Origin of the sequence: Stackebrandtia albiflava (assembly GCF_007994225.1) — a bacterium.
Classification (GTDB): Bacteria; Actinomycetota; Actinomycetes; order Mycobacteriales; family Micromonosporaceae; genus Stackebrandtia; species Stackebrandtia albiflava.
Map to the genome: position 1 here is coordinate 1,479,130 of NZ_VLLL01000006.1, position 111,347 is coordinate 1,590,476.

At 69.8% G+C, this 111,347-nt stretch carries 120 protein-coding genes, 1 other RNA gene and 1 riboswitch (2 of these 122 only partly in view); of the genes, 72 read left to right on the plus strand and 49 right to left on the minus strand.

Annotation, left to right across the window (positions count from 1 at the left end):
• Window positions 1–1,020, minus strand: the 5' portion of a protein-coding gene (locus LX16_RS17770; protein WP_158645646.1) for a GNAT family N-acetyltransferase. 141 nt of this gene lie to the left of the window's left edge; only the first 1,020 of its 1,161 coding nucleotides appear in the window; it begins with the start codon at window positions 1,018–1,020; its stop codon lies beyond the left edge, outside the window.
• A 128-nt stretch (window positions 1,021–1,148) separates the two neighbouring features.
• Between LX16_RS17770 and secA the strand changes: the two genes are divergently transcribed.
• The 3 genes from secA to LX16_RS17785 all read left to right on the plus strand — a co-directional run bounded on the left by secA (window position 1,149) and on the right by LX16_RS17785 (window position 5,108).
• Window positions 1,149–3,998, plus strand: coding sequence for a preprotein translocase subunit SecA (secA, locus tag LX16_RS17775; RefSeq protein WP_147140268.1), 2,850 nt, complete (start codon window positions 1,149–1,151; stop codon window positions 3,996–3,998).
• 117 nt (window positions 3,999–4,115) lie between these two features.
• On the plus strand, window positions 4,116–4,532 hold the full coding sequence (locus tag LX16_RS17780) for an Rv3235 family protein (RefSeq protein WP_147140271.1): 417 nt from the start codon (window positions 4,116–4,118) through the stop codon (window positions 4,530–4,532).
• A 78-nt stretch (window positions 4,533–4,610) separates the two neighbouring features.
• The gene (locus LX16_RS17785; RefSeq protein WP_147140273.1) at window positions 4,611–5,108 is read left to right on the plus strand and encodes a DUF6912 family protein; all 498 of its coding nucleotides are present in this window, start codon (window positions 4,611–4,613) and stop codon (window positions 5,106–5,108) included.
• 10 nt (window positions 5,109–5,118) lie between these two features.
• Here LX16_RS17785 and LX16_RS17790 read toward each other — a convergent pair whose 3' ends face one another.
• The gene (locus tag LX16_RS17790; RefSeq protein ID WP_147140275.1) at window positions 5,119–6,105 is read right to left on the minus strand and encodes a hypothetical protein; all 987 of its coding nucleotides are present in this window, start codon (window positions 6,103–6,105) and stop codon (window positions 5,119–5,121) included.
• A gap of 245 nt (window positions 6,106–6,350) precedes the next feature.
• Between LX16_RS17790 and pruA the strand changes: the two genes are divergently transcribed.
• From pruA to LX16_RS17860, 14 genes are all read left to right on the plus strand, one after another.
• Window positions 6,351–7,979, plus strand: a complete 1,629-nt coding sequence (gene pruA / locus LX16_RS17795; protein ID WP_147140277.1) for an L-glutamate gamma-semialdehyde dehydrogenase — start codon at window positions 6,351–6,353, stop codon at window positions 7,977–7,979.
• A 116-nt stretch (window positions 7,980–8,095) separates the two neighbouring features.
• Window positions 8,096–8,902 (plus strand): tryptophan 2,3-dioxygenase, encoded by an 807-nt coding sequence (locus LX16_RS17800; protein ID WP_147140279.1) that lies wholly within the window; start codon window positions 8,096–8,098, stop codon window positions 8,900–8,902.
• A gap of 103 nt (window positions 8,903–9,005) precedes the next feature.
• The gene (locus tag LX16_RS17805) at window positions 9,006–10,316 is read left to right on the plus strand and encodes a serine/threonine protein kinase (RefSeq protein ID WP_147140281.1); all 1,311 of its coding nucleotides are present in this window, start codon (window positions 9,006–9,008) and stop codon (window positions 10,314–10,316) included.
• A 150-nt stretch (window positions 10,317–10,466) separates the two neighbouring features.
• Window positions 10,467–10,976, plus strand: coding sequence for a PadR family transcriptional regulator (locus tag LX16_RS17810; protein ID WP_147140283.1), 510 nt, complete (start codon window positions 10,467–10,469; stop codon window positions 10,974–10,976).
• 185 nt (window positions 10,977–11,161) lie between these two features.
• A complete protein-coding gene (gene prfB, locus LX16_RS17815) occupies window positions 11,162–12,289 on the plus strand; it encodes a peptide chain release factor 2 (protein WP_211354565.1) in 1,128 nt (375 codons plus the stop codon).
• Window positions 12,290–12,443: 154 nt separating this feature from the next.
• Window positions 12,444–13,124, plus strand: coding sequence for a cell division ATP-binding protein FtsE (ftsE, locus tag LX16_RS17820; protein ID WP_147140286.1), 681 nt, complete (start codon window positions 12,444–12,446; stop codon window positions 13,122–13,124).
• A gap of 23 nt (window positions 13,125–13,147) precedes the next feature.
• Window positions 13,148–14,035, plus strand: a complete 888-nt coding sequence (gene ftsX / locus LX16_RS17825; protein ID WP_147140288.1) for a permease-like cell division protein FtsX — start codon at window positions 13,148–13,150, stop codon at window positions 14,033–14,035.
• A gap of 170 nt (window positions 14,036–14,205) precedes the next feature.
• On the plus strand, window positions 14,206–15,426 hold the full coding sequence (locus LX16_RS17835; RefSeq protein WP_158645647.1) for a M23 family metallopeptidase: 1,221 nt from the start codon (window positions 14,206–14,208) through the stop codon (window positions 15,424–15,426).
• Window positions 15,427–15,622: 196 nt separating this feature from the next.
• Window positions 15,623–16,102 (plus strand): SsrA-binding protein SmpB, encoded by a 480-nt coding sequence (gene smpB / locus LX16_RS17840; RefSeq protein ID WP_147140294.1) that lies wholly within the window; start codon window positions 15,623–15,625, stop codon window positions 16,100–16,102.
• 363 nt (window positions 16,103–16,465) lie between these two features.
• Window positions 16,466–16,837: a transfer-messenger RNA gene (ssrA, locus tag LX16_RS17845) on the plus strand.
• Between the two features lie 215 nt (window positions 16,838–17,052).
• Window positions 17,053–17,628: an SMI1/KNR4 family protein gene (locus LX16_RS17850; RefSeq protein WP_147140296.1), complete on the plus strand. Its 576-nt coding sequence runs from the start codon at window positions 17,053–17,055 to the stop codon at window positions 17,626–17,628.
• Between the two features lie 99 nt (window positions 17,629–17,727).
• Entirely contained in the window at window positions 17,728–17,856 is a 129-nt protein-coding gene (locus LX16_RS28000; protein ID WP_280176813.1) for a hypothetical protein, read from the plus strand.
• 84 nt (window positions 17,857–17,940) lie between these two features.
• Window positions 17,941–18,564, plus strand: a complete 624-nt coding sequence (locus tag LX16_RS27215) for a hypothetical protein (RefSeq protein ID WP_211354566.1) — start codon at window positions 17,941–17,943, stop codon at window positions 18,562–18,564.
• Between the two features lie 26 nt (window positions 18,565–18,590).
• Complete coding sequence (locus tag LX16_RS17860) at window positions 18,591–18,812, plus strand: hypothetical protein (protein WP_147140298.1); 222 nt, start codon at window positions 18,591–18,593, stop codon at window positions 18,810–18,812.
• A gap of 284 nt (window positions 18,813–19,096) precedes the next feature.
• Here LX16_RS17860 and LX16_RS17865 read toward each other — a convergent pair whose 3' ends face one another.
• Entirely contained in the window at window positions 19,097–20,551 is a 1,455-nt protein-coding gene (locus LX16_RS17865) for an ATP-binding protein (RefSeq protein ID WP_147140903.1), read from the minus strand.
• A gap of 337 nt (window positions 20,552–20,888) precedes the next feature.
• Between LX16_RS17865 and LX16_RS17870 the strand changes: the two genes are divergently transcribed.
• From LX16_RS17870 to LX16_RS17885, 4 genes are all read left to right on the plus strand, one after another.
• A complete protein-coding gene (locus tag LX16_RS17870; RefSeq protein ID WP_147140299.1) occupies window positions 20,889–21,377 on the plus strand; it encodes an SUKH-4 family immunity protein in 489 nt (162 codons plus the stop codon).
• Between the two features lie 199 nt (window positions 21,378–21,576).
• On the plus strand, window positions 21,577–22,038 hold the full coding sequence (locus LX16_RS17875) for a hypothetical protein (protein WP_147140301.1): 462 nt from the start codon (window positions 21,577–21,579) through the stop codon (window positions 22,036–22,038).
• Between the two features lie 212 nt (window positions 22,039–22,250).
• Window positions 22,251–22,679 carry a hypothetical protein gene (locus LX16_RS17880; RefSeq protein WP_147140302.1) on the plus strand — a complete coding sequence of 143 codons (429 nt, stop codon included), beginning with the start codon at window positions 22,251–22,253 and terminating at the stop codon, window positions 22,677–22,679.
• A gap of 9 nt (window positions 22,680–22,688) precedes the next feature.
• Window positions 22,689–23,576, plus strand: a complete 888-nt coding sequence (locus LX16_RS17885; RefSeq protein WP_147140304.1) for a protein kinase domain-containing protein — start codon at window positions 22,689–22,691, stop codon at window positions 23,574–23,576.
• Between the two features lie 155 nt (window positions 23,577–23,731).
• Here the strand turns inward: LX16_RS17885 and pip are convergent, their stop codons facing one another.
• Window positions 23,732–24,691, minus strand: a complete 960-nt coding sequence (gene pip / locus LX16_RS17890) for a prolyl aminopeptidase (RefSeq protein WP_147140307.1) — start codon at window positions 24,689–24,691, stop codon at window positions 23,732–23,734.
• 57 nt (window positions 24,692–24,748) lie between these two features.
• Here pip and LX16_RS17895 point away from each other — a divergent pair, with 57 nt between their 5' ends.
• Together LX16_RS17895 and LX16_RS17900 are read left to right on the plus strand one after the other, a co-directional pair.
• Window positions 24,749–25,348 carry a MarR family winged helix-turn-helix transcriptional regulator gene (locus LX16_RS17895; protein WP_147140309.1) on the plus strand — a complete coding sequence of 200 codons (600 nt, stop codon included), beginning with the start codon at window positions 24,749–24,751 and terminating at the stop codon, window positions 25,346–25,348.
• 5 nt (window positions 25,349–25,353) lie between these two features.
• The gene (locus tag LX16_RS17900; protein WP_147140311.1) at window positions 25,354–26,112 is read left to right on the plus strand and encodes an SDR family oxidoreductase; all 759 of its coding nucleotides are present in this window, start codon (window positions 25,354–25,356) and stop codon (window positions 26,110–26,112) included.
• Window positions 26,113–26,191: 79 nt separating this feature from the next.
• Here LX16_RS17900 and LX16_RS17905 read toward each other — a convergent pair whose 3' ends face one another.
• Window positions 26,192–27,196, minus strand: a complete 1,005-nt coding sequence (locus LX16_RS17905) for a carboxymuconolactone decarboxylase family protein (RefSeq protein ID WP_147140313.1) — start codon at window positions 27,194–27,196, stop codon at window positions 26,192–26,194.
• 162 nt (window positions 27,197–27,358) lie between these two features.
• Between LX16_RS17905 and LX16_RS17910 the strand changes: the two genes are divergently transcribed.
• The 5 genes from LX16_RS17910 (at window position 27,359) to LX16_RS17930 (ending at window position 31,129) form a co-directional block, all read left to right on the plus strand.
• Window positions 27,359–28,111, plus strand: a complete 753-nt coding sequence (locus LX16_RS17910) for a tryptophan-rich sensory protein (RefSeq protein ID WP_147140315.1) — start codon at window positions 27,359–27,361, stop codon at window positions 28,109–28,111.
• A gap of 64 nt (window positions 28,112–28,175) precedes the next feature.
• Window positions 28,176–28,550: a YybH family protein gene (locus LX16_RS17915; RefSeq protein ID WP_147140317.1), complete on the plus strand. Its 375-nt coding sequence runs from the start codon at window positions 28,176–28,178 to the stop codon at window positions 28,548–28,550.
• 179 nt (window positions 28,551–28,729) lie between these two features.
• On the plus strand, window positions 28,730–29,284 hold the full coding sequence (locus LX16_RS17920) for a SigE family RNA polymerase sigma factor (protein WP_244615864.1): 555 nt from the start codon (window positions 28,730–28,732) through the stop codon (window positions 29,282–29,284).
• Entirely contained in the window at window positions 29,281–30,462 is a 1,182-nt protein-coding gene (locus tag LX16_RS17925; RefSeq protein ID WP_147140321.1) for a hypothetical protein, read from the plus strand. Before LX16_RS17920 ends, LX16_RS17925 begins: the two co-directional genes overlap by 4 nt.
• Window positions 30,463–30,565: 103 nt before the next feature.
• A complete protein-coding gene (locus LX16_RS17930) occupies window positions 30,566–31,129 on the plus strand; it encodes a MarC family protein (RefSeq protein WP_147140905.1) in 564 nt (187 codons plus the stop codon).
• Here the strand turns inward: LX16_RS17930 and LX16_RS17935 are convergent.
• From LX16_RS17935 to LX16_RS17945, 3 genes are all read right to left on the minus strand, one after another.
• Window positions 31,052–31,351: a hypothetical protein gene (locus LX16_RS17935; protein WP_147140323.1), complete on the minus strand. Its 300-nt coding sequence runs from the start codon at window positions 31,349–31,351 to the stop codon at window positions 31,052–31,054. The genes LX16_RS17930 and LX16_RS17935 overlap by 78 nt on opposite strands.
• A gap of 169 nt (window positions 31,352–31,520) precedes the next feature.
• Complete coding sequence (locus LX16_RS17940) at window positions 31,521–32,966, minus strand: catalase (RefSeq protein WP_147140325.1); 1,446 nt, start codon at window positions 32,964–32,966, stop codon at window positions 31,521–31,523.
• Between the two features lie 19 nt (window positions 32,967–32,985).
• A complete protein-coding gene (locus tag LX16_RS17945) occupies window positions 32,986–33,405 on the minus strand; it encodes a Fur family transcriptional regulator (protein WP_147140327.1) in 420 nt (139 codons plus the stop codon).
• Window positions 33,406–33,547: 142 nt separating this feature from the next.
• Between LX16_RS17945 and LX16_RS17950 the strand changes: the two genes are divergently transcribed.
• Window positions 33,548–34,105: a DUF2231 domain-containing protein gene (locus LX16_RS17950; protein WP_147140329.1), complete on the plus strand. Its 558-nt coding sequence runs from the start codon at window positions 33,548–33,550 to the stop codon at window positions 34,103–34,105.
• Between the two features lie 25 nt (window positions 34,106–34,130).
• Here the strand turns inward: LX16_RS17950 and LX16_RS17955 are convergent, their stop codons facing one another.
• Both LX16_RS17955 and LX16_RS17960 read right to left on the minus strand, forming a co-directional pair.
• Complete coding sequence (locus tag LX16_RS17955) at window positions 34,131–34,361, minus strand: hypothetical protein (RefSeq protein ID WP_147140331.1); 231 nt, start codon at window positions 34,359–34,361, stop codon at window positions 34,131–34,133.
• A gap of 12 nt (window positions 34,362–34,373) precedes the next feature.
• Window positions 34,374–35,954 (minus strand): DEAD/DEAH box helicase, encoded by a 1,581-nt coding sequence (locus LX16_RS17960; RefSeq protein ID WP_147140333.1) that lies wholly within the window; start codon window positions 35,952–35,954, stop codon window positions 34,374–34,376.
• Between the two features lie 134 nt (window positions 35,955–36,088).
• Here LX16_RS17960 and LX16_RS17965 point away from each other — a divergent pair, with 134 nt between their 5' ends.
• Window positions 36,089–36,745, plus strand: coding sequence for a ferritin-like fold-containing protein (locus LX16_RS17965; RefSeq protein WP_147140335.1), 657 nt, complete (start codon window positions 36,089–36,091; stop codon window positions 36,743–36,745).
• 87 nt (window positions 36,746–36,832) lie between these two features.
• On the opposite strand, the gene LX16_RS17970 is transcribed toward LX16_RS17965, so the two are convergent.
• Window positions 36,833–37,561 (minus strand): GntR family transcriptional regulator, encoded by a 729-nt coding sequence (locus LX16_RS17970; protein WP_211354569.1) that lies wholly within the window; start codon window positions 37,559–37,561, stop codon window positions 36,833–36,835.
• Between the two features lie 324 nt (window positions 37,562–37,885).
• Here LX16_RS17970 and LX16_RS17975 point away from each other — a divergent pair, with 324 nt between their 5' ends.
• Genes LX16_RS17975 through ehuA form a run of 4 tightly spaced genes read left to right on the plus strand, consistent with a single transcriptional unit; the run spans window position 37,886 to window position 41,013 of the window.
• The gene (locus LX16_RS17975) at window positions 37,886–38,782 is read left to right on the plus strand and encodes a substrate-binding domain-containing protein (RefSeq protein WP_147140337.1); all 897 of its coding nucleotides are present in this window, start codon (window positions 37,886–37,888) and stop codon (window positions 38,780–38,782) included.
• A 6-nt stretch (window positions 38,783–38,788) separates the two neighbouring features.
• Window positions 38,789–39,535 (plus strand): ectoine/hydroxyectoine ABC transporter permease subunit EhuC, encoded by a 747-nt coding sequence (gene ehuC, locus LX16_RS17980; RefSeq protein ID WP_147140339.1) that lies wholly within the window; start codon window positions 38,789–38,791, stop codon window positions 39,533–39,535.
• A gap of 4 nt (window positions 39,536–39,539) precedes the next feature.
• Window positions 39,540–40,196: an amino acid ABC transporter permease gene (locus LX16_RS17985; RefSeq protein ID WP_147140341.1), complete on the plus strand. Its 657-nt coding sequence runs from the start codon at window positions 39,540–39,542 to the stop codon at window positions 40,194–40,196.
• A 46-nt stretch (window positions 40,197–40,242) separates the two neighbouring features.
• Complete coding sequence (ehuA, locus tag LX16_RS17990) at window positions 40,243–41,013, plus strand: ectoine/hydroxyectoine ABC transporter ATP-binding protein EhuA (RefSeq protein WP_147140908.1); 771 nt, start codon at window positions 40,243–40,245, stop codon at window positions 41,011–41,013.
• Window positions 41,014–41,062: 49 nt separating this feature from the next.
• On the opposite strand, the gene LX16_RS17995 is transcribed toward ehuA, so the two are convergent.
• From LX16_RS17995 to LX16_RS18015, 5 genes are all read right to left on the minus strand, one after another.
• The gene (locus LX16_RS17995) at window positions 41,063–41,758 is read right to left on the minus strand and encodes a hypothetical protein (RefSeq protein ID WP_147140344.1); all 696 of its coding nucleotides are present in this window, start codon (window positions 41,756–41,758) and stop codon (window positions 41,063–41,065) included.
• A 143-nt stretch (window positions 41,759–41,901) separates the two neighbouring features.
• Window positions 41,902–43,080 (minus strand): adenylyltransferase/sulfurtransferase MoeZ, encoded by a 1,179-nt coding sequence (gene moeZ / locus LX16_RS18000; protein ID WP_147140346.1) that lies wholly within the window; start codon window positions 43,078–43,080, stop codon window positions 41,902–41,904.
• Between the two features lie 22 nt (window positions 43,081–43,102).
• Window positions 43,103–43,915, minus strand: a complete 813-nt coding sequence (locus tag LX16_RS18005) for a DUF3152 domain-containing protein (RefSeq protein ID WP_147140348.1) — start codon at window positions 43,913–43,915, stop codon at window positions 43,103–43,105.
• On the minus strand, window positions 43,902–44,882 hold the full coding sequence (locus LX16_RS18010; RefSeq protein WP_147140350.1) for an alpha/beta fold hydrolase: 981 nt from the start codon (window positions 44,880–44,882) through the stop codon (window positions 43,902–43,904). The genes LX16_RS18005 and LX16_RS18010 overlap by 14 nt, the downstream gene beginning before the upstream one ends.
• An 82-nt stretch (window positions 44,883–44,964) precedes the next feature.
• A complete protein-coding gene (locus tag LX16_RS18015; protein ID WP_147140351.1) occupies window positions 44,965–46,035 on the minus strand; it encodes a hypothetical protein in 1,071 nt (356 codons plus the stop codon).
• 249 nt (window positions 46,036–46,284) lie between these two features.
• Between LX16_RS18015 and LX16_RS18020 the strand changes: the two genes are divergently transcribed.
• The 3 genes from LX16_RS18020 (at window position 46,285) to LX16_RS18030 (ending at window position 48,972) form a co-directional block, all read left to right on the plus strand.
• The gene (locus LX16_RS18020; protein WP_147140353.1) at window positions 46,285–46,917 is read left to right on the plus strand and encodes a TetR/AcrR family transcriptional regulator; all 633 of its coding nucleotides are present in this window, start codon (window positions 46,285–46,287) and stop codon (window positions 46,915–46,917) included.
• A 277-nt stretch (window positions 46,918–47,194) separates the two neighbouring features.
• Entirely contained in the window at window positions 47,195–47,425 is a 231-nt protein-coding gene (locus LX16_RS18025; RefSeq protein ID WP_147140355.1) for a DUF3107 domain-containing protein, read from the plus strand.
• A gap of 47 nt (window positions 47,426–47,472) precedes the next feature.
• Window positions 47,473–48,972: a gamma-glutamyltransferase gene (locus LX16_RS18030; protein ID WP_147140357.1), complete on the plus strand. Its 1,500-nt coding sequence runs from the start codon at window positions 47,473–47,475 to the stop codon at window positions 48,970–48,972.
• On the opposite strand, the gene LX16_RS18035 is transcribed toward LX16_RS18030, so the two are convergent.
• Complete coding sequence (locus tag LX16_RS18035; RefSeq protein WP_211354570.1) at window positions 48,969–49,754, minus strand: hypothetical protein; 786 nt, start codon at window positions 49,752–49,754, stop codon at window positions 48,969–48,971. The genes LX16_RS18030 and LX16_RS18035 overlap by 4 nt on opposite strands.
• Window positions 49,755–49,948: 194 nt before the next feature.
• Between LX16_RS18035 and LX16_RS18040 the strand changes: the two genes are divergently transcribed.
• A complete protein-coding gene (locus LX16_RS18040; protein WP_147140358.1) occupies window positions 49,949–50,740 on the plus strand; it encodes an SGNH/GDSL hydrolase family protein in 792 nt (263 codons plus the stop codon).
• On the opposite strand, the gene LX16_RS18045 is transcribed toward LX16_RS18040, so the two are convergent.
• Genes LX16_RS18045 through LX16_RS18060 form a run of 4 tightly spaced genes read right to left on the minus strand, consistent with a single transcriptional unit; the run spans window position 50,724 to window position 57,725 of the window.
• On the minus strand, window positions 50,724–53,954 hold the full coding sequence (locus tag LX16_RS18045) for an ATP-dependent helicase (RefSeq protein ID WP_147140361.1): 3,231 nt from the start codon (window positions 53,952–53,954) through the stop codon (window positions 50,724–50,726). The genes LX16_RS18040 and LX16_RS18045 overlap by 17 nt on opposite strands.
• Window positions 53,955–53,982: 28 nt before the next feature.
• Window positions 53,983–57,102: an ATP-dependent helicase gene (locus LX16_RS18050; protein ID WP_211354571.1), complete on the minus strand. Its 3,120-nt coding sequence runs from the start codon at window positions 57,100–57,102 to the stop codon at window positions 53,983–53,985.
• A 58-nt stretch (window positions 57,103–57,160) separates the two neighbouring features.
• Complete coding sequence (locus LX16_RS18055) at window positions 57,161–57,604, minus strand: type II toxin-antitoxin system PemK/MazF family toxin (RefSeq protein ID WP_342210865.1); 444 nt, start codon at window positions 57,602–57,604, stop codon at window positions 57,161–57,163.
• Complete coding sequence (locus LX16_RS18060) at window positions 57,495–57,725, minus strand: ribbon-helix-helix domain-containing protein (protein WP_147140367.1); 231 nt, start codon at window positions 57,723–57,725, stop codon at window positions 57,495–57,497. The genes LX16_RS18055 and LX16_RS18060 overlap by 110 nt, the downstream gene beginning before the upstream one ends.
• Before the next feature lie 96 nt (window positions 57,726–57,821).
• Between LX16_RS18060 and LX16_RS18065 the strand changes: the two genes are divergently transcribed.
• Window positions 57,822–58,109: a helix-turn-helix domain-containing protein gene (locus LX16_RS18065; protein ID WP_147140368.1), complete on the plus strand. Its 288-nt coding sequence runs from the start codon at window positions 57,822–57,824 to the stop codon at window positions 58,107–58,109.
• A gap of 69 nt (window positions 58,110–58,178) precedes the next feature.
• Here LX16_RS18065 and LX16_RS18070 read toward each other — a convergent pair whose 3' ends face one another.
• The 4 genes from LX16_RS18070 to LX16_RS18085 form a co-directional block, all read right to left on the minus strand.
• Entirely contained in the window at window positions 58,179–58,985 is an 807-nt protein-coding gene (locus tag LX16_RS18070; protein WP_147140370.1) for a MetQ/NlpA family ABC transporter substrate-binding protein, read from the minus strand.
• 69 nt (window positions 58,986–59,054) lie between these two features.
• Window positions 59,055–59,696, minus strand: coding sequence for a methionine ABC transporter permease (locus tag LX16_RS18075; protein WP_147140373.1), 642 nt, complete (start codon window positions 59,694–59,696; stop codon window positions 59,055–59,057).
• Complete coding sequence (locus LX16_RS18080; RefSeq protein WP_147140375.1) at window positions 59,693–60,661, minus strand: methionine ABC transporter ATP-binding protein; 969 nt, start codon at window positions 60,659–60,661, stop codon at window positions 59,693–59,695. The genes LX16_RS18075 and LX16_RS18080 overlap by 4 nt, the downstream gene beginning before the upstream one ends.
• 226 nt (window positions 60,662–60,887) lie before the next feature.
• A complete protein-coding gene (locus tag LX16_RS18085) occupies window positions 60,888–61,862 on the minus strand; it encodes a hypothetical protein (protein WP_211354572.1) in 975 nt (324 codons plus the stop codon).
• Window positions 61,863–61,998: 136 nt separating this feature from the next.
• Here LX16_RS18085 and LX16_RS18090 point away from each other — a divergent pair, with 136 nt between their 5' ends.
• From LX16_RS18090 to LX16_RS18115, 6 genes are all read left to right on the plus strand, one after another.
• Complete coding sequence (locus LX16_RS18090) at window positions 61,999–63,312, plus strand: M16 family metallopeptidase (protein ID WP_211354573.1); 1,314 nt, start codon at window positions 61,999–62,001, stop codon at window positions 63,310–63,312.
• Complete coding sequence (locus tag LX16_RS18095) at window positions 63,312–64,622, plus strand: M16 family metallopeptidase (RefSeq protein ID WP_147140379.1); 1,311 nt, start codon at window positions 63,312–63,314, stop codon at window positions 64,620–64,622. The genes LX16_RS18090 and LX16_RS18095 overlap by 1 nt, the downstream gene beginning before the upstream one ends.
• A gap of 1 nt (window position 64,623) precedes the next feature.
• Complete coding sequence (gene nudC / locus LX16_RS18100; protein ID WP_147140381.1) at window positions 64,624–65,469, plus strand: NAD(+) diphosphatase; 846 nt, start codon at window positions 64,624–64,626, stop codon at window positions 65,467–65,469.
• 111 nt (window positions 65,470–65,580) lie between these two features.
• Window positions 65,581–66,225 carry a winged helix-turn-helix domain-containing protein gene (locus LX16_RS18105; RefSeq protein ID WP_147140383.1) on the plus strand — a complete coding sequence of 215 codons (645 nt, stop codon included), beginning with the start codon at window positions 65,581–65,583 and terminating at the stop codon, window positions 66,223–66,225.
• Between the two features lie 13 nt (window positions 66,226–66,238).
• Window positions 66,239–67,474: an MFS transporter gene (locus LX16_RS18110; protein WP_147140385.1), complete on the plus strand. Its 1,236-nt coding sequence runs from the start codon at window positions 66,239–66,241 to the stop codon at window positions 67,472–67,474.
• A gap of 70 nt (window positions 67,475–67,544) precedes the next feature.
• Complete coding sequence (locus LX16_RS18115; RefSeq protein ID WP_147140387.1) at window positions 67,545–68,129, plus strand: TetR/AcrR family transcriptional regulator; 585 nt, start codon at window positions 67,545–67,547, stop codon at window positions 68,127–68,129.
• A gap of 12 nt (window positions 68,130–68,141) precedes the next feature.
• On the opposite strand, the gene LX16_RS18120 is transcribed toward LX16_RS18115, so the two are convergent.
• Complete coding sequence (locus tag LX16_RS18120; RefSeq protein ID WP_147140389.1) at window positions 68,142–69,236, minus strand: Gfo/Idh/MocA family protein; 1,095 nt, start codon at window positions 69,234–69,236, stop codon at window positions 68,142–68,144.
• Window positions 69,233–69,985: a sugar phosphate isomerase/epimerase family protein gene (locus tag LX16_RS18125; protein ID WP_147140391.1), complete on the minus strand. Its 753-nt coding sequence runs from the start codon at window positions 69,983–69,985 to the stop codon at window positions 69,233–69,235. The genes LX16_RS18120 and LX16_RS18125 overlap by 4 nt, the downstream gene beginning before the upstream one ends.
• A 222-nt stretch (window positions 69,986–70,207) precedes the next feature.
• On the opposite strand from LX16_RS18125, the gene LX16_RS18130 reads away from it, so the two are divergent.
• Window positions 70,208–71,383, plus strand: coding sequence for a hypothetical protein (locus LX16_RS18130; protein ID WP_147140393.1), 1,176 nt, complete (start codon window positions 70,208–70,210; stop codon window positions 71,381–71,383).
• Between the two features lie 136 nt (window positions 71,384–71,519).
• Window positions 71,520–72,134: a 3'-5' exonuclease gene (locus tag LX16_RS18135; RefSeq protein ID WP_147140396.1), complete on the plus strand. Its 615-nt coding sequence runs from the start codon at window positions 71,520–71,522 to the stop codon at window positions 72,132–72,134.
• Here LX16_RS18135 and LX16_RS18140 read toward each other — a convergent pair.
• Both LX16_RS18140 and LX16_RS18145 read right to left on the minus strand, forming a co-directional pair.
• Window positions 72,111–72,950 (minus strand): hypothetical protein, encoded by an 840-nt coding sequence (locus LX16_RS18140; protein WP_147140397.1) that lies wholly within the window; start codon window positions 72,948–72,950, stop codon window positions 72,111–72,113. The genes LX16_RS18135 and LX16_RS18140 overlap by 24 nt on opposite strands.
• A gap of 72 nt (window positions 72,951–73,022) precedes the next feature.
• Window positions 73,023–73,529 carry a DUF2199 domain-containing protein gene (locus tag LX16_RS18145; RefSeq protein WP_147140399.1) on the minus strand — a complete coding sequence of 169 codons (507 nt, stop codon included), beginning with the start codon at window positions 73,527–73,529 and terminating at the stop codon, window positions 73,023–73,025.
• Between the two features lie 89 nt (window positions 73,530–73,618).
• Here LX16_RS18145 and LX16_RS18150 point away from each other — a divergent pair, with 89 nt between their 5' ends.
• A complete protein-coding gene (locus tag LX16_RS18150; RefSeq protein WP_147140401.1) occupies window positions 73,619–74,416 on the plus strand; it encodes a formylglycine-generating enzyme family protein in 798 nt (265 codons plus the stop codon).
• Between the two features lie 52 nt (window positions 74,417–74,468).
• Here LX16_RS18150 and LX16_RS18155 read toward each other — a convergent pair whose 3' ends face one another.
• Window positions 74,469–74,705 (minus strand): mycoredoxin, encoded by a 237-nt coding sequence (locus LX16_RS18155; protein WP_147140403.1) that lies wholly within the window; start codon window positions 74,703–74,705, stop codon window positions 74,469–74,471.
• Between the two features lie 121 nt (window positions 74,706–74,826).
• Between LX16_RS18155 and LX16_RS18160 the strand changes: the two genes are divergently transcribed.
• From LX16_RS18160 to LX16_RS18175, 4 genes are all read left to right on the plus strand, one after another.
• Window positions 74,827–76,908, plus strand: coding sequence for an ATP-dependent DNA helicase UvrD2 (locus LX16_RS18160; RefSeq protein WP_425304427.1), 2,082 nt, complete (start codon window positions 74,827–74,829; stop codon window positions 76,906–76,908).
• A gap of 162 nt (window positions 76,909–77,070) precedes the next feature.
• A complete protein-coding gene (locus tag LX16_RS18165; RefSeq protein ID WP_147140407.1) occupies window positions 77,071–77,388 on the plus strand; it encodes a hypothetical protein in 318 nt (105 codons plus the stop codon).
• A 143-nt stretch (window positions 77,389–77,531) separates the two neighbouring features.
• Entirely contained in the window at window positions 77,532–77,879 is a 348-nt protein-coding gene (locus LX16_RS18170; RefSeq protein WP_147140912.1) for a WhiB family transcriptional regulator, read from the plus strand.
• On the plus strand, window positions 77,879–78,127 hold the full coding sequence (locus tag LX16_RS18175) for a hypothetical protein (RefSeq protein ID WP_147140409.1): 249 nt from the start codon (window positions 77,879–77,881) through the stop codon (window positions 78,125–78,127). The genes LX16_RS18170 and LX16_RS18175 overlap by 1 nt, the downstream gene beginning before the upstream one ends.
• A gap of 105 nt (window positions 78,128–78,232) precedes the next feature.
• Here LX16_RS18175 and LX16_RS18180 read toward each other — a convergent pair whose 3' ends face one another.
• Window positions 78,233–79,546, minus strand: a complete 1,314-nt coding sequence (locus tag LX16_RS18180; protein WP_147140411.1) for an ABC1 kinase family protein — start codon at window positions 79,544–79,546, stop codon at window positions 78,233–78,235.
• A gap of 383 nt (window positions 79,547–79,929) precedes the next feature.
• Here LX16_RS18180 and LX16_RS26915 point away from each other — a divergent pair, with 383 nt between their 5' ends.
• Entirely contained in the window at window positions 79,930–80,082 is a 153-nt protein-coding gene (locus tag LX16_RS26915; RefSeq protein WP_170283865.1) for a DUF5679 domain-containing protein, read from the plus strand.
• 134 nt (window positions 80,083–80,216) lie between these two features.
• Entirely contained in the window at window positions 80,217–80,753 is a 537-nt protein-coding gene (locus tag LX16_RS18185) for a M48 metallopeptidase family protein (protein WP_147140413.1), read from the plus strand.
• 22 nt (window positions 80,754–80,775) lie between these two features.
• On the opposite strand, the gene LX16_RS18190 is transcribed toward LX16_RS18185, so the two are convergent.
• The gene (locus tag LX16_RS18190) at window positions 80,776–82,023 is read right to left on the minus strand and encodes a zinc-dependent metalloprotease (protein ID WP_147140415.1); all 1,248 of its coding nucleotides are present in this window, start codon (window positions 82,021–82,023) and stop codon (window positions 80,776–80,778) included.
• A gap of 123 nt (window positions 82,024–82,146) precedes the next feature.
• On the opposite strand from LX16_RS18190, the gene LX16_RS18195 reads away from it, so the two are divergent.
• From LX16_RS18195 to LX16_RS18210, 4 genes are all read left to right on the plus strand, one after another.
• A complete protein-coding gene (locus LX16_RS18195; RefSeq protein WP_147140417.1) occupies window positions 82,147–83,208 on the plus strand; it encodes a YlbL family protein in 1,062 nt (353 codons plus the stop codon).
• A 256-nt stretch (window positions 83,209–83,464) separates the two neighbouring features.
• Window positions 83,465–86,440: a UPF0182 family membrane protein gene (locus tag LX16_RS18200; protein WP_147140419.1), complete on the plus strand. Its 2,976-nt coding sequence runs from the start codon at window positions 83,465–83,467 to the stop codon at window positions 86,438–86,440.
• 85 nt (window positions 86,441–86,525) lie between these two features.
• Window positions 86,526–86,819, plus strand: coding sequence for a hypothetical protein (locus tag LX16_RS18205; protein ID WP_147140421.1), 294 nt, complete (start codon window positions 86,526–86,528; stop codon window positions 86,817–86,819).
• Window positions 86,820–86,882: 63 nt separating this feature from the next.
• The gene (locus tag LX16_RS18210) at window positions 86,883–87,911 is read left to right on the plus strand and encodes a PQQ-dependent sugar dehydrogenase (RefSeq protein WP_147140423.1); all 1,029 of its coding nucleotides are present in this window, start codon (window positions 86,883–86,885) and stop codon (window positions 87,909–87,911) included.
• Between the two features lie 6 nt (window positions 87,912–87,917).
• Here LX16_RS18210 and LX16_RS18215 read toward each other — a convergent pair whose 3' ends face one another.
• Window positions 87,918–88,295: a VOC family protein gene (locus LX16_RS18215; RefSeq protein ID WP_147140425.1), complete on the minus strand. Its 378-nt coding sequence runs from the start codon at window positions 88,293–88,295 to the stop codon at window positions 87,918–87,920.
• A 180-nt stretch (window positions 88,296–88,475) separates the two neighbouring features.
• Window positions 88,476–88,709, plus strand: a riboswitch (cobalamin riboswitch).
• Between the two features lie 34 nt (window positions 88,710–88,743).
• On the opposite strand from LX16_RS18215, the gene LX16_RS18220 reads away from it, so the two are divergent.
• Complete coding sequence (locus tag LX16_RS18220) at window positions 88,744–89,268, plus strand: acyl-CoA thioesterase (protein ID WP_244615867.1); 525 nt, start codon at window positions 88,744–88,746, stop codon at window positions 89,266–89,268.
• Entirely contained in the window at window positions 89,258–89,881 is a 624-nt protein-coding gene (locus LX16_RS18225) for a LysE family translocator (protein WP_147140427.1), read from the plus strand. Before LX16_RS18220 ends, LX16_RS18225 begins: the two co-directional genes overlap by 11 nt.
• Window positions 89,882–89,923: 42 nt before the next feature.
• Here LX16_RS18225 and LX16_RS18230 read toward each other — a convergent pair whose 3' ends face one another.
• Both LX16_RS18230 and LX16_RS18235 read right to left on the minus strand, forming a co-directional pair.
• Window positions 89,924–90,589, minus strand: coding sequence for a response regulator (locus LX16_RS18230; protein ID WP_147140429.1), 666 nt, complete (start codon window positions 90,587–90,589; stop codon window positions 89,924–89,926).
• Window positions 90,586–91,746 carry a sensor histidine kinase gene (locus LX16_RS18235; RefSeq protein WP_147140432.1) on the minus strand — a complete coding sequence of 387 codons (1,161 nt, stop codon included), beginning with the start codon at window positions 91,744–91,746 and terminating at the stop codon, window positions 90,586–90,588. Before LX16_RS18235 ends, LX16_RS18230 begins: the two co-directional genes overlap by 4 nt.
• Before the next feature lie 164 nt (window positions 91,747–91,910).
• On the opposite strand from LX16_RS18235, the gene LX16_RS18240 reads away from it, so the two are divergent.
• The 4 genes from LX16_RS18240 to LX16_RS18255 all read left to right on the plus strand — a co-directional run bounded on the left by LX16_RS18240 (window position 91,911) and on the right by LX16_RS18255 (window position 95,002).
• On the plus strand, window positions 91,911–92,813 hold the full coding sequence (locus tag LX16_RS18240; protein ID WP_147140434.1) for an ABC transporter ATP-binding protein: 903 nt from the start codon (window positions 91,911–91,913) through the stop codon (window positions 92,811–92,813).
• Window positions 92,813–93,586, plus strand: a complete 774-nt coding sequence (locus tag LX16_RS18245) for an ABC-2 transporter permease (RefSeq protein WP_147140436.1) — start codon at window positions 92,813–92,815, stop codon at window positions 93,584–93,586. The genes LX16_RS18240 and LX16_RS18245 overlap by 1 nt, the downstream gene beginning before the upstream one ends.
• Before the next feature lie 73 nt (window positions 93,587–93,659).
• The gene (locus LX16_RS18250) at window positions 93,660–94,451 is read left to right on the plus strand and encodes an alpha/beta fold hydrolase (protein ID WP_147140439.1); all 792 of its coding nucleotides are present in this window, start codon (window positions 93,660–93,662) and stop codon (window positions 94,449–94,451) included.
• Entirely contained in the window at window positions 94,451–95,002 is a 552-nt protein-coding gene (locus tag LX16_RS18255) for a TetR/AcrR family transcriptional regulator (RefSeq protein WP_147140440.1), read from the plus strand. The genes LX16_RS18250 and LX16_RS18255 overlap by 1 nt, the downstream gene beginning before the upstream one ends.
• A gap of 197 nt (window positions 95,003–95,199) precedes the next feature.
• On the opposite strand, the gene LX16_RS18260 is transcribed toward LX16_RS18255, so the two are convergent.
• The 6 genes from LX16_RS18260 to LX16_RS18285 all read right to left on the minus strand — a co-directional run bounded on the left by LX16_RS18260 (window position 95,200) and on the right by LX16_RS18285 (window position 100,466).
• The gene (locus LX16_RS18260; RefSeq protein ID WP_147140442.1) at window positions 95,200–96,456 is read right to left on the minus strand and encodes an MFS transporter; all 1,257 of its coding nucleotides are present in this window, start codon (window positions 96,454–96,456) and stop codon (window positions 95,200–95,202) included.
• A 50-nt stretch (window positions 96,457–96,506) separates the two neighbouring features.
• Window positions 96,507–97,787 carry an MFS transporter gene (locus tag LX16_RS18265; protein ID WP_147140444.1) on the minus strand — a complete coding sequence of 427 codons (1,281 nt, stop codon included), beginning with the start codon at window positions 97,785–97,787 and terminating at the stop codon, window positions 96,507–96,509.
• A gap of 126 nt (window positions 97,788–97,913) precedes the next feature.
• Window positions 97,914–98,846: an alpha/beta hydrolase family protein gene (locus LX16_RS18270; RefSeq protein ID WP_147140446.1), complete on the minus strand. Its 933-nt coding sequence runs from the start codon at window positions 98,844–98,846 to the stop codon at window positions 97,914–97,916.
• On the minus strand, window positions 98,843–99,436 hold the full coding sequence (locus LX16_RS18275) for an ArsR/SmtB family transcription factor (RefSeq protein ID WP_147140448.1): 594 nt from the start codon (window positions 99,434–99,436) through the stop codon (window positions 98,843–98,845). The genes LX16_RS18270 and LX16_RS18275 overlap by 4 nt, the downstream gene beginning before the upstream one ends.
• A 136-nt stretch (window positions 99,437–99,572) precedes the next feature.
• Window positions 99,573–100,046, minus strand: coding sequence for a VOC family protein (locus LX16_RS18280; protein ID WP_147140450.1), 474 nt, complete (start codon window positions 100,044–100,046; stop codon window positions 99,573–99,575).
• 9 nt (window positions 100,047–100,055) lie between these two features.
• Window positions 100,056–100,466, minus strand: a complete 411-nt coding sequence (locus tag LX16_RS18285; RefSeq protein ID WP_147140452.1) for a DoxX family protein — start codon at window positions 100,464–100,466, stop codon at window positions 100,056–100,058.
• Window positions 100,467–100,546: 80 nt separating this feature from the next.
• On the opposite strand from LX16_RS18285, the gene LX16_RS18290 reads away from it, so the two are divergent.
• Entirely contained in the window at window positions 100,547–101,023 is a 477-nt protein-coding gene (locus LX16_RS18290) for a MarR family winged helix-turn-helix transcriptional regulator (RefSeq protein WP_147140455.1), read from the plus strand.
• Window positions 101,024–101,026: 3 nt separating this feature from the next.
• Here LX16_RS18290 and LX16_RS18295 read toward each other — a convergent pair whose 3' ends face one another.
• The 6 genes from LX16_RS18295 to LX16_RS18320 form a co-directional block, all read right to left on the minus strand.
• A complete protein-coding gene (locus LX16_RS18295) occupies window positions 101,027–101,863 on the minus strand; it encodes a siderophore-interacting protein (RefSeq protein WP_147140456.1) in 837 nt (278 codons plus the stop codon).
• A 111-nt stretch (window positions 101,864–101,974) separates the two neighbouring features.
• Complete coding sequence (locus LX16_RS18300) at window positions 101,975–102,769, minus strand: nucleotidyltransferase domain-containing protein (RefSeq protein WP_147140459.1); 795 nt, start codon at window positions 102,767–102,769, stop codon at window positions 101,975–101,977.
• A 206-nt stretch (window positions 102,770–102,975) separates the two neighbouring features.
• A complete protein-coding gene (locus LX16_RS18305; RefSeq protein ID WP_158645649.1) occupies window positions 102,976–103,317 on the minus strand; it encodes a type II toxin-antitoxin system PemK/MazF family toxin in 342 nt (113 codons plus the stop codon).
• The gene (locus LX16_RS18310; protein WP_147140463.1) at window positions 103,314–103,562 is read right to left on the minus strand and encodes a hypothetical protein; all 249 of its coding nucleotides are present in this window, start codon (window positions 103,560–103,562) and stop codon (window positions 103,314–103,316) included. The genes LX16_RS18305 and LX16_RS18310 overlap by 4 nt, the downstream gene beginning before the upstream one ends.
• A 372-nt stretch (window positions 103,563–103,934) precedes the next feature.
• The gene (locus LX16_RS18315; RefSeq protein WP_147140465.1) at window positions 103,935–104,375 is read right to left on the minus strand and encodes a MarR family winged helix-turn-helix transcriptional regulator; all 441 of its coding nucleotides are present in this window, start codon (window positions 104,373–104,375) and stop codon (window positions 103,935–103,937) included.
• 71 nt (window positions 104,376–104,446) lie between these two features.
• Window positions 104,447–105,187, minus strand: a complete 741-nt coding sequence (locus LX16_RS18320; RefSeq protein WP_158645650.1) for an alpha/beta fold hydrolase — start codon at window positions 105,185–105,187, stop codon at window positions 104,447–104,449.
• A gap of 82 nt (window positions 105,188–105,269) precedes the next feature.
• On the opposite strand from LX16_RS18320, the gene LX16_RS18325 reads away from it, so the two are divergent.
• A complete protein-coding gene (locus LX16_RS18325) occupies window positions 105,270–106,229 on the plus strand; it encodes a helix-turn-helix transcriptional regulator (protein WP_211354574.1) in 960 nt (319 codons plus the stop codon).
• Between the two features lie 101 nt (window positions 106,230–106,330).
• Complete coding sequence (def, locus tag LX16_RS18330) at window positions 106,331–106,858, plus strand: peptide deformylase (RefSeq protein ID WP_211354575.1); 528 nt, start codon at window positions 106,331–106,333, stop codon at window positions 106,856–106,858.
• Window position 106,859: 1 nt separating this feature from the next.
• On the opposite strand, the gene LX16_RS18335 is transcribed toward def, so the two are convergent.
• Window positions 106,860–107,228, minus strand: a complete 369-nt coding sequence (locus LX16_RS18335; protein WP_147140473.1) for an MmcQ/YjbR family DNA-binding protein — start codon at window positions 107,226–107,228, stop codon at window positions 106,860–106,862.
• Between the two features lie 125 nt (window positions 107,229–107,353).
• Between LX16_RS18335 and LX16_RS18340 the strand changes: the two genes are divergently transcribed.
• The 4 genes from LX16_RS18340 (at window position 107,354) to LX16_RS18355 (ending at window position 110,092) form a co-directional block, all read left to right on the plus strand.
• Window positions 107,354–107,938, plus strand: a complete 585-nt coding sequence (locus tag LX16_RS18340) for a cysteine hydrolase family protein (protein WP_147140475.1) — start codon at window positions 107,354–107,356, stop codon at window positions 107,936–107,938.
• 7 nt (window positions 107,939–107,945) lie between these two features.
• On the plus strand, window positions 107,946–108,986 hold the full coding sequence (locus LX16_RS18345; protein ID WP_147140477.1) for a GlxA family transcriptional regulator: 1,041 nt from the start codon (window positions 107,946–107,948) through the stop codon (window positions 108,984–108,986).
• 114 nt (window positions 108,987–109,100) lie between these two features.
• Entirely contained in the window at window positions 109,101–109,475 is a 375-nt protein-coding gene (locus LX16_RS18350) for a VOC family protein (RefSeq protein WP_158645651.1), read from the plus strand.
• On the plus strand, window positions 109,472–110,092 hold the full coding sequence (locus LX16_RS18355; RefSeq protein WP_147140481.1) for a phosphoribosyltransferase family protein: 621 nt from the start codon (window positions 109,472–109,474) through the stop codon (window positions 110,090–110,092). Before LX16_RS18350 ends, LX16_RS18355 begins: the two co-directional genes overlap by 4 nt.
• On the opposite strand, the gene LX16_RS18360 is transcribed toward LX16_RS18355, so the two are convergent.
• On the minus strand, window positions 110,022–110,519 hold the full coding sequence (locus LX16_RS18360) for a hypothetical protein (RefSeq protein WP_147140483.1): 498 nt from the start codon (window positions 110,517–110,519) through the stop codon (window positions 110,022–110,024). The genes LX16_RS18355 and LX16_RS18360 overlap by 71 nt on opposite strands.
• Before the next feature lie 83 nt (window positions 110,520–110,602).
• On the opposite strand from LX16_RS18360, the gene LX16_RS18365 reads away from it, so the two are divergent.
• Window positions 110,603–111,347: the 5' portion of a carbohydrate kinase family protein gene (locus LX16_RS18365; protein ID WP_147140485.1), read on the plus strand. It continues 245 nt past the right edge of the window; 745 of the gene's 990 nt are visible here — the first part of the coding sequence; it begins with the start codon at window positions 110,603–110,605; its stop codon lies off the right edge, out of view.

Sequence of the window (111,347 nt, forward strand, 5' to 3'; positions counted from 1 at the left end):
CGCGTGCCATTCGATCCGTTCCACGCCGAGCCTGTCGAAACCGAAGTCGCACACGGCGTTCACGGCCGCGGGCATGTAGCCGCGGCCGCGTGCCCACGGCGCGGTCACGAATCCGACGTCGGCCTCGGTCGGGTCGTCGGCGTGCAGTCGGATGTCCACGGTGCCGCAGTAGGCGTCGTCGGCGTCGGCGAGCGCGAAGATGGCGGTCGTGCCCCGTCGCCAACCGTCCGGTGCGATCCGCTCCACGAAGCCCTCGGCGTGGAACCGCTTGTACGGCCGGGGCACCGTGGTCCAACGCATGGTCTGCGGATCCCGGCTGGCCTGCGCGACCCGATCGACGTCGCCGGCCGTGAGCGGCCGCAACGTCAGCTCGGGAAGTGCGGTGGTGAGACGGGGCTGCGGGGCGGCGAACACCTCGGCGCGGCGACGCGCGAGGGCGTAGCCCGGCGGCGGGTCGTCGAGGGCGCGTAGTTCGCCGGGGAGCATCCCGGCCGTCCAGGTGTCCACGGGTGTACCGCGCTGCATCGCCCCGGCCCTGGTCACCCCCTCCGGCTGGAAGCCCAGCCGTAGGGCCAGTAGCAGGGACAGGTGGTTGCCGACGATCGCCGACCAGGTGAAGCGAGACACCTCGAGTGTGTCGGCCGCCCACACGAGCGCGGTGTGGCAGGCCCGCAGCGCCACCGCCTGCCGCCGCGCCCACGGCGCCGTCTGGTAGACGAGTTCGGCGGAGTGCCCCGACACGTTGAGGCCGACGGTGCCGCACAGCCGGTCCCGGGAGTCGGCGATCGTCCAGCGCGGCGAACCGGCGTGCCAGGCGGAGGCGACCCTCTCCAGGTAACCGTCACGGTGTTCCGTTCCCCACGGGACCGGTACGAGGGTGAACCGGACGATCTCCGCGTCGGCGAACATCTCCGAGAAGTCCGGAAGGTCCGATTCGCGTGGCGCGCGCAACACGAGGGGTCCCGACGCGTCGCCGGTTGCCCCGGTGGCCGCCGGGGTGGTTAGCTGTATGGGCTCCATCCGAACGAGCATGCCCGATCGCACCGGAATCGGGCGACTGAATTCGGCGTCGCCGGTGACAGGTGCCACATTCGGGCGGGCACGTACGATGGAATGCCAGGACATCCCATAGGAGCACTGACTACACCGTGTCGATATTCGAGAAGTTGTTGCGGGCCGGCGAGGGCCGGACGCTCAAACAGGTCAAGGCAATCGCCCAGGCGGTGAACACTCTTGAAGAGGATTACACCGATCTGACCGACGCGGAGCTGCGCGCCCTCACCGACGAGTACCGGGAGCGCCTGGCCGACGGTGAGAGCCTGGACGACCTGCTGCCGGAGGCGTTCGCGACGGTGCGGGAGGCCGCCAGCCGGGTCCGTGGGATGCGGCACTTCGACGTGCAGATCATGGGCGGCGCCGCGCTGCACCGCGGCATGATCCCCGAGATGCGCACCGGTGAGGGCAAGACCCTCGTGTCGACCCTTCCCGCGTACCTGAACGCGTTGTCCGGCGAAGGCGTCCACATTGTCACGACGAACGACTACCTCGCGCAACGTGACGCCGAGTGGATGGGGGAGATCCACCGCTTCCTCGGGCTCACGGTGGGAGTCGTGTCGCCCGGCGCCGGTGCCGCCAAGCACCGTGAGGCGTACAACTGCGACATCACCTACGGCACCAACAACGAGTTCGGTTTCGACTACCTGCGGGACAACATGGCCCGCAGCAAGGAGAACCGGGTACAGCGCGGCCACAACTACGCGATCGTGGACGAGGTGGACTCCATCCTCATCGACGAGGCCCGGACCCCGCTGATCATCTCCGGCCCGGCGGCGCACTCCAAGCGTTGGTACGAGGAGTTCTCCAAGATCGTCTCCCGGATGCAGATCGGGAAGCACTACGAGGTCGACGAGGCCAAGAACACCGTGTCGGTCACCGAGGCCGGCGTCGCCAGGGTCGAGGACCGGCTCGGAGTGGAGAACCTCTACGAGTCCTCCAACACGCCGCTGGTCGGCTACCTGAACAACGCCATCAAGGCCAAGGAACTGTTCAAGAAGGACAAGGACTACATCGTCTCCGACGACGGCGAGGTCCTCATCGTCGACCAGTTCACCGGCCGGGTACTGGCGGGCCGCCGCTACAACGAGGGCATGCACCAGGCCATCGAGGCCAAGGAGGGGGTGGCGATCAAGCAGGAGAACCAGACGCTCGCCACCGTCACGCTCCAGAACTACTTCCGCCTCTACAACAAGCTCGGCGGCATGACCGGTACCGCCACCACCGAGGCCGGCGAGTTCAACAAGGTCTACGACGTCGGTGTCGTCGAGATCCCGACCCACCGGCCCATGGTCCGCAAGGACCAGATCGACGTCGTCTACAAGACCCAGACCGCGAAGTTCCAGGCGGTCGTCGAGGACATCGTGGAGCGTCACGAGACCGGCCAGCCCGTACTGGTCGGCACCGTCAGCGTCGACCACAGCGAACTGCTGTCGGCGATGCTGCGCAAGCGCGGCGTGGAGCACGCGGTGCTCAACGCCAAGCACCACGCCCGCGAGGCCGAGATCATCGCCCAGGCGGGCCGGCGCGGCGCGGTCACCGTCGCCACCAACATGGCGGGCCGCGGTACCGACATCCTGCTCGGCGGCAATCCGGAGTACCTGGCCGCCGCCGAACTCCGCCGCCGCGGCATCGACGAGGCCGACGAGGAGAAGTACGCCGCGGAGTGGGAGACCGTGCTCGGCAAGTGGAAGGAGGAGTGCGACGTGGAGGGCGAGGAGGTCCGCGAACTCGGCGGCCTGTACGTCCTCGGCACCGAACGCCACGAGTCGCGGCGCATCGACAACCAGTTGCGCGGTCGCGCGGGCCGGCAGGGGGACCCCGGCGAGTCCCGGTTCTACCTGTCCCTTCAGGACGACCTGATGCGCAAGTTCAACGCCGCCGCCGTCGAGGCGCTGATGAGCCGCCTCAACATGCCCGACGACATGCCGATCGAGAACAAGCTCGTCTCCCGTATGATCCGCAGCGCCCAGGCGCAGATCGAGGGCCAGAACGCCGAGCAGCGCAAGAACGTCCTCAAGTACGACGAGGTCATGAACAAGCAGCGGCAGGTCATTTACGCCGAACGCCGCCGGGTCCTCGACGGGGAGGACGTCAACGACGAGATCGCCAACATGGTCGACGACGTCATCACCGCCTACGTCAACGGCGCCACCGCCGACGGCTACTCCGAGGACTGGGACCTCGACGAACTGTGGAAGGGACTCAAGGAGCTCTACCCGGTCGGTGTCACCGTCGAGGACGTCGAGAAGGACGCCGGCGGCCGCGACAAGCTGGAGCCCGACACCATCGTCGAGGCGCTGCTCGACGACGTCCACAAGGCGTACGAGGCCCGTGAGGAGGAGGTCGGCGGCGAAGAGGTCATGCGCAGCCTCGAACGCAACGTCCTCCTGGAGGTCATCGACCGCAAGTGGCGGGAACACCTCTACGAGATGGACTATCTCAAGGAGGGCATCAACCTGCGCGCCTACGCCCAACGCGACCCGGTCATCGAGTACCAGCGCGAGGGCTACGACATGTTCAAGGTGATGCTCGACGGCATCAAGGAGGACACCGTCCGCTACCTGTTCAACCTGAACGTCCAGGTCCAGGAACAGGAGGAGCAGGCCGCCGCCGCGCCCGCCAAGGGCAAGTCCAGCCGTAAACCCAGCCCCAGCTCCTCGGCGATGGCGACGGTCACCGCGCGCGGACTCACACCGCCCAAGCAGCCGGAGCGGTTGAGCTACTCGGCACCCAGCCTCGACACCGAGAGCGGCGTGGAGGTCGCCGACGAGGCCCCTGCGGCGTTGCGGCGCGGCTCAGGCCCGTCGTCCCGGGTGGCCACCGGCGGCAAGAAGCCCGCACCCGGGCAGAAGGTCGGTAGCGCGCCGTCCCGCAACGCGGAGTGCCCGTGCGGCTCGGGCAAGAAGTACAAGCGCTGCCACGGCGCGCCCGGCCGCAGCTGATCGACGCACCACCGGACGCCCCCGCGACCCGTTCGCGGGGGCGTCCGCGTGCCGGTGGACCGTTGACACGGCACCCCATACTTTCCGGCGTCGATCGACGACTGAAAGTGAGGAACCGTGAATCCGCCGATCCCGTCGCTCCCGCCGTCCGTCCCCGCCGTACGGCTGCGGCCGCTGGCGTCCACCGCCGCAGTCGCGATCACCGCGCCCCGGGCGCCCGCCCCGCCGGATCCGCTCCGTTCGGCGGCCCACCGACTCGCGTGTCGCTGTGCCGCCGCCCTGACCGGTGACCGCGCCGTCGAGACGTTGCGCGGCGACGCCACCCGTGGCGGATTCGCCCAACTGCGGCGGACCCGCGAGGCGATAACCGGCCTGTGCCGGCCCGCCCGTATCGAACCGTCACGCGGCGGCGGCTCCGGTCACCGCTGGGAGGCCGTCTGGATGCTCCGCACCCCCGCCCGCGACCGGGCGGTCAGCCTCACCCTCGACCACGACGGGAATGCGTGGCGGCTCACCGGTTGCCACCTGGTGTGAACCGGTGACGGCCGTGCGCCTTCGGCGGGTGTCACCGGTTGCCGTCCTGTGACGCCCGCCTACTTGGATAATCGAGCCATGACGCGGATATACCTGTCGGCCACCGTGCCGTTGCTCCGGGAGCTGTCGGAGACGTCGAAGCTGCCGGTGTCCCGGGCGCACGCCGTCACCCCCGGCCTGCGTGAGTGGTACATCGAGGGTGAGTTGGAAGACCTGGAGTACGCGGCGTTCACCCGTGCGGCCCAGGACGCGTTGTGGCTGCTGGCCGACGATCCGTCCGCCCCGCCGCGCCGGGTGGTCGTGTCGGTGGACCTGCCCGACGACCAGTTCAGCGTGCCGGTCGGGGAGTTGGGCGACAGCCGGGTCACCGTCGCGGCGGCGGTGCCGTTGCGGGCGGTGGCCGCGATCCACGTGGACGGCCCGGAGGCCGCCACCGACGTGACCACCGCGCGTGGCCTGGTCACGGCCGCCTCCGCCGGTGACGCCGACGCCGAGTTCATCGTGGAGTCGGTGGAGGACCGGGAACTGGAGTGGTACGACCCGTCGGAGTTGGCGCGGCTGCTGGAAACCCTGTGACGGGGACGACTCAGCGCCGCGCCTTCGCCTTCGCGCCCTTGCCGCCGGTGGACTGAGCCGGCGGCCCACCCCTCTTACCGGCGCCGCCGGGACGGCCGCCCCTCCCCGTCGCGGGGCCGGACGGCCGCTTGGGAAGCAGGATGCCGAACGCCAGGACGGCCGTGGTGGCGCCCGCGAACAGCGTGGTGAGGCCGCCGTTGAACTGGGAGGCCGCGCTCAGCGCCAGGCTCAGGTTGTCGAGGTTGACCGTGCCGTCCTCGCCGGGAAGGGTCAGCCAGCTCGCCGCGATCTGCGTGACGAGTTCGCCCAGCAGCCACAGCGCCCCCGGGGTGGCACCCGCAAGGATGAACCCGTACAGCCCCACCCGGCGGGTGTGCCGCCGCAGGTAGAGGAACGCGGTCACCCCGACGCACAGACCCGCCACCAGGCCGCCCACGATCACGACCATCCGGTACGTGCCGACGTCCCTGCCCAGCTGGCTCAGCAGCTCGTCCATGAAGTACGCGCGCAGCACGAACACCGCGAGCAGCACCGCGGTGCCCGACAGTCCGGCGGTCACCACGGGCACCGACCTGATCGCGCCGACACAGCCGCCCAGCAGGCCCGCGACACCCACGGTGGCCGCGACGAGCGTCGCCAGATCCGGCGACTCCGCGAACGTCAGGTACGACGCCGTCGCCATGACGACCCCCACACCGAGCCCGCCCGCCGCGGCCGGCACGATCCGGGGCGGCCTCGACAGGAACCCGCCGGTGCGGTCGGCGAGATTCGCCAGCGAGACACCCGCCACCCCGCCGGCGTAGACGGTGCCCACCACGAGACCCGACAGCGAGATGACCAGGTTGGCGACCTGTCCCGGGTCCGCCGCGACCGCCCCGGCGAGCAGGGTCCGCATCGCGAGCAACTGCAGGCCGAGCCACACCACGGCGACCGTGGACAACAGGATCGTGGCCACCGGGCCGAGTGCGGCCCGGGACGTGTTCTTGGAGCCCTTCACGCACGTCAGGGTACGTGGCCTCACAAGCGGGCCGTCTGGCGCATGAGCCGTCGCCGAGCGTGACAGCATGGCCGGAGGTCGTCCGGTCATCCGGCCGCCTCGGCGGCGACGGCCCGCGGTGCCGTCACCCCGCCGGACACGACACCGGTGCCGGGACGGTCTGCGCCGGCCCCGTGCCCGGCCCGTCTCGCACGACCGGATCCGGCGGGACGGCCACTAGAATCGATCTTGCGAAGGAGCACGTGATGGACGCCCTGTTTCAGGTACCGACACCGGTGAACGAGCCCGTGCGCACGTACGCGCCGGGCAGCGCCGAGCGGGATTCGCTCACCCGGCGGTTGGCCGAACTCGCCGACATCCAACACGACCTGCCGATGACGGTCGGAGGTGTCGAACGAGTCGGAGGCGGCGACCCACTCGACGTCGTGCAGCCCCACAAACACGCCCACGTCCTCGGTGTGACGCGCAACGCCACCGACGCCGACGTCGCCGCGGCCGTGTCGGCGGCCAAGGCGGCGGCCCCGGAATGGCACCGCAAGACGTTCCACGAGCGCGCGGCGGTCTTCCTGCGGGCGGCGGAACTGCTGGCGGGTCCGTGGCGCGACACCCTCAACGCCGCGACCATGTTGGGCCAGTCGAAGACCGCGGTACAGGCCGAGATCGACGCCGCGTGTGAACTGATCGACTTCCTGCGCTTCAACGTGCACTTCGCCGAGGGCCTGATCGCCAAGCAGCCGAACTCCTCGCCCGGGGTGTGGAACCGGTTCGACCACCGGCCGCTGGAGGGCTTCGTGGTGGCGATCACCCCGTTCAACTTCACCGCGATCGCCGGGAACCTCCCGACCGCTCCGGCGCTGATGGGCAACACCGTCGTGTGGAAGCCCTCGGTCACCCAGCAGTTGGCTGCGCACTACACGATGAGGCTGCTGGAGGCGGCCGGCCTGCCCCCGGGCGTCATCAACATGGTCACCGGCGACGGCATCGCGGTGTCGAACGTGGCGCTGCGGGACCCCGACCTGGCGGGCATCCACTTCACCGGCTCCACGCCGACGTTCCAGCACCTGTGGCGGACCGTCGGTGAGAACATCGCCGACTACCGCGGCTACCCGCGCATCGTCGGTGAGACCGGCGGCAAGGACTTCGTCATCGCGCACCCCAGCGCGGAACCGGAGGCGTTGGTCACCGCCCTGGTGCGCGGCGCCTTCGAGTACCAGGGCCAGAAGTGCTCGGCGGCATCGCGGGCGTACCTGCCGGCGTCGCTGTGGAACGCGGGCCTCAAGGACCGCCTCGTCGCCACCACCGAACAGCTCACCTACGGCGACGTCACCGACCTGTCGCACTTCGGCGGCGCGGTCATCGACGCGCGGGCCTTCGCCAAGCACACCGCCCTGTTCGACCGGCTCGCCGCCCAGGGCACCACGACCGTCCTCACCGGCGGCAAGGGCGACGACAGCGTCGGCTACTTCGTCGAACCGACGATCATCCAGTCCGACGACCTCGAGCACGAGCTGTTCACCACCGAGTACTTCGGGCCGATCCTGGGCGTCCACGTCTACGAGGACGACCGGTTCGACGACGTCGTGACCCAGGCCGCCGACGTGTCCTCCTACGCGTTGACGGGCGCGGTGTTCGCCACCGACCGCGACGCGGTCGACTACGCGACCGAGGCGCTGCGTCACGCGGCGGGCAACTTCTACGTCAACGACAAGCCCACCGGTGCGGTCGTCGGCCAGCAGCCGTTCGGTGGCGCGCGCGGGTCCGGCACCAACGACAAGGCCGGTTCCTGGCAGAACCTGGTCCGCTGGGTGTCGCCGCGCACCATCAAGGAGACCTTCGTGCCTCCGACCGACTACCGCTACCCGCACATGGGCTGACCGGCGCGCACGGCCGGGCGGATCGTCGAGACCGCCCGGCCGTGCCGTCCCGCCCGGGGGTCACCGGGATCCGACGCCCGCCACCGCCGCCCCCGTGACCCGAGTACCTTGGGCGGGTGCCACAAGATCACTTCCACCGCTTCGACCCCAAGTTCGGCGAGCAGGGTGGTCAACTCACCTACAACACCTACCTGCGCATCCCGCAACTGCTCGACCAGCAGCACCCCGAATCGGAACCCGAGGCCCACGACGAGCTGCTGTTCATCGTGATCCACCAGGCGTACGAACTGTGGTTCAAGCTGATGCTCCACGAGCTCGACGACGCCCGGGACCGCATGCTGGCGGGTGAGACCTACCTGCCGAGGGTCAGGCTCGACCGCTGCAAGGCGATCATGAAGGTCCTCGTCAGCCAGGTGGACGTGATCGACTCCATGACGCCCCAGGACTTCCTGGAGTTCCGCAACCGGCTGGCCCCCGCCTCGGGCTTCCAGTCCGTCCAGTTCCGTGAGATCGAGTTCCTCTCCGGACTGAAGGACCCCGGTTACCTGGACCGGTTCCGGGGCCTCACCGAACCCGAGCGCGCCCGCCTGGCGACCCGCCTGGAACAGCCGAGCCTGTGGGACGGATACCTCGCGATCATGCGTTCGGTCGGGTTTGACACCACCGACTACGATCGGCGGATCTCGGCCCTCCGGCGCATCGCCGGTGACCGGGAGTCCTACGGACCGCTGTGGGACCTCGCGGAGGCACTCGTGGACCACGACCAGGCGCTGTCGCTGTGGCGGGCGAGGCACGTGCTGATGGCGGAGCGCCAGATCGGGACCAAACCCGGCACCGGCGGCAGTGCCGGCGGGGCGTACCTGCGGTCGCGGGTGGAACTGCGTTGCTACCCCGAACTGTGGGAGCTGCGCAGCGCCCTGTGACGTCCGCGGAGTCCCGGTTTCGTGCCAGTTCGGCCCCCGCGGTGTGGCCCCGCGTGCGTGGCCTCAATAACGTTGTGGGCAGAACCTTCCAGGGGAGCCCGCCATGACACAGCCACTCGCAGACCGTTACCAGTTCGAAGCCGAGATCGCCCGCGGCGCGGCCGGTGTCGTCCACCGGGCCCGCGACCTCATCACCGGTGAGTCGGTGGCCGTGAAGGTTCTGCACGCCGAGGCCGCCGGTGAACCCGTCATGGCCGCCGCCTTCCTGGACGAGGCCGAGGTCCTCTCCGAGCTCAACTCCCCGGGCATCGTGCGTCCCCGCGACCTGATCGTGGACGGCACCGTGATGGCGCTCGTCATGGACCTCGTGGAGGGCGTCGACCTGCGGCGCGCCCTGATCGACGAGGGACCGTTGTCCCCGTCCGCCGCCGCCACTGCCGCGGCGCAACTGGCGCAGACCCTCAGCCTCATCCACTCGGCGGGGATCGTCCACGGTGACGTCAAGCCCGGCAACATCCTGATCCCCCGCGACGGCAGCCAGGTCCGGTTGGTGGACTTCGGTGTGGCGCGTCGCATCGCCAGTCCCGAGGCGGCCACCCACGGCACCCCCGACTACGCCGCCCCCGAGATCATCGAGGGCATGCCCACGTCGGCGAAGTCGGACGTGTACGGGTTCGGGCTCGTCCTGTTCGAGATGCTGTGCGCGCGCAACCCCTACCGCGGCGGCAGCATCGACGACGTACTGGAACGCCACCGCACGCACATCCCGGAACGTCCCGGACACGTGCCCGCCGAACTGTGGAGCATCATCGAGCCGTGCCTGGCGGCCGATCCGGCGCACCGGCCCGAGGCGGGGGCGCTTCCGTCGATGCTGCGCGCGGTGACTCCGCATCTCTCGACGACCCCCGGTCCCGCCCTCATGGAACCTCCGGTGCTGCGCCCTCGCGGCGACGAGGCCGTGACGCGTGTGGTCGGCGGTGTCGGAGTGCCGGTCGAGATGTCCCCACCCGACGACGCCCCGTTCCTGCCCACGGGCGACTCCGCCACACGACGCAGGAACCCCCTCGTGCTGGTGGCCGGCATCGTGGGCGGCGTGGTCGCACTGGGTGCGGCGGCGGCGATCGGGTGGAGCCTGCTCGGGACCGCCGAACCGGGCGTCGTCTCCGAACCGACCGGGGTGGACGAATCGGCCGAAACCGACCCGTCCGAACCCGAACCCGACACGGGTGACTCTCCGTCACCGGACTCGGACGAAGAGGACGCCGAACCGTCCCAGACTCCCGATGACTCCACCCCGGACAGTGGGACGGACGGTGACGCAGGGGACGGAAGTGACTCCGGTGAGTCCGAACAAGACATCCCCGGCGGAGATCTCATCGGAGAACCGATGCCTGGTAAAACTGGTGGTAACTGACCGGTTTCAATCCCAATGAGTCATATTGGAGCACCATTAAGCACGACTCATTTCCACAGTTCGCCTGGGACAGTTGCCAATGGAGCAATTCGGAGCACAATAGATGCCCTCCGGTTGAATCGAATATAAAGACATGGCATCATTGTCGACATGGCAGGAAAAGAACTGAACGCGACGGCGGCGGCCCTTTTGGGTCTGCTGCATGACGGATCAATGACCGGCGGTCAACTCATGTCCGAGGCCACCAGGCGCCTCGGTCCGTTCTGGACGATGACCCGCAGCCAGGTCTACCGGGAGCTCCCCGCCCTGGCCGAGGTCGGGTACGTGCGGGTCGGCAAGCCCGGCCCGCGTGCCAGCGTCCCCTACACGATCAGCGCCTCGGGCAAGCGGGCCTTCGCCAAGTGGATCAACGAGGAGAGCGGCATCGGCCAGCTGCGCGACCCCGTCGCGCTGCGCACCGCGTTCGCCTCGCACATGACACCCTCGGCGCTGTCGGAGATGTACAAGTCCGCGGTCGAGTACCACACCGAGGCGCTGGCGGACGTCCGCGCGCGCGCCAAGGAACTGGCCGCCGACGACGCCGGCGCGGCGACCGCGATGGACTTCGCGGTCGGCTACCACAAGGCGGCGCTGAGCTGGCTCAAGGCCCGCCAGAAGTAGATCGGAGACGGGGCCGGCCGAACGCTCGTGATCGGCGGGCCCCGATGAGCGGGAGCCGTGGCGTCCGTGGCAGAGACGGCCGCCACGGCTTCGCCGTGTCCGCTTCCGGTGGCGACGTCGACACGTCGGGTCCGCCACGCACACCTGATGTGAGGCCCGGGGCCTGCGGCGTAAGCTCGATGGTTGTGACCGGTAACGACTTCTCTGCTGAACTGCGCGACCTCAACGCCACCCTCGACTCCGTGACGGCGGTCCTGGACCTGGACGCGCTGACCCGTGAAAAGAACGAGTTGGAGGCGGCGGCGCTCGCCCCCGACCTGTGGGACGACGTCACTCACGCCCAAAAGGTGACATCCCGGCTGTCTTACGTACAGAACGAACTGAACCGGGTGGCCAATCTGCGCCGCCGGCTGGACGACGCCGAGGTGCTGTGGGAACTGGCCGCCTCCGAGGGCGACTCCTCCGCGACCGCCGAGGCCGGTGAGGAACTGGCGGATCTGCGCAAATCGATCGAAGAGCTCGAAGTCCGTACATTGCTCTCGGGCGAATACGACGAACGCGAAGCCCTGGTATCGATTCGCTCCGGCGCCGGTGGCGCCGATTCCGCCGATTTCGCGGAACAGTTGATGCGCATGTATCTCAGGTGGTCCGAGCGACACGGGTATCCCACCGAGGTCTACGACGTCTCGTACGCGGAGGAGGCGGGCATCAAGTCGGCGACCTTCGCGGTCAAGGCCCCCTACGCGTACGGCACCCTCGCGGTCGAGCAGGGCACCCACCGCGTCGTGCGGATCAGCAAGTACGACAACCAGGGGCGCCGCCAGACCGCGTTCGCCGCCGTCGAGGTGGTGCCGGTGGTCGAACAGACCGACGACATCGAGATCCCCGACGACGAGATCCGGGTGGACGTGTACCGCTCCTCCGGTCCGGGCGGGCAGGGCGTCAACACCACCGACTCCGCGGTCCGCATCACGCACCTGGAGACCGGAATCGTCGTCTCCTGCCAGAACGAGCGTTCCCAGCTTCAGAACCGCGCCACCGCGATGGGCGTCCTGAAGGCGAAACTGCTGCAGCGCAAGCGGGACGAGGAGCAGGCGAAGATGGACGAGCTGCGCGGCTCCGTGGCGGCCTCCTGGGGTGAGCAGATGCGTTCCTACGTCCAGCACCCGTACCAGATGGTCAAGGACCTGCGCACCGGCTGGGAGTCGGCGAATGTGATGGCCGTCTATGACGGAGAGATCGACGGATTGATAGAGGCCGGTATCCGTTGGCGCAAGCAGCAGGAGAACCGCCGCGACGGCGACGGGGCGTAGACCGTCCACGGCCCGGCCGGGGACGGATGGCCCGAACCGGTGACCAGGGCATCCGATGTTCGTGTGATTGCGCGGTATCGGAAGCCCGCTCCACCGCGTGATACGAGAGGGGGAGTGGCAGAGGTCCCAGCGAACGCGCGTAGACTCTCGCAGCGTGATTCGGCTCGAGCACGTGACGAAGCATTACGCTAGGTCCAACCGCCCCTCCATCGAGGACATCAACGTGTCCATCGAGAAAGGTGAGTTCGTCTTCTTCATCGGTCCCACCGGCGCCGGTAAGTCGACGATCATCAAACTCCTCCTTCGCGAAGAGGTGCCCAACAAGGGCAAGGTGTGGGTGAACGACAAGGAGGTCACCGGCATGCGCCGGTGGAAGGTGCCGGCGTTCCGGCGCTCCCTGGGCTGCGTGTTCCAGGACTTCCGTCTGCTCCCGCACCGCACCGCCGCGGAGAACGTGGCCTTCGCGCTGGAGGTCATCGGCAAACCCAAGACGGTCGCGCGCCGCGTCGTGCCCGAGGTCATGGACCTCGTCGGGCTGGGCGGCAAGGAGCACCGTTACCCCCACGAGCTTTCCGGCGGTGAACAGCAGCGCGTGGCCATCGCCCGCGCCTTCGTCAACCGGCCGCTCATCCTGCTGGCCGACGAGCCCACCGGAAACCTCGACCCCGACACGTCGATCGAGATCATGCGCCTGCTGGACCGGATCAACCGCACCGGCACCACGATCGTCATGGTCACCCATGACTCCAACATCGTCAACCAGATGCGACGCCGGGTCATCGAAATCGAAGGCGGGCACGTCGTACGCGACCAGGCTCGCGGCGTTTACGGCTAACGGCGGAAGGCATATAAGAAACGATGCGTGCTAAGTACGTATTGTCGGAGGTCGCTGTCGGCCTCTGGCGCAACATCAGTATGACCATCGCCATGATCATCACCATGGCGGTCTCGCTGACCATGCTGGGCGCCGGCCTGTTGATGTACTTCCAGGTCCAGTCGATGGAGGCCTACTACCGGGGCCAGGTCGAGATCATCGTCTACCTCAACCACGAGATCACCGAGGAAGACGAGGTCAAGGGCCAACTGGAGGAGTCCCTGATCGGCGACCCCATGGTCAAGACCGTCGAGTTCAAGACCAAGGAGGAGGCGTGGACCGACTTCCAGGAGCTGTTCGCCGACGCCCCCGACCTGGTCGAGAGCGTCGACAAGGACCGGCTGCCGGCCTCCTTCGAGGTCTCCCTCAACAACATGGACGACGCCGACGAGTTCATCGCCAAGTACGAGGGCTTCGGTGACGGGGCCGTCGAACGGATCATGAACCAGCGCGACGCGTTGGAGGAGGTCTTCGGGCTCATGGGCGGGGTCCAGCGGCTCTCGCTCATCCTCGCGCTCGTACAGGGCATCGCGGCGCTCCTGCTGGTCGCCAACACCATCCAGGTCGCGGCCTACTCCAAACGCCGTGAGGTCTCCATCATGAAACTGGTGGGCGCCTCCAACTGGTTCGTCCAGGCGCCGTTCGTGCTCGAAGCCGTCTTCGCCGGCCTCATCGGCGCGATCCTGGCGTTCCTCGCGCTGGTCGCCGGCAAGGCGTTCCTGGTGGACGGCACGTTCAAGGCGTTGTTCGACATCATGACCGAGATGTCGTGGACGAGGATCTGGCTGATGCTGCCCATCCTGGCAGGCATCGCGAGCGTCATCAGCGCGATCACCGGCTGGGTCACGCTCAGATTCCAGGTCAAGGTCTGACCCCGAACCGATTCACACACCGCGGCGCGTCCCACACGGGGCGCGCCGCGGTCGTGTCCGCACCCGGGGCGGCGGCACTGTGGACCGACATTCCACCGTGACACGCCGACGCCACTCCCGAGTTTCCGGACTTACCGTGATAATGCGATCACTCGGCGTACATTACCCGGATGAAGACGAGACTGTGGACAGCCGCAGTGCTGGCGGCGCTCGTCTTCGCGGGGACCGCTTCCGCGGAGCCGAGCACGAGCGACCAGCAGCGCATCGACGAGGAACTGGCCCAGGCCGAGGCCACACTGGAAGGTGCCACCGAGGCGGCCCGAGAGGCGGCCCTGGCGTTGACCGAGACCGAGGAACTACTGCCCGCCGCACGCGACCGCGCCAACACCGCGAGAGGTGCCGTCGCCGCCGCCGAGTCGCTGGCGGCGATCGCCGGCGACGAGGCCGACACCGCCCGCGCCACCTACCGGGGTGCCGTCGCCGACTACGACACCGCAGCCGGGGAGGTCGACACGGCCCGCGCCGAGCTGGGCGACCTCGTCAGGTTGTCGTACCAGGGGGCGGGCATCATGGCCGTCAACGGCGTCATCACGGCCGACGACCCCTTCGAGGCCGTCGCCCGCATGTCCTACGTCCAGGAACTCGCCGACCGGCAGAACGCCGCGGTCGACGAGGTCGTGAAACTGCGGCAGGAGGCCCGCGACGCGGAGAACGACGCCGAGGTCGCCCGTGACGCCGCCGAGGCCGCCGAGACCGCCGCCACCGAGGCACTGGAGACGGCGGAGGCGGAGGCCGCCGCCGCCGAGACGGCCGAGCGCGAACTGGCCGACCTGCTCGACACCCGGACGGCCGCCCTGGCGGTCGCGGAGGACGAGAAGGAGGCGAGCCTGGCCCGGTACGAGGAGGTCAAGGAGGAGAGCGAACGCATCGCCGCCGCCCTGCGGGACGTCGGCAGCGGACACGCCACCGCCGGGTCGCAGTCCGGTGCCGCGGGCGCCCGGCTGCTGATGCCGGTCCAGGGATGGAAGTCCAGCGACTTCGGCAACCGGTACGACCCGTACTACCACGTGTGGCAGCTCCACGCGGGGGTGGACTTCGCCGCAGGGGGTGGCGCGCCCATCGTCGCCGCGGACTCCGGTCAGGTCGTTCAGGCCGGCTGGAACGGCGGCTACGGCAACTACACCTGCATCTACCACGGTGACAACCTGTCGACCTGCTACGCGCACCAGTCGTCGATCGGGGTGTCGGTGGGGCAGTGGGTGGATCGGGGCGACCGCATCGGCGCGGTCGGCACGACGGGAGCCTCCACAGGTGACCACCTGCACTTCGAGGTCCGGTTGAACGGCAGCCCGGTGGAACCGCTCCGGTGGTTGCCCGGTTGCCTGTGCTGAACGCGGAGGGCGGTCCGGTGGGGGCGCGTGTATCGCCTTCGCCGGGCGGAGCCACCGCCTCGCCCAGCGGAGGTCTCCGGTGCGTCGGCCGGCGTGATTCCGTGGGCGCCCGCGTGCCGTCGTCCATCGCCGGGGCACGGCGCGACGGCCCGTTAGTCGGTCGCGTCCGACCGGCCGGTACCGATAGGCTTGGCGTATGGCGAGGGAAACCGGACACAAGCTGATCACCTCGAATCGGCGTGCCCGACACGACTACGAGATCCTGGAGACCTACGAGGCGGGGATCGTGCTCACCGGTACCGAGGTGAAGTCGTTGCGGACCGGCCGGGCCTCGCTCGCCGACGCCTACGCCGACCTCCACAACGGCGAGGTGCGGATCCACGGCATCCACATCGCCGAGTACAGCCACGGAAGTTGGACCAACCACTCGCCTCGCCGCATCCGTAAACTGCTGCTGCACCGGGCCGAGATCGACAAGCTCACCGGGAAGCTCACCCAGAGCGGACTGACCCTCGTCCCGTTGTCCATGTACTTCAAGGACGGCTGGGCGAAGCTCGAACTCGGGCTGGCGCGAGGCAAGAAGACCTACGACAAGCGGCAGTCGATCGCCAAACGCGACGCCGACCGCGAGATCGAACGCGCCGTGCAGCGCCGGGCGAAGGGCCTGCGGGACTGACGGTGCCCGGAACCACCCCGTTCGTCCGGTTCGGGTGACCGTGGCCCACTCCGTGGGCTCGGCCGACGGCGGTACGGGAGCTGCGAGGAAGGCCACAGCGCGGCCGGGCGGGTAACCGGAATGCGTTCCCGTGTCGCAGGCGTTAACATTGTCGAGCGTCGCCGGTGTAGCCGGTGGGCGCGTGATGTACCGAAACTGCATAGCGTGTACCGCACGATCCACGGGAGTACGTGGCCGGCCGCAGCCGGTCCCGACGACCGTCGGATCTCTCACCACTCGTCGGACCACCGGTTCGCGGCGCCTCCCCTGCGGAGGCGACGTCACCGAAGGCCCGGCGGGTACGCACCATACGCGACACCTCAAGGGGCCGATCGGTTTCGACTCCGTACGTTGACGTAAGGGAAGCGGGTCGAGGAAGCCAACGTCGTCTCGTTAATCGTCGTTGGAAAACACAAATGCGAAGTCTAATCGCAACGACTTCGCCCTCGCTGCATAAGCAGGGTTGAAGTCTGTCGGTCCAGGGGCGCGCCCGCCCTGGTCACCGGCATCATTTTAGGGCGCTAGGCGAACGAATCGGCCACGGATTCGTGAGCGACATCTAACAGTGGCTGGAGCCCGTCACATCGACTTGTTCGCGTGATCGATGGGGCTTGAGGAAAGGCACTGCGAACTGCACCCGGAGAAGCCTTACTGAGCCGGCGGAGGACCAGGGTTCGATTCCCTGCGGCTCCACGAGCGGTACACGCCCCGGCGGAACGCCGGGATCTCGGACGCCGACGGCGCCCCGGTCTCACGACCGTGGGCGCCGTCGGCGTTTTCGCACGTCAGGACACCGCGCGCGGGTCGCGTCGCATCGCCGCGATCGGGCCGTGCCGGAGACCGGTCGGCGCGGCCGGGGTGGGGTCTTCCCGGGGGCGCGCATGTCCGGGGACCCGGATATGGTGCGGCGCATGGAACATCCGGTCGGGGAGTCGTGGCGGCGTATCGCCGAGGGGCTTGAGCGGCTCGCTCCCGTGACGGCGGCGGCGATCCGTCCCGCAGTGGCGGCGGCCGAAGTCCGCCGCACGGTGGACGCCGTGGGGCGTCCACCGCCCACCGATCTGCTCCGGTGGTGGGGGTCGATGGACGGCATCGCCGACGAGGGGCACCACCCGGGCACCCCGATACCCCCGTTCTATCTGCCGTTGCCGGTGGCCGAGGTGCGAGACCGGCTCGCCGGGCTCGTGCGGTTCGTCGACGAGCAGTGCTGCGGCCCGGACGGTACGCACGCGCTCGCGGCCGGGCAGCCGTCGTTCGGTTTCTGTGCCGCCACCGTGCCGATCTGCCGGGACGTCGGTGGGGACCTGCTCGTGGTAGACCTCCGCGACGGTACCCGTCACGGCTGCGTCATGGAGTGGTCGGCCGAGTGCGGCTACTCGGAGCCGGTCTGGCCGGGAGTCGCCGACATGCTCGCCGACGTCGCGGACCGGCTCCACGACCCCACACAGACCGAGATCGTCGAAGGCGGTGTCCTGCAATGGCGCTGACCGCCCCGCGTCGGTGGTGATCGTCCACGCGTGTCGGTGGCCGTTTCGGCGACTACTCCGAGGCCACTGTGGAGTGATGACGGGTGAGGTGGTGAGAAGATGAAGCAAGAGCTTGCGTCCTACGGTCCATATCGAGTCGGCGATCTGATCGACATCTCCATGGAGCCCGTGGATGTGGAGGTCCTGTCCGGGACCGAGCGCTTCCTCACCGTGAGATGGCCGTGGTAGGTGACGGACGCCCGCCGCGAACTGGAGGCCTAAGGGTTGTTGCTCTGTTGCCAGGGAGCGCGTCCGAACGTATATCCATCGGGGATGCAACGTCAGATGGAACTGGGACGTTACGCGTACATGCTGGAGCGGGCCAAGCGGCCTCTGGATGTGGTGGACGTTCTGGCACCCGCAGACCCCGGTGAGGTCGGGACCTTGGAGGAACAACGGCAGTTCGTGTTCGGGTTCTACGGACTGTCCCCGACGCGACGGTCCACGGGCCGCACTCCCGCCGATGCTGAGGAGCGTCCATGCTTAACGGCGATGTACGCAGCCGGTCCGAGTAGGGGCGGCATGCTGTCACAGGTGTTGGAGTATGTCGACCCCGTGTCCGAGGCGGAACTCGACGAGCTGGAGGAGCTTTGTGCGGCTGCTACGCCGGGGCCGTGGTTCGTCAGGGTCCTGGATGATGACGCGGCGATGAACTTGGTGGCCGTCAGCACTCGGGACGGTTCGCGATCGGCTACCGAGCCGTGGCCGCAGTTCGACAACGGCGAAATCGTCGCGGCTACGCTCGTGCAGTCGCCGCGATACGTGGACATCGATGACGAACGATGGGACGAGAACGCCGTGTTCATTGCGGAAGCACGTGAGGCGGTTCCTCGCCTCGTGGCGGAGGTCCGCAGATTGAAGCGGCAGATCGAAAGCGTTTCGGGGCCGCTGCCGTGATCGACTTGCCATTGACGAGAGCCCTGGTGGAACTCGTACTCTTCATCGACCAGAGTGACGAAGAGGTCGTGGACCCCGATGCGGCGGCGAACTGTATGCATTCACTTGCGGGTGGCTTCGACCGGCTGGATGGACAGCAGCGGGTCGAGATCGCCGAACTGCTGCGTGTCGTGGCTTCGGAACAGCGAGACGCGTCATCGCGTCGTCGCGTCAACGACCTTGTCCATGAGCTCGGCCTATCGGCATAGCCATGACCGTCATACCGGCGACAGTCGGCTTGGGTCCTTCCCACCTCGAACGCAGTCGACATCCGGAACCGGCGGCAACGCACATGTGGCATGGACGCTTGATGCGGGCTGCTCATGTGCCTACCGTGGGCGCGGTGTGGAATGGATGAGTTGACGGCTCAAGACCTGCCATGCCCCGTCGCCTGAACCCGTTGAAACCATCACCGACATCCCCATCCACTGGCTACGTGCCGGCTGATGGTTCGGTATCGGCGAAACCGGTTGAGGGAGGCCGGTGTGATGCGTCATCGGTGGCGGTAGAGGTCTTGCGGGGTTATCAGCGCAATGTCGTCCGCGTTGCCGGCCTCGGTTCGCAGGGAGTCGCTGAAGCCGGCGGTGGTGAAGTGGAGTAGCCGGGTACCGGTGGTGTCGTACTTTCCACTGTGCTCGATCAGGTCGCGGATGTGCCGGAGGCGTTCCAGGTGCGCGATGCCCATCGTTTCGCCCCACTTCGCCTCGCCGACGGCCAACAGTGGTGGCCTGCCCCCGTCACCGATCCCGATGACGGCCACATCCACTTCGTATCCGGTTCTGGCGGCCTGATCGGTGACGACGCCGTGGCCTACCCGCGCCGGTAGGCCACCGAACAGCTCGGGTGGCGCATGGTGCAGGCTCCAGTCCCGGCACAACTGCTCGAAGTGCGGACCGAGAACCTTGCTGCGGAACCGTTCGCGGCTCGCCTGCCAGACTCTGTCCCCCGATCCCGGTCGCTCCAGTTGTTCCCAGACCGGACGCATGATCGCGTGATAGAACCGGATCAGCGGTTCTGCGACCCGGTATGTGGTGCGGTTCGCGCGGAAGACGTCCGCGTCTCGGTACAACAGGGCGGCGTCTTCGAGCACGCTGATCGGGTGGGAAAGGTCGGAGGCCTTCCTGCCGATGAAGTTCGCGATACCTCCCCGGGTGGCGTTACCGTTCGCCACAGCCGCCAGAACGGAGGTGTACAGGGCGGTGTCCCTCGCATCGACCTCCTCCGTGAGAAGGTATCGGGCCTCCCGGAACATCGGACTCTGGGGATTCAGGACGGTGCGGACAATCCAGTCGTCGAAGTCGGTGGCGTCTGCGGGGCTGTCGTTGCGCGCGAATTCCCGGCGATATGCCGGAGTGCCCCCGACCACGGCGTTCACCTTGATCGCCAATGTGGGGTCCGCGATGTCCCAGAAGTCGGCCGCCAGTGGGAATTCGAGCGGACGAATCACCAGTTCCAGCCCGGCGCGGCCTCGTAGCGGAGCGTTTCCCGCCAACAGTCTCCCCATGAACCCCATGGAGGAGCCGCACAGCAACAACCGGGTTCGTGAACGCGTCCGTTGCTCCCTCAGCGGTCGCAACGCCGCCTGAATCAGTGAGGGAATCTCCGGGTTGTTCCGGGCGAGGTAGGGGAACTCGTCGATCACCACCGGTACGGGCCGGTCCCGGCCCAGAGCCAGTACGGCGTCTATCGCTTCGGCCCAATCGTGGAAGTGGAAGGGGACGTCCGGGCTCACGTGGGCGGTCAGTGCGTCGCCGAAGCGTCGAAGTGATTCGGCGTCGGTGGCCTCCGTAGCGCCGAAGTAGAACCCTCCCAGTGCGTGGCACAATGCCGCCAACAGGTATGTCTTGCCTTGCCGTCGCCTTCCACTGACCACGCCGAGGGTGGCGCCGGGTTCGGTGTCGGTCGCGAAGCCGATGAGAGCCCGCCACTCGACGTCCCGGTCGAACATGTCCGCGGGTTTCGCGACCACTGACGGCCTCCAGTTATGAGAACTATACTTCTCATAACCATAGCTCTGCAACTCTCCGTGTTGGGAAGATGGCCTGACTCAGGTGGTGTCTTACCGGCAACGTCGACGTGGACGGCTACGGCGACGACACCATCACCGCGACCAACGGCCACACCCGTCCTGGCCCGCCGACTCCGAGGCGTGGGCCGATGCGATTCTTGGAGTTGGACGACATCGGCGGGAGGCCTGGTCGCTCGGGCCGCTAAGACGAGGGTGGTGAACCGGATATCGGCGGCACGTGCCGGCATCTCGTTGACGATAGCTCTATGGAGATGGCTTGCATCTGAAACGTTATACGGAATCGTATGTTGCTCCAGTGCGTATCAAGGCCGTCAGGGATCATCTGGTCGATGTCGGCTTGCCGGCCTCGACCACCTTGTTCGTCGCCGCAGAACGGGCAACGGGTCTTGAGGAAGTCTCGCTTGCCAAGGAGACGGAGACGATTCTCAACATCGGCTACGCGACAGAAGGAGAGGGTTTCTATGGGATCAACTGCCGTGACGGCAGTGTCGTATACATTGAGAGCCACAGTCACGCACTCTTCTTCGTGAATTCGGCACCGTCCGCTTTCGTGGCATGTTTGGCGCTGTTCTACGACGAGAATTCGCGGGTTTCCTCAGAATCGGATCCCGAGGATTTCGAAAAGGCGGCTCGCTCGATAGCCCGGCAGATTCATGACATCGACGAGCCGGCACTGGTGGAGGGCGGGTTCTGGCAAGACCTGCTCTTCGACGTGGCCCTGGGGGACTACGCCGAGGAAGCGTAATGTGCCCGACAGCGATGTTCGCCGGACCCAACCCGTTTTCGAGTACCCGTGGAGCGGTCGATTACCCAGTCCCGAAGATTGGCCAAATGGCAGCTTGTTGTCGGAACGGTGGTGAGACACGCGAGCTTCGGATTGCTCATACGTGTATCAACGGGTGAACAAGGTGTCGTGGATGTTTGGCTTGAGGGGTGGTGAGAAGGTGGAGCGTAAGATCTCGTCGCACGGCTCGTATCGGGTTGGTGATCTACTGCGGATATCGATGGAGGTAGCAGATGCGGAGGTGATGGCCACGACCGAGCACTCGGTCATTCTGCGATGGCCGTGGTTCGTTCCCGATCCTGAGAATCCCGTTATCCGGTCAGGGGACGTAAGGCTGCCACGAACTGATGATGAAGCCTCTTGGCTCGATATTCCCTGGCGAACTGAACCCGACACGCCGTTTCTTTCGGTGGGCGACGTGTGTATGGTGGGAATACCTTCGACGGTCGTCAGGATACTCTCTATCGTCCATTTTGATCCGCCAGTGAGTTTCGGTCGACTGCCTCGTCGAGAGTATGTTTTGGATGTCGTTCCTTTGGAATGGGAGGGCAATGATGAAGCGGGATATGCAATTGAGCTGGATGCCGCTGAGCCTATTCGGATTGAACGGATAGAGCCGTAGGCGTTAAGACGGGCATCCATTTTCTCGTTGAAATATTCGGGCACATCTCCGGTCCTTGTTGACAGTCGATGTCTTTGCCCAGAGCCGGTCACGTCGGTATGGGACCCCAGGAGCCGTGACGGGATTGCGCGGGGTCGTCGGGCTCGGGCTCGGCGGCGGCACGGGGTGTCAGGGGTAGCATTCAGCGACTGTTCATTGTGAAGGAGCCACCTGTGAGCGATGCCGACAAGAAGCCGGAAGCCGTTGAGCCGGAAGCGAACGAGGTGAACGAGACCGACGCCGCCAAGGCGGACGCGGACGAGGCCGCCCCCGCCGCGGAGTCCACCGAGGCCGCCGAACCGGCTGCCGCCGAGGAGTCCGCGACCGACGCCGACGTCGCCGAGTCGGACGTCCCGCCGACCACCGAGGAGGCGGCCGCGGCCGACGCCGAGGACGAAGACGGCGATGATGAAGACGAAGAAGACGACGAGGAGTCGTCATCATCCTCCTCTTCCTCCTCCTCGTCGAGTGGATCCGGTGAGGACGAGGACGAAGAAGACGACGAGGAGGACGCCCACGGTGAGGAACGCCAGGCGGACTCCGACGACGAAGACGCCGACAAGACCGACTCCGGCAAGGGCGACGCCGACGACAAGGGCTGATCGCCACCGATGAACGACACGATTCGGGCGGCTTCACCGCCGCCCGGCCACGTCAGCGGGGCGGGTTCGCAGGCGGGGGACTCGGTGGGGGGCCATCGAATCGTCAATGCCGTCCGATTGCGCGGGTGCGCGGCGATCTACCGTGCCACCGCACCGGACGGCAGCCCGGTGGCGCTGAAGACGCAGTGCGTCGCGGCACCGAAACGGCTTCGGCTGCGGATGGACAACGAGATCGCGGCCCACCGCCGGCTCGCCGGTATCGCACCGGTGGCGACACTCGTCGACACCGGAACCGACGGCGACCAGCGGTTCGTGGCCGCGGAGTGGCGTCCCGGTGTGCCGCTGCGACGCATGGCGGAACACACCGGCATCTCCCCGCGTGTCGAGTCGGCCGAAGCCGCCGCGCTTCTCCCGGTGCTCGCGGTCGCGGTGAGTGAGGCGGTAGCCCGTCTCCACACGGCGGACGTGGCCCACGGTGACCTGAGCCGCTTCAACGTATTGGCCGCAGTGGATGACCGCGTGAGTCTCATCGACCTGGAGAGCGCGCTGGTCGTATCGGACCCGGATCCGCTGCCGGTGCGTCGCAAGGTGACCTGGAGCTACGCGCCACCGGAGTTCGCCGACCGGGTACGTCCGTCCAAGGCCGCCGACCAGTACTCACTGGCGGCGGTGTTGTTCCGGCAGCTCACCGGAAGACGCCACCGCATCCCCGTTCCCGGCGCCGCGCCGGATTCCGCTCAGGCACTCGGTGCGCGAGTGCGGGTGGTCGCCGGATGGCACGCGCGACGCTGGCCGGGCCTCCTCCGGGTGTTCGCCCGTGCCCTCGCCACCGATCCTTCGGAACGGTACGGCGACGTCGCCGAGTTCACCGAGGCCCTGCGGCATGCGTTCGTCTGACTGATGCCACGGCTCCGTTCCGTTGCCGGACAACGAATCCGCGACGACCGGCGTCCGTGCCGGTGCCCATGAGTCACAACCATGCCGCACTCACCGGGCCACCGCCTACAGTGGCCTGAGCCAGCCGCGGCGGGTCACTGAGACGTGTCGCGGCGTCAGCGACCGGCGAACCGGTCCAGGGCGGTGACCAGTGCCGTCGCGGTGTCGAGGTCGCCGGTGCCGTGTCCCGCCTGCGGGATCAAAACGAGTTCGGCGTCGGGCCATTCCTTGGTGAGCCGCCAGGCGATGTCGGGTGGTCCGCTGATGTCCAACTGTCCGTTGACGAGTACGCCGGGGATTCCGGCGAGCCGGTGGGCGCCGTCGAACAGCGCGGTCTCTGACAGCCAGGCGGCGTTCGCCCAGTAGTGCGTGACGATCCGCGCCCACCGGTACCGGAACACGGGGTCGTCGTAGCGGGGATCGGGTTGGTATCCGGCGTAGGTGGCGACGTGGGTGTCCTCCCAGGTGCACCATTCGCGGGCGGCGCGGTCGCGGACCGCCGGGTCGGGGTCGGCCAGCATCCGGGCGTATCCGGCGGCCAGGTCGCCGTCGCGGTCGGTCTCCGGGAGCGTGTCACGGAATCGTTCCCACTGCGCCGGGAAGATGCGGCCCATTCGCCGGGTCACCCAGTCCACCTCGGCACGGGTGGTGGCGACGACACTGACCATGACGATCTCGCTGACCCGGTCGGGATGCCGTTGGGCGTACGCGATGCCGAGGGTGCTGCCCCAGGATCCCCCGAACACCAGCCAGCGGTCGATGCCGAGGTGCTCGCGAAGCCGCTCGATGTCCGAGATCAGGTGCGCCGTGGTGTTGACCGACATGTCCGTCGCGGGGTCCCCGGCGTCGGGGGTGCTGCGACCGCAGCCGCGTTGATCGAATTGGACGATCCGGTAGCGCGCCGGATCGAAGTATCGCCGCGCACCCGGGGAACTGCCGGAGCCGGGTCCGCCGTGCAGGCACACGGCGGGCTTCCCGTCCGGGTTTCCGCTGGTCTCCCAGTGAATGTGGTTGCCGTCGCCGACGTCGAGCATGCCGGAGTCGTAGGGGGCGATGGCGGGGTACCGGGCGGTCATGGCGGTTCCTTCGGGTCGAGGAAGGCGAAGTGTAACAGTGCTGTCATAATCGACGGCATGGTCGACCCCCTCGCCATCGGCACCCGGATGCGGCAACTACTCGACGCGATGGAGGCCGACATCGCGGCCCGTTACGCCGCTCAGGGCGTACCGGACTACCGGCCCCGGTACTCGCCGGTGATGCGGCTGTTGGCGGAGTCCGACGGCCTGCCGATCCGCCGGATCGCCGCCGGGGTCGGCGTCACCCACTCGGCGGCGAGCCAGACCGTCGCCCAGATGGCGCAGTCCGGCCTCGTCGAGTCGGTCCCCGGCGCGCACGACGCCCGGCAACGCATCGTCCGGCTCGCGGAACGTGGCCGCCGGCTGCTGCCCGTGGTGGAGGAGGAGTGGACGGCCACCACGACCGCCATGACGGAGTTGGACGCCGAACTGTCGACGCCGCTGCACCGCGTCCTCACCGAACTGGACGCCGCGCTCGCCCGCCGCCCGCTGCGCGACCGGATCCGCCCGCCGGCCTCCCCCCTGACTCGGCTTGGTTGGCCAGAATGCGCGCTTGGTTGGCCATACGACGGCGAAAAATCGGACACTAGGGCTTATTCGAGGCATGTCGATCGTCGTGCGGCCAACCAAGCCGCGAAGGGGAGGCGCATAAGCTGATCGGCATGGCCAACATCTCTAGAGTCGCCGTCGTCACGGGAGCCGCCTCGGGAATCGGGGCGGCCACCGCCGTCCGGCTCGCGGCGGACGGCAACGCGGTCGCCGTCCTGGACCTGCCGGACACCGGTTACGCCGAAACGGTCGAGGCGATCGAATCGGCGGGCGGCCGGGCGATCGGCCTGGCCGTGGACGTCACGGACCGCGACGGGCTCGCCGCGGCGATGGCACAGGTCGCCGACGAACTCGGGACCGTGTCGATCCTGGTCAACAACGCCGGGTACTCCCACGATCTCCCCATCCAGGACATGACGTTCCAGCAGTGGGACGACATGACCTCGGTCCACCTCGACGCCGCGTTCTGCACCAGTCGCGCGGTCCAGCCGGGCATGGCGGCGCAGGGGTTCGGCCGCATCGTCAACATCTCCAGCACCTCCGCGCTCGGCACCGCCGGCCGCGTCGGCTACTCCGCCGCGAAGTCCGGCGTCATCGGGTTCACGAAGGCCCTGGCGCTGGAACTGGGGCCGATCGGTGTCACCGCCAACGTCGTCGCGCCCGGTTTCATCGTCAGCCGGATGACCGCCAAGACCGCGCGGCGGCTCGGCCGTGACTTCGACGAACATCAGGAGATCGCGGCGAACGGGATCCCGGTGGGCCGGGTCGGCCGACCGGAGGACATCGCCAACGCCGTGTCCTTCTTCGCGGGGGACGCCGCCGGGTACGTCTCGGGCCAGGTCCTGTTCGTCGCCGGAGGCCCACGCGGCTGACGAGTCGTCCGGAGTCGGAGACGTCGACGTGGAATGACGTAGATGCCCCCGACCGCGCCTGAAGTCACTATGGACCTGGTCACTCCCAGGTGGCGCCGACCAGGTCGGCGGTGATGTGGTCGACCGCCCGCATCGCGCCGTACGACAACAAATACACCGTGCAGTGATCGGACAACCGGGCGTCGGTGGCCCGCCACGCGGCGACCCGCGCGTCGGTGATCAGTTCCGGCGCCACACCCGCCAGGGCGGCCAACTCCGCACCGGCGCGTTCCGGTTCGGACAGACCCGACATCGCCGCCTCCCAGTCGGGGAGGGCGAACGGCCGGCGGCCGTGATGGTCGGCGATCACGGTCTCCGCCGCCGTCCGGGCGCGCGGAGTGAGCAGACCCGCCCCCTGGGACGTGCGGGCGACCAGGGCCGCATGGGCCACTCCCACCGGGGAGTCGCCCGCCCATTCCGCCACGGTGCCGCGCGGGCCGGTCTCCAGTAGCTCCAGGCTGCGCCCGGCGGGGACCGTCGTCGGCGGCCGGAACACCGGAGCCCCGTCGAACGGTGGCGGGTCCTCCGGCCGGAGGGTCCCCGGACGCAGGTCGGCCGGAAGCATCGCGGCCACCATCCGGTTGATGAAGTGGGTGAACAGCGCCGTGCCCAGGTACTCGGCGCGGTACGCGGGCGCGAGCGGGCTGATCGGCACCGGATGGTCGCCGGTGGCTCTGGCCCAGGTGAGCGGTTCGGCCAGTGCCGGGTCCCTCGGCACGTCCCGGGTCTCGATCTCGTCGGCGACCGCCTCGGCGCCCGCGATCCGCAGCATGGCCAGGTACGAGTGCACGTCGTAGTCGCACCGGTTGGCCTGCGCGACCCCGAGGGCGATCATGACCTTGCCGAGCATCGGCGCGTCACCGGCCAGTTGCGACTCGCGCAGCAGCGACCAGGCGGCGGCGGTGATCTGGTCGGCGGGGGTCAACATCCGCACGGCCGGTCCGATGCTGCTGAACTCGTCGCGCACCTGCCGGTACACGCGTGCGACGAGTCCGGTGGCGGTTTCGGGTGTGACCGGGGTGACGTGCCGGACGGGGAACGACATCGCGGGATCCTTTCTCACGGGCGGCCAAGCCTGCCCTCGCGCGCCGCCGGGCGCATCGTCTCGGGGTGGCGAGTCGGGCCTACTCCACGGGGCGTACCGGCGTGGCGTGACGGGTACGTGGTGTTCACGAGGCGACCATGTCCGTGAAAGGCGGTGTCGGCGGTGACGAGGTGGGACGGGCTGCGAGCCGGTGGCGTGATCGTCGTCGCCGTCGCCCAGGTGGTGGCCGGTGGGGTCGGTGGAACCGGGGTGTGGGGTGAGCCGGTCGGGGAGGTGGCGCGTTCCGAACCGAATCCGATCCTCCCGGCGTCCGGGGCCTTCGCGATCTGGTCGCTGGTCTACCTGGCCGTGGCGGCGTACGCGGTGTGGCAGGTGCTGCCGGGCCAGCCGGGACGGCCGGTGCATCGCGCGTGCGGATGGTGGGTGATCGGTGCCGGGATCGCGAACGTCGGCTGGATCCTGTCGTTCGTACAGCGACGATTCGTGGTGGCGCAGGCCGTGATCCTGGTGCTGCTGGTCCTGTTGCTGATCGCGTGGTGGCGGGCGGAACGGGCCGCCGGTCGCCGCACCGCCGATCGGTGGTGGGTGTCGGGTCCGCTGGCCCTTTACACCGGCTGGGTGACGGCGGCCGCGGCGGTCGGCGCGGTGACGACGGCGTCGGCCACGGGCGTGGAGGTGTCGGCGGGGACCGCGGTGGGCGCGTTGGTCGCCGTCGCCGTGGTGTCGGCGGCGGTGGTGCTGTGGTGGTGGGGTCTGGCGGGATTCCTGGCGTCGCTGTGGTGGGCGCTGTCCTGGACGGCCGCCGCCGGTGACGCCGCGCCTCCGATCGCGGTGGGAGTCGCGGTGACGGTGGTGGCCGCGGTCCGGGTGCTCCACTCGCCGCGTCGCATCGCCGTCCTCTTCGGACACTACTAGGTCCCCAGTGGAGCGGATGCCCGGTTCCCGCCGCTGGTACCGGGGATGTTACGCTGTCGGAGTCATGACGATTGATCATGACGACATCACACGCGAAGTGTCCCGGCTCATCCGGGACTTCACCGAGGCGTTCGACGCCCGCGACGCCGACGCGCTCGACCGGCACTACGTCACCGGTGCGGTCGTCGTCCCGGTGCCCGGTCATCCCCTCACCGGTGACGCCGCCAAGGCCGCGAAACGGCACGTCATGGAGCGGGGGATGCCGATTCACGCCGAACTGCGACGGGTCTACCACAGCGGCGACGTCGCGTTGGCCCTCACCGACTGGCGGATCGGGGATCCCGACGACGGCGGCTTCGCCGGTACCGCCACCGACGTCCTGCGCAGAGTGGACGGGCGCTGGCGTTACGTGATCGACAACCCGTTCGGAACCGCCTGAGAATCCCGGGGAACCCGGTCGGCGCACGGCCTCCGCGCCGTCGTGGCCGCCTGCGCCGACCGGGTTCGACCCTACTGCGTATCCTGTGGCACCGGGCACCTCTCACCCCGAGGCGCCGATTCCGGGCAACCAATGTGTGACGCCGTGGCGTCATGGAAGGTGAACGCAGTAGGTGCTGTGTGAGTAAGGCAGAGGATTCCGTCGAGGACCAGTTCCGCGAGTTCGTCGCGGCCCGGTCCGCTGCCTTGCACCGCGCCGCCTATCTGCTCACCGGCAATTGGGCGACCGCGGAGGATCTTGTGCAGACGGCGCTGACCAAGACCTACCTGGCATGGCGCCGCATCGGCCACATCGACTCGGTCGAGGCGTATGCCCGGCGGGTGCTGTACAACGCCAACGCCAGTTGGTGGCGTCGCCGGTCCTCGGGGGAACGGCCCATCGACGTCATCCCCGAACCCCGCACCGCGCAAGCCGACGGGGGCGACGACGTGGCGCAGCGGGACCTGATGTGGCGTTACCTGATGGCGCTACCCAGGCGGCAGCGCGCGGTGCTGGTGTTGCGGTTCTACGAGGACCTGAGCGAGGCCGAGTCGGCGCGCATCCTGGGCGTCTCCACGGGGACCATCAAGAGCCAGACCTCACGGGCGCTCGCCAACCTGCGGGCCCGACTGGCCGCCGACGGCATGGGGACCCTCACTGACATAATCTCGCCGGTGGACGGTCGGTCGGCATGACTACCCGGTTGGAAGACGCCCTGCGTGACGAGTTGTCGGCGCGGGCGGCCGACGTGCCCGCCTCCGCCGACATCGCCGACATCGTCATCGCACGCGCCCGCCGGACCCGCCGCCGCCAACGGATCGCCGCGGCCGGTACCGCGTGCGTGGTGATGCTGTTCGCGGCCGCCGGTGGCACGTGGTGGCTCAAGGGCGGCCCCGAGGCCGCCGAACAGGCCGCCGCCATCACCGACGCCACCGAGCAACTCGGCGAGTTCAGCGTCCTCACCGACGACGCGGCGATCCTCACCGGTACCGGCGAGTTCATACACACCGGGCTCACCGTCGCCGAGACCGCGGTGGAGGTCCACGGCGGCTGGGTGGTCAGCGGCGTGACCGGCGACGAGGGCGAAAGGCGCGCCAGCTACATCGGGTACGACGGTGAGATCGTCGAACTGATGACCGGCGACCTGCTGGAGGTGCACCCCAACGAGCGGGGCGACCGCGTCGCGGTGGCGTCGATGTCGCCCGACGGCGGGGACGGTCTCGCCGTCGTGTACGCGGCGACCACCGGCTCCCGTATCGCCGAGGCGGGCCGATTCGACGTCCCGGCCGGGATGGCGGTCGGCGGTGTGAGCGGCGCGAAGATCTGGTTGCGCGCCACCGAGGCGAGCGACGCGGTGGATCCGGCCGCGCCGGGCTACTGGATGTGGGATGCCGCCCTGGGCGGGGAGCCGCCGGCACCGTCGGCGCTGACCTCGGACGTCGTACTGCTGGAGTCCGTCGCCGAGCGGATGGTGCTGGCTCGGACGACGTCGGACGTGCCCACCGATCTGTGCGTGGGCACCCTGGACCTGAACCTCGGCGACTTCACACCCACGTCGCTCGAATGCTTCAGCGAACTGTCGCTCAGCGAGGTCGTGGTGGGCCCCGACGGGGAACAGGCGCTCGGGTACGTCGAACCTCTGGAGCCGACCGAGACCGACCCGGGCGAATGGGTGTGGTTGCCGGTCGGAGACCGGGTCGGTGAGGGTTTGGAACCCACCGGTTTCCGCGACTTCGACGTGAAGCCGTTCTTCACCTACCACGACGTGGCGTTCTACGACCCCGACGGCGACTGGTACTCCCTGGAGCACGAGGAACTGGGGATACCGCAGCTGGCGGGGATCCCGATCCCGATCAGCCACGTGCCGCGCTGATCCGACGCCGGAGCCGGGTGTGGCGGCCGTGACGGTGGCATAATCAGCGCTCGTGCAGGGATTCGGTCTGATCGGTGAGGCGTTCGTGACGCTCTTCGTGATCATGGACCCGCCCGGCATCGTGCCGATCTTCCTGGCGCTGACCGGTGCGATGGACGCCAAGGCGCGACACAAGGCGGCGTTCCAGGCGACCGTCCTGTCGCTGGGTGTCATCACGTTGTTCGCCGTGGCGGGTCAGCAGATCATCGCGTACCTGGGTATCGAGCTTCCCGCGCTGCAGGCCGCCGGCGGGCTCCTGCTGCTGTTGGTGGCCCTGGAGCTGCTCACCGGCAAAGCCGACGATCCCACTCAACAGGGCACGTCCAACATCGCGCTGGTGCCGTTGGGGACGCCGCTGTTGGCGGGGCCCGGCGCGATCGTCGCGGTGATCCTGTTCGTCCAGCAGGCCGACCGGCCCGCGAGCTACGCCGCGGTCGCGGGGGCGATCCTGGGCGTACACGTGGTGATCTACCTGGTCATGAGGTATTCGTCCGTGATCGTGCGGCTGATCAAGCGGGGCGGGATCGAAGTCCTCACCCGCATCGCCGGTCTACTCCTGGCGGCGATCGCCGTCCAGCTCATCGCCGAGGCCGTCGCGGGGTACGTCGAGTTCTTCCTGGCCAACTGACCTGCGGTGGACGACGGCCATCCCGCCGTCGAGGTCGATCAGGTTCAGCGGCTCGCCGGTCTCGGCGTCGAACCGGGAGTTCGTCTGCTCCATGATGAGTTCGGTCTGCTTGCGCTTCGACGGCGCGAACACGGCCTCCAGCTCGGCGAGACCGGTGGACAGCCCGGTGACGGCGGCGTCGTTGTTGTCGTCGCCGCCGCGCATCCATCGCAACAAACTCATCTTCACTCCGATCTCGGGACTCGATCGTAAGGCGTGAAACCGGGCCCGGCAAATGCCGAGCCCGGTCGGCTCGGCCGGTCACACGGCCGGAGAGCGTCCGGAATGGACCCTCATGCCCGGTTTCGCGTGTTCTGTGACCGGCCGAGCCGACGTCGTGTCCGTTCGGGTCTCAGACGAGGCCGGCGATGCGGTCGCCGAGATCCTTGTCGATGTTGCGCCAGTACTCCAGCGCCCTCGCCAGGATCGGTTCGCTGACACCACCGCGCAGGGCACCGACCACGTTCGCGGCCAGCCTGCCGCGCGCGGCGTCGTCCATCACCTGTCGCACCAGCGTGCCCGCCTGCCCGAAGTCGTCGTCCTCGGCGTGCAGCGTGTACGCCGCCCGGACCATCTCGCCGTCGGAGTGCCAGCCGTGGTCGGCGCCCGCCGCCTCGTCGACGGCGGGGCCGCCGTAGGAGTTGGGCGAGTAGACCGGCTGCCCGGGCGTGTAGTGGAAGCGCATCGGCCCGTCGAAGGTGTAGGTGTTCACCGGCACCTTCGGCTGGTTCACGGGGAGCTGCTCGTAGTTCGGGCCGATCCGGTACCGGTGGGTGTCGGCGTAGGCGAACATGCGGCCCAGCAGCATCTTGTCGGGTGAGACCCCGATACCGGGCACCAGGGCGCTCGGCTCGAAGGCGGCCTGTTCGATCTGCGCGAAGAAGTTCTCCGGGTTGCGGTTCAGCGTCAGCTTCCCGACCTTGATCAGCGGGTAGTCGCCGTGCGGCCAGACCTTCGTCAGGTCGAACGGGTTGAACCGGTAACCGGCGGCGTCGGCGTACGGCATCACCTGCACGTACATCGTCCAGGACGGGAACTCCCGCCGCGTGATGGACTCGAAGAGGTCCCGGCGGTGGAAGTCGAGGTCGGTCGCGGAGACCGCGGCGGCCTCGTCGGCGGTGAAGCACTCGATGCCCTGGTCGGTCTTGAAGTGGTACTTGACCCAGAACTTCTCGCCCGCGGCGTTGACCCACATGTAGGTGTGGGAGCCGAAGCCGTCCATGTGGCGCCAGGTGCGGGGCAGGCCCCGGTCCCCGAACAGCCAGGTCACCTGGTGCGCGGACTCCGGGTTGAGGGTCCAGAAGTCCCACTGCATGTCGTTGTCGCGCAGGCCGGAGTCCGGGCGGCGCTTCTGCGACCGGATGAAGTGGGGGAACTTCATCGGGTCCCGGATGAAGAAGACCGGGGTGTTGTTCCCTACGAGGTCGTAGTTGCCCTGCGAGGTGTAGAACTTCAGCGCCCAGCCGCGCGGGTCGCGCGCGGTGTCCGCCGAGCCCTGCTCGCCGGCGACCGTGGAGAACCTGAGCAGGGTCTCCGTGGTGGCGCCGGGCTGGAAGACGGCGGCCTTGGTGAACTGGCTGACGTCCTCGGTGGTGACGAACTCGCCGAAGGCGCCGCCGCCCTTGGCGTGCACGTTGCGCTCTGGCACCCTTTCCCGGTTGAAGTGGGCCATCTGCGCGATGAAGTGGTGGTCGTGCAGCAGCAGCGGACCGTCGGCACCGACCGACAGCGAGAACGCGTCGCTGGGAGCGGGTGCGCCGGTCTCGGTGGTGGAAACGGGAATCGGGTTGTCGGCCATGGAGTACGGCTCCTGATCGCTAGGGGAGTGGGTTCTGCTGACAGCGGGGGCAGCGGCCCCAGTAGGTGACTTCGGCCTCGTCGATGACGAAGCCGTGGTGTTGGGCGGCTTCGAGGCATGGGACCTCGCCCACCGCGCAGTCGACGTCCTCGACGGCGCCGCAGTCCCGGCACACCACGTGGTGGTGGTTGTCGCCGGTCCGCGACTCGAACCGCGCGTGGCTGCCGGAGGGCTCGACCCGGCGGGCCAGTCCGACGTCGTCGAGTGCGGTCAGCACGTTGTAGACCGCCTGTGTGGAGAGTGAACCGACTCTTTCCCTGGCGCGGCGGACTATCTCGTCGACGGTGGGGTGGCCGCCCTCGTCGAGTACGGCGAGCACCGCCAGGCGTTGCCTGGTGACACGTAGTCCGTGTTGCCTGAGGAGCTGTTCGGAATCCACGTGATCTACCAAAGCACGTTTTCTGGAATGAGTCAAGAAAAGTGCGGCCCCGGGCGACGTGAGCGTCAGCACGCCGTGACGGCGGGTGGCGCGACGCCCCGGGGGCGGGTAAGGCAAGCCTTAGTGCGGTTGAATGGTCGGCATGATTGAGATTCTGGGACTGCCCCTGCACCCCCTGCTGATCCACCTGCCGGTGGTGTTGTTCCCCGCACTCGCCCTGTTCCTGCTGGGCTACCTCCTGGTGCCCCGGCTCAGGCAACGGATCGGCTGGCTCGTCATGACACTCAGCGTGCTCACCCCGGCCGCAGTGGTCGCGGGCTGGTGGTCGGGACACCGCTTCTACGACGAGCACATCGAGATGATCACGGCCGCCGGCGCGAGTACCGAGACCTTCGAGAACCTGTTGGCCGACCACATGGCCAACGGCGACGTCGTGGTGTGGCTGGTGCCGCCGCTGGCACCGCTGATCTGGCTGTTCGGCGCGCTGGAACGCGGTCGCCGTTCCGCCGCCGCCTCCCTCACCGCGCCGGCGACCGACGGGCAGGAGTCGGCCCCGACGGGGACGGACCCGGCGGCCAAGGGGCGCCGGGTCGTGATGGTGGTGCTCGCGCTGGTCATCCTGGGACTGGCCGGCGTCGCCGGGTACTACGTCTTCGAGACCGGGCACACCGGTGCCGAGGCGGTCTGGGGCACGCCCTGACGGACGCCGTCGGTGCGGGCGGGACTCAGGTGATCGCCCGCACCAGGAGCACCATAAGGATGACGAAGACCATGCTCCCCGAAAGGATCGCCACGCCCTGCGTGATGGTGCGGGCGCGACGGCGCTCGGCGTGCATCCGCTCCCGGTCCTGGGTGGGTAGCACCCGGGGCGGCGCGACCGCGATGACCTGCGGTACCTGCCAACCCCTGGGCGGTGGATCGGACGCGGGAGGTCCGGTGTACTCCGGATCGGACATGGGTGGACGGTATCAGCCCTCGTCACCACGGGCGGGCCGACGGCGCCTGCGGCGGCGCGGCTGGCCGCCACCGGCCTGGGACGGCGAGTCCCCCGCCTCCGGTGCCTTCGTGCGGGGCGCGGGAGCCGTGGCGTCCGGCTTGCCGGCACCCGAACGGGTGCGCCGGCGCTGCCGCGGTGCCTTGGCCGCCGCAGACGCCTGCGGCTCCGGTTCGCCCTGGCCCTGGCCGCCGCCACGACGTCCACCGCCACGACGGCGCCGCGGCTTGCCCGCGCCCTCGATGTCGATGTCGGCCTCGGCGGACAGACCCGCACGCGTACGCTCGGCCGACGGCAGGGCCGCGGGAGCGCCCTCGGGGATGCCGAGGTCCGAGTACAGGTGGTCCGAGGTGTGGTAGGTCTCCTGCGGATCCGCCAGGTCGAGGTCGAGGGTCTTGGAGATGATCTTCCAGCGTGGGATGTCCTCCCAGCTCACGAAGGTCACCGCCACACCAGTCGCACCCGCGCGGCCGGTGCGGCCGATCCGGTGGACGTAGGTCTCGGAGTCCTCGGGACTGTCGTAGTTGACGACGTGGGTGACGTCGTGCACGTCCAGCCCCCGGGCGGCCACGTCGGTGGCCACCAGCACGTCCACCTTGCCGGAACGGAAGGCGCGCAGTGCGCGTTCCCGGGCGTTCTGGCCCAGGTCGCCGTGGACGGCCGCGACCGCGAAACCGCGGAACTCCAGCTCGTCGGCGATGCGCTGCGTGTGCCGCTTGGTGCGGGAGAACACGATGGTCAGGCCCCGGCCGTCGGCCTGGAGGATCCTGGCCAGCACCTCGATCTTGTTGAGCGAGTGCGTCAGGTAGGCCAGTTGCCGGGTCTGGGCGCTCAGGCCCGCGTCGGCGGCGGTCTCGGCGTGGATGGTCATGGGCTGTCGCAGGAATCGCCGGGACAACGCCACGATCGGATCGGGCATGGTCGCGGAGAACAACATCGTCTGCCGCTGCTCGGGAAGCGAGTTGAGCAGTTTCTCGACGTCTTCGGCGAAACCGAGGTCGAGCATCCGGTCGGCTTCGTCGAGGACCGCGGTGTGGACACCGTCGAGTCGCAGCTTCTTGCTCTTGAGCAGGTCGAGCAGCCGGCCCGGCGTCCCCACCACGATGTCGACGCCGGACTTCAGCGCCTCCACCTGGGGCTCGTAGGCGCGACCGCCGTAGACGGGCAGGACTCTGATGTCGCGGGTCTTCCCGGCGGCCTCGATGTCGCGGCACACCTGTAGCCCGAGTTCACGGGTGGGTACCACCACGAGTGCCTGCGGTCGGCCGTCGGCGCCCTCCCGGGCACTGACGACGCGCTCCAGGATCGGCACGCCGAATCCCAGCGTCTTGCCGGTGCCCGTGGGGGCACGGCCGATGATGTCGTTTCCGCGCATGGCGATCGGAATGGCGTATTCCTGGATGGCGAATGCCTGGGTGATGCCGATGGCGGCGAGTGCCTCTACGGTCTCGGTGCGGACGCCCAGGTCACTGAAGGACGGGCTGTCGGCGTGCACCGGCGGAGGCGCAGCGGTGCTGGACGTGAGCGCACCGGGAGAGGTTTCCGGGTGCTGCACGACGTCTTCGGAATTGCGTTGCAGTGTTTCATCCCTATGTCGCGGCCTCAGTCTGAGGTGAGGCTCTTCATGCGTACCGGGTTCAATGGTACGCGCCGTGTTCGGATGGTCCGGTTACCGGTAGCCTGCCGCGTATGCCAACTCACCCGCAAACACCGGCGACGGAATCCGTGGTCGACCTTCTGGGCATGCTCGCCTACGGTGAGCTCGTCGCGTTCGACAGGGTCGCCGTGGACGCGCGGCTGGCTCCGGACCTGCGGCGTCGTGCCCAATTGTCCACCATGGCGGCGGCGGAGATCGACAATTACCGCCGATTGGTGGCAAGAATCACCGAGCTGGGAGCCGACCCGCAGGAGGCGATGCGGCCGTTCGTCGACGTGATCGACGCGTTCCACGACTCGACCAAACCGCGGAACTGGCTGGAGGGCCTGGTGAAGGCGTACGTGGGCGACGGCATCGCCGACGACTTCTTCCGCGAGGTCGCGGGCCTGTTGGAACCCGACGACCGGCAGCTCGTCCTGGAGGTCCTGCACTCCGACAACGAGTTCGCGGTCGCCGAGATAACCGGGGCCATCGCCGACAACCCGGCGGTGGCGAATCGGCTGGCGCTGTGGGCGCGGCGACTGGTGGGCGAGGCCCTGAGCCAGGCGCAGCGGGTGGCGGCCGAACACGACTCGCTGACCATGCTCATCGTCCAGGGCACCGGCGACCTCACCAAGGTGGGGGAGCTGATCAAACGGCTCATGCAGGCCCACGCCGACCGGATGACGACGGTCGGCCTGAACAACTGACCCGCTCCACCGCGATACACGACGTCGGGTGACTCCGACCTTGAACCTTTACAAGAACGGAGCCACCCGGCTTCGGACGCCGACGGCTCACAGCCCGTCGGGGATGTCCAGCGGATCGAGCGGTTGGGGGCTGCTCGGTGTGGGTGCCGCGAAGGTCTCGAACTCGTTGTCCTGCCTGGTGCCGGTCAGCCACTCGACCGCGTCGGCCATGTGCGCGTCCAGTAGGGCGGCCAGGCGGGGTTCGTCGCGGTCGGCCAACGCGTTGACCAGCAGTTCGTGCTTCTCGGCCAGGTCGGCGCGGACTTCCAGCGAGTCGTGGATCGAGAAGATGCACAGCCGGGTCTCCACCAGGAGCGTGCGGATCGCCCGGCTGAGTCGCCGGCTTCCCGCCGCGTCCACGAGCGTGCGGTGGAAACTCAGATCGCCGTCGGCCAGTTGCCGGGCCGCGCCCTTGGCGGTGGCGCGTCCCATCTTGCGCAGCTCGGCCGTGAGCAGCTTGACCGTCTGCTTCACGTGCCGCTGGTCGCTGCGGAGGATCTGCCGGCTGGCGGCGCGCTCGATCGAGGCGCGCATCAGGTAGACGTCGGCCACGTCGGCGTGCGTCATGGTCGCGACGCCCAGGCCGCGGCGCCGCACGGTGGTGAGCAGTCCCTCCTGGACCAGTCGTTGCATGCCCTCGCGCAGCGGCCCGCGGCTGACCCCCAGTTGTTGGGCCATCTCGGCCTCGCCCAACGGGGCACCCGGCGGCAGTGTGCCGTCGAGGATGGCCTCCCGGATTCGGTCGGCGATGAGATCGACCGTTGAGGCACGGAACACCGGCTCAAGTCGGATACCAGAGGCGTGGGTCGTTCGTGGGGGCGCTTGCTGCGTCACCTGCGAAACCTCCTGTATGTGAAACGGGCGTTGTGCCCGCGTGTGAACCGATACGTTGAAAAGTACCGGAGGTCCCGGTACGGTCTCGCGCGCTGTCCTGTAGCCGGTCGGTTGCGGACCGTATCGTTATTGAACGTCAATGATCAGATTGTCGACAAACATACATTCGCGGTTAAGATCAACGGTTACAAAACCCGAGTTGGTAGTGGTGCCCGGTGGGGTAAAGACCAGCTCCCATGAGGTCACTGAACCGAAAGGACTCATGACGTGACTGCACAACCGCGCTGGTCCCGGCGCAATTTCCTCCGCGGTGGCATGCTCGCCGGCGGAGCGTTGACGATCCCCGGACTCGCGAGCGCCTGCTCCTCGACCGCGGGAAGCACGTTGGAGAAGATCGAGAACGGCGAGACCATCCGGATCGCCTACGCCGACGAGGTCCCCTACGCCTACACCGAGGGCGGCAAGGCGGTCGGCCAGGCGATCAGCCTGCACACCGAGATCCTGAAGAGCCTGGGAGCGTCCGACGACCAACTGGAGTTCGTGCTCACCGACTGGGGGAACCTGATCCCGCAGCTCGGCGCGAACCACGACATGGTGGTCGCCGGCATGTTCATCACCCCCGACCGCTGCCGCAGTGCCGTGTTCGCCGACCCCGACTACGTGATGCCCGACGCCCTGCTCGTCATGGCCGGCAACCCGTTGAGCCTCACCCAGCTCGAGTCCTTCGTGGACTCCGACGCCGTGCTGGGAGTGATGAACGGCACCTCCGAGCTGGAGTACGCCACCGCCCTGGGTGTCCCGGAGGACCGCATCAACGTCCAGGACAACCTGGACGCGCTGGTGCGTGAACTCAAGTCCGGCCGGCTCGACGGCGTCTGCCTCACCGCGGTGAACCTGACCCTCCAGGCCGAGTCCGACTCCGAACTGGAGGTCACCGAGCCCTTCGTGCCCGTCATCGACGGGAAGGAACAGCTCGGCGCCGGCGCGGCGGTCTTCCAGGAGAAGGACACCGACCTGCGTGACCGGGTCAACGAGGAACTGGACAAGATCCTGGCCGACCCGGACAAGTGGCTCAGCCTGGTCGAGGAGTTCCACTTCACGATGGACTACTTCCCGCCCGAGGACCTGACCGCCGAGAGCATCTGCGGCGACGACTACAAGTAGGCCGTCATGGACTTCCTCGGAAACGTGACCGCGGCACTACCCGCCTACTGGACGCCGCTGTGGGTGACGATCGGCGCGACCGTCGGCGGTTCGCTGTTCGCGCTCCTCGTCGCGTTCGCGCTGGGGCTCATGGCGGGTTCCCGGTTCCTCCTGCTTCGCGGCGTCGCCCGGACCGTCATCGAGTTCTTCCGGGGAACGTCGCTGGTGGTGCAGCTCTTCTGGTTCGTCGTGGTGCTGCCCCTGGCGCTGCAGATCCGGTTCGACGCGGTGATCGTCATCGCGATCCTCGCGCTGGGGATGAACTACGGCGCCTACGCCGCCGAGGTCGTGCGCGGTGCGATAGCCGCCGTGCCGCCCGGCCAACTGGAGGCGTGCACGGCACTCAGTTTCACCTACTGGCAGAAGATGCGGCTGGTCGTCATCCCGCAGGCGTGGCCCGAGATGATCCCGCCGCTGTCCACACTGGCGATCCTGCTGCTCAAGGGCAGCTCACTGGTGTCGCTGGTCAGCCTGGCCGACCTGACGTTCCAGGCGCAGGTGCTGGGCCGCCGTCCCGACCAGGAGATGCTGTTCCACCTGGGACTCATCCTCGTCGTCTACTTCATCCTGTCCTACCTCATCGCCACCGGCATGCGCTTCCTGGAGCGCCGCGCCAAGCGTGGCCTGGGACAGGAGCCTCCGAAGAAGTCGGCGCTGGCCAGGCCGGTCCCGGTAGAGGTCCAGTCGGCGGCCGCGGCCGCGGTGGAGAGGTAGAGCGATGGGATGGAACTGGGAGACCGCGCAGGAGCTGTGGCCCCTGCTCATGGAGGGTCTGCGGATCCTGCTGCTGGTGACGCTGATCAGCTCGCTCATCGCGCTCGCGCTGGGTCTGGTCGTCGCGTTGACCGACCGTTCGGCCCCCCGGGCGGTGACGATGCCGCTGTTCGCGGTGATGGAGTTCATCCGAAACACACCGGTGCTGGTACAGGCGGTGTTCGTGTGGACGGCCGTCACGATGTGGCTGGGAACCGCCGCGAGCCCGATGTGGACCGGAGCGATCGTGCTGGGCGTGCACTACGCGTCCTACACGGCCGAGGCGTACCGCGCCGGAATCGACGGCATACCCAAGGGGCAGTGGGAGGCGATCACCGCGTTGTCGCTGCCGAAGCCGCGCGCCTGGATCGCGGTCCTGCTCCCGCAGGCACTGCGCCGTTCCACGCCGGCACTCGGCAACTACGTGATCGCGTTGTTCAAGGAGGTGCCGATCCTCAGCGCCATCGGCGTCACCGAGATGGTGCGGCAGGTCGACGGTTACGCCGGCCTCAACTACACGGGAGCGCTGGAGGGCTTCACGATCGCCGGTCTGATCTTCCTGGTGGTCAGCTACCCCGTGGCCCTCCTGATGCGGAAATTGGAGAAACGCCTTGCCAACTGAAGTCGATATCTCACCGAACACCCCGAAGCTGCCGCCGGGCACTCCGATGGTGCACTTCGAGAACGTCGTGAAGCGGTTCGGCGACCTGGAGGTCCTGCAGGGCCTCAACTTCCAGGTGCAGCCGGGGGAACGGGTCACGCTCATCGGGCCGTCCGGCTCCGGGAAGACCACGATCCTGCGGTTGATCATGACGCTGGAACAGGTGACCGACGGGGTGATCTGGGTGGAGGGCGAACCGCTCTCCCACATGCGCAAGGGCGAGCGGCTGGTGGCCGCCAACGAGGCGCACCAGCGGCAGGTCCGCAAGAAGATCGGCATGGTCTTCCAGCAGTTCAACCTGTTCCCGAACATGCGGGTGCTGCGCAACATCACCGAGGCGCCGGTCCACGTCCTCGGCCAGTCCAAGGAGCAGGCCCACACCCGGGCCAAGGAGCTGTTGGAGCTGGTCGGACTGTCCGACAAGGCCGACGCGTACCCCTCCCAGCTCTCGGGCGGTCAGCAGCAGCGTGTCGCGATCGCGAGGTCCCTCGCCATGTCGCCCGACATCCTGCTGCTCGACGAGGTGACCTCCGCGCTCGACCCCGAGCTGGTCGCCGACGTCCTCGACCTGCTCAAGGACATCGCGCAGAGCACCGACATCACGATGCTCATCGTGACCCACGAGATGGGATTCGCCCGAGACGTCTCCGACCGGGTGATGATGTTCGACAGGGGCGTCATCGTCGAGGACGGACCGCCGTCCCAGGTGATGGGGGACCCCGAACACGAACGGACCCGGTCCTTCCTCAAGGCCGTCCTGGGGGAGTCACAGGGCTGAGAACACCGGTGGGGGCGGCGCGGACATCCGCGCCGCCCCCACTCGTGTGTCACGGACGGGCCGGAGGCTCACCCGGGCCGTACGGCGAATGCGGGTCCTGCCACTGCGGGGGCAGTTCCGGTTCCGGTGCGGCGGCGCCCGGGTGCTGTTGGCCCGGCTGCGGCGGCGGGCCGGTGTGGTAGCCGCCGGGCGGCGCCTGGTGGGGCGGTGCCGGGGCCGGAGCGCCGGGCTGCGCGTTCAACCAGAACACCACCTCGGGCTGGAACAGCCCGTACAACGCGAAGCCGATCGCCGCGGCCTCCAGCAGCAGGCCCAACAGCGCCAGCAGCACGAACCACGCGGGTCCGGACGTGAGCAGTGCCGTCGTCACCGTCGCCAGACCGGCGACGCCCAGCACTATGAACACCACGAGCCGGCGGTCGGGCAGGCCCATCCGGGCGAATCCACCCTTGAACAGGGGTATCGCGGTACCGATCACCGCCGCCGACAGCAGCAGGCTGAAGACCGCCGACGCGACCAGTCCGCCGCCACGCAGGTACCAGGGGACCGCGACGACCGCGAGCAGACACGACAGCGTGTAGAACAGGCCGGCGGCCCCGGCCGCCCACAACGCCTGCACGAGACGGGTGACCTTCGGCGGGACGTCGGGGCGCGGGACCAGTCCGAGGTCCCCGAGCGTGCCGCCTCCGGAGGGCGGGGGTGGCGGGTACGCGGGCGGGCCGGGTTGCGGTGGGGGGTGGGACACGGGAAGTCCTTCTGTCGTCGAGGGGCTGACGGCCTCAATGTACTTGGCGTGTCACGCCGCGACCCGGTTCGCCCGGCGTCGGTCCGCGGCCACGACGAAGGACACCGGCCGAAGCGGCACGGTGTCCTTCGTGGATGGATGTCTCAGTACGTCGGCAGGCTCGGGTCGACCTGGTTGATCCAGGCCAGCACACCACCCTGCACGTGGACGGCGTTGCTCAGACCGGCGGCCTTCGCGGCGGCGAGCGCCTCGGCGGAACGCACACCCGCCTTGCAGTAGAAGACGGCCTGCCGGTCGGTCGGCAGCTCCGACAGGGCGGCCCCGGACACGATGTCGCCCTTGGGCAGCAGGCGCGAACCGGGGATCCGGACGATCTCGTACTCGGCGGGCTCACGCACGTCGATGAGGTCGATGTCCTTGCCCGCGTCCAGCCATTCCTTCAACTCGCTCGCGGTGATGGTGGAACCTTGCACGGCCGCTGATGCCTCCTCGCTGACGGCGCCACAGAAGTCGTCGTAGTCGATCAGACCCGTCACCGTGGGGTTCTCACCGCACAGTGCGCAGTCCGGGTCCTTCTTGACCTTGACGGTACGGTACGACATCTCCAGGGCGTCGTAGACCATGAGCCTGCCGACCAGCGGTTCACCCGTGCCGGTGAGCAGCTTGATCGCCTCGGTGACCTGGATCGAACCGATCGACGCGCACAGCACGCCGAGCACGCCGCCCTCCGCGCAGGACGGCACCATGCCCGGCGGCGGGGGCTCCGGGTAGAGGCAGCGGTAGCACGGGCCCTGCTCGGCCCAGAACACGCTCGCCTGGCCGTCGAACCGGTAGATCGAACCCCACACGTACGGCTTGCCCAGCAGCACCGCCGCGTCGTTGACCATGTACCGCGTGGCGAAGTTGTCGGTGCCGTCGATGATGAGGTCGTAGCCGGAGAACACGTCCATGACGTTGTCGTTGGTCAGCACCTCGTTGTGGATGACGACCTCGACCAGGGGGTTTATCTCCCGGACCGACGCGGCGGCGGACTCGGCCTTCGGCCGTCCGATGTCGGACTGCCCGTGGATGATCTGCCGCTGCAGGTTCGACTCGTCGACGACGTCGAAGTCGATGATCCCCAGCGTGCCCACTCCCGCGGCCGCCAGGTACATCAGGGCCGGCGAGCCGAGGCCGCCCGCTCCCACACACAGGACACGGGCGTTCTTCAGCCGCTTCTGGCCGTCCATCGCCACGTCGGGGATGATGAGGTGTCTGGAGTAACGTCGGACTTCGTCAACGGTGAGCTCGGTGGCCGGCTCGACAAGTGGAGGCAATGCCATGTCTCCAATAATGCCTGTCGGATTACTCGTATTCCCCCAACGGGCCTGTGAGGTATTCGCCGTCCACATACGGCCAGGCGTTGGCCCGGCAACCACGCAGTTCGAGCGTCTGCTGCGCCATCACCGGCGACGGCGCCCCCGCCTCGGGACACACCACGTGGCCCTCGCCGAGCCGGTGGCCGATCTCGTGGTTGACCACGTACTCGCGGTACGACTCCAGCGGGGCGTCCCAGTGTTCGACCGCCAGCAGCCACCGCTCCAGGTTGATGACGACGGCGTCGCCGTTGCGGCAGGAGGTGAAGGTGTCCGGTGAGCCGCACAGTTCCGCGCGCGTCGCCGGGGACACCAGGTAGATCGTGAAACCGACCCAGTCCTCGTCGCTGTGGGTGAAACGCCAGTCGCCCCCGGCGGTCCAGCCGCGCTCGTCGGCGAGCACCCGCGCCACGAACGCCGCGAACTCGTCGGGTTCCTCGCCGATGCCGTTCTCCACCGCGACCCGGTAGGTCATGAGTTCACCACCGTCGCCGACGACTTCGGCGTCGGAGGGGACGTCGGCGAACTCGAAGTCCCCGTCGCCCCGTTCGGTGACGGTCGGGGTGGGGCTGGGAGTCCCCTCGGGTTCCGGGGCCGCGGCGTCGGCCCGGCCGTCCGCGTCGGCCGACTGATCGGCGTCCGGTGAGGTGGACTCGGCCATCGCGGCGTCCACGTGATCGCCGGCGGGATCCCGCAGCGCCCAGGTGGTCAGCAGTACCGAGACCAGGAGCAGTACGGCTCCCAACACCGTCCGGCGTCGGCGGCGGAGCATGCGTTGACGTGCGCGTTCACTCCTCGACATCGGCTTGAGTGTAGTTGGTGTCCCGGGTCTCATCGAGCATCGCCAGAAACGCGCGTCCCACGATCTCGGGGCGCTCCATCATGGCGACGTGGCCCACCTTGTCGAGGATGAGCAGACGCGAGTCGGGGATGGTGCGGCCGACCTGCGGAGCGAGTCCCACGTTGACGAGCCGGTCCAGGTTCCCCCACACCACCAGTGTCGGCGCCTTCACCTGGCCGGCCATCCGCCACAGCGACGAGGACCCCGGAAGGTAACTCTGTAGGAAGCTGCCCACCAACGCCCGGAACGTCCGCACGTACGCCTGCGAGTTCCACGGCACCGACATGCGCCGCCGGACCTCGTCGATCGCCTCCAGGCGCCGCTGGTCGGGCAGGCAGTCCGGTTCGCCCCAGCAGTTGGCGGTCACCTGGTCCACGACCTGTTCGGGACTGAGCCCCGCCATGGCGCGGGCCGCGAGCCGATCCGCACGCGGGATCGCCAGTAGCGGAAGGAAACGTGACTGGGTCGACCGGCGGACGTCCGCGAACGGCATGGCCGGGGAGATCAACGTCAGGGTGCGGACGAGCTGCGGGCGGGTCGCGGCCAGGTACACCGAGATGGCGCCGCCCAGCGAGTTCCCGAACAGGTGGACCGGTCCCCGGTCGGACTTGCCGATCCACGCCGCGACCCGTTGCGCGAGGGCCGGAATGGTGTACTTCGTGCTCGGGGCGGAGTGCCCGAACCCGGGCAGGTCGATGGCCTGGCCGGCGAGCCGGTCGGAGAGCACGTCGGCCAGGTCGGTCCAGTTCTGGGAGGAGCCGCCCAGGCCGTGGATGTAGAGGGCGGGTTCGGCCGAGTCCGAGGTGGCGGGGGTCTGCCTCACGAACAGCCGTTGGTCGTCGACGAGGTGTTCACGACCGGGCCACGGGGGTGCGAGTCTGTCGCGCTTCCTGATCTCGGATACGGGTGCGAGCAGTGCGCGTTTCATGTTTCCGATTCTATGACCGATACGGGCGGTGGTTTCCGAGTTGAGGGGGACCGGCGCGTCACGGCGCCCCGGTGGAACCGCCTCACGCCAGCAACGCCTCGATGCGGCGGTTGAGCGCAGACAGGGTGGCGTGAACGATCGCCTGACGGCGGTCGCCGGTGACCGGCGCGGCGCCCGCGAGCTGTTCCGCTCCGGCCTCGGTGAGCAGCAGGACCACCACCAGCGCCACCTTCACCGAACCGGCGGGCTCGATCGAGGCGTGTTCCACCACGACACGGGCGTCCCGGCCGACCAGGACGCCGACCGCGTCGACCGTGGCGTCGGCCGCGCCCCGCAGGATGTGCCAGTCGACGGCCGGACCGCTGGCCCGCCCGACGGCCCGCGCCCCGTCCACGGCGAGCGCGACCTCGACGGTGGATTCGAAACCGGAGGTGATGACCTGGATCCGTTCCAGGACGGCGCGGCTCACGGCCGGGACACCGCGGTCGGCGCCGTCGGTCTCGATGGTGCCCACCGCGGCGCTGACCGGCCGCGCCTGGACGCCCAGTTGCCGGTTGAGGATGTCGGCGACCTGCCGCTGCACGAGTTCGGCGTCGGCGTCGTCGGCCACGTCGAGGGCCAGCCGCTGGTCCGAGTCGGTCAGCCGGGCACCGTTGACGCCGGGGATGTCGCGGACCGCCGCCAACACCGAGTCGGTGGCGTCCACCGGCTCCGCCGGTGAGGGGATCAGCGGGGTCGGTTGACGCCGGGTGACGGTCGGCAGTTCGGACGTCTTCTCCGCCACGCCCGCCGCCGCCTCGTCGTCCGCCGAATCGGCTTCGGTCTCCTGCGTGCGTCGCAGGAAGGTGGCGATGCGGGTCAGGTCGGAGCGTCGCGTGGAGGCGTACTCGTCGGCGGTGTCCTCGTCGGTCTCGTCGGCGGACGGGTTCTCGGCCTGCCGGCGGCGTTCCGCCCGGCTGGGCCGGCGCGGTTCGGGAGTGGTCGCACCCGTGCTGCCGTTGAGGAGGTGGTCGGGGCGCGCCACCGTCCAGCCGGGGCCGCCCTCGTCCTCCGAGTCCGTGGTCTCGGTGGTCTCGGCCGTCTCCTCGGGTTTCTCACCGGCGTAACGGCGACGGCGGGGACGCGACGGATCGAAACGGTACGTTTCGGGCACATCGGCCGATTTGTCGCGGCGGTGTCCCGCGCCGTTACTGCCCGGGCGTGGTGAACCGAACTGCGATCGCACCATGTTCTCGGGCGCGCCGGCGTCATCGGGTTGGTTTGGCTGGTACACCACGCGACCCCTCTCATAGGCTGTTCGCACGTTACCTTAAGAAGGACCGGCGACTGAAGACGCCCGTAGCACGCGGAGTCGTGACCGGCCGGTAACGACATGACGCGAATACAGAATCGAGGCTGGAGTATGACTCTCACAGACGGACGTGGTGCCCGGTTGCCGCGGACCGAGCGTCGCCGCCAGCTACTCGACGCCGCCCAGGAGGTGTTCGTCGCCCGTGGCTACCACGCCACCGCGATGGACGACATCGCCGACCGCGCCGGTGTCAGCAAACCGGTCCTGTACCAGCACTTCCCCGGCAAGCTGGAGCTCTACCTGGCGCTGCTGGACACGCACGGCGCCGCACTCGTCGACACGGTCCGCAAGGCCATGGAGTCCACCACCGACAACAAGTTCCGCGTCCAGGCCGCGATGCGGGCGTACTTCGACTTCGTCGACGCCCGGGGGGAGGCGTTCCGGCTGGTGTTCGAATCCGACCTGCGCAACGATCCGGCGGTCGCCGAGCGGGTCGACCGGGTCGAACGCGACTGCGGCCAGGCCATCGCCCAGACGATCATGGCCGACACCGGCGTCGGGCGGGAACGCGCCGACCTGCTCGCCATCGGATTGACGGGCGCGGCGGAGATGGCCGCGCGGCGCTGGTTGGCGTCCAAGCGCGCGGTGCCCAAGGAGGAGGCCGTCGAACTGCTGGCCACGTTGGCGTGGCGCGGCATCTCCCGGTTCCCGTTGCAGGGCGAGCCGGAGTCCGATCCGGCCTGATCCCCGCGCCGGGACCCCGGTTCCGTGGGATCGGGAATGACGGCCCGGCGGGTGCTGTTGTCACGCCACGGCACCTCACCGGGTCGCGGGTCGCGGCCACACCGGTGCCGGTGTACCGACGGTTGTCTCGTAACCTCGTGCAGGGCGGCGGGCGCCGGATCGGGTGCCGTGTGACGCCGGGAGACCGGCGGCGCGGTGGTGATCGGGCGGCGCGCACCTGCGGGTACGGGTGCCGTGGGAACACGTCACACCCATGACGACGAAGAGGAGAGGGCCTGTGGAGGTCAAGATCGGTGTCCAGTACGCGCCGCGGGAACTGGTGTTCGAGAGCGCCGAGTCGGCCGACGACATCGAGGGCGCGGTGTCGGCGGCGTTGTCTTCCGACGAGCGCACCTTGAGCTTCCAGGACGACAAGGGCCGCCGGCTCATCGTCCCCGTGGACAAGCTGGCCTATGTGGAGATAGGTGAGCCGGTCGTCCGCGGTGTCGGTTTCACGGCGGGCGGCTGACGGGTTCCCGACAGTCACATCGCGCTCGGCGGCTTAGGCTGCCCGGTATGAGCAACGCCGGGGTCGCCGCCGGCCACCCGGCCACAGTGGAGGCCGGTGTGGCGGTGCTGGCCGACGGCGGCACCGCCGCCGACGCCGCGATCGCGGCGGTCCTGACGTCCTGTGTCGCCGAGACGGTCATGACCGGTCTCGGCGGTGGGGGATTCGCCACGTACTACGATGCGAAGTCCAGGCAGGTGAGCTGCCTGGACTTCTTCGTGTCTACGCCCGGACTGGATCCGCCCGCCACGGTCGCACCCGTGCGTCCCATCGACGTCGACTTCGGCGGGATGCCCCTGGAGTTCGCCGTCGGCGCGGCCAGCGTGGCAGTGCCGGGCGTCCCGGCGGGCTGCCGCGAACTGCACCACCGGTTCGGCCGGCTGCCCTGGCGCCGGCTGATCGCCCCCGCGATCGCCATCGCCGAGCGCGGCGCCCCGCTGCTGGCCCGGCACGCCGCAGCGTTGCCCGCCCTGGCGGCGGCCCTGCTGCCGGGGGACGGCGGACGCGCCTACGCCCCGGACGGGAAGCCTTTAACCGCCGGTCGTCTCGTGAGGCATCCCGGGCTCGCCGACACGCTGAGGGCACTGGCCGAGACCGGGACGGCCGACTTCTACCACGGTGACACGGCGGCGCGCCTGGTGGCGGCGGTACGCGCCGAGGGCGGTGCCCTGTCGGCCGCCGACCTGGCCGCGTACCGGCCCCGGTGGTTGCCGGTGACGGCCGTGGACTTCGGTGGGCGGCGCGTCATCGGTCGCCGCGACCGCGCCGACACCGTCGGCACCCTCGGCCGGCTCGCGGCCCTGTCCGGAGTGGACGCCGCGAAGCGCCCGGTGATGCTGGCCGAGGCGTTGAGCAGCCGGCCCGACGCCTCGCCGGGCGACACCACGAACATCTCCGTGCTGGACGCGGCCGGCAACGCCTGCGCCGTCACCACCACACTCGGCGTCGGTTCCGGGGTGTGGCCCTCGGGCACCGGCGTACACCTGAACTCGATGCTCGGTGAGGGCGAGCTGCGTGACGCCGGAGTCGGTGTGGGCGACCGCATGCACAGCATGATGTGCCCGAGTGTGGTGCTGCGTCCCGGCGCCGACGCGGTGGAACTCGCCATCGGTGCGGCCGGGGCGTCCCGCATCCGGACCGCACTCGTCCACACCCTCGTCCGGCATCTCCTGGACGGGGAACCCATCGACGCGGCCATCGCCGCGGACCGGTGGCACGTCGTGGGTCGGCGGGTCATCTGTGAGGCGCCGTTGCCCGGCCGCGCCGAGGTGGACCTGCGTCGCGCCGGCTACCGGGTGACCCACTGGCACGGCGACGCGCACTACTTCGGCGGGGTCAGCGCCATCGGACCCGCCGGTGGCGCGGGCGACCCGCGCCGCGACGGCTGCGTGGGTACACCGTCCGACGACCGGTCCCGGCGCGTCCGGCCCCGGCTCGCGCGCCGGAGGGCCACGAGTGACACCGCGGCGCCGGAACCGAGGCGCGCGGACTCACCGCACGGGCGCTAACCGGTGGGCCGCACCGAGTCCATGACCTCGCTGACGACGTCGTCGTACTCGGAGTGGGTTCCCGGGATCGACACGTACAACACCGCGGCCTCCGCGCGACCCACGTCGATGAGCGCCACACCCACCAGCTCGTCGGTCGCGGTCAGGCCCTCCTGGGTGAAGCTCAACCGGAACTCACGGATCCACGCGGGCCTGCCGCCCAACACGACCGCCTCGTCCCGGATCGACTCCATCTCGTTCGGCTGCGGATAGTAGTTGTCCCGCACGTCGGCGACGACCTGCTCGCTCACGCACTTGAGGTCCAGGTCGGTGCCGTCGTTGACGGCCGCGGGCACGTGACCGGACAGGATCGACGCGAGATACTGCCCGCCCGCGTACTCCTCGGTGACGAAGTACTGGCCCACCAGGTAGGAGACCTGCAACTCGCCCTGCGTCCAGTTCTGGGTCCAGGGCAGCCACGGGTCGTCGAACGCCTTGTAGCTGATGCCGCTGGCCTCGTCGACGGTGACGTCCCCCTCGTACGGGGGCATCTCCTCACCCTCCGGCGGCTGTTCCGTCGGCGGTGGGCACGCGGCCGCGAGCGGGGGAAGACTCTCGCTCGGACCCGGTTGCTCCCCCGGGGTGTCACCGGGCAGGCCGCTGGTCAGCGTGAGGATCAGCACCAGCACCACACCGACGACCGCGATGCCGCCGCCCGCCGCGGCGAACCACAGCAGCATCCTGCGATCGACGCCGTCGGTCGGCGGCGGCGGAGGGCTCTCGGGCCGGATCTCGTCCTTCACGCCGTCAAGTGTCGCCGATGCGGACAACCGGCACGGCCGGGGCCACGGGCCACCGGCCCTCCCCGCACCGGTTATCGCCCGGTTATGGACCTTCGGGCCCACGGTGCGTGATCGCCTCTGGACATCCGTCCCCGTTCCTGGGACCGTGGAGTACATCACGCCCAGTATCCATTCTCGACCCCCGGAGGACTTGGATGCGCTCCCTGATGAAACTCGGCATGGTGGCGGCCGCGGCCGCGACGATGCTGCTCGTCTCCGTCGGCCCGGCATCGGCGGACCCCGGCGGCGACGCCGTCGACTACGTGGCCCTGGGTGACTCTTACAGCTCCGGCACCGGAACCCGTGAGTACTTCGACTCCGGATGCCAGCGGTCACACCACTCCTATCCCGCCCAACTGGCCGTACAGCACGGCTACACCCTGACCTTCGACGCCTGCTCCGGCGCCAGGATCGCCGACGTACGCAACGAACAACTGGGGAACCTGTCCGCCGAGACCGACCTGATAACCGTCTCCGCCGGAGGCAACGACACCGGCTGGACCGACGTGCTGGTGTCCTGTGCCCGGCCCTGGCCGTGGACCTGCTGGGGCGACATCGACCGTGCCGAGAACTTCATCCGCACCACACTGCCCGGCAGGCTCGACGCCCTCTACACCGACATCGCGGCGGCGGCGCCCGGCGCCACCGTGATCGTGGTCGGGTACCCGAGGCTGTTCAACGGCGAGACCTGCAACTTCGCGGCCCGGATCAGCGCCGGTGAGCAGGAACGCCTCAACGCGGCGGCCGACCTGTTGTCCGACACCACCGAGGCGGTCGCCGCCGACTTCGGATTCACCTACCTGGACGCGCGGGACGCCTTCGACGGGCACGCCGTCTGCGACGACGTCGAATGGCTCAACGGACTGTCCAATCCGATCGGTGAGTCCTACCACCCGAACCGGCTCGGACACGACGGTTACACCCGTGAGGTCACGGCGCTGCTGTGACACCGCGGTCGTCCGCCCCGCCCGCCGTGGGTCCGCCCGCGGCGGGCGAGGTGTGTTCCTCCGCCGGCGTCGCGGTCCGGGTCCGCGGCAGTGGTCCGGTGTCGCGGGTCCGCAGCGGCTCGGCCAGCTCCGCGAGGCCCGGAAGGTCGGCGGGCCTGATCGTGACGTCGTCCGCGACGTGATGGAACGCCGCCGTCACCTTCGCCACCGGGACGTTCCGCAGCGCCGCCCACGCCTGCCGGTATGCCGCCAACTGCATCGCCGCGGCCCTGGCGGCCCGGCCGCGTGGCGGTGGTCCGGTCTTCCAGTCGACGACCTCGTATCCGCCGTCCGGTGTCGCGAAGACGGCGTCCATGCGTCCCCGCACCACGACCGATTCCAGAACCGTCGTGAACGGCACCTCCAACGCCACCGGAGTCCGGCCCGCCCACTCCGACGCCTCGAACGCCTCCTGCAGTTCACGTAGCGACTCGTCCGGTGCCGCGTGTGGGTCGGCCGCGCCCGGCAGCTCGGCCAGGTCGATGAGCGCGGTGGCGCCGAACCGCCGTTCCACCCAGGCGTGGAAGGCGGTACCGCGCCGGGTGTGCGGTGCGGGTGCCTCCGGCACCGGCCTGCGCAGCGAGGACGCGAACCGCTGCGCGTCGGTGTGCCAGGCGACCAGTTGCGACACCGACAGCCGGTCGGGCCGCGGCAGTACCGCCTCGTCGGCCGCCGACTCCGCCCGCTCTGCCAGCAACAGGTCGACCTCCTCGGCCCACCGGGAGTCGGCGGCGTCGGAGCCGGGCTCGACGGGACGACGGACCGCCTCGGCGGCCGCGAGCCACGCGGCCTGCCGTTCGCCGAGCGGATCGGTGGGCGGCCACACCGCCTGCACGTGGTCGGCCAGCAGCGGATTCTCCTGCGAAGTCGGTGCCGCCAGCCATTCCCCGACCGTGGCGCCGGCGGCCCGCAGCTCGGTGAGGAAGGTGGAGGGTCCCCGGGGCGACTGCGCGGCGGGGCTCCACCAGTGGCCGCAGGCCCACAGTCGGTGGCGCGCCCGGGTGAACGCCACGTACGCCAGTCGGCGTTCCTCCGTCTCGTGGTGTTCCCGCAGATCCGCGGCGAACCGTTTCACTGCCGTCGTGAGGTCGCGGGGAGCGGTCACCTCGCTCAGGTCGAACACCGGCAACTCCATGGCGTCGCCGCGCAGCGGGTACGGGAGGCGGCCGGTGGCGGTGAGCCAGTTCGCGTCCCGGGTGCGGCCCGGGAATCCCCCGTCGACCAGGCCGGGAACGGCCACGCAGTCCCACTCCAGGCCCTTGGCGGCGTGGACGGTCATGATCTGGACGGCACCGGTGTGCACGGTGGCGCCGGTGACCTCCAATCCCCGTTCCCGCTCCTCGGCCGCCTCCAGATAGGACAGGAAGCCCGCGAGGCTCGGCGCCGCCGCGTAGCCGCTGTACCGGGCGGCCTCCTCGACGAAGGCGTCGAGCCGGGCGGTGTCCTGCCGGTGGACGATGATCTCCACGTCCAGGCCCGACACGCGGCAGATCTCGCCGATCAGGTCGGTCACCGGTTGGTCGGCGCGGGAACGCAGCAGGGCGAGTTCGGCGCGGAGTTCCCCGAACCGCTCCCACGCGGCCGGGCTGTAGGAATCCGGGTCGCCCGGGTCCTCCAGTGCCTCCGCGAGTGTGACCTCGTCGAGCCCCTCGGCGGTCGGCTCGTAGCCGCGCTGTTCCGGGGCGAGTTCCCTGGCCCTGCGATACAGCGCCGTCAGGTCCCGTGGCCCGATCCGCCACCTCGGCCCGGTCAGCAGCCGCACCAGCGCCGGTCCCGAACCCGGCTTGGCCAGCACCTGCAGCGTCGCGTACACCTCCCTGACCTCGGGCGCGTCGAGCAGGCCGCCGAGACCGACCACCTCGACCGGCAGGTCGCGGTCCCGCAGCGCCCGCTCCAGCCGCGCTATCTGGTCCCGTTTCCTCACCAGCACCGCCGTGGACGGCGGCGACTGCGGATCGGTCTCGTCCCAGTGACGCCGGATCCGGTCCGCGACCCATTCCGCCTCGTCATCCACCGTGGACAACAGCGCCGCCGTCACCTCGCCGTCGCCCGCCGCCCCCGGCTCCAGGACCGACACCGGCAGGCCGCCGGCCCGCAGTGGCTCCGAGATCGCGTTGGCGACGCCGAGCACCGCGGCGGTGTTGCGCCACGAGACGGTGAGTTCGGCGCGCGCGGCGGGTTCACCGTCCCGGGTGCGGAAGTCGTCGCGGAAACGCGCGAGCGTCCCGGCGCTGGCACCGCGCCACGCGTAGATCGACTGGCAGGGGTCGCCGACCGCCGTGACGGGATGCCCGCCGCCGAACACCGCCTTGAGCAGTTCCACCTGGGCGTGCGAGGTGTCCTGGTACTCGTCGAGCAGGACCACCGGGTAACGCTCACGCTCGATCACGCCCACCTGCGGGACCGTGATCGCCAGATGGGCGGCCTGCGCCAGTTGGTCCGCGAAGTCCTGTGCGGGCATCGCCCGCTTCCGTTCCCGGTACTCCGCCACCAGTGGAAGGAGCTGGAGCCTGGCCCGCAGGCCCGTCACCAGGTCCTCCACCGCCTTCGTCGACCGGCCGAGCCGTGCCCGCAGTTCCTCCAGCAGTTGCTCGGTGTGGCCGCGCACGCCGTCGGCGTCGCTGAGGTGTTCGGAGATCTCGTCGGACAGCGACAGCACCCGTTTGGCGATCTCGTCGACACTCAGGTTCGTCGCCGACATGTCGCCGTCGTAACCCCGCACCACCGCGTACGCCACCTGCCACGCCTGCGCCGACGACAGGACCGTCGCACCGGTCTCGATACCCGCCCGCAGACCGTGTTCGGTCACCAGCGAGGCGGCGTACGCGTGATAGGTGGAGACGGTCGGTTCCCCGGTCGCGGGCTCGCCGCCCGGGCCGGTGACACCGTCCACTCCGGCCAGTCGCGCCAACCTGCTCCGGATCCGGCGGGCGAGCTCGGCGGCGGCCTTGCGGGTGAAGGTCAACCCGAGTATCTGGTCCGCCCGGACGTGCCCGTTGGCGATCAGCCACACCACCCGCGCCGCCATGGTCGCCGTCTTCCCCGAACCGGCGCCCGCGACGATCAACTGCGGCGAGAGCGGCGCCTCGATCGCGGCGGCCTGCTGCGCCGTCGGCGGATGTGGGTCGCCCAGCAGCGCCGCCAGCCGACGCGCCGAGAAACGGTGCCCGCTCATCCTGCTCCCTCCCGTCCCACCCGGACGCTCACTCGGTGACCGACCCGCCCTTACCGCTGATCGGGCAGCATTGTTTCACCGCGCAGGTGTCGCAGCGACGCGAGTGGACCGCGAGGAACGTCGCACCCGCCATCCGCCCGGCCACGTCGGTGACCTTGTCCCGCGCCCACCCCGGATCGGCGGCGTCGGGCAACGCGGGCTGTTCCCGCACCGACACGGACGCGCCCTTGGTGCCGGTGTACACCAGCGACGCGCCACCGGGCTCGCGGACGTCGCTCCACTCGGAGAACGCGCCCGCCTCCACCGCCAACTGGTAGGCCGCCAACTGTGGGTTGACCGCCGCCTCCTTCTGCGTGATCGGCGTGGTGCCGGTCTTGATGTCGACGATGTGCAACCGGCCGTCCATGTCCCGCTCGACCCGGTCGACCACGCCCGACAGCTCGGCCGACACGCCCGGGGCGATGTCGGGGAGGGAGACGGTGAACCGAGCCTCGGCCGCCACCAGGGTGCGTGGATTGTCCGCCAGCCAGCCGCCGAGCTTGTCGACCATCCCGCGTACCCGCTCCATGTCCTGCCGGGCCTTCCACGGTGCCGCGAACGGCAACAGGCCGATGCGCCGGTCGACGAACTCGCGCATCGCGCCCTGCGGGTCGGCCGTACCGGCGGCCGCCTCGGCGGCGGCGTGGACCAGGTCGCCGATCTTCTGCGGCAGTCCGGCGGGTTCGTTGCCGCCGTGACGTTCCAGGATCCAACGGAGTCCACACTGGTCGAACCGCTCGATCGTCGAGGGCGACACCTTCACACGCTCGCCCGGAAGGTGCAGCTCCCGCTCGTCCGACAGGGGACGCAGGCCCCACCAGTCGGCGGGGTCGGCGCCCGGCACACCGGCCTCGGCCAGGCGCCGCAACTGCGCGATCGCGGCGTCACGCCCGGCCCCCTCCGGACCGCACGCGGCGGTACGCAGCTCCGCTACCAGCGCCGGCAGCGTCAGGGCACGCGGCAACGCGGTCACCTCCACCGGGGTGACCCCCAGTTCCGACACGAACCGGCTCGGCTGTGACTCGTCGTCGTCGGAGACGGCCGTCACCACCAGGCGATCCCGCGCCCGGCTCACCGCCACGTGGAAGAGCCGCCGCTCCTCCTCCAGCAGCGCCGCCATCACGTTCATCTGTTCCGGCGGGTTCCCCGCCGCGGCGTCCACGAGCTGTTCGGCGCCCATCAGCGAACCGCGTGGCCGCAGGTTCGGCCACCGGCCCTCCTGGACACCGGCGACCACGACGACGTCCCACTCGCCACCCTTGGCCTGGTGGACCGTCGTCAACCGGACCGCCTCACCACGCCGGGCGTGCCGCGCCAGGGAATCGGCCGGGATGACCTGTTCCATGACGTGCGCGCAGAACACCTCGGGGCCGGCGCCCGGCAGCCGGTCGGTGAACTCGGCGGCCCAGTCGAACAACGTCATCATCGCGTCCAGATCGGAGTCCGCCGCCTCCGCGCGACTGTCGCCCGAGACCGCGAGCGCGGCGAGCCGGTCCGACACGCCCGCCGCCCGCCACACCTCCCACAGCACGTTCTCGACGCTGCCGGTCGCGGTGGCCGCGACGGTCAGCAACCGGGCGATCCGGCGGGCGGGCGCCACCCAGTCGGCGTCGTCGAACTCGTCGAGCACGTCCGGTTCCCGAAGCGCCTCCACCAGCAGCTCACCGCTGTGCCTGAACACGTCGGACCGCACCGCGCGGCGCCGCAACTCCTGGCGCAGTCGCCGCTCCCGCAGGGCGTCCGCCCCGCCGTACGGGGAGTGCAGCAACGCCACCGCCGTCGGCTCGTCCAGCAGTTTCGGGTTCAACCCGCAACGGATGACGGTCAGCAACTGCGCCACCATCGGCTGCGCCGACAGCGGCGTGTCGTCGGCGGCGCGCTTGACCGGTACTCCCGCCTGCCGCAGTGCCCGGGAGATCTGCGGCAGGTGCTCCGTCGCCGACTTCACCAGCACCGCCATCCGCGACCACGGCACGCCGTCCCGCAGGTGCGTGCGGCGCAGCACGTCCGCGATGTACCCGGCCTGCCTGCCGCCGGACGGCAGGACCGTCACCGTCACGTCCCCGGCACCGACCTCCGGCGGAGGCAGATGCCCGCGGTGCCGCGCCGAGCCGCGCAGCCGCGCCGCCACCGAGGCGGCGGCGGAGTGGGGGGCCGAGGCGCTGCGGTGGCAGACCGCGAGATCGACCTCCGGCGCGGGATCCCCCGCCGCCGTGGGGAAGACCGTGGGGAAGTCACGCATCACCGTGGGATCGCCGCCCCGGAAGCCGAACACGGCCGAGTCGGCGTCGCCGAACGCGACCAGGTTCGCCCCGCCACCGGCGACCAGCCTCAGCAACTCCGACTGGGCGGGCACGATCTCCTGTAGTTCATCCACGTAGACGTACGCGGGCGGCCGGATCAGGCCCGGATCGGAGGCGAGTTCGTGGGCCGCCGCGCGGATGATCTCCGCCGCGTCGTAGGACGCCGCACCGGTCAACGACGACAGCGCCAGGACGTCCACGTACCTGGTCAGGAAGTCGGCGGCGGCCACCCATTCCGGCCGGTCGTGGACGCGCCCCAGTTCGGCGAGCCGCGGCGCCGAGATACCGCGTTCGGTGGCGCGTTGCAGCACGTCGTGCAGTTGCTCGACGAACGCCCGGGTCGCCAGGGCGGGCGTGACCGAGTCGGGCCAGGCGACGTCGTCGGCGGCCAGCAGTTCCCGGATCACGACGTCCTGCTCCGGTCCCTTGAGGAGCCGGGGTGGCGGTGCGCCACGCCGGGCGGCGGCGAGCCGCAGCAGCGCGAACGCGAACGCCGGGAAACTGTGGACGGCGACCTCGGCGCCGGTGCGACCCAGCCGGGCGGCGATCCGGTGCCGCAACCGGGCGGAACCCCGCCGCCCGAAGCCGAGTACCAGGATGTCCTGCGGCGGTACGCCCTCATCGACCCGGGCGGCGACCGACTCCACCAGCGTGGTGGTCTTGCCGGTTCCGGGGCCACCGTGCACGAGCAGCGGCCCGAACCGGTGGGCGACGACCCGGGCCTGCCCGGGGTCCAGGCGACGGGGTGCGCCGCCGGCGGTCGCATAGGCCGGCGGGGCCACGAAGCGATACCCGGGCGAAGTCACGCGAGTCATCAAACCACGCCCGCCCGACATCCCCGGCCAGGGTGCGGGTCCGCAGACCCTACAACGCCAGGTGCAACCGAGTGGCCCGGTCGAGTTCCATCAACTTCTGGTCGCTCAGTGTCGACAGGCGATTTCGGATCCTGCTCACATCGACGGCCCGGATCTGTTCTGTCTGGATCTTGGAGTCCTGCCGGAGGCCCGATTCCCGGCCCTCTAGGTATACCTGAAATGACAGGATCCGGGTGGTGTTGGACGTGAGTGGAACCACGGTGACCACCCCACGACCGCGCCTCTCCGCAGACCGGTTCGCCGCATCGTTGCTGACGATGACGGCAGGACGCACCTTGTTGGCCTCACTACCTTGATGTGGTTCGAAATCGACCAGGTAGATGTCACCCCGCCGCATCGGCGAGTCCATCGCTGCTGGTCTGATCCCACAGTGCGGCGTCGTCACTGCCTTCCCACTCGTCCCAAGCCTGTGAGTACTCCTCTTCAAGCTCATCCATGCGGAGCAGTTCCAATGCCTTGTGCAGCACGGCAGAACGGGAGGGGACGTTCATTCTCCGGGCGTAGTCGTCCACGAAGGTGATGTCACTCTCTGGTAGGCTCACGCTCACTTTCATGGGTTAATGCTACCAGTGGTCCTACTGGTGCTGCCACCTGGCGTTGAAAAACATGTCCCAGTTAGTGGCATCAACCGGTTTTCCTCAGGAGCAGCGATGACGGTCATCAGGTCGGATCACGCCGGATGGCATCGACAGGCGGGTCACTCGGAGGACTATGAAGCCGCCCGCCGCGGTTATCTGCTCGGCCGGCTCGTCTACGACCGTCGGATGGAATTGGGCATCAGCCAATCCGAACTCGCCGAGCGGGCCGGAATGAGCCAACCGCAGGTCTCGCGACTGGAGGGCGGCGGGGTGACGCCGACCATTCCACTTCTGGAGAGGTTGGCGGACGACCTGGAGGTGGAACTGACCATAGGATTCACACCGCGCTCGGCGGCATGACGTCGCACCGCCCGGCCCATCGGCGTCGTGGGCCGGGCGGTGCACTCGTGCCGTCTACGACCGATCGGGTCAGAAGGCGGGGATTACGGAGCCGTCGGAGAAGGTGTCCTCGATGAACTGCGCGACCTCGGGGGAGTTGAGCAGTTCGGCCAGCTTCTGGACCTGCGGGTCGTCGCGGTTCTCCTCGGTGACCACGAGCAGGTTCGCGTAGGGGTTGCCCTCGCCCGCCTCGGCGGCGAGCGCGTCGTCCGCCGGTGACAGGTCCGCCTCCAGCGCGTAGTTGCCGTTGATCACCGCCAGGTCGAGGTCTTCCAGCGATCGGGGCAGTTGTGCCGCCTCCTGCGGTACGACCTCCAGGTTCTTCGGGTTGTCGACGATGTCGTCCTCGGTGGCCAGTTCACCCGCGCCCTCCGCGAGCGTGATCAGTCCGGCGGTCTGGAGCAGTTGCAGTGCGCGGCCGCCGTTGCTGGCGTCGTTGGGTATGCCGACCTGCGCACCGTCGGGGATCGCGTCGAGCGAGGTCACGGAGTTCGAGTACAGACCCATCGGTTCGACGTGGACCTCCGCGACACTGACCAGGTTCCCGTCGTTGCCGTCGTTGTACTCGGCGAGGTAGGCGGGGGTCTGGAAGTAGTTGGCGTCGAGGTCGCCGGCCTGCAGCGCGGGGTTGACCTGCGTGTAGTCGGCGAACTCCTCCACTTCCAGGTCGAGCCCGGCGTCCGCGGCCAGGTTCTCGGAGATGAACTCCAGGATCTGCCCGTGCGGCGTGGGACTGGCCCCGACCAATAGGGTGTCGTCGTCTCCGGAGGCGCAACCGGTCAGCACCGTGGCGGCGGTCAGGCCGGCGATGCCCGCGACGGCGAGGTGACGTTTCATAATTCTGTTTCTCCTATCGGATTCAAAGGAAACACGGGGGCCGCGACGATGCGGCCGACGGGGGAGTGCTCAGCGGCGGTCGAGTCGCCGCGCGGTGTGGTCGCCGAGGAACTGCACGACCTGCACCAACGCCACCAGCAGCACGACGGTGGCGATCATGTAGCCGGTCTCGTAGCGCTGGTATCCGTAGCGGATGGCGAGGTCGCCCAGGCCGCCGCCGCCGATCGCGCCGGCCATCGCGGAGTAGCCGGTGATGGCCACGACCGTGACCGTGAAGCCGCGTAGCAGTCCCGGCAGTGCCTCGGGGAGCATCACGTGCCGGATGGTGCCGAGGCGGCCGGCGCCCATCGAGTCGGCGGCCTCCAGCAGGCCCGGATCCACGTCGAGCAGTGCGGACTCCACGAGCCTGGCGAAGAACGGCACGGCGGCGACCGCCAGCGGCACCACGGCGGCGGCGCTGCCGATGGTGGTGCCGACCAGGGCGCGGGTGAGCGGGGTGATCGCCACCATCAGGATGACGAACGGCGCGGACCGCCCGACGTTGACGACGGTGCCCACCACGCGGTGGGTGACCGGCCTGCGCCGGAAGCCGCCGGGTCCGGTCGCGAACAGCAGCACACCCAACGGCACACCGGCCAGGAGCGTCCACAGTGCCGAGAGGCCGACCATGTGGAGGGTCTCCAGGCTCGCCTCGACGAGTTTCTCGGTCATGCGCGTCGCACCCCGTATCCGTTGGTCGCCAGCCACTCCACGGCCGGAACCGGGTCGGTCCCCTCCGGAAGCCGCAGCCGTAGCCTGCCGACCGTGCCGGAGGTGGTGGTGTGCACGGCGGCGTCGGTGATCGACACGTCCAGTCCGAACCGGTTGACCAGTGTCGCCACGACCGGGTCCCCGACCGCGGCACCGGTGAAGGTGATCTCCAGGCCGGTCCGGGGGTCGAGGGACACGCCCTCGTCCGGTAGCCGGAACGCCTGGGAACCGAGTTGCGAGCCGGGTGTGGCGAGCAGGTCGGCCACCGGGCCGGACTCGGTGACGGCGCCGTCGGTCATGATCGAGGCCGAATCGCAGATCCGGGTGACCACGTCCAGTTCGTGGGTGATCAGCAGGATGGTGAGGCCGAGTTCGGCGCGCAGCTTCACCAGCAGGTCCAGGATGTCGATGGTGGTCTGCGGGTCGAGTGCGCTGGTCGCCTCGTCGGAGAGCAGCACCTCGGGACCGGACGCCAGGGCGCGGGCGATCGCGACGCGTTGCCGTTGCCCGCCCGACAGCCGGGAGGGGTAGGCGTCGGCCTTGTCGGGCAGGCCCACCAGTTCCAGCAGCTCCCGAACGCGTGTGGCGCGCAGGTTACGGGGTGTCCCGTGGAGTTTCAGCGGGAGCGCGACGTTGGCGGCGACCGTCCGGTTGTGCAGTAGGCGGAAGTGTTGGAAGACCATCCCGATGCGGCTTCGGGCGTGCCGGAGCGCGTCGTGGTCGAGCCGGGTGAGGTCGACGCCGTCGACCTCGACGGTGCCACGGTCGGGCCGTTCCAGGAGGTTGACGGTGCGCAGCAGCGTCGACTTGCCGGCGCCGGAGCGGCCGAGTACGCCGTGGATGCGGCCGGCGGGTACGGAGAGGTTCACGTCGTCGACGGCGACGATGTCGCCGAACCGTTTGGTGATGTCGCGGAGACGGATCATGGTGTGCCTATCGGGCGATGGCGAACGGCCGCTTCGGGGCGCGGCGCGGGTGTGGCGGGAGCCCTCAGATGGCACACATTCGGCGGCAGACGACCATGACGGACGGCGCGGTGTCCCCGCGGTGTCCCCAGTGGTGTCGGCTCGTCACGATTGGCAAGTAAAGCAGCCGACCCGGCCGTCGGCAACGCCCTGTGAGCAATGCCGCAGCCGGGTCGGCGCGGGGTCGTCAGTGGCCGTGGCCGCCGTCGTCGTCCCCCTCGTGGCCGTCACCGGACGGGGACTCCGTGGCGGTGTCGCCCGAGGGCGTGTCGTCGGGGTGGCCGCCGGTGGGCGGCACCGAGAGCGTGAACTCGGCGGTGCGGACCTCGCCGTCGTGCTTGAAGTCGAGGAACAGCCGGTAATCGCCGGGGCTGGGAACGGTGATCTGGAATCCGACCTCGGGGCCGGGGGTGGTCTCACCGTCGCCGGGGGTGCCCTCGGGGTGGACGTGCAGGTACGCCAGGTCGCCGCCGCGCAGTGCGACGAGGTGGCCGTACGCGCCGAGGTAGGGCTCCAGGTCGGTGACGGGTTCCCCGTCCAGGCTCACCGACAGGGTCACCGAGGTGGCCGTTCCGGCCGACACGTCGCCGTCCAGGGTGACGGTGTAGTCGTCCACCCGGTATTCGGCCGCGGGCTCGGGGAGGTCGGCGGGGGTGTGGTCGCCGGGTGCGGCGAGGTCGGCGCCGAGGGTGAGTCCTTCGGCCCCGGCGGGGGCGAAGTCGGCGAACACCCGGTACTGGCCGGGTTCCGGCAGGTCGAGCGGGGTGCTCCAGGTGCCGTCGTCGGCGAGTTCGGGGTGGAGGTGCTGGTAACCGGTCAGGTCGCGGCGGGCCACGATGAGGTGGAGGTCGGCGTCGTGTTCGGTGGTGAACTCCGTCACGGGTGCGCCGTCGGGGCCCTCGATGTGGAAGCGGTAGTCCCCGCCGGTGTGCACGTCGCTTTCGGGGACGAGCCGGTAGCCGTCCTGTGCGATCTGCAGCCCGCCGGGTGGGTCGTCGGCGGCGGTGTCGTGGTCGCCGCCGTGCCCGTCGTCGTGTGCGCCGTCCGGTGTGGCCTCGGCGTCCTGGGGTGAGAAGTCGAACCGGCCGCCCGCCCACAGGGCGGCGGCGAAGACGACCGCCAGCCCGGCGACGTATCCGGCGATCTTGATCGGGGTCTTCAACGCAATCACCTCTCGTCGTCTCGATATACCCGCACGGGGTATGGGAGCGACCTTAACATGCCCCCGGGGGGTATGGCTGCGGGGTGTCGCACCGCGTGGCCGACGATCCGGGCGGGACGCGGGATATGGTTCGCTTGTGATAACTCCCGAACAGGTGGACATTCCGGCGACCGCCTTCCCGGTCGAGCAGTTTCGATTGCCTAACGGCCTGCGGGTGGTGCTCAGCCCCGATCGCGGCGTCCCGGTCGTGGGCGTCGCGGTGGTGTACGACGTGGGGATCAGGCTGGAGCCGCAGGGCAGGTCCGGCTTCGCCCACCTCTTCGAGCACATGATGTTCCAGGGCTCCGCGAACGTCGCGAAACTGGAGCACATGAGTTACGTGCAGGGCTCCGGCGGCACTCTCAACGGCTCGACGCACCTCGACTACACCGACTACTACGAGATGCTGCCCTCGAACGCCCTGGAGCGGGCGCTCTTCCTGGAGGCCGACCGCATGCGCGGCCCGGCGATCACCGAGGAGAACCTCGCCAACCAGATCGACGTGGTGAAGGAGGAGATCAGGGTCAACGTCCTCAACCGGCCGTACGGCGGTTTCCCCTGGTTGAAGCTCCCCCCGGTCATGTTCGACACCTTCCCGAACAACCACGACGGCTACGGGTCCTTCGAGGACCTGGAGGCCGCCACGCTGGAGGACGCCCAGACGTTCTTCGACACCTACTACGCCGCCGGCAACGCGGTGTTGAGCGTCGCCGGCGACTTCGACGTGGCCGAGGCGACCGCGATGATCGAACGGCACTTCGGTGACGTCCCGGCCCGCGAGGCACCGGTGCACCCCGGCATCGGGGAGCCGGACCTGACGGCCGAACGCCGCGCGTCGTACACCGACCCGAGGGCACCGCTGCCGGCGATCGCCGCGGCCTGGCGGGTGCCCGACCCCGTCCGTGACCTCGGTGGATACCTTCCGTACGTCGTCCTGGCGGAACTGCTCACCGACGGCGACGCCTCCCGCCTGGTGGAGCGGCTCATCCAGAGGGACCGCAGCGCCACGAGCCTGTCGGGTTACCTGGGCTTCATGGGTGAGCCCTTCGCGGTGCGCGACCCCACGGCACTGGTGCTGCAGGCGCACCTGCCACCGGGAGGCGACGTGGACCGGTTGCTGGCCACCGTCGACGAGGAGGTGGCGCGGATCGCCTCCGACGGCCTCGCCGAGGGCGAACTCGCCCGCGTGAAGGCCCGCATCGCACTGCACCTGCTGCACGAGGACGACTCGGTCATCAACCGGGTGCTGCGGCTGGCGACCTCGGCCGCGCTCCACGGAGACGCCCGCGTCGCCCGGGAGCTTCCCCGCCGGTTGGGAGAGGTCACCGCCGAACAGGTCGTCGAGGCGGCCTCCCGGCTCGTCCCGCACCGCCGTGCCGCCATCGAAGTCATCGCCGGAGGAGCTGCGTGATGCCCGTCCTGACCGTTCCGGACCTCGCACCGGACACCGAGTTCACCCTGCCCGGCTGCCACGAGCGCACCCTGGCGAACGGCCTGACCGTCCTGGCCATCCACCGGCCCTCCGTGCCGTTGGCGGAGGTGCGATTGCGGATCCCGTTCGCCTACGCCGACGTCGCCGAGTCGTCGGTGTTGGCGCAGACGCTCCTGTCGGGCACGGCGGACAAGACCGTCGTGCAGATCGCCGCCGAGTTGCAGAGCGTCGGCGGCGCGCTGTCGGCGAGTGTGGACGCCGACCGCATGCTCATCGCGGGCAACAGCCTGGTCGACGGCCTGCCGAAGGTGTTGGCGACGATCGCCGAGGTGGTCGACGGCGCGGCGTACCCCGAGGACCAGGTGGAGTCGGAACGCAACCGGCTCGCCGACCGCATCAACGTCGCCCGGCAGCAGCCCGCCCACCTGGTTCAGGTGGCGCTGCTGGAACGCCTGTACGGCGACCACCCGTACGGCACGCAGACCCCCGAACCGGACGCGGTGTCGCAGATGACGCCCGACCGGCTCCGCGCGTTGCACGCCGACCGGCTGCACCCGGCGGGTGCCACCCTCGTGATCGTCGGCGACCTGTCGGCCGAGGCGGCCCTGGACGCCGGCGAGGCGGCGTTGGGCGGCTGGAACGGTGCCGGGTCGCCCCGCGAGATCGCGCCGGTGCCGGCGCTGCGCACCGGGCCGCTCGTGCTGGTCGACCGTCCCGCGTCGGTGCAGAGTTCGCTGCGCATCGCCGTGACGGCGCTGCCGCGCACCGATCCCGACAACGCGGCCCAGCAGTTGGCCAACCTGATCTACGGCGGATACTTCTCCTCTCGTCTGGTGGCCAACATCCGTGAGGACAAGGGCTACACGTACTCGCCGCGTTCGGTCGTCGACCACGGCCTGGCGGGGTCCTCCCTGGTGATCTCCGCCGATGTCGCCACCGAGGTGACGGCGGCGGCGCTGTGGGAGACCTGGTACGAGATGGGCCGGATGGCCGTCGGTGAGCCGACCAAGGAGGAACTGGAGCAGGCGCGCCGGTATGCGCTCGGCACGTTGCGGTTGGGAACCGCGACCCAGTCCGGCCTGGCGTCGCTGACGTCGGGGTTCGCCGGATTCGGACTGCGGCTCGACTGGTTGCTGGAGCACGCCGGACGACTCGCCGAGGTGACCGTGGACGACGTGGCGCGGGTGTCGGCCCGGTTGTTCGCCCCCTCGAACGCCGTCACCGTCGTGTTGGGTGACTCCGGTGAGATCCGGAAGCCGTTGGAGGCGCTGACCGCCGTGGGGGCCTGACGTGCGGCCGAGGCTGGCCCGGTCGGTGTTGGACCGGGCGGCCCACCGCAGGGCCGACGCGAAGTGGCTCGACGAGGCGTGGCACCGGGGACGCGTCCTGGTGGTGGATCCGGCCACCGGGCACGCGCCGGTGGCCGGGAATCCGCCTCGGCTGCGTTACGTCACCGCCGCCGAGGCACCCGTCGGCGACCGGCTCTACCTGGGCGGCGAGGACGAACCCTACTTCGCCGTGGCCGGCGCCGTGACCGACGGCGCGGGGCTGCGTGAACTGGGGTCCGACCTGTCGGACTTCGACGTGGGCGTGTTGACGGAGGCCCTGTCGCTGGTGCGCTGGCACGCCGACCACCTGTTCCACACCGTCGACGGTTCCCCGACCGAGGTCGCCTCGGGCGGCTGGGAACGGCGCAGCGGGACGCGGACCGTGTGGCCGCGCACCGATCCGGCGGTCATCGTGTTGATCACCGACGGCGGCGACAACTGCCTGCTCGCCAACGGCGTGGGCTGGCCCGTCGATCGTTTCTCGTGCATCGCCGGCTTCGTGGAACCCGGCGAGTCGGCCGAGGCGGCGGTCCACCGTGAAGTGGGGGAGGAGGTCGGTGTGACGCTACGCGATCTGGCCTATGTGGCCAGTCAACCGTGGCCGTTCCCCAGGTCGTTGATGCTGGGCTTCCACGGGCTCGCCGATCCGGGTGCCCCGGTCGTCGTGCAGGACGACGAGATCGCCGCCGCCCGATGGTTCCACCGTTCCGAACTCGCCGCCGCGCTGGCCGGTGCCGACGCGCCGCTGCGGGTGCCCCCGTCGATCTCCATCGCGCGGTTCCTGATGGAGCGCTGGATCGCCGCCTGATCCGTCCGATCGTCCCTCCGATGTAGTGGACCGCCGGCATACCGGGTTTTCGGCCGTTCGGCGGACTCGCGAGGCTTGGAAAGAGTTCTTTCGAAAGATATCTTTCGACACATGGAAGACGCCGAGACCTCCGAACAGTGGCCGATCCGCACCATCCGGGACCCCGCCGTGTTGCGCGCCATGGCGCATCCGCTGCGGCTGCGCCTGATCGAGCTGTTGGCGGTGCACGGTCCCGCCACCGCCACCCGGTTGGCCGCGCAGGTCGGTGAGAGCCCCGCCAACTGCTCATGGCACCTGCGGCAACTCGCCGCGGGTGGCTACATCGAGGAGGCGCCAGGTGGCACGGGACGCCGTCGCCTGTGGAAGTTCGTCGAGACCGGCCACTGCTACGGCGGCGCCGACGACGAGCCGGAACTCGCCGCCGCCGGCCAGGCGGCGGGCGCCATCCAACTCGAACACGAGGTCGACCGGTTGCGGCACTGGCGGGCGGCCCGGACCGACGAGTCCCCCGAATGGCGCGAGGCGGTCTTCTCGACCAACTCGATCGCCTGGCTGACCGCCGATGAGCTGGCCGCACTCAACCGCGAGGTCATGGACCTGTACCTGCGCCACATACAACGCCACTTCGCACCCGAGACCCGGCCGGCCGGATCCCGCCCGGTGAGGCTGGTCGCCTGGGGCATCACCGACACCGACCTCGAGACACCCGCCGAACCCGACACCCCCGCCGACGCCGGTCGTCGACCCCGCTCCTGAAGGAAACCACCCCATGCGCACCCTGTTCGCCCAACCCGGTTACGCCCGGCTGTTCGCCGGTACGGCCGCCGCCACCATCGGCGACTCACTCCTGCTGCTCGTCCTGGCCATCTGGGTCAAGGACCTGACCGGCTCCGACGGCGCGGCCGGCATCACCCTGTTCTTCTACGGCGCGCCGATGCTGGCCGCGCCCCTGTTCGGCATGCTCGTCGACAGGTTCCGCAACCGTCCGTTCCTGGTGGTGGCCAACGTCGTCAACGCCACGTTCCTCATCCCGCTCGCCTTCGTCGGCGGAAGCGCCGACGTGTGGCTCATCTACCTGACGGCCCTGCTGCTCGGGGTGGGGAGCACCGTGGACAGTCCCGCGCTGAACGGACTGCTCAAACGCATGCTGCCCGCCGAGCTGCTGGTGCAGGCCAACAGCGCCTCACAGACCGTCCAGCAGGGAATGCGGCTGGCCGGCCCCCTGGTCGGTGCGGGCCTCTACCTGGTCGGCGGGGGCATCGTCGTCGCCGCCGTGGACGCCGCCTGCCTCCTGATCGCCGCCGCCACCATCTGGTCGCTGCGGGTCGAGGAACCGAAACCCGCGCCCCGGCCGGCGGAGAGCCGGTGGCTGCCGGAGATCCTCGCGGGCTTCCGGTTCGTCGCCGCCGACGGCGCCCTCAAACGGATCACCCTCGGCATGTTCCTCGCCGGGTGCGCGATCGGGGCGGTCGAATCGGTCGGGTTCGCGTTGACCGACAAGGGGCTCGGTCAGCCGCCGGAGTTCATCTCCGTGATCGTCACCGTCATGGGCATCGGTGGACTCCTCGGAGGACTCACCGCGGCGAAGGTGGTCACCAGACTCGGAGAGGTCGCCGCGGCGGCACTGTCGATGGCGTTGATCGCGCTGACCTGCCTGGTCTGGGTGATCCCGCAGACGGTGGTGGTCCTGGTGATCACGCCGGTGGTCGGGTACGCGCTGCCGATCCTGGTCGTGGCCGCGAACACGCTCGTGCAACGGAGGTCGCCGCAGGAACTCATCGGCCGGGTCTCCTCCGTCACGAACCAGTCGATCTCGGTGCCGCAGGTGTTCTCGATCGCCCTGGGGGCGTTGCTGGTCAGCGTCCTGGACTACCGGTTCGTGCTGCTCGGAATGGCGGTGCTGTTCGGCGCCTCGGCCGTCTACCTCTTCCTGGGGCGCCGCCTGAGCCGCGACACCGGCGCGACACCCGAACCGGAGGTGTCCGCCGAGGCCGCGACCGCCTGACCCCGGCCGGAGCCCACCCACCGGGGAACCCCGGTGGGTAGGCTCTGCCGTGTCACGACAAGGAGCCGCCATGGTGGGCTACGCGAAGGGCCGGGTCCGCCGGGAGGACATCATCGCCGCCGCCGCGGCGGCGTACGGGGAGTCGGGTTACCGGCAGGCGTCACTGCGCGACATCGCGCGCCGCGTGGGGATCTCGCACTCCGGTCTCCTCTACCACTTCCCGACGAAGGAGGCGTTGCTGACCGCCGTGCTCGAACGGCGCGACGCCGTCGACGCGGCCCGCGAACGGTTGCACGGTCCGCCCGGGGCGGCGGTGCTGCGCAGCATGGTGTCGCTCGCCGCCCACAACACCGACCACCCCGCCATCGTGGAGCTGTACAGTCGCCTCGCCGCCGAGGCGGTGTCGCCCGACCATCCCGCCCACGGATACTTCGCGCGGCACTACCGGCGGGCCCGTGACCTGGTGCGCGCCTCCTTCACCGCCATGGCCGAGGCGGGGGAACTGCGCGACGGGGTCGACCCCGACCGGGCGGCGACCGTGTTCATCGCCTTGATGGACGGTCTACAGGTGCAGTGGCTCACCTCGCCCGACGAGGTCGACATGACCGCCACGCTGCGCACGCACCTGGCGACCCTGCTGCGGGACGGGAGCTGAGGCCGCGCCCGGTCACGCCGTGCGCTTCATCGGATCCCATCCCTCCGGCAGTGGCGCGACCGGCACGAAGTCCGAGGTGACCGGTACCGGCGCGCGGGTGCGGATCGACTCCTCCACGGCCAGCATGACGTCGAGGACGTGGAACGCCAGTTCACCCGACGCCCGCTCCGCCGCACCGCCCTGCGCGGCACGCACCAGGTCGAGGACACCGACGCCCCGCGTCGCGGTGTGACCCTGCGGCGGAAGCTCCGATGTGTCGTCCAGCTCGAACAGGTGCAGGGTCGTGTTCCCGTCGAACCGGTTCGGGTCGGGCAACACGGCGGTCCCGGCCGGTCCGGTGATCTCGACCAGCCCGGTCCGGGACACGCCGGAGTCGAAACTCATGACCAGTTGCGCGACACCGCCGTCGCGGTATTCGACCAGTGCGTTGACGGAGGTCGGCACCGTCACCGGGAAGGCGGTGCCCGCCCGCGGTCCCGAACGGATCACGCGCGTCTCACGACCCCGCGTCCCGGTGGCGGTAACCCTGCAGACCGGACCGAACACGTGCGCCAGCGTCGTCAGGTAGTACGGACCCATGTCGAACAGCGGCCCGGCGCCCTCCTGGAACAGGAACTCCGGGGCCGGGTGCCAGGCGTCGGGGCCGGGTGACTGGAACACGGCCAGTGCCGTCGCGGGGCGCCCGATCCGGCCCTCCGCCATGGCACGGAACGCGGTCTGGAGTCCGGCGCCGAGCATGGTGTCGGGTGCGCAGCCGACCCGCAGGCCGTGGCGGTGCGACAGGTCCAGTAGTTCCCGCGCCGAGGCACGGGTCAGTCCCAGTGGTTTCTCGTTCCAGACGTGTTTGCCCGCGGTGACCGCGGCGGTGGCGACCTCGACGTGTGCGGCGGGGATCGTCAGGTTGACGACGACCTCGACGTCGTCGCGGTCCAGCAGTTCCGCGAGTGTGCCGCTGTGGGGGACGCCGTGCCGTTCGGCCTGCCGGGCGGCACGGTCGGTGTCCAGGTCGGCCACGAACCGCACCGCCAGATCCGGGAAGGTGCCCAGGTTCTCGAGGTAGGTGTCACTGATGACGCCCGCGCCCACCACTCCGACTCCGACGGTCATGACACCGACCCCCGCAGGTAGCGGAGACCGGCGGCGATCCCCTCGAAGACGTCGCCGTCGTAGGAGTCGAACTCGACGACCCGAAGGGCGGACCCCGCGGCGGCGAGGATCTCCGGAAGCGGCACGACGCCTTCTCCGGCGGGCGCCTGCCCGGATCCGTCGAGTGCCAACCCGCCGTCCTTGACGTGGACGGCGACCACGCGGTCGCCGAGCCGGCGCAGCAGGTCGGCGGCCGGTTCACCACCGGCCGTCGCCCAGTACACGTCGATCTCCAGGACCACGGCGGGATCGAGTCGATCGGCGAGGACGTCCAGCCCGGTGCGCCCGTCGAATCGGGTCTGCAACTCCCACCAGTGATTGTGGTATCCCAGCCGGAGCCCGTGGGAGGCCGCCTGCGGCGCGAGTGCGTTGAGGGCGTCGGCGATCCGGCCGATGTCGTCGACGGTCTTCCACAGGTCGGGTTCGGAGAACGGCTGGATGACGGTGTGGACGCCCAGGTCCGTGGCCGCGCGGAACGCCTCGGCGGGGTCGCCGTCGAGCAGTCCGGCGTGGGCGGTGGGGCATGTCGTTCCGGTGTCGTCGAGGGCGCGGCGGATGTCGGTGTGTCGTTCGGTGATGCCGAACGCCTCGATCTGCCGGAAACCGATGTCGTGCAGTCGCCGCAGCGTCTCGACGGGCCGGTCGGCGAAGGAGTCCCGGACGGAGTAGAGCTGGACCGAGGGCTCGGAGGGCGATGGTGTCGCGGACATGTTCGCTCCTTGTGGCCCGTCGTTGCGAGGGGAACGGGCCTGCCGAATTTCTACCACGTGGTCGGGATTTCAGCTACCGTCGCGTGTGGACCGCCATGATTCCTCCGCAATTTATGGCCGTATTGCGGGGGACCGACCGGATTCTCCGATTACGAGGTATTCGCAACCGTGAATTTTTCATACAGTGGGGTGCCGCCGTCCCCTCGCTCCCAGGAGGAAGCCATGACCCTCATCGGCGCCCGAATCCGGTATCGGGCGGCCCTGTGGCTGGCCGCGGTGCTGGCCGTGACCACGCTCGGTGTCACCGGTTGGCCCGCGCAGGCCGACGCCGCCGCGTCCGACATGCGACTGGAGATCAGCCGCACCGATCCCGCCCTACTGGACGCACTGCACGACCGGCTTCCCGAGGCGGGCGTCGTCGACGTCGTCGACTCGGCCAACCGCACCGCCCGCTCCTGCTCCGCACCGGTCAGCCACCGGGTGGCGTCGTTCTGCTGGAACTCCGGCGACGGATCCGTGGCGTACTGGATGCCGCAGGGGATCACCAGCAGTTCCGACGCCTACCCCGGCGGCACCGTCGACGGCCGGGAGGTCCTGATCACGAGCTGGTACGACACGGGAAGCTCCGGGATCAACCGCGGTGTAAGGCTCAGCTTCGTCGACATGAGCGACCCCGTCACACCCGACTACCGGCACATCCTGCTGGTCGAACCGTACTGGAGCGGTTCCGAGCCGAACTACAGGCGGGTGGCGGCGCACGCCGGCGGCCTGGTCTGGTACGGCGACAAGCTGTACGTCAACAACACCTACGACGGCATGCGCGTGTTCGACATGGACGACCTGATGCGGGTCAGCACCGGCGACAGTGGAAAGATCGGGCGGCAGTCCGACGGCCGGTACATGGCGCACGACTACCTCTACATCCTTCCGCAGTCCGGCCGCTACGTACCGAGCACGGTCGGCGGCGAGCCGCGAGTCCGGTACTCGCAGTCCTCACTGGACCGCACCACCTCGCCCGACAGCATGGTGGTCAGCGAGTACGGCAACCCCGGGGACGGCACCCGGATCATCCGCTTCGACCTCGACGAGGCGAACCACGAGATCCGGGCCGACTCCGACGGATACGCCCGTGCCGACTGGTCCCGGGTGACCTCGTTCCGCAGCGTCCAGGGCGCCACCGCCGTCAACGGCACCTTCTACGTGCAACGCAGCAACGGCGACGGCAGCCGGGGCGACCTGTTCACCTGGCGGCCCGGGAACTACGCCGAACCACACGACGGGACGGTCCCGATCGGTCCGGAGGACCTCAGTTACTGGAGCCAGAAGGGCCAACTGTGGTCCTTGAGCGAATACGCCGGCAAACGGTACGTGTACGCCTCACGGCTGTCGAGCTGGTGACGACCACCGGCCCGGCCGTCTCCACGGCCGGGCCGGCCGCCGTCCTCTCGGATACGAGCCGCCAGGTGCGATCGTGGTACCGAGTGACGGCGTAATTCGGTCGTCCGGATGCCGCACGGCTGTCTACAGTGCGGCCATGTCTACGGAATCCCTTCTGCTCAACGTCATCGACGTCGAGGCCACCTGCTGGCGCGGCTCGCCACCACCCGGTCAGACGAACGAGATCATCGAGATCGGCCTGTGCGTCGTGGACCTCACCGAGCCGCGTCGCGTCGGCCGGCACCGCATCATGGTGCGGCCCGCACGGTCCACGGTCAGCGCCTTCTGTACCGAACTGACCGGGCACACGCCCGCCGACGTCGCCGAGGGCGTCGACTTCGCCGAGGCGTGCCGACTGCTCCGGGAGGAGTACGACGGCAACACCCGGCCGTGGGCGAGCTGGGGCGACTACGACCGGGAACAGTTCCGCCGGCAGTGCCGGGCGACCGGCGTCGGCTACCCCTTGTCGCCCGCGCACACCAACGCCAAGGCGGTGTTCACCGACGCGAACGGCCTGCGGAAGCGGCCGGGCATGGCCAAGGCGTTGACGCTTGCCGGGCTGCCGCTGGAGGGCCGTCACCACAACGGCGCCGACGACGCGTGGAACATCGGCGCGCTGATCCTCACCTTCGCCGAACCCGGACGTCGTCTCCCCGTCACCACGGCCGCACCGCACGGCGGCCGAGGTTCAGGTCCGGGCCGGCGTCAGTAGCTCCGCCAGCCGCACCGGATCGGCCACGTGCAGGCTCACCGTCCGGACCGTCCTGGTGCGTTTCGCCCGGGAACCCATGCCGGGCAACACCACGCGGCACGGAGCCGCGAGGACCACGTCGAGGTTCGTGCCGTCCGCGCCGGCGATGTACAACCGGTCGTCGTCACAGGCGGGGTAGGTGTGCGAGTAGCGGCGGTTCTCCGACACCGAGACGATCGCCGACAACGGGATCACCGCGACCGGTTCAGCGCCGTACCGCAACGTCAACCGCGTCTCCGACACCAGGTGCGGATGCACCGAACGCGACGCGAGCAGACCGAGTAGGAACACGACACCGTAGACGGTCAGCACCAGCAGCACCACCCGCAGCCACTGCCAGGGCACCAGCAGGTGCACCACGACCGCCTCCAACAGCGACACCGCGATGAACGCCACCGGGATCACCATGGTGCCCCCGGCGTAGTCGAAACCGGCCACCGACGCCGACACGCCGTCGCGACGCCCCCGGATCCACAGCCACAGTGACCGGAACAGCCGGAACTCGCTGCGCGCGGCGTGCAGGAACGGGTCGGTGGCGGCGTGCGCCCCGAGCGCCCGGCGCCACGTGGACCCGGTCTCCCGGCGCAGCCGCAGCACCGCCCGCCATGTCAACGCGACGGTGAGCAGCACCAACGGGATCTCCACCGCCAGGGTGGCGGTCAACGCCTGGCCGGGGGTCAGGACCCCCAGGAGGGTGAGCAGGCCGTTCCCTCCGACGACCACGACGGTCACCACGGTGAAGGCGACGTGACGAGTGCGACCGGGAGGGGAGGACATGGCACGATTGTCCGGCACCACGGACGATCCGTCCAGTCGGGACGGTCGGGACGGTCGTTCGGCCTCGCGGCGCTACGGATGCATGACCAGTTCGGCGATCCGGCGAACCCGCTCCACGGTGATGCCCGTGCGCTGCTCGACGGCCAACGGGTGGTCGGTGGGTTCCAGTTCGACGAACGGCCGTTCCCCGACCGGTCTGGTGTGGACGAGGGTCTTCAGGTCCAGCGTACTGTGCGGGTACACCGTGAGTTCGGTGCTGAGCCAACCGAAGTACGGTGGTTCGGACTCCCTGCCGGGATCCTCCCAGCGGTGAACGGCACGCGCGAAGTTGTCGCGGCTCAACGACACCCACACCACCCACGAGAAGACCTCGTCGGTGCCGACGACCGGGATCTCCACGAGACCCTTGACGAAGAACAGTTCCGCCATGACGACGCACTGATCCGGGCCCAGGACGCTGTCGGGGTCGTGCTCGAACTCGTCGCGCCACACGGCGGGGGCGGTCGCGGCGTAACTCATCGGTGTCGCGGAATGGCGCATTCCGCAACTCCCGCAGTCGAACCCGGTGTCCACGGTCATGCCCTCAGCCTACGAGGCACCGGAACCGCGACCTCGGCGACGTCCACCGGCGACCGAGCGCGCCAGACCCGTGTGGGACGCTGCGGCACATGTCTCTCGCGGATCTCACCCTCGACGAATGGCGGTCGTTCGACCCGTCCACCGCACGCCGGATCGCCGAGCAGGCCGCACAACGGGCGGGCGGCCGGGTGACCCTGATCGACACCACGGAACACCTGGACGGCCCGCTGCACCGTGTCCGCATCGTGCGGGACGGCAGGGCGTTCGCCCTGATACCCGGCGGTCGGGTGTCCCTCGGATTGGACCTCGACCGCTGGCGGCCGACCCCGCGACAGGCCGCCGACTACGCCGAGAGCCTGGAACAGGGCTTGTGCCGGGGGACCGACCTCCGCGCCCACCTCGCGGAGGTGCTCAGTCCCCGCCGCGACGTCGTCCTGGCGACCGTGTTGATGGCGGTGGAGGACGAGAACCTGACCGCGCCGCCCACCGACACGCGCGCCGTCCTGGCCGCCGACGGCCTGCGGATGCCCACCGCCGACGAATGGGAACACGCCTGCGGAGCCGGGGCCGACACCCTGTTCCGGTGGGGCGACGACTGCCCGCTCGACCGCGTCCCCCACGAGGGCGCGCCCGGGCCGGAGACCGCGCCGAACGCGTTCGGCCTGCGCATCGCCTACGACACCTACCGTTCGGAACTCACCGCCGACACCACCTCGGTCCACGGCGGAGACGGCGGTGAATCGGTGTGCGGGGGTTACGGGCGCATGCTGGCATGGCTTCCCCTCGCCACGGCGAACCGGAATCCGGCGATGGCCGGGTTCGTGTACGGCCCCGAGGGCGAAGACCTCTACGAGGACTACTCCACCCGGCCGGTACTGACGCTCTGAGGCCGGGTCGGCCGCGACGCAGCCGCCCGGCCGCCCGGATGGTCGTCTCGGGTCAGGCGGCGGCGAGTTTCTGCTTGACCTGGACGATCGTCGGGTTGGTCAACGCGGATCCGTCCTCGAACCTGACGGTCGGGACCGTCTGGTTGCCGCCGTTGACGCTCATCACGAACTCGGCCGAGGCGGGGTCCTCCTCGATGTCGATGACCTGGTACTCGATGCCCTCCCGGTCCATCTGGCTCTTCAACCGGCGGCAGTAGCCGCACCAGGTGGTGGAGTACATGGTGATCATCGGGTTTCCTTTCCGAGGGGAGCCTGCAGACCGCTCAACATACCCCGCGCGGGCGGCATTCCCGGCCGCCCGCCGACGCCACGGGTCGGCATGTCACACCAGGGTGAGAGCATGGACGACTGTGACGTCCGAAGCCTTGCGAAACATCCTTGCCGGCCTGGACGACGAGCAGGCCGCGGCCGTGTCGGCGGACGCGGGACCGGTGTGCATCCTCGCCGGAGCCGGCACCGGCAAGACCCGTGCGGTCACCCACCGGATCGCGTACCGGGTGCGGCGTGGTGACCTGCGCGGTCAACACGTCATGGCGGTGACCTTCACCGCCCGGGCCGCCGGCGAACTCCGCGACCGGTTGCGTGGCCTCGGTGTGACGGGTGTCAACGCGCGCACCTTCCACGCCGCCGCCCTGCGCCAGTTGCGGTTCTTCGCCCCCCGCCTGTACCGGGGCGAACTGCCCGAGCTGCTGGACAACACGTGGAAGTTCGTGAGCATCGCCGCGGCCCGCGCGGGCCTGCGACGCATGGACAAGACGAAGAACCGCGACCTCGCCGCCGAACTCGACTGGGCGGCCGCGATGCTGGTCGGCCCCGACGACTACCCCGCGGCGGTCGCCAAGGCCGGGCGGATCGCCCCGATGGACCCGGCGGACGTCGCCAAGGCGTACGCCGCCTACACGGAGGCCAAGCAGCGCGCGGGGGTCATGGACTTCGCCGACCTGCTCGCCCGGACGGCGGGCGCGCTGGAGGACCACGACGACGTCGCGGCGCAGATCCGCTCGCAGTACCGGCTCTTCGTCGTCGACGAGTACCAGGACGTCAACCCGTTGCAGCAACGGCTGCTGGACGCCTGGCTCGGCGACCGGGACGACCTGACCGTCGTCGGCGACGCCAGCCAGACGATCTACTCGTTCAACGGCGCCACCTCCCGCTATCTCGTGGACTTCACCCGCCGCCACCCCGACGCGACGGTCGTCCGCCTGGTCCGGGACTACCGGTCCACGCCACAGGTCGTGAAGCTCGCCAACCAGGTCATCAGCCGGGCCGAGAGCGCCGAGGCGAAGCTGCGACTGGAACTGGTCGGGCAGCGGCCGGACGGGGAACCCCCCAGGTTCGACGTGTACCCCGACGAGGTCGCCGAGGCGTCGGCCGTCGCCGACCGGTCCGCGAAACTGATCGCCTCCGGTGTCCCGCCCCGCGAGATCGCGGTCCTGTACCGGACCAACGCGCAGTCCGAGGCGTACGAGACGGCGTTCGCGGAGGCCGGTATCGCCACCGTCGTGTCGGGGGCGGAACGGTTCTTCCAGCGTGCCGAGGTCCGCGCCGCGGTGGTCGCGCTGCGGCAGGCGGTGCACACCGACACCGGTGAGGGGTCGCTGACCGACACCGTGGTCACCGCGCTGGAGGCCGTCGGTTGGCGTCCGGGTGAGCTGCCCGAGGGCGGGGCGGCCCGGGAGCGTTACGAGGCGGTCGCCGCCCTGGTGCGCCTGGCCGAGGACCACGAGGAGTTGCGGCTGGCCGAGTTCGTGGCCGAACTGGGACGCCGGGCCGCGGCGCAACACGCGCCGACCCTGGAGGGCGTCACGCTCGCCTCGTTGCACGCCGCCAAGGGCCTGGAGTGGGACGCGGTGTTCCTGGTCGGCCTGGCGGAGGGCACCCTGCCGACCAGCCGGGCCCGGACCGCCGCGCAACTGGAGGAGGAGCGGCGACTGCTGTACGTGGGCATCACCCGGGCCAAGACCCGGTTGTTCCTGTCGTACGGGCTGACCCGGTCCTCGGGCGGCCGCAACCGGGAGGGCAGTTCCTTCCTGGCGGGCTACGGGTTCGCCTCCACCGCGGAACCGGCGCCGCCGTCGGCGAAGCCCAGGCGACGGAAACGCGATGCCGGTCCGGTCCTGTGCCGCGTGTGCGGCGCGACCCTCACCGACGGCCGGAGCCGGAAACTGGGCCGCTGCCCGGACTGTCCCTCGACGATGGACGAAGACCTGTTCGACCGGCTCCGGCAGTGGCGCAAGGACACCGCGACCGCCGCGGGCGTTCCGGCGTACGTGGTGTTCACCGACGTCACGTTGACCGCGATCGCGGAGCGCTCTCCCAGGTCGGAGGCCGAGCTGGTGTCGATCGCCGGAATCGGGGCACGTAAGCTGGAGGCGTACGGTGCGGCCGTGCTGGCCATCGTGGCCGGTGAGGTACCACCGGTCACGGAGTGACCGGCCGGTTCGGACGGGTCCGGATCGGCCGAACGGGTGAGTTTGAGTTTTTTCCTGAAACTCGCGTTAATTCGGTTGCGGCGGGTTCGACGCCCGACATAGCCTGACTAGCGCCGTCACGGTGACGGGGATTCGATCGGTATGGACGAGGAGGTGACCACAATGGAGATCATGATGAAATCGCGCGGGAACGCCGCGGTGTATCGCGCCGCGTCTGATCAGACCTCCATGGTCGGCCTCTGCGAACGTCCAGAGGTCCGTTTCCTCGCGCCAAACCAGCAGTCGGTCCAGGGGATCAGTGTGTCCTCCGCCGGTGCGCGGGACGAGTCCGTCCGCGCCCTGCGTGGCCTCGATATCCACGTGACCGCCATCACCATCGCCAACAAGGGACGCAACGGTAAGCCGGCGGGCTTCGCCGCAGGCGTCCGCCGCGGGATTCCGCCTCGAAGTAGGCCAGTGATCGGGCATCGAGCCCGATAGACCGGCTCCACTTCGAGGCCGCGAAACCCGACTCCCGGGATTCGCGGCCTCTTTCATTTGTCCGGCACGAGACGGTCGCGCGGCTCCGCAGTCACGCGACACACCAACAAGACGAAGAACCCGAAAGAGAGGAGACCGAGGTGTTGACCCTCGGCCCCGGTCTGCGTGAGCAGGCCATCGAGCAGGGTAGGGACCTCCCCTGCCGCCAGTACGACGCGGACCTGTGGTTCGCCGACACCCCCACCGAGCTGGAGTACGCGAAGTCGCTGTGCGCGGACTGCCCCGTGAAGATCGAGTGCCTCGCGGGTGCGCTCGACCGGCAGGAGCCCTGGGGCGTGTGGGGTGGCGAGATCTTCGAGGCCGGCGTCGTCGTGGCGCGCAAGCGGCCCCGGGGACGCCCCCGTAAGGACGCGGCTCAGATCGAGGCCGCGGCGCAGGCCGCTCTGGCGCAGCGCACCGCCGGTGTGCTCGCGCAGCTGGAGGTGGCCTGATGTACCGGCAGGACGCACCACACGGCACCGCCACCAGCGTCGTCCCGGCTCCCGCCACGACCCTGGCCCGACTCCTTTACACGACCACCCAAGCCACCATCAAGAACGGAACCGAAAAGATGAATCTTCTCCATGAAGCCCTCGCCCGCGCGCGAATGCGCGAGGTATGGCGCGGAGAGCACAGGCACAGGCGCCGCGGCGCCCGTGAGGTCATGCTCGACGTGCGCCGTCGCACCCGCGGTTTCTGATCCCGGTAGGGGATCGACGCGGTCGACACGATGATCACGGCCCCCGAAGGCCGCCGTTTCCGGCGGGTCCTTCGGGGGCCGTCGTCGTGAGAGAGGGGAGGGGCGTCATTCCGCCTCGAAGCCCGGCAACCACCGGTCGAGGACCTCACGCCAGGCGGCCTGGGCCTCCAACTGGCACAACACACCGATGGATCCCATGGTGACCCGGTGGATCAGCAGGTAGGACGGCGGCAGGTTGAGCTGCCTGCTCAGCGCGTAGCCCGGACCCTTGGGATTGGACAGCCTGGTCGCCTCGGCGCGCAACCACTCGCGGCTGAACCGGAACTCGTCCTCCGCGATCGGGGCGAGCATGGGGAGCAGGAAGTCCAGGACCACCTGCGGCTCCAACCGGGAATCGCGGGGGATGAACCCCTCGTCGCGCAGCCCGGCGAACACCGCCTCGGCGTCGCCCCGCAACGCCAGGGTGACGAGTGAACCGATCGGCGCGGGCAGACCCTTCGGCAGCCGGGCGACGGCGCCGAAGTCCAACACGATGAGCCGGCCGTCCTCGGCCATGCGGAAGTTGCCCGGATGCGGGTCGGCGTGCAGCAGGCCGGCGCGCGCCGGCCCGGAGAAGTGCAGCGTGGACATGAGCCGGCCCGCGTGGTCTCGTTCCGCCTGGTCGCCGGAGGCGATCACCTCGGCCAGTGGGACACCGTCGGCCCACTCGGTGACGAGCACCCGCGACGAACCCGCCACCACCTTGGGCACCAGGATCTCGGAGTCCCCGTCGTACGCCTTCGCGAAGGCCCGTTGCGACTTGGCCTCCAGGGTGTAGTCCAGTTCCTCCACGACCCGGGACTTCAGTTCCTCGATCAGCGGTTTGACGTCGATGCCCGGTTGCAGGACCCGGAACAGCGCGGACAGCCTGCCGAGTTGTTTGAGGTCGGACACCAGCGCGTCTCCGGCGCCGGGGTACTGCACCTTGACGGCGACCTCGCGGCCGTCCTTCCACACGCCGCGGTGTACCTGGCCGATGCTGGCGGCGGCGGCCGGTTTGTCGTCGAACTCGCTGAACCGGCCCCGCCATCGGGGACCCAGTTCCTCCGCGAGCACCCGGTGCACCGTGGCGGCCGGCAGTGGCGGCGCCGCGTCCTGGAGTTTGGTCAGCGCCGCCCGGTAGGGGGCGGCCAGGTGTTCGGGCAGTGCCGCCTCGAAGACCGAGAGCGCCTGGCCGAGCTTCATGGCACCGCCCTTGAGCTGTCCCAGCACACTGAACAGCTGCTCGGCGGTGCGTTGTTGGACCTTGTCGCTGATGACCTCTTCGGCGAAGCCGGTCACCTTCTTGCCCAGACCGAGGGCGGCGCGCCCGGCGAAGCCGAGAGGGAGGCGCGCGAGCCGGGCGGTGCGGGACACGGTACCTCGGGGAATGTCCGTCACGTTGACAATCGTGCCACGGCCGACTCGCCACGGCCTGAACCGAGGCTTAGAGGCTGTCTTTGACCCTGCTGTTCTGCTGCGCGTCGCCCGGTCGGCGCCTCGCGGCGTTGTCGGAGGTCCTGCGTACAACACCGGTACGCAGGACCTCCTCCGCCTTGCGAATGCACTCGACCGGACACCGCTCGCGACGAACGAGGATCAAAGACAGCCTCTGAGAGCCCGACCGCACCCGGACGCCCCGCGCGAGGGTGTGGCCAGGCGTGCGTCACGCCTGACAAGGCGGCTCGCACGCGGCGCGCCAGGCGTCCGATACGCGCCATTCATGGCATTCTGTGCCCAAGCGCGTGGTGGTTCCACGCCGGAACGATCGAGGGGGCCTTTTAATGGCGATGTACAACGGCTACTGCGTCAAGTGCCGACAGAAGCGGGACTTCGAGGGCACCGTGGAGGAGACCGCGTCGGGTCGGCGCATGGCCAAGGGGACTTGCCCGGTGTGCGGCACCAAGATGAATCGCATCCTCGGTAAGAACGACTGATCTCGGGTTCCCCCGTCGTTGTCCCGGATGGTGGGATGCCGGCGGGGATTTTTGCGGACCAATCACCGCGAATCAGGACACATCGAGCCGCCACGGACTGTACGCGGTGGCGTTGGCTGGATAGCGTACCCACTATGGCCCGGAAAGCTTCTCCCCCGGTTGACGTGCGCCGCAGCACCCGCCGTCGCCGCACCGTCTCGGCCTATCGCGACGGTGAACGAGTCGTGGTCCTCATACCCGACGTCTTCACACGCGCCGAGGAGGCCGAGTGGGTCGACCGCATGCTCGGCCGGCTCACCGAACGCGACATGCGGGCGGGCCGCGGCGGTGACGCCGCGTTGCACGCCCGGGCGGTGAGGTTGGCGAACCGCTACTTCCCGGACCACCCGCAGGCGGCTGCCCCGGCGAGCGTCAAGTGGGTGGACAACCAGAACAGCCGGTGGGGGTCCTGCACCCCGGAGGACGGCACGATCCGGCTGTCGTCGAGGCTCGCCGCGATGCCGAGCTGGGTCATCGACTACGTCCTACTCCACGAGTTGGCGCACCTGGTGATACCGCGCCACGGCCGGGACTTCTGGCGCCTGTTGGAGCGCTACCCGAAGACCGAACGCGCCAGGGGTTACCTGGAGGGCATCGCCGACGCCGGGCTGGAACCCGCGCAGGCCGCCTGAGGCGCCATCCCCGGCGAGCGGGTCACGCCCGCGTGCCGCCGGTCGGCTCGTCCCCGTCCTCACCCTCCTCGTCGCGCGGATCGTTGACGGAGAGCTGCTCGAAGATCGACATGTCGAGGTCGTCGAGCGCGTCGCCGCGTTGCGCGAACGCCTCCGGGTCCGCCAGGTCCTCCGGGCTCGGCATCAGATCGGGGTGCGACCACACCCGGTCACGTTCCTCACCGCCTCGCGCCGCGGTGACCGCCTCCCACAGCGCCGTCGCCTCACGCAGCCGCTTCGGATTCGACTTCAAACCCACCAGTGTCGCGAACGTCCGTTCGGACGGGCCGCCTGTGGCGCGCCGCCGCCTGGCCGTCTCGGTCAGTTTGCCGAGCGAGGCGAGCCGGTTGCCGGCCGCCTGCGCCGCGACGTGCGAGACCCATCCGCCGATGAGCGCCAGCATGTGTTCCAGGCGGGCGAGTGCCGCCTGCTGGGCGGGGGTGTCCTCGGGACGGAACAGTTCACCGAGGTCGATCTGCCGCATCGCCTCGGAGTCGCTGAAGTCGAGGTCGGCGGCCAGCGACTCCACCGCCGACTCGTCGATGTGGATGCCGCTCGCGTACGCCTCGACCGCTCCGACCACGTGGGCGCGCAGCCACGGGACGTGGCCGAACAGCCGGTGGTGGGCCGTCTCACGCAGCGCCACGTACAGCCGCACCTCGTCCTCGCCGATGTCGGTGAGTCCCTCGGCGTACCGCTTCAGGTTGCGGGGCAGCAACGCGGCCGTTCCGGCCGGGCCGAGCGGCAGCCCGACCTCGGTGCTGCTGAGCACCTCGCCCGACAGCTCCGCCATGGCCTGGCCGACCTGGGCGCCGAACAGCGACGAACCGATGCCCTTCATCAACCCGGCCATCGGCCCGAGCATGCTGCGCATGTCCTCCGGGACCAGGCCGTTGAGCGCCTCCGACATCTTGTCGGCGAGCGGTTCGGCGAGTTCACGCCACGTGTCGATCGACTTGGTGATCCAATCGGTGCGGCTCCAGGCCGCCGTCACCGTCATGCCCGACGGGAACGCGGTCGCGTCCTCCAGCCACAGGTCGGCCAACCGCAGCGCGTCGGTGACCGCCGTCGCCTCGGTCGACGAGGGCGAGGTGTCGCCCCCCTGGAGCTGCGAGCGCGCGATCTGCGTGGCGAGATCCCAGTTGATCGGCCCCTGGGACGCCGACTGCGACATCATCTGCTGCAACTGGGCCATCATCTGCTGAACACGGGGGTCGTTCGGATCCGGCATTCCCGGCAATCCGCCGAAACCAAAAGGCGTATCAGGACTCACCTGTGCAACGGTACGCCAACGACCTGAGCGTGGCCTGAATGCCGCGAGATCCGTCCGCGCGTCTGCACGTAAGCTCGGCGCATGAATCGGCGTGGTGTGACGGTACTCCTCGGTGCGGTGATGGTGTGCCTGTTGACCTTCACGGCATTGCAGATGCGGGTGGCGTACGTGGCCCTGGGCCCCGGCCGGACCGTCGACGCGCTGGGCGAGTACCAGTACGTCGGCGCCGACGAGCAGGTCCACACCGCGACGCTGATCACCGCCGACCCGGAGTACAGCAGCGATTCGGAGGGCCAACTGCGGTTGGTGACCGTCGAGATCCACGACCGGATCGACCTGGTGCGCGCGCTGTACTACTGGATCCACGGTGACTACGCGGTCATCCCACGGGAGTTCCAGTACCCGGACGACCGGGACCGGGAGGAGATCCAGCAGGAACAGCGGCAGATGTGGGTGAACTCTCAATCGTCCGCCGAGACCGCGGCGCTGCGTGCCCTCGGGTACCCCGTGTCGCTGCTGGTGACGTCGGTCGACGCGGAGTCGCCCAGCCACGGTGAACTCGTCAACGGAGACGTCATCACGGAGGTCGCCGGTGAGGAGGTGACCTCGCAGCAGCGGCTCGTGGAACTGCTGACCGCGGAGGTCTCCGAGGCGCCGGGAGAGACGATCCCCCTGACCGTCGACCGCGACGGCGAGGCCGAGGCCGCGGAGGTCGTCCCCGAGGAGATGTCGGACGGCACGGTCGTGTTGCCCGGTGTGACGGTCGAACCGGTGCAGGAGGACCCGTTCGGCCTGGAGGTCAACGACGACGAGATCGGCATAGGCGGGCCGTCGGCCGGTCTGGTGTTCGCCCTCGCCATGATCGACCGGGTGACTCCGGAGGACCTGACCGGTGGCCTGGTCGTCGCCGGTACCGGCGAGATCGACGAGGACGGGAACGTCGGCGCGATCGGCGGCGTGGCGCAGAAGGTCGTCGGCGCCAAGGAGGACGGCGCCACCGTGTTCCTCACCCCCGCCGACAACTGCGCGACCGCGAAGGCCAACGCCCCCGACGGTCTGCTGCTGGTCAAGGTGGACACATTGGACGGCGCACTGGACGCCCTGACTGCTCTCCGTGACGGCGGCACTCCGCCGACCTGCTAGACATGACAGTGAACCGTGAGCAACCCGAACGACGGTAGTGAGGAAGTCGCCGAGAGTATGGCCAGGCGGTGTGGACGCGCAGTCCCTCCGTCGTGTCCGGCGGCGGTGGGGAGACCGGTCACCGGTCGCCGGCGGCGTGTCCCCACCACCCCCGTCACACGTCCTCTCGTGACCTCCGGCGTACCGACGCCGGGATCACGCGCACCACGAAACCGCACACACCAGCGAGGGAGTCGCAGTGGCGACACGAACACCAATGCCCCGTATCAACCGCCGAGGTCGTTACGTCCTCGGCCTGCTGGTCGGGGTCATCGCGCTGCTGACGGTCGCCGGTTGGTTCGTCAGCCTGTACACCGACTATCTGTGGTACGACTCGACCGGGTACACCGGCGTGTTCAGCACCACCATCTGGACCCGGGTCATCATGTTCGCCGTGTTCGGCGTCGTGATGGCACTGTGGACCGCGGCGAACCTGTGGGTGGCGTGGCGGTTCCGGCCCGACTCCGTGCCCCACACCCCCGAACAGCAGAGCATGGAACGGTACCGTGCCGCGCTCGACCCGAAGATCGGCTGGTGGTTCGCGGGTGCGGGCATCCTGGTCGGCCTGTTCGCGGGCGTGTCGGCGCAGGACCGCTGGCAGCAGTGGCTGCTGTTCGCCAACTCCCGGGAGTTCGGGCGCACCGACCCGCAGTTCGACGTGGACGCCGGCTTCTACGTCTTCGAGCTGCCGTTCTGGGAGTACCTGGTCGGTGTGGGCTTCACCATGATCGTGGTGGGCATCATCGCGGCGCTCACCATGCACTACCTCTACGGCGCGGTGCGGCTGTCGGGCCGGGGTGAACGCATCACCCCGGCGGCCCGCTGGCACCTGTCGGTCCTGATCGGCCTGTTCGTGCTGTTGAAGGCCGTCGCCTACTACCTCGACCGGTTCGCGCTGACCCTCCAGTACAACGACATCACCGACCTGACCGGCGGTGGTTACACCGAGATGACGGCCCTGCTGCCCGCCAAGGAGATCCTGATCTTCGTGTCGGTGCTCGCCGCGGTGGTCGTGGTGGTGTTCTCCAACTTCTGGGTGCGCAGCCTGCTGGTGCCCGGTATGGCGCTGGGCCTGGTGCTGCTGTCGGCCATCGTGGCGGGCGGCATCTTCCCGTTCGCGATCCAGCAGTTCGAGGTGCGTCCCAACGCGCCCGAGAAGGAGAGCGACTACGTCCAGTACACCATCGACGGCACCATGTTCGCCTACGGCATGGAGGGCATGGTCCGGGAGGACCTGACACTGGACGGCGCACCGGACGCGTCGGCGTTGCTGACCGACACCGGAACCGTGCCGTACACGCGGTTGCTCGACCCGTCGATCGTGTCCGACGCCTTCACGCAGAAGCAGCAGGCGCGCGGCTTCCACGACTTCAACGACAAACTCGACGTCGACCACTACGTCAACGCCGACGGCGAGGTCCAGGACTACGTCGTGGGCGTCCGGGAACTGAACCCCGACCAGCTCAACAGCCAGGACTGGACGGTCCGGCACACCATCTACACGCACGGATACGGACTGGTCGCGGCGCCCGCCAACCGGGTGTGCGACTCCGGGCCGTACTTCGAGTCCGGTTCGCTGCTCGAACTGGAGGACTCCGACGAGTCGGCGGTGGAGGAGGGCGAGGAACCGGCGGAGGATCCCGACTCCGGGTCCACCTGCCGTTCCTCGACGGACTTCGTGGAGATCACGCACCCGCAGATCTACTTCGGTGAGCTCAACAACGACTACGCCATCGTCGGCGTACCCGACGGCGCGTCGCCGCGCGAGTACGACCGCCCGTCGGGCGGCACCACCACGGAGGACAACGCCCAGACCGGTGAGGAGGAGGTCGACGACGAGGGCAACGCCTACGTGACCTACGAGGGCACCGGCGGCGTCGACGTCGGTTCCTTCTGGCACCGGCTGTGGTACGCGTGGGAGTTCGGTGAGACGAAGTTCCTGCTGTCGGAGCAGTTCAACGACAACTCCAAGCTGCTCTACCACCGCACGCCCCGCGAACGCGTGGAACGGGTCGCGCCGTTCCTGACCGTGGACGGCGACCCGTACCCGACCGTCGTCGACGGCCGGATCGTGTGGGTGCTGGACGGCTACACCACGTCGAGCTCGTACCCGTACTCCGACATGGTCGACCTGCAGGACGCCACCAACGACTCCTACACCGGTCAGGGCGCCACGCAACAGGACGCCAGGTCCATCAACTACATGCGCAACTCGGTGAAGGCGACCGTCGACGCCTACGACGGCACCGTCACGTTGTACGAGTTCGGTGAACCGGACCCGGTCCTGCAGGTGTGGGACGCCGCCTTCGGCGACATCGTGAAACCGCAGTCGGAGATACCCGCCGAACTGATGGAGCACCTGCGTTACCCGGTGGACCAGTTCAAGGTGCAGCGGGAGATGCTGGAGCGGTTCCACGTCGACAACGCGCGCGTCTTCATCGACGGCAGCGAGGTGTGGGAGACGCCCCCGGACCCGCGCGTCGACAACGCCAAGCTGCCGCCGTACTACGTCCTGGCGACCTACCCGGGGCAGAACGAGGCGCAGTACCAGCTGACGTCGAACTTCTCGCCCAAGGACCGGGGCAACGTCTTGTCGGCGATCATGACCGGCCGGTACGACCAGGACAACAGACCGGTCCTGACGTTGTACGAGCTACCGAGCGGCCAGGTCGAGTCCACCGGGCAGAAACACCAGGACATGACGTCCACACCGGACGTCGCCGCCGACCTGAAACTGTTCGAGCAACAGGGGACCACGGTGCAGTGGGGCAACCTGCTGAGCCTGCCGGTCGGCAACGGCATCATGTACGTCGAACCGATGTACCTGCAACGGCAGGGATCCAACGAGGGGACGGCGCTTCCGCTGCTCCGCCGGGTCCTGGTGTCCTACGGCGACTACATCGGTTACGAGGAGACCTTCGACCAGGCGATCGAGTCGGTGGTCTCCCAGTACACCGGGGACGACAACGCACCCGAGGACCCGGGCGACGAGGAGACGCCGCCCGACGACGAGACCCCGCCCGACGACGGGGAGGTCTCGCCCGAGGTCCAGGAGGCGTTGGACGCCATCGACCAGGCCATCGCCGACCTCAAGGAGGCCATGGAGAACGGCGACCTCGCCGCCCAGGGTCAGGCGTTGGCCGACCTCGACGAGGCCCTGAAGGCATATGATGAGGCCACCGGGCGGGGCTGACCGCCTCGTCCCACCTGGACTCACGGCGCCGCCCGGTCCGCTCGCCGCGGACCGGGCGGCGCCGTCTCATTCGGAGGTCGACGCAATGGGTGCACTCAAGCCATGGCACATCCTGGTGCTGTTCTGCCTGCTACTGGTGGCCGGGGCCGTCGTCCTGACCGTCGTGCTGGTGACCCGCTCCGGGAGATCGGCGGCCCCGCCGTCGGCGCCCCCGCCGGGTCACCGGTACCCGCCACCGATGGAGTACCCGCCGAGCCAGTACGGCCACGGGATGCCCACACAACCGCCCGGCGAACAACTACAGCCCGGTGCGCCACTGCCCCCGGAGCCCGGCGAGGAACCGCCGCGCGGACCGTCCGAGCCGCCGCCTCCCCGGTGAGCCCGCCCGGGCACGGTGTTGCGGTGCGCCGCCGGGACCGATAGGTTCGGCGCGGAGGCGACTATGAGACTTCGATGGGCTGTGGCGGCGGTGGCCGCGATCGCGGTGGGCGCCGGTGTGGCGGTGCTGGCGCAGGCGGAGGAGGCCGCCCCGGCGGGCGGATTCGACTTCGGGGCGCCGGAGGTCGTCGCGGACGGGCTCGAACTGCCGTGGGGCATGGACTTCCTACCGGACGGGTCGGCGCTGGTGACGCAACGCGACACCGCGCAGATCCTGCGGATGGCCCCAGGTGAGCCCGCCGAACCCGTAATGGTGGTGTCCGGGGTCGTGCCGGGCGGCGAGGGCGGCCTGCTCGGTCTCGCCGTGTCGCCCGCCTACGACACCGACGGACTGATCTACGTGTACTACACCGCCGAGTCCGACAACCGGGTCGGCACCGTCACCCTGGACGACCACACGCCGACACCGGTGTTGACCGGGATCCCCAAGGCGAACATCCACAACGGAGGCCGGATCGAGTTCGGGCCGGACGGCATGCTGTACGTGACCACCGGCGACGCGGCCGACCGTGACGCCTCCCAGGATCCCGAGAACCTGGGAGGCAAGATCCTGCGGGTGGAGCCGGACGGCGCGGTGCCGTCCGACAACCCGTTCCCGGGTTCACCCGTCTACAGTCTCGGCCACCGCAACGTGCAGGGAATCGCGTGGACCGGGGACGGCCGGGCGTACGCCAGCGAACTCGGCCAGAACACCTGGGACGAGGTCAACCACGTCGTGCCTGGCGCGAATTACGGGTGGCCCGTCGTGGAGGGACCCGGCGGTGAACCCGACTTCACGCCGCCCCTCCACACCTGGACCACGGCCGAGGCGTCACCCAGCGGCGCGGCGATCCACGGCGAGACCCTGTTCGTCGCGGCACTGCGAGGCAGTCGGCTGTGGCTCGTCCCGCTGGACGGCGGTGAACCGTACAGCGTCCTCGACGGATCGTACGGCCGGCTCCGCACCGTCGAGATCGGACCGGACGGCTGGCTGTGGATCGCCACGTCCAACGGCGGCGACGACCTGGTGTTGCGGTTCCCGCCGACCACGTGACCCGCGTCAGCCACGGGGCCGGAACAGTCTGGCGTACCGTCCGGTGTCGGCGGTGAAGTCGACGATCCTCACCGGATTGCCCGCCGGGTCCCGGAACAGCGCGTAGCCGCCGGTCGGCAACGTCACCGGCCCGAACATCCAGTCCAGGTCGGAGTACGAGGCGTGGAACCGCGCGACGTCGTCGATGCGGAACACCGGACCGGCCCCGGCCGCCGACTCCACGGGATGTCGTTCCAGCATCACCTCGACATGGCTGGAGTCGGGTCCCGCCAACAGGACGGTGTCGTGGTCGGGCCTGGCGACGTCCCGGAATCCGACCTTCAGGTACAGGTCCGCGGCGGCGTCGATGTCCTCCACGGGATACATGGTGCACAGAAGTTCCATACCCCGCACTGTGCCGCAGCCGACCGGTGTTCCGCAATCGTCGATCCGGGTGTGACGGAGGTCCCGCCGGGAGGCCCCGGCCGCGCCGGTTCACCGGTGGTGACGCGTCACATTCGGACGGTCCGGGCGGCTCGCCGGTCGTCGGCGGGCTAGCCTGCGACCGGCGTTGGTTCACCCGGCCGATCCGGGTGTCGAGCCGGTTCCCCTCGTGGCGGGCCGGTGGAGAGGGAACCCGGTGCGATTCCGGGACTGCCCCGCAGCGGTGAACGAGAACGACCGCCGTCAGGCGACCGGCACGGCCGGGTCGCCGAGCACTGGGCTCCAGCCCGGGAAGCGACGGCCGGTAGGCCCACCGGTGGTGACCCCACCGGATCGCTCACAGTCCGAAGACCTGCCGCGCCCGGCACCACCGTGCCGTCTCCGCACTCTCCTCGAGGGAAGGAACGCAGTGACCACACGCGAACCCGTGCCCGCGCGCACACCCGCCGACTCGGCGATCACCGTGTCCAGCATCATGAGCCCCCACGACACCAACCTCATGGGCACCGTCCATGGTGGAGTCGTGTTGAAGCTCATCGACTCGGCGGCCGGGGTGGTCGCCGCCCGGCACTCCGGTGGCCCCGCCGTCACCGCCTCCATGGACGAGACGGTGTTCCTGGTGGCCGTCCGCGTCGGCGACGTCGTACACGTCGACGCCCGGATCACCTGGGCCGGCAGGACCTCCATGGAGGTCGCCGTCAAGGCGACCGCCGACCGCTGGAACGAGTCCGTACCGCCCACCACGGTCGCCACCGCCCACCTCGTGATGGTGGCCGTGGACGCCGACGGCGTCCCCCGCCCCGTCCCGGAACTCGTCACCGAGACACCCGAGGACGTCCGGCGATACCGGCAGGCGGAGATCCGCCGCAGCCACCGGCTCGCCCTGCGCGCCGCCCTGAAGGCCGCCGGTGAGGCGGGCGACGATGTTGCCTGAGGCCGCGACCTACCTGGCGTACCTGGGCGCCATCGCGCTGCTGATGATCACACCGGGACCGGACATGATGTTCGTACTGGCCAACGCGGGACGGTGGGGTGTGCGCGCCGGCGTCGCCGCCGCGGTCGGGGTCGCCGCCGGTGAGGCCGTCCACGTCGCGGCGGCGGCGGTCGGCCTGGCGTCGCTGTTCGCCGCGAACCCGGTGCTGTACCAGGTGGTCCGGTACGCCGGTGCCGGATATCTCGTGTGGCTGGGGATCAGGGCGCTACGGCACCGGGCCGACACCGCCCGGCCGCAGTCCGGCGAGTCGGGATGGTGGCGGTCGTTCCGGCGCGGCCTGGTCACCAACGTCCTCAACCCGAAGATGGCGTTGTTCACGGTGGCCTTCCTGCCGCAGTTCATCGATCCCGCGCGCGGTTTCGTCACCGGGCAACTGCTCGTGCTGGGCGCCACCTTCATCGCCGTCCAGTTGACGGTGGACCTCGGGCTCGCCCTCCTGGCCGGGCGGTTCGGCGACAGGTGGCTGCGGCGGCCGTCGGTGGCCCGCCGCATCAACACCGTCACCGGCACCGTCTTCATCGGACTCGGCGCCCGGCTGGCGACACTGGGCTGACGCGGTACCGGTGCGGTCCGGCCGCACCGGTACCCGCACGGTTCACCCTCGGGGCACGATCAGTCCGCTCTCGTAGGCGATGATCACCAGTTGCGTCCGGTCCCGGACGGCGAGCTTGGTCAACAGGTGACTCACGTGCGTCTTGACCGTCGCCAGGCTCACCGTCAGGTGCGCGGCGATCTCGGCGTTCGACAGGCCCCTGCCCACCAGCACCAGGATCTCCCGCTCCCGCGCCGTCACCTCGTCGAGCCGGCGCGCGAGCGGCCCCGGAGCGGCGGGCCGCCTGGTGAACTCGGCGATGAGCCGACGGGTGACGGTGGGCGCCAACAGGCTCTCACCGGCGGCCACCACCCGGATCGCGTGCAGCAACTGCGCCGGTGGCGCGTCCTTCAGCAGGAAGCCGCTCGCCCCGGCCCGCATACTCGCCCACACGTACTCGTCGAGGTCGAACGTCGTCAGCATCAGGACCCGTGTCGCGGCGTGGCGGCGGCATATCAGCCGGGTCGCCTCGATCCCGTCGGTGCCGGGCATCCGCACGTCCATGAGCACGACGTCGGGGGACAACCGGTCGGTGGCCCGGACCGCGGCCGCGCCGTCACCCGCCTGGCCCACCACGCGGAGGTCGTCCTCGCAGTCGATGAGGACCGCGAAACTGCCGCGCAGCAGTTCCTGGTCGTCGGCGATCAGGACGGTCGTCGGCGCGGTCATGACACTCCGGAGGGCAACGGCAGGGACGCGGTGACCCGGAATCCGCCGTCGGCGGTGTGGTCGGCGTGGAACTCCCCATGGTAGGCCGCGACCCGTTCGGCCATGCCGCGCAGGCCGTGCCCGGGCACCGAGGTCGCGGACGCGGCCCGGCCCGCGGTGTTCTCCACCAGGATCCGCAGCTCCCGCGACTCCACCGTCACCGAGACGTCGCACCGCGCCGGAGCCGCGTGCTTCACCACGTTGGTCACGGCCTCCTGAACGATCCGGTACGCCGCCAACTCGACACCGGCGGGCAGCGGGCCGGGAGACGGCGCGTGGACGTGCAACTCGACCCCGGCCGCCGCCGCCCGCGCGCCCAGCCCCGGCAGGTCCGCCAGCCGGGGAACCGCCTCGTCGATCGTGTCCCCGGTGCGCAGGATCCCCAGGATGTGCCGGATCTCGGTGAGCGACCCCTTCGCCGCCGACTCGATGTCGCGCAGCGACTCCCACGCCGTCTCGGGACGTTTGGCGCCGACGTGGTTGGCGACCTGCGCCTTCACCGCTATCAGGCTCATGGTGTGCGCCACGACGTCGTGCAGTTCGCGCGCGATGCGCAGCCGCTCCTCGGCCACCCGTTGGTCGGCCAGTTGCCTCGCCGCCGCCGCGGCCGCGTCCCGGCGGCCCTGCACCGCCTGCCCCAGACTCCAGGCACCGCCGAGCACCACGCAGCCGATCAGCAGCGACGTCAACATCTCGGGCGCCGGCGACGGCGCCCCCATCACCGTCAGGCACGGGAACACCGACAACACGATTCCGGTGATCACGGTGGTGAGGACCCGGCTGCGCGCCCGGTGCCCGACCGCCACCGTGTACAGGGTGAAACCCGCCGCCGCGAACCAGTCGTAATGCCAGTCCCACAGCAGTGACGACAGGGTCGCCACCAACACGATCCCGAACGCGGTACGCGGCAGGTACCGCCGGAACCCGACCGGCAGCGTCATCGCCGCCGTCAGGACCACCACCGCCCACACCGGCACGGCGGTGTCACCGGGGAGGTCGGCGAGCACCAGCAACCCGAATCCGGCGACGGCGAGCCAGTCGAGCGCCACGAGCCGGCCGGGAGGCCGCGGTCCGGCCGGGGCGGGCGGCCACGCCGGAGAGGTCGATGGGGCGTTCACCCTGCGACCCTAGCCGCGAAACCGCCCCCCGGCCTCCGGCCGGAGGATGTCATCCCCGGGGATGAGGGCGCCGGTCGGTGGGCCACCCGGTCACTCCGGCGGCCGATGTCGATGTCGGTCGGCGCCCCGATGCGTACCGGTCCGGATCCGGCGAGGCTTCCGGTGTGATCGAGATACGAGATCTGACCAAGCGATACCGGGGCCGGGCGGCCGTCGACGGACTCTCCTTCGACGTCTCGCCCGGCACGGTGACCGGCTTCCTGGGCCCCAACGGGGCCGGCAAGACCACGACCCTGCGGGTGCTGTTGGGCCTCGCCGACGCCGACGGCGGTTCCGCCAGGCTCGGCGGCCACCGATACCGGGACCTGCACCGACCACTGTGTCACGTCGGTGCGCTTCTCGACGGCGGTGGGCATCCCGGGCGGACCGCCCGTGGACATCTCAGGGGGATGGCCGCCGCCAACGGCATCGGTCGTCAACGGGTGGAGGCCGTCCTGGACGAGGTGGGCCTGGCGTCGGTGGCGCGCAGGCGGATCGGCGGCTTCTCCCTGGGTATGCGGCAGCGGTTGGGGATAGCGGCGGCCCTGCTGGGCGATCCGGCGACGCTCGTCTTCGACGAACCGGTCAACGGCCTGGACCCCGACGGCGTCCGCTGGCTCCGCGAACTGCTGCGGCGGCTGGCGGGGGAGGGGCGCACGGTGTTGCTGTCCAGCCACCTCATGAGTGAGATGGAGTTGACCGCCGACCGCCTCGTCGTCATCGGGCGGGGGCGGCTCGTGGCCGACACCTCCGTCGCCGAACTGGCCGCCCGGTTCTCGCAGGGCGTCTCGGTGCGCACCCCGGACCCGGACGGACTGTCGGCCGTGGTCGCCGGAGCCGGAGGAGAGGTGGCCACCGGGCCGGACGGCGCGATCTTCGTGTCCGGAATGGACGCGGCCTCGGTCGCGGAGGCCGCGGCCGCCCGCGGCGTCATCCTGCACGAGGTCGCCACCCACCGGTCGACGCTGGAGGACGCCTACCTGCGGTTGACCGCCGACAGTCTCGAATACAGCGGAGGTGCGTCGTGATGCGGCAGTACACGTCGGCGGTGGCCGGCGAATGGCACAAGCTGGCGGGTCTGCGCTCCACCTGGTGGGCGTTGACCGCGATCGTGGTGGTGGCCTGCGGGCTCGCCGGGCTGTTCGGCGCGTTGTTCGAGGGCTATCCCCAGACCGCGGAGGACGCCAGGGCGTTCGATCCGATGTTCCCCACCGGTCTGGCACTCAGTAACGCCCTGCTGGCGGTGGTCGCCTTCGCGGTGCTGGCGATGGGCGGCGAGCGGTCCGGCCGGTCGTTGCAGACGTCGTTGCTGGCCGTACCACGTCGGGGCGTCCTGTACCTCGCGAAGTTGACCGTCACGATGCTGCTGGTCCTGGCGGTGTGCGCGGTGACGGTGCCGGTGTCGTTCCTGTTGTCGCAGCGGACGTTGGGCGACCTGGGAGTGGGATTCGACGCGCCCGGGGCGGTGGAGATGGTCGCCGGTTCGACGTTGTACCTGCTGTTGATGGCGGTGTTCGCCTTCGGTCTCACCGGGATGTTGCGCCGGTCGGCGTTGGTGCTGGCGTTGTTGATGCCGCTGCTGTTCCTCAGTTCGCAGGGTTTGGGGAACATTCCGGCGATCAAGGACGTGGTCCAGTGGTTCCCGGACCAGGGCGGTCAGATCATCCTGCACGTGGTGCCCGAGGACGATTCCCGGTTCGCGAAGGACTACGGCGCCTGGACGGGGTTGGCGGTGGTCGCGGGCTGGGCGGCGCTGACCTGTGTCGGAGGGTGGCTGGTCACCCGGCGGTCCGAGGGCTGAGGACCCCGGGTTGCACTCCTTGGCTAAGCATGTTAGCTTTTTGGCTAACCTACTTAGCCAAGGAGTGAGATCAGTGAAGACCATCGCCCTCGAAGACGGAACCATCGCCTACCGGGAGTCCGGCCCCGCCGACGGCCCGCTCGTCGTCCTCGCGCACGGCATGGGCGACACCCACGCCACCTACCGGTTCCTCGCGCCGGAACTGGCCGCCGCCGGATACCGGGTGATCACCCCCGACCTGCGCGGCGCCGGAGAGTCCTCCCTCGAATGGCCCCGCTACGGCACCCTCGCCGTCGCCGAGGACCTCACGGCGCTGATCGCAGGCCTCGGCGGACCCGCGGTACTCATCGGACACTCGTTCACCGCCGGTTCCGTCGCCCACATCGCGGCGGACCGGCCGGACCTGGTGTCCGCGCTGGTCCTCCTGGGCCCGGCGGTCCGCCACGAGAAGCCCAACCCCGTCATGAACCTGGTGGCGAGACTCGTCACCGGTAACGCCGCATTGTGGACGATGTACTACCGGTCGCTGTACCCCGGTGCCAAACCCGCCGACTTCTCCGAGTACCTGGCCGGCCTGAAGAGGTCGCTGCGCCGCCCGGGCGGGATGCGCGCCGTGCGGGGAACCCTGGACTCCTTCACCGTCGACCGCCCACCCGAGCTGTCGAAGGTCACCGCCCCCGCGCTGGTCGTCATGGGAGGCAAGGACGGCGACTTCTCCGACCCGGCGGGCGAGGCACGCCGCATCGCCACCACCCTGGCCGGGCCGTCCGACGCGCTGGTGCTGCCGGAGTCGGGCCACTATCCGCACGTCGACGCCGCCGCCGAGGTGACCGCGGCCGTGCGCGAGTTCCTGGCGGCCCACTGATGGCGCGCGCGGGACTCACCGGCGAGGTCGTCGTCGACCTGGCACTGGAGGTCGTCGACCGCGACGGACCCGACGGGTTGACCCTCGCGGCCGTGGCCAAACTCGCCACCGTCGCGACACCGTCGCTGTACAAGCACGTCGCGGGCCTGCCCGAGCTCCGGACCCTCGTCGGCGTCCGGGTGATGGACGAACTCACCGAACGGGTCACCGCGGCCGTCCTCGGCCACGGCGGCGTGGCCGGGCTGGAACGCTTCATGCGGGCGTACCGCTCCTACGTCGCCGACCATCCGCGACGCTACGCCGCCATGCCGCAGCGGCCGTCGGACGACCCCCGGTGGGCGGCCGCCTCAGACCGGTTGGTGGGAGTGCTGTTCGCGCAGCTCGACGGGTGCGGCCTGACGGGGTCCGCCGCCGTGGACAGGGCGCGGGCGATCCGCGCCGCCGTCCACGGGTTCGCGACCCTGGAGGCCGCGGGCGGCTTCCAACTGGCCGAGGACGTCGACGCGAGCTACCGGCACCTGACCGAGCTGCTGACGGCCGGTCTCCGCTAGCCGCCACCGACCGCGGGACCGTTGCGGACCAGTGGTGCCTTCCAGGGCGGGGCGCACCCGGATCCGGCTCGGGGGCCGCCACTCCTCCTCCCCATGGCGTCGAGCCTATGCCGCATCGGGGCGGGCGTCGAGGCCCGCCGCCGGGGGCTGTGGATAACCCACCGGTTGTGGACGACGGGCGGGGAACGGTCACGGGTTCAGGCGACGGGGGCCACCTCGGGTCGCTCGACCGGTTTCGACGACGGGTGCCGGAACGCCGCCTTCAACAGCAGGAGCGCCCCGATGCCGCTGAGGATCGCCGTGGCGCCCTGGATGTTGAGGACGGTGACGACGTCGAGTCTCCCGGCGGTGAATCCGGCGATGGCGGTGCCCGCCAGCAGCGACACCGACATGACCGTCGTGATCAGTGACAGGACGCGGCCCCGCAACCGGTCCGGTACGGCCTGCTGGACCATCGTCAACCACGCGGCCATCGACACCGAGGCCGGAACCCCGACCAGCACCATCAGCGCGATCGCGGGCGGAACGTGCGGGTACCACTGGGGGTAGTTGAAGATCGCCAGATCGATCAGCCCGAAGCAGATGATGCCGCCGCCGAGCACCACACGCGGCGACAGACGGGCCGCGATGACACCTCCGGCGAGGCCGCCGAGCACACCGCCGACGGCCTGCGCGGCGTTGAGCCAGCCGTACACCTGGCTCCCGCCGCCCAGTTCCTCGGCCACGAACACGACGTACAGGGTGCTGAACACGCCCTCTCCGAGTTGGCTGACCGCGATGAAACCGGTCAGCACCCACAGCAGTCTGTTGTGGACGACGATGTCGAAGCCCTGCCGCAGTTGCCGCCACAGCCCACGGGTCGCCGGCTCCCCGGGGTCCGGTTCGGCGGTGTGGCGTCCGGTGACCATCACGACGAGGGCGGCGGCGAGGAGGTACGTGGCCATGTCGAACCAGACCACGCCACCCAGGCCCGCCCACACGGCGACGGAACCGCCGGCGAGGGGACCGAGGAACCGGGCGAGGTTGTTGTTCACGGCGTTGAGTGAGTTCGCCGCGGCGAGGTGACCGGCGGTGACGACCCTGGGCAGGAGCGCGTTCTCGGCCAGTTGGCTGAACTGCCCGACGCTCTGGGACGCCAACGAGACGGCCACCACGATCCACACCCGGCTCGCGTCGTCGACCAGCAGCAGCGGCAGGAGGATGACCGCCTGCGCCAGGTTCGCCCAGATCATGACGTGTCGCCGGTCCCAACGGTCGACCAGGACACCCGCGAACGGCCCGATCAGTAGCGCGGGAACGAAGCCGGCGGCGGTGGTGGCGGCCAGAGCGGCGGCCGAGCCGGTCAGTTCGTACACCGTGATGGGCAGGGCGATGCGGAGCATCCAGTTGCCGAGCATCGAGATGAGCCCGGCCCACCACAACAGTCCGAAGTTCCGTTGCCACAATACGGTCATGATCGCCTCGTTATGATGTCGCTATGAATGCCAGCGACATCATAACGACATCAGTCACGCCGCGCCACCCGCTCCGGAGAGGCGATCGGTGACGGCTGTTCAGGGTGCCCCGTCGTGCGCAGCAGGACCAGTGCCGCCGACCCGGCCGCGATGGGGGTGAGCGCCTGAAGGCTCAGCACGGTCACCACGTCGAGGTGGGACTGGCTCGCCGCCGCGAGCCCGGTGCCCACGATCATGAATCCGGCCATGACGGCGCCGCGCACCGCGAACACCCTGCCGCGCAATCGATCCGGTGTCCGGGTCTGCACGACGGTGGTGAGCGCCGCCTGGCTCAGTGCCGAGGGGAGGCCGACGACGATCATGGCGGCAAGCCCCGGCCACACGTGCGAATACCACTGTGGATAGTTGAAGGTGAAGAGGTCGCAGCAGCCCAGCGCGACGAGCCCGAAACCCAGGATGTGACGTTCGGAGAACCGCGCGGCGAACCGGCCGCCCGCCAGGCCGCCGCACACCCCGCCGACCGCCTGGGCCGCGACCAGCCAGCCGTACGCCGCGGCCCCGCCTGCGATCTCCTGCTCCACGAACACGACGAACACGGTCGCCATGACGCCCTCGCCGAGTCCGATGAGGACGACCATGCCGAAGACGACCCGTAGCGGACCGTCGGACACGATGGTGGAGAACCCCTCGCGCATCTCCCGTGCCACCCGCCGCACCGGCCCGGCCGCCGCCGACGCCACCCCCGCGGGACGATGCCCGCCCGAGACCAGGGCCGCGAAGCCGGCCGCCACCAGGTAGGTGGCCGCGTCGAGCACCACGACACCCGGCAGCCCGACGGTCACCGCCAAGGTGCCGCCCAGGACCGGACCGACGAAACGGGCGAGGTTGTTGTTGACGGCGTTCAACGAGTTCGCGGTGAGTAGGTGCCGCCGGGGGACCAGCCGGGGGAGCAGCGCGTTCTCGGCGATCTGGCAGAACGGGCTCACGCCCGCCGACACCAGGGCCACCACGACGACGATCCACACCTCCGAGGCGGAGTCGACCAGCAGCAGCGGCGCCAGCACCGCCGCCTGGACGAGGTTTCCCACCACCATGACCCGCTTGCGGTCCCACCGGTCGACGTAGACGCCGACCAGCGGGCCGATCAACAGGGCGGGCAGGAGCCCGGCGGCGGTGGTGGCGGCCAGCGCCGCCGTGGAGCCGGTCAGTTCGAGGACGGTGACGGGCAGCGCGACGCGCAGCGTCCAGTTGCCCAGGAACGAGACCAGGCCGCCCCACCAGAGCAGGGCGAAGTCACGTTGCCGCAGGACGTGCAGGGTGTCCGAACGCATGGGGATCCTCGTCGGGATGTCGATCGACACCGCAACGGAGGTGGATTCGCCGGAAACGGTTGCGGGCGGCCCGGGACGGTCCAGTGCCGGCGGAGACCGCGACGCTATCGGACTCCGCCGGGGTTGTCAGCCGGATTTCCGCGCGGCGAGGAACCCCCGCAACAGCGTGAGGAATCCGGGGGCCAGTTGCGCCGTCCGGTCGGTGCCGGGCGTGGGAGGTGCGATGAACAGCCCGTGGTCGGCGTCGGGGAACACGGCCAGTCCGTTGGCGGGGTTCTCCGGCAGCCCGGTGGCGAAGGCCGCCACGCCCTCGGCGACGGGTACCAGCGGGTCGGCGGCACCGAACAGCGCCAACACCGGGCAGCGCACGTGCGGCAGGATCGCCTCGGCGTCGAAGTCGATGATGCGCGCCAGGAACCCCAGGCCCGCCTCGGTGTCGAAGTAGCGGGTCGTTGTGGCGTACCAGGGCCGGTCGGAGAGGGAGTTCTGCAGTTCGAGGACCTCGGCGACCGGTCGTCCGTCCGTGAGCAGCCGGGCGCGTTCGTCCAGCCAGGCGAGTGCCTCGGCGGTCTCGGCCTCGGCACGGCCCTCGGCCCGCAGGTCGCGTGCGATGCGCACCCGGTCCTGGCGGGCGGGTGAGACGCCGGGACCCGACAGCGACACGATGAACCCGACCTGGTCCGGAGCCAGTTTCGCCGCCGACAGTGAGACCCAGCCGCCCTGGCTGACCCCCAGCAGGCCGACCGGGCCGGCCACCTCGGCGCGACGGCGCAGGACGGCGGCGGCGGACAACGCCTCGTGAGCGCGGTCTTCGAGGGTCTGCGTGGTCCAGTCGCCGGGCGAGCCACCGCAGCCGGGTTTGTCGTGGGTGAGTACGACCGCGCCGAGGGCGGCGACGCGTTCCGGCCAGCCTCCCCAGTCGTCGGCCGTGCCGTCACCCGAGCCGTCGACCATCACGACGCCCGGCAACGGTCCGGGCAGGTCGGGTACGTGGACCAGGGCGTTCAGCGGCCCGGTCGGAGTGTCTACAGTAGTGGAAGCGGTGTGGACCGTGGTCATGACGGGGTCTCCTCCGGAGGTGGGGCGGTGTCGGTGGCGGAATCGGGGTCGAGCCTGATCGAGAGTGGGGTGGCGGCCAGCAGCATCCGGACCAGTCGGCTCCCGGGTGGTCGGGTCGCCGGGTCGGTGAGGCGTTCCACATAGGGCTCCAGCACCTCCCGCAGTCGCCGGTTGACGTCCGCGAGTTCGGCGGCGGTGAGCGGGAGGCTCATGCCGCCCAGTGACGCCGCGTCCCGCCATTCGGCCGGTTCGGTCCCGTGGTGGTCCACCCAGTCCAGGAGCCGGCCCGCCTCCCGTTCGATGAAGACCTTCTCCAACTCGGCGGCGGCCGGATCGTCGGAGGACCACCGCTGCCGCAGGTCGGTCAACCGCCAGTGCCGTTCCCGGCGGTCGGGGCCCGGGGGAGCCTCCTCGACGAACCCGTACTTGGCGAGCTGGCGCAGGTGGAAGGAACAGGACGCCTGGCTGTGGCCGAGCTCTCTGGCGCAGGCCGCGGCGGTGGCGCGTCCGCGCACCGCCAGCAGCTCGATGAGGTCCAGGCGCAACGGGTGCGCCAGGGCGCGTAGCGCGCGGGGATCGGTGGACGCCATAAAGCCAAAGATATCTTTGGCTTTATGGCGGTGCTCCGGCGGGGTGGCGTGTGCCGCGTGGAGAACATCCGAGCGGTGCCCCTCGCCGGGGATTCGGCGTGGTCGGCGCCTCCGGTGGACGGAGGCGCCGACCGGGTCACAGCCGCAGTGGTGCCGGAGGCGTGCCGATGAGTGTGGGGTCGGCGCGCCAGTCGATCCCGGGCACGTCGATGTACAGCTCGATCTCATTGCCGTCCGGGTCGGCGATGTAGAGACTGTGCGTGACGTGATGGTCGGTCGCGCCGAGGATCGGCACGCCGGCCTCGTCGAGGCGCCGGACCGCCTCGCGCAGTTCGTCGTCGCTGTCGCCGATCTTCAGTCCGAAGTGGTACATGCCGACCCGGCGGCCCCTGGGCAGCGGAGCGGCGTCCGGGCCGACCTCGATCAGCAGCAGCTCGTGGTGGGTGCGGCCGGAGGGTGCGGCGAACGCGGCGAAGCCGGCTCCGGCGAGTTCCGCGACGTCGCCACCGGGGAGGATCTGCCGCCAGCCGAGGACGTCGCGGTAGAACCGCACCGACACGTCGAGGTCCCTGACGTAGAGCACCACGTGCCCGAGTTCCATCACACGCATGTCGTCTCCCTAACCCGCCGTCGCGGGGGCCGACGCGGTGACCGGGCGTCCGCCGCGCAGCCGGGCGAAGTCGCGCCAGGCGACGAAGCCCGCCACGATCGCGAGCACCGCGTTCATCGGCAGCGCCGCCCACTCGCCGCGCGCGGCGTGCAGGATGATCGCCCCGGCCATGATCAGGACCAGGCCGGCCGCCGCCATCGGTGTCAGCACCTCCGCGATGCGGAACGCCGCGGGCAGTATCAGCCCGGCCGCGGCGGCGAGCTCAAGGGCGCCGATGACCGGCACCGACCATTCCGGGAAGTCGGACACCCACGGCATTCCGGTGGCCAGGCTCTCGACGGGCGTCGAGACCTTGGTGAAGCCGGCCATGCCGAAGAAGCCGGCCAGGCCGATTCGCAGGATCCACAGCAGTATCGTCATCGTCACTCCAATGATTGAACCTTCAAGTGTTCGACACCATAGCACAGTTGAAGGTTCAAGTGTCGCCGTATGATCGTCCCATGACCGAGCCGGTACGGTGGCTGGACGCCGAACAGCAGCGCACCTGGCGGGCCTTCCTGTGGGCGACCCGTCGCGTCAACGAGGACCTGGACCGCCAGCTCCAACAGGACGCCGGAATGCCGCACGCCTACTACATGATCCTCGTCCGGCTCTGCGAGGCACCCGAACGACGGTGCACGATGACCGAACTCGCGCGGCAGACCGGCTTCTCGGCCAGCCGGTTGTCCCACGCGGTGAACAGGCTGGAGGCACTGGGCTGGGTGCGGAGACGGAAGGACCCGCACTGCGGCCGGACCACCCTCGCGGCGATGACCGAGGCGGGCTACGACGCCCTCGTGTCGGCGGCGCCCGGTCACGTGGCCCAGGTCAGGCGATCGGTGTTCGACAGGCTCAGCGCGGAGGAACAGCGTCAACTACTCGGGATCTGCCGGCGACTACTGGAGGACGGGCCGGAGGAGACGGGCTGCCCAGGCTGACGGTCAGTTCATCGCGAGGGCGTTCTCCCGCGACTTCCACGCCCGGAACGCCTCGTCGGTGTCCCCGTGGCGCCAGTAGCCGGAGATCGACAGCCGGTCCCGGGGCACCCCGCACTCGTTCAGCAGGTACGGCCGGATCCGCTTCATGACCGTCTCGGCCTCGCCGTGTACGAAGAACTGGCCGTTCCCGTCGGGGAAGCTCATCGCCCGTACCGCCCGCATCCACTCGTCCCGCGGGTCGGCGGTGGCGGCCCGGTCCCGGAACAGCCAGGTGACGGACACGTCGCCGGGGCTCTCCAGCTTCTGCTCCTCGTCGGGATCGGACACCTGCAGCAACACCTGCACGGGTACGTCCATCGGCACCCGCTCCAGCGACGCCGCGATCGCGGGCAGGGCGCTCTCGTCGCCGATCATCACGTGCCAGTCGGCCTCCGGCCGGGGCGCGTAGGCGCCGCCGGGGCCAAGCAGCCGGACGACGTCACCGGGCACGGCGCGCGCCGCCCAAGGGCCGGCCACCCCCCGGTCGCCGTGGCAGACGACGTCGATCGTCAGTTCGCCCAGGTGAGGCTGGAACTGCCGCACCGTGTAGGTCCGCTTGACCGGCCATTCGGTGCGCGGCCGGTCGGCTTGAATCGCCTCCAGGTCGAACGGCTCGGGGTAGGTGACGCCCTCGGGCGCGAACAGCAGCTTCACGTACTGGTCGGTGAAGTCGTTGGCCTGGAAGGCGGCGACGCCCACTCCACCCAGCACCAGACGCACCATGTGGGGGGTGCGCCATTCGGTGCGCAGCACCCTCAGCTCCACCACTCCACGTGCCTTGCGAGCCGGTTTCTCAGACATCCTGGACCTCACGACGAGACTATGGTTAGGCAACCCTAACACTGTAACCCCGGGGTGCCTCCGGCGGTGTCGAACCTGGAAGACGCGCGTTTCGTGTCCGTGTGGACACGCTCACGGCCGGTCGGCGTCGGTGATGACCATGTCCATATAGGCCACCACATCCGCGTGCCGGACGTCGAGATCGGGATAGCCCGGCGCGGTGTCCTCCCCACGCCGCAGCCGCAGCGACTCCGTGATGATCGGAGCCCACCGGTCGTCGAACACCCGCATTCCGTACTCGCCCGCGCCCGACTTGGACGTGATCGCCCCGGTCGCCAGTGTGTAGTGCAGTCGCGTGACTCCCAGGACGCACCACGGCGGCGTGAAGTCGTGTCGTCCCTCCCGCCGGGCCGCCTCCGTGCCGGCGCTCAACGTCCGCCACAGGTGACGCCAGTAGCCCCGGAGGTTGTCACGCAGCCAGGCGTTCAGCGCGGCCCGGTCGGTGTGGATGCGCAACGACTCCACCGCCGGGCCCCGCACCGTCACCCCCGTGTCGGCCAACGTGTGCCAGGTGACCAGCAGCCGCTCGAAGGTGCCGTCGTCGCCGAACCGGCCGTCACTGCTGTGCGGGCCGGTCGTCCCGGTCGGATCCGAGGCCAGTGCGTCGGCCGTGATGTAGACGCCGTCGAGATGGGGGCGCGGCAGTCGCTCGGCCAGTTCCGCGTGCACTTCCCGAAGCCCGCCCCGGTCCCCGGCGTCCAGAGGGCGGGCCGTCACGAAGACGGCGTCCACGTCGCTGTGAGCGGGGCGGAAGTCGCCCAACGCCACCGAGCCGTACAGGTACATGCCGGTGACCAGGCCCGGGAGCCGGGCGTCGGCCAGGGCCAGATACGCGTCGCAGACGTCGTCGACGAGGGGATGCCGCATGACGCCAGCTTAGAGCTCGTCTCTGTCGGCGCGCGGGCATGCGGTCGGTGCGGCACGAACTCGCCATAGTCGGCGCGCAACGACGGTTCGGTATCGATGATCAGGAATACGACCGTATCGCGCTCGTCCGGTTCCCGTGGTGGCACAGGTCGTAAAACGGTCGCGGCCCGATGTCGGTCGGGGCCGTGCGGTTGTTCGAGGTGTTGTCAGACGTCGATGAGCTGTCGCAGTACGAACCGGATGCGGTCGATCTCGGCGTCGGTGAGCCGGGCCGGGTGCGGTTTGTCGAACCGGTCGACGCTGAGGGCCTTGATCTGGTCGCACAGCACCACCCCGGGCCGGCCATCCAGGTCGACCTCGGGGTGGATCGCCAGACGCCGGTTGGTGGTCGTGCACGGCACCACCGGCACCAGGCCGTTGGGCAGGTCGCACATCAACTTCGTACCCACCACGACCGCCGGGCGGTGCCCGGCCTGTTCCCGGCCGACTTGTGGGGTGAACTGCACCCACCACACCTGCCACGGCGCGAACGGCGAACGCCGGCTCACTCCACCACCTCGACGTCGACCTCGGCCCACGTCCGCGCCTCAGCCAGGTACTCCGCCATCGACTCGGGGTCCTCGTTCGCCAGCCGGTCGAAGTCGGCGCGCGCCTGGTACTCGAACAACACCTTCTGCAGCGCCTCGTCCAGGCTCACGCCGCGGGCGTCGGCGATGGCGGCCAGGGTGTCTCGGCTGGCCCGGCTGATTCGCATCGTCGTACCCGATTCCTGTTTACGTGTTCTCGCCTGCATCCCACAAGTATGCACTCGCGTATACGATATGTAAACCACTATTCCAAGCACCGAGTGGCCTCGATACGCGGGCCATTCGTCGGTGACGTTCCGGCCCGATCTTGCAGGCCGGATTCACGCACGATCGCACGGCAGGAGCGGCATGTCGGCGATCGGATCGCCCGCCGTGGGCATCGAGCCCCCGGCCCTGTTCGACGATCCTCACGCCGAACGCGTGCGGGACATGCAACGACTTCTGCAAATGGTTGGAGACGGAACTCCCGCCCTCATGGAGCGCTGGGACCGCGAACGGCCTTGATCGACATCAACGCCGAACCGAGACGCGCTTGCAAAGGCGGGCCGCGAACCGCCGTCGGTACACCGGACGGCGGGTCAGTCGCCGGTGCCGGTCATCGCCTCGACCAGCGGGGCCAGTTCCGGCTGTTCGGCCGCCTCGGCGAGCGCCTGGCGGAGCTGTTCCTCGTGAGTGGGGCGGGCCGCCGCCAGCGCCGCCTCCCCGGAGCCGGTGATGCGGGTGTAGATGCCGCGCCGGTCCTCCTGGCACAGGTAACGCGCCAACAGTCCGCGCTGTTCGAGCCGGCTCACCAGTCGCGTCGTCGCGCTCTGGCTCAACGCGACGGCGTGTGACAGCGCCTGCATCCTCATGTGCCGCGCGGGTTGCGCGGACAGCACCGCCAGCACCGAGTACTCGCTGACGCTCAGCCGGTGCCGCCGTTGCAGGGAGCGTTCCAGCCGATCGGCGATCCGGGTGTGGAGCAACGAGAGCGCGTGCCAGCCGCGATCACGGACGGCGGTCGGGAGAGGGGGTGTCATGAGTCACATTATGGCCGGTGGAGGTGGTGTGCCGCAGCGGGTTCGGCACACCACCTCCACCGGACCGGCCGTCACCGTCGCGGCAGTTCCGCCAGGATCCGGCTCAGTCCCTCGGGATCGGAGAACATCGGCCAGTGGCCCGTCTCCAAATCGAACCGGGTCCAGTTCTCGTCGATGAGTGAACGCAGCCAGGGGTTGTCCGAGTCCAGCAGCGCTCGGAAGTCCTCGCACGCGACCAGAACGTTGCGTGGACCGCCCTGCGCGGGACCGTGGAGCCGCAACGGTTCCAGAAAGCTCCCGAGCGGGTGGCCGGTGGCGCGGGCGTCGATCGCCGCCATCGTCGGCGGGGTCAGTCCGGTGACGCTGCTCTGGTCGCCGAGGTTCGCCGCGCCGGGGAACGGGATGCTCACCCCCTCGCCGTGCTCCCGCGCCAGGGCGGCCAGGTGCGCGGCCCCCTCCGGGCCGGTGATCTCCGTCATCGCCCGACCGTCGCCCAGCGGCGCGGAGTCCACGTAGACCACATGGGACAGTCGGTCGCCGATCCGGTGCACCGCACCCGGAACCGGTATCGCGCCCGCGTAGCTGTGTCCGACCAGTATCGCCTCCCGTAGATCGTTCCCCTCCACCACGTCCACGACGTCCTGGACGTGGGTGGCGGCGGTGACGTGGTCGCCGCGCTCGGAGAACCGGTCACCCACGCCGGTCAGGGTCACCTGGTGGACGTCATGTCCCTGTGCCCGCAGTCGTTCGCCGACGTCGTCCCATGCCCATCCGCCGAGCCATGCGCCGGGAACCAGTACGTAGGTCGTCATCTTCCACTCCTTCATCCGTCCGTCTTCGGCTTCACCATATGCGGGTAACCGGGCGGATTCCGCCCTGATTAGGATGTGGTCCGTGTCATCGTCCACCCCTCGGATCCTGGCGTTGTTGGAGCTGCTGCAATCCCGGCCGGGCGCGACCGGGCCGCAACTCGCGGAGAGCCTCGGCGTGGACCAGCGCACGCTCCGCCGCTACATGCGGCAGCTCGACGACCTCGGCATCACGGTGCAGGCCACCCGGGGCCGGCGCGGGGGATACCGGCTGCGGCCCGGATTCAAACTCCCGCCGCTGCTGTTCACCGGCCCGGAGGCGGTCGCGTTGAGCGTCGCCCTGCTCGCCGCACGGCGTATCGGTGTCTCCGCCGGTGACGGCGCCTCGGCCACGGCGGAGGCGAAACTGCGGCGAGTCGTGCCCGCCGACGTCGCGGAACTGACCGCCCAGCTGGGTGACGCCCTCGACTTCACGCTCCCGGAGACGGCCGCGACCGCGCCGCCGGTGGAGGTGTTGACGGTCTTCGGTGAGGCCGTCGCGCGTCACCGTCGTGTCCACTTCGGATACCGGACGCACGACGGCGCCACCGGTGAACGCGAGTTCGAGCCCTACCGCCTGGTGTTCCACTCCGGACGGTGGTATGTCGTGGGACGCGACGTCACCCGCGCCGCCCTGCGGAACCTCCGCGTCGACCGCGTCGCCGGTCCACGGCTCACCGACGTCTCCTTCACCCCGCCGGAGGGCTTCGATCCCGCCGCTCACCTGTTGGGCTCGCTGGCGGCGGTCCCGTACCGCCACGACGTCGAGGTGCTGCTCGACCTCGACGCGGCGGCGGCGCGCGACCGGATCCCCCGCTGGGCCGGCACCGTGGTCTCGACCGGCGCGGGTACGGTGCTGCGAGCCCGGGCGGAGGACCTGTCGGGCATGGCACGGATTCTCGCCGGCCTGGGATGCCGGTTCACGGTGCGCCGTCCCGCCGGACTGCGCGACGAGGTACGGGCGCTCGCCGGGCGGCTGATGGAATCGGCGGACGGCGTGACGTGACACCTGTGGCGCATCGGTGCCGCCGCTGCGGCGTCGGCGTTATGGCAGACTGTCGCGACGAACCCCACGCCCGGTCACCCCGGGTTCGACGAGGAGAGACGTTGACGGCTCCACCCACCGGTACCGCCCGCCCCATCGTGCACTACGGCGACCCGGTGCTGCACCGGCGTTGCCAGCCGGTGAGCGGTTTCGACGACGCCCTCGCCGAACTGGTCGCCGACATGTTCGCCAGCATGTACGCCGCACGGGGCGTGGGCCTGGCGGCCAACCAGATCGGCGTGGACGCCCAGGTCTTCGTGATGGACTGCCCCGAGACCGGCGGGGCGAACCGGGTGGCCCACATCGTCAACCCGACCCTGCTGGATCCGCCGCCGCCCCGGGAACTGGTCACCGGCTCGGAGGGCTGCCTGTCGGTTCCCGGCCGGTACCACGATCTGGCCCGGGTGTCGACCGCGACGGTGACGGGCTTCGACATGACCGGCGCACCGGTGACCGTCTCCGGTGACGGCCTGGTGGCCAGGTGCCTGCAACACGAGTACGACCACCTGCAGGGCATGGTGTACGTGGACCGGCTGCCCCGAAGGACGCGACTGGAGATCCTGGCCTCGGCGGGCCTCTCGGAGCGCTGACTCAGCCGGAGGCGTCACGCAGTCGCGCGGGCGCGACGTGCCGGTAGGCGTCGGAGACCAGCTCGGCGACCTCGTCCCAGTCCACCTCCGGCAGGTCGAGCCGGTAGCCCAGCCAACCGCGATGACCTACATAAGGCGGTATGAAGAACCGGTCGGGGCGCTCGGCGACCAACGCCTCGGCCGCGCCGGGTGGAGCGGCGCACCAGAACGCCAGGCGGTCGTCGTGGTGGTGTCGCGCCGCCATGACGAACATCGGCGCCCTGCCGGTGAACCAGGCCGGTTCGCCGTGGCTGAGCCGTTCGGTCGCCTCCGGTAGCGCCAGGCACAGCCGGCGCAGTCGTTCCACGGGATCCGAGGTCTGTTCCGTCATGTCCCCATCCTGTCGGGCACCGGTGACATGTTCCGGGAATCGCGCGGACGGCGGTGACCGGATCGACCCGGTTCCGTACCCGATGGTGCCTGGCCGCCGCGACGTCCTCCGGCGAGGATTCCGGCATGAACTCCGCACTACTCGTCATAGACGTACAGGAATCCTTCCGGCAGCGGGAGAGCTGGCGCGCCGCCTCCGACCCCGACGTCGCCCACGTCGTGGCCCGCCTGGTGGACCACCACCGGTCGCGCGGCGACCTGGTCGTGTGGGTGACGCACTCCGAACCCGGCACCGGGAACGTGTTCGACCCGGTACGCGGCCACAACACTTACCAGCCGCCGTTGCGACCGGTCGCGGGCGAGCCCGAACTGGTCAAGACCTCCCACAACGCGTTCACGACCACCGATCTGCAGCGGATACTCACCGTCCACGGGATCACCGACGTCACCGTGTGCGGCATCCGCACCGAACAGTGCGTCGAGACGACCGCGCGGTTGGCGTCCGACCTGGGATACCGGGTGACGGTCGCGGTGGACGCCACCGCGACCGAACCGCTGGGGCACCCCGACGGCCGGGACCGGCCGTTCGCGGAGATCCTCGCCGACCCGTCGACGCTGACCACGGCCGATATCATCGAGCGGACCAGGTACGTACTCGCTCACCGGTTCGCACGCGTGGCCACGGTGGCCGAGCTGATCGCGGAGGGCTGACCGGATCGTGCGCCGTGTGGTCTTCGCGTTGACGTCGTGGTTCCACCTGCTGGACATGGCCGGGCCCGCGCAGGTCTTCAGTACCGCGGACCGTCTCGGTGTGCCCTACCGGTTGGAGTACCTGGCCGACACCCCGACCGTGGAGTCCGCGCAGGGCGTCACCGTGACCGCCGAGACCGGTTGGCGGCGGCGCGATCCGGCGGCGCTGTTGGTGGTTCCGGGATGGCGCACCCCGATGCGGCCGGGTTCTCGGGTCAGCCCGGCGATGGCGGATTTCGTCGCCGGGCACCACGCGGCCGGCGGTACGGTCGTGAGCGTGTGTTCGGGTGCGTTCGCGCTCGGACAGGCGGGGTTGCTGGCCGGGCGGCGTTGCACCACGCACCACGAACTGCAGGCGGAACTGGCGCGCCGCCATCCGGCCGCCGTCGTGGTGCCCGACGTCCTGTTCACCACCGACGGCCGGGTCGTCACCTCCGCCGGGATCGCCAGCGGCATCGACCTGGCCCTTCACCTGGTGGCGGTGTGGCACGGCCCGCCGTTGGCGGCGCGCATCGCGCGCGACATGGTGGTGTACGCCCGCCGCAACGGCGACGCCGGCCAGGACAGCGCGATGCTGCGGCACCGCTCACATCTGTCCGATGTGGTGCATCGTGTGCAGGACCGCATCGACGGCCGGTTCGCCGAACGGCTGCGACTCGACGAGTTGGCCGGTGAGGCCCGGGTGAGTCCACGGACCCTGACCCGGATGTTCGTTCGGGCCACCGGCCTCACGCCGCTGCGGTACCAGCAGTCGCTGCGACTGGAACGCGCCCGGGACCTCATCGGCCGCGGCGTCACCGTGGACGCCGCGGCCCGGTCCGTCGGCTTCGCCGACGCGCGGATGCTCCGCCGGTTGCGCGCCCGCGCCGGTGAACCGGAGGGGGCGCACACCGCCGGCGTGCCGGCGACGTCTCCCGAGGCGGACCCCCTCGGGCCGACCACCACGCAGGTACACAGTGGATCGAATCCGCTGGCCGTGCGGGTCGGCCGCCGGGCGACCGTCCGGTAGAGTCGGCGGCCCGGCGGGGCCGCGTTCCCGAGTCGCTCGGATCGCGCGAGAGTCCCGCCGCAGGAGGGCCGCCAGGCCCGGCGGCAGCCCCGTCTCACGTGAAAGCGAGTCGACGTGTCCAACACGATGTTCAACGTGGCCATTGACTGCAACGACCTGTCCGCCCAGATCGAGTTCTGGAGCCGGGTCATGGAAACACCGGTGGCCTTCAGCGACGACCACGAGGCGGTCATCGAGTTCCCGGACGGTCCCAACCTCTTCTTCCAGCGGGTCCCGGAACCGAAGACGGTGAAGAACCGGGTCCACGTGTGTCTCCGACCCAGCCGATTGCGGGAACTGGAGGTCGCCCGGCTCGTCGATGTCGGCGCGACCGTCGTCTCCGACCACCGCACACCGGACGGCGCGGGCTGGGTCGTCCTGGCCGACCCGGAGGGCAACGAGTTCTGCGTCCTGCGCAGCGACGCCGAGCGCGAGGCACAGCAGTCGTGACCCGGCTCGTGGCGGCGTCGGCGTCGCCCGGCGCGGGGGCAGTGGAGTCGCGGCTGCAGTGGCGGGGCGGGGCGACCGATCTGTGGCCGCTGTTGCGCGTACCGGCCGACATGTCGGCGGTGGCGGACGCCCTCGCCACCGGACTACCCGACGCCGACGTGGTGCTCGGCCCGGACCCCGGCGGCGTCCTGCTGGGTCCGCCCGTGGCCGAGCGGTTGCGGGTGCCCTTCGCGCCGGTGTGCCGTGACCGGCGTTTCTTCTTCCAGGGGCCGCACGCCACGGTGACCGCGCCGACGGGCGACGGTGAACTGTGGGCGCACGCGGCGGCCCTGCCGCCGGGAACCCGGGCCGTACTGGTCGACGACTGGACCGAGAGCGGCGGCACGCTGCGGGCGGCGCGTGCCCTGGTGGACTCCGCCGGTGCGCGTCTCGTGGGCGTCGCACTACTGGTGGACTGCCTGCCGGAGGACGTGCGGAGGCTGTTGACGGACGGTGGCACGGTCGTACGGGCGCTCGCCCGGCCGGAGGCCCGGCGCGGCGACGGGATCAGCGCGGCGGGAGCGCGTGACGCCGATAGCGGCGGTCGGGATCGTAGTCCCAACCGGTCAGCTTCCTGACGACCGCGAACACGTAGTCCTCGTCCGGTCCCCAACTCGGAATCGGGATCTCCGCCTCGACCGGCAGCGCGGCACCGGCCGAGACGACCGGTTCACCGTCCTGGAACACCGCGCGCCGCACCGCCTCGCCGTTCTGGAACCAGGCGAATCCGTAGGTGCTCGACACACTGCTCAGCACCACCGCCAGCAGGCCACCGGAATGGACCGGTGTGGACTTCTCCAACATTCGCGCCGTCACCCGAAGCTCCGGGTCCCAGATCTCGGTCCAGTCGCCGCAGCGGGAGGTGAAGACCACGTCGGTGGCGAAGGCGCCGGTCGCCTCGTCGGCCGAGACCCACTCCGCCGGATCCGACGTCAGGCCTACGGCGGTGAGCGCGACCTCCTCGGTGACGCTGGAGACGAAGGCGGCGCCGGTGTTCCAACCCATGTGGTGACTCTTGCACCGGGGTGTGACGTCTTCACCGGCGCACCCGGTCGCGCGCCGCCGCACCGATGCCGGAGAATCCGGTCATGTACGACGTACTGGTGATCGGCGGGTCCGGAGTGGACACGACTGTCCGGGTTCCGGAGCTGCCGTTCGAGACGAGGGATTCACTACACGTACCGCCGGTGCGGGACCACGTGGGCAACACCGGAAGCGGTTACGCGCGGGCGTGTCACCGGCTCGGCCTGCGCACCGGTCTCGTCGACCTCATCGGGGACGATCCGCAGGGTGAGATGATCCGGGAGACCTTCGCCCGGGAGGGCCTGGACTTCCACCACCTGATCAGCCCCGCCGGCACGCCGCGCTCGGTGAACCTGGTCGACGGCACCGGTCGCCGCATGTCGCTGCACGACGGCAGGCATCCGGTGGACCTGCGGATCCCGGTGGAGTTCGCGAGGCCCCTCATCGCCGAGGCACGGCACGTCCACCAGTCGATCACCGGTGTGAACCGGGACCTGTTCGGCGAGATCCGTGCCGCGGGCGCGACGGTGTCCACGGACCTGCACGACTGGGACGGCGAACAGGCCCACCATCTCGACTACGCGCTGGGTTCCGACCTGGTGTTCCTGTCGGCGGTGGCGTTGCGGGACCGTCGGGACGAGGTGATGGAACGGATCCGGGCGGACGGCCGCGCACGGGTGGTGGTGGCCACCGACGGCGACCGGGGCTGTCACGTCCTCACCGGCGACGGTCTCCTGCGCGTACCGGCCATCCGGCCGGACGAGGTGTTCGCGTCACTCCCGGAGTGGCGAGGATGGTCCTGTGTGGATT

What these genes read in the sequence shown, in the direction of transcription:
- LX16_RS17785 (WP_147140273.1), top strand. Translation starts at nt 4,611, where the DNA reads ATGACGCGGATATACCTGTCGGCCACCGTGCCGTTGCTCCGGGAGCTG.
- pruA (WP_147140277.1), top strand. Translation starts at nt 6,351, where the DNA reads ATGGACGCCCTGTTTCAGGTACCGACACCGGTGAACGAGCCCGTGCGC.
- LX16_RS17805 (WP_147140281.1), top strand. Translation starts at nt 9,006, where the DNA reads ATGACACAGCCACTCGCAGACCGTTACCAGTTCGAAGCCGAGATCGCC.
- LX16_RS17810 (WP_147140283.1), top strand. Translation starts at nt 10,467, where the DNA reads ATGGCAGGAAAAGAACTGAACGCGACGGCGGCGGCCCTTTTGGGTCTG.
- ftsX (WP_147140288.1), top strand. Translation starts at nt 13,148, where the DNA reads ATGCGTGCTAAGTACGTATTGTCGGAGGTCGCTGTCGGCCTCTGGCGC.
- LX16_RS17835 (WP_158645647.1), top strand. Translation starts at nt 14,206, where the DNA reads ATGAAGACGAGACTGTGGACAGCCGCAGTGCTGGCGGCGCTCGTCTTC.
- smpB (WP_147140294.1), top strand. Translation starts at nt 15,623, where the DNA reads ATGGCGAGGGAAACCGGACACAAGCTGATCACCTCGAATCGGCGTGCC.
- LX16_RS17850 (WP_147140296.1), top strand. Translation starts at nt 17,053, where the DNA reads ATGGAACATCCGGTCGGGGAGTCGTGGCGGCGTATCGCCGAGGGGCTT.
- LX16_RS28000 (WP_280176813.1), top strand. Translation starts at nt 17,728, where the DNA reads ATGAAGCAAGAGCTTGCGTCCTACGGTCCATATCGAGTCGGCGATCTG.
- LX16_RS27215 (WP_211354566.1), top strand. Translation starts at nt 17,941, where the DNA reads ATGCAACGTCAGATGGAACTGGGACGTTACGCGTACATGCTGGAGCGG.
- LX16_RS17865 (WP_147140903.1), bottom strand. Translation starts at nt 20,551, where the DNA reads ATGTTCGACCGGGACGTCGAGTGGCGGGCTCTCATCGGCTTCGCGACC.
- LX16_RS17885 (WP_147140304.1), top strand. Translation starts at nt 22,689, where the DNA reads ATGAACGACACGATTCGGGCGGCTTCACCGCCGCCCGGCCACGTCAGC.
- pip (WP_147140307.1), bottom strand. Translation starts at nt 24,691, where the DNA reads ATGACCGCCCGGTACCCCGCCATCGCCCCCTACGACTCCGGCATGCTC.
- LX16_RS17895 (WP_147140309.1), top strand. Translation starts at nt 24,749, where the DNA reads ATGGTCGACCCCCTCGCCATCGGCACCCGGATGCGGCAACTACTCGAC.
- LX16_RS17900 (WP_147140311.1), top strand. Translation starts at nt 25,354, where the DNA reads ATGGCCAACATCTCTAGAGTCGCCGTCGTCACGGGAGCCGCCTCGGGA.
- LX16_RS17905 (WP_147140313.1), bottom strand. Translation starts at nt 27,196, where the DNA reads ATGTCGTTCCCCGTCCGGCACGTCACCCCGGTCACACCCGAAACCGCC.
- LX16_RS17915 (WP_147140317.1), top strand. Translation starts at nt 28,176, where the DNA reads ATGACGATTGATCATGACGACATCACACGCGAAGTGTCCCGGCTCATC.
- LX16_RS17925 (WP_147140321.1), top strand. Translation starts at nt 29,281, where the DNA reads ATGACTACCCGGTTGGAAGACGCCCTGCGTGACGAGTTGTCGGCGCGG.
- LX16_RS17930 (WP_147140905.1), top strand. Translation starts at nt 30,566, where the DNA reads ATGGACCCGCCCGGCATCGTGCCGATCTTCCTGGCGCTGACCGGTGCG.
- LX16_RS17935 (WP_147140323.1), bottom strand. Translation starts at nt 31,351, where the DNA reads ATGAGTTTGTTGCGATGGATGCGCGGCGGCGACGACAACAACGACGCC.
- LX16_RS17940 (WP_147140325.1), bottom strand. Translation starts at nt 32,966, where the DNA reads ATGGCCGACAACCCGATTCCCGTTTCCACCACCGAGACCGGCGCACCC.
- LX16_RS17950 (WP_147140329.1), top strand. Translation starts at nt 33,548, where the DNA reads ATGATTGAGATTCTGGGACTGCCCCTGCACCCCCTGCTGATCCACCTG.
- LX16_RS17955 (WP_147140331.1), bottom strand. Translation starts at nt 34,361, where the DNA reads ATGTCCGATCCGGAGTACACCGGACCTCCCGCGTCCGATCCACCGCCC.
- LX16_RS17965 (WP_147140335.1), top strand. Translation starts at nt 36,089, where the DNA reads ATGCCAACTCACCCGCAAACACCGGCGACGGAATCCGTGGTCGACCTT.
- ehuC (WP_147140339.1), top strand. Translation starts at nt 38,789, where the DNA reads ATGGACTTCCTCGGAAACGTGACCGCGGCACTACCCGCCTACTGGACG.
- LX16_RS17985 (WP_147140341.1), top strand. Translation starts at nt 39,540, where the DNA reads ATGGGATGGAACTGGGAGACCGCGCAGGAGCTGTGGCCCCTGCTCATG.
- ehuA (WP_147140908.1), top strand. Translation starts at nt 40,243, where the DNA reads ATGGTGCACTTCGAGAACGTCGTGAAGCGGTTCGGCGACCTGGAGGTC.
- moeZ (WP_147140346.1), bottom strand. Translation starts at nt 43,080, where the DNA reads ATGGCATTGCCTCCACTTGTCGAGCCGGCCACCGAGCTCACCGTTGAC.
- LX16_RS18005 (WP_147140348.1), bottom strand. Translation starts at nt 43,915, where the DNA reads ATGTCGAGGAGTGAACGCGCACGTCAACGCATGCTCCGCCGCCGACGC.
- LX16_RS18010 (WP_147140350.1), bottom strand. Translation starts at nt 44,882, where the DNA reads ATGAAACGCGCACTGCTCGCACCCGTATCCGAGATCAGGAAGCGCGAC.
- LX16_RS18020 (WP_147140353.1), top strand. Translation starts at nt 46,285, where the DNA reads ATGACTCTCACAGACGGACGTGGTGCCCGGTTGCCGCGGACCGAGCGT.
- LX16_RS18030 (WP_147140357.1), top strand. Translation starts at nt 47,473, where the DNA reads ATGAGCAACGCCGGGGTCGCCGCCGGCCACCCGGCCACAGTGGAGGCC.
- LX16_RS18040 (WP_147140358.1), top strand. Translation starts at nt 49,949, where the DNA reads ATGCGCTCCCTGATGAAACTCGGCATGGTGGCGGCCGCGGCCGCGACG.
- LX16_RS18045 (WP_147140361.1), bottom strand. Translation starts at nt 53,954, where the DNA reads ATGAGCGGGCACCGTTTCTCGGCGCGTCGGCTGGCGGCGCTGCTGGGC.
- LX16_RS18055 (WP_342210865.1), bottom strand. Translation starts at nt 57,604, where the DNA reads ATGAGCTTGAAGAGGAGTACTCACAGGCTTGGGACGAGTGGGAAGGCA.
- LX16_RS18060 (WP_147140367.1), bottom strand. Translation starts at nt 57,725, where the DNA reads ATGAAAGTGAGCGTGAGCCTACCAGAGAGTGACATCACCTTCGTGGAC.
- LX16_RS18065 (WP_147140368.1), top strand. Translation starts at nt 57,822, where the DNA reads ATGACGGTCATCAGGTCGGATCACGCCGGATGGCATCGACAGGCGGGT.
- LX16_RS18070 (WP_147140370.1), bottom strand. Translation starts at nt 58,985, where the DNA reads ATGAAACGTCACCTCGCCGTCGCGGGCATCGCCGGCCTGACCGCCGCC.
- LX16_RS18075 (WP_147140373.1), bottom strand. Translation starts at nt 59,696, where the DNA reads ATGACCGAGAAACTCGTCGAGGCGAGCCTGGAGACCCTCCACATGGTC.
- LX16_RS18080 (WP_147140375.1), bottom strand. Translation starts at nt 60,661, where the DNA reads ATGATCCGTCTCCGCGACATCACCAAACGGTTCGGCGACATCGTCGCC.
- LX16_RS18095 (WP_147140379.1), top strand. Translation starts at nt 63,312, where the DNA reads ATGCCCGTCCTGACCGTTCCGGACCTCGCACCGGACACCGAGTTCACC.
- LX16_RS18105 (WP_147140383.1), top strand. Translation starts at nt 65,581, where the DNA reads ATGGAAGACGCCGAGACCTCCGAACAGTGGCCGATCCGCACCATCCGG.
- LX16_RS18110 (WP_147140385.1), top strand. Translation starts at nt 66,239, where the DNA reads ATGCGCACCCTGTTCGCCCAACCCGGTTACGCCCGGCTGTTCGCCGGT.
- LX16_RS18115 (WP_147140387.1), top strand. Translation starts at nt 67,545, where the DNA reads ATGGTGGGCTACGCGAAGGGCCGGGTCCGCCGGGAGGACATCATCGCC.
- LX16_RS18120 (WP_147140389.1), bottom strand. Translation starts at nt 69,236, where the DNA reads ATGACCGTCGGAGTCGGAGTGGTGGGCGCGGGCGTCATCAGTGACACC.
- LX16_RS18125 (WP_147140391.1), bottom strand. Translation starts at nt 69,985, where the DNA reads ATGTCCGCGACACCATCGCCCTCCGAGCCCTCGGTCCAGCTCTACTCC.
- LX16_RS18130 (WP_147140393.1), top strand. Translation starts at nt 70,208, where the DNA reads ATGACCCTCATCGGCGCCCGAATCCGGTATCGGGCGGCCCTGTGGCTG.
- LX16_RS18135 (WP_147140396.1), top strand. Translation starts at nt 71,520, where the DNA reads ATGTCTACGGAATCCCTTCTGCTCAACGTCATCGACGTCGAGGCCACC.
- LX16_RS18140 (WP_147140397.1), bottom strand. Translation starts at nt 72,950, where the DNA reads ATGTCCTCCCCTCCCGGTCGCACTCGTCACGTCGCCTTCACCGTGGTG.
- LX16_RS18145 (WP_147140399.1), bottom strand. Translation starts at nt 73,529, where the DNA reads ATGACCGTGGACACCGGGTTCGACTGCGGGAGTTGCGGAATGCGCCAT.
- LX16_RS18150 (WP_147140401.1), top strand. Translation starts at nt 73,619, where the DNA reads ATGTCTCTCGCGGATCTCACCCTCGACGAATGGCGGTCGTTCGACCCG.
- LX16_RS18155 (WP_147140403.1), bottom strand. Translation starts at nt 74,705, where the DNA reads ATGATCACCATGTACTCCACCACCTGGTGCGGCTACTGCCGCCGGTTG.
- LX16_RS18165 (WP_147140407.1), top strand. Translation starts at nt 77,071, where the DNA reads ATGGAGATCATGATGAAATCGCGCGGGAACGCCGCGGTGTATCGCGCC.
- LX16_RS18175 (WP_147140409.1), top strand. Translation starts at nt 77,879, where the DNA reads ATGTACCGGCAGGACGCACCACACGGCACCGCCACCAGCGTCGTCCCG.
- LX16_RS26915 (WP_170283865.1), top strand. Translation starts at nt 79,930, where the DNA reads ATGGCGATGTACAACGGCTACTGCGTCAAGTGCCGACAGAAGCGGGAC.
- LX16_RS18185 (WP_147140413.1), top strand. Translation starts at nt 80,217, where the DNA reads ATGGCCCGGAAAGCTTCTCCCCCGGTTGACGTGCGCCGCAGCACCCGC.
- LX16_RS18190 (WP_147140415.1), bottom strand. Translation starts at nt 82,023, where the DNA reads ATGCCGGATCCGAACGACCCCCGTGTTCAGCAGATGATGGCCCAGTTG.
- LX16_RS18195 (WP_147140417.1), top strand. Translation starts at nt 82,147, where the DNA reads ATGAATCGGCGTGGTGTGACGGTACTCCTCGGTGCGGTGATGGTGTGC.
- LX16_RS18200 (WP_147140419.1), top strand. Translation starts at nt 83,465, where the DNA reads ATGCCCCGTATCAACCGCCGAGGTCGTTACGTCCTCGGCCTGCTGGTC.
- LX16_RS18205 (WP_147140421.1), top strand. Translation starts at nt 86,526, where the DNA reads ATGGGTGCACTCAAGCCATGGCACATCCTGGTGCTGTTCTGCCTGCTA.
- LX16_RS18210 (WP_147140423.1), top strand. Translation starts at nt 86,883, where the DNA reads ATGAGACTTCGATGGGCTGTGGCGGCGGTGGCCGCGATCGCGGTGGGC.
- LX16_RS18215 (WP_147140425.1), bottom strand. Translation starts at nt 88,295, where the DNA reads ATGGAACTTCTGTGCACCATGTATCCCGTGGAGGACATCGACGCCGCC.
- LX16_RS18225 (WP_147140427.1), top strand. Translation starts at nt 89,258, where the DNA reads ATGTTGCCTGAGGCCGCGACCTACCTGGCGTACCTGGGCGCCATCGCG.
- LX16_RS18230 (WP_147140429.1), bottom strand. Translation starts at nt 90,589, where the DNA reads ATGACCGCGCCGACGACCGTCCTGATCGCCGACGACCAGGAACTGCTG.
- LX16_RS18245 (WP_147140436.1), top strand. Translation starts at nt 92,813, where the DNA reads ATGCGGCAGTACACGTCGGCGGTGGCCGGCGAATGGCACAAGCTGGCG.
- LX16_RS18255 (WP_147140440.1), top strand. Translation starts at nt 94,451, where the DNA reads ATGGCGCGCGCGGGACTCACCGGCGAGGTCGTCGTCGACCTGGCACTG.
- LX16_RS18260 (WP_147140442.1), bottom strand. Translation starts at nt 96,456, where the DNA reads ATGACCGTATTGTGGCAACGGAACTTCGGACTGTTGTGGTGGGCCGGG.
- LX16_RS18265 (WP_147140444.1), bottom strand. Translation starts at nt 97,787, where the DNA reads ATGCGTTCGGACACCCTGCACGTCCTGCGGCAACGTGACTTCGCCCTG.
- LX16_RS18270 (WP_147140446.1), bottom strand. Translation starts at nt 98,846, where the DNA reads ATGACCACGGTCCACACCGCTTCCACTACTGTAGACACTCCGACCGGG.
- LX16_RS18275 (WP_147140448.1), bottom strand. Translation starts at nt 99,436, where the DNA reads ATGGCGTCCACCGATCCCCGCGCGCTACGCGCCCTGGCGCACCCGTTG.
- LX16_RS18280 (WP_147140450.1), bottom strand. Translation starts at nt 100,046, where the DNA reads ATGCGTGTGATGGAACTCGGGCACGTGGTGCTCTACGTCAGGGACCTC.
- LX16_RS18285 (WP_147140452.1), bottom strand. Translation starts at nt 100,466, where the DNA reads ATGACGATACTGCTGTGGATCCTGCGAATCGGCCTGGCCGGCTTCTTC.
- LX16_RS18290 (WP_147140455.1), top strand. Translation starts at nt 100,547, where the DNA reads ATGACCGAGCCGGTACGGTGGCTGGACGCCGAACAGCAGCGCACCTGG.
- LX16_RS18295 (WP_147140456.1), bottom strand. Translation starts at nt 101,863, where the DNA reads ATGTCTGAGAAACCGGCTCGCAAGGCACGTGGAGTGGTGGAGCTGAGG.
- LX16_RS18300 (WP_147140459.1), bottom strand. Translation starts at nt 102,769, where the DNA reads ATGCGGCATCCCCTCGTCGACGACGTCTGCGACGCGTATCTGGCCCTG.
- LX16_RS18310 (WP_147140463.1), bottom strand. Translation starts at nt 103,562, where the DNA reads ATGCAGGCGAGAACACGTAAACAGGAATCGGGTACGACGATGCGAATC.
- LX16_RS18315 (WP_147140465.1), bottom strand. Translation starts at nt 104,375, where the DNA reads ATGACACCCCCTCTCCCGACCGCCGTCCGTGATCGCGGCTGGCACGCG.
- LX16_RS18320 (WP_158645650.1), bottom strand. Translation starts at nt 105,187, where the DNA reads ATGACGACCTACGTACTGGTTCCCGGCGCATGGCTCGGCGGATGGGCA.
- LX16_RS18335 (WP_147140473.1), bottom strand. Translation starts at nt 107,228, where the DNA reads ATGACGGAACAGACCTCGGATCCCGTGGAACGACTGCGCCGGCTGTGC.
- LX16_RS18340 (WP_147140475.1), top strand. Translation starts at nt 107,354, where the DNA reads ATGAACTCCGCACTACTCGTCATAGACGTACAGGAATCCTTCCGGCAG.
- LX16_RS18360 (WP_147140483.1), bottom strand. Translation starts at nt 110,519, where the DNA reads ATGGGTTGGAACACCGGCGCCGCCTTCGTCTCCAGCGTCACCGAGGAG.